Raw genomic sequence first — 115,343 nt, forward strand, 5'->3', positions numbered from 1 at the left:
CAATCTCGGTGTCGGCAAGCCTGATCCGGTGTACATCCCGCCGATCGGTCCCGGCGTGCCGGTGAATCCGACCAACCCGTACTACAACGGCAACGGTCCGCGGCCCGGTTGGCCGACGGTATCGATCCTGCCGCTGCCGCCGAACATGGCGCAGCCGCCCGCGCCGGGGGTGCCGCCGAATCCGGTGGGCGCGATTCTGGAGCAACTCGGAGTGGGTGGTACCCGATGAGTAAACTGGTTCGCTGGCAGCTGATCATGTTCGTCGTCATCGCGGTGGTCGGCGTTGTCTTCGTCGGTGCCAAGTACATTCGGCTCGATCACATGGTCGGCCTCGGTCAATACGACGTGAAGGTGCAGGCGGCGCAGACCGGCGGCATCTACAAGGGCGCCGAGGTGACCTACCGCGGTGTGCCGGTCGGCCGGGTCGGCGAGCTGGAACTCACCGGCGACGGCGTCCTGCTGCACCTGGTCATCGATTCGAGCTCGCCGAAGATCCCGGCGACCGCGAAAGCCGTGGTGGCCAACCGTTCCGCGATCGGCGAGCAATTCGTCGACCTGCAGCCGACCACCGATACCGGGCCGTATCTGCACGACGGTTCGCTGATCACCTCGGCGACCACGCCGGTGCCGGTGGAGCAGCTGGTCGCCAGCGTCGACACATTCACCCGCTCGGTCGACCTGGCCGCGTTGAACACCACCGTGCGCGAGCTCGGCAAGGCGTTCGACGGCAAGGGCGACGACCTGCAGGTCTTCGTCGATTCGCTGAACAAGTTCACCAGCACGTTCAACGAGACGCTGCCGCAGACCATTCAGCTGATCCGCGACGGCAAGGTCGTGCTCGGCACCCAGGCCGAGCAGTCCGGCGCCATCCGCGAGTTCAGCGACGGCCTGGACAAGCTCACCGCCCAGCTGCGCTCCAGCGACCCGGACATCCGGCGGCTGATCGGCACCGGCAACGACGCGGGCCAGCAGATCGACGCGCTGCTGCACGAGAGCGGCGGCGCGCTCACCCAGAACCTCGGCAACCTGCGCCAGCTGCTGCTGACCATCTCGCCCAAGTTCTACGCGATCCGTCCGCTGCTGCAGTTCCTGCCGCAGATGTCGGTCGGCGGCTCGTCCACCGCGCCCGGCGACGGCACCACGCACTTCGGTCTCGTGCTGGAGGCCAACAATCCGCCGGCCTGTACCGTCGGCTACGAGGGCACTCAGCGGATCCTCGAACAGATGAAGGCGCAGAACCCGAACTTCGACGACACCCGCGATGAGTTCCCGTTCAACAAGGACGCGAAGTGCCGTGTGCCGCAAGGTAATCCGTCCGCGGTGCGCGGCGGTGAACGGGCCGACCTCGCCGATCCGAATGTCGTGCAGCCTTGGGATTCGACCCCCAAGACCGACCCGGAGCGGCTGAACCTGACCCCGATCGCCGTGCAGATGGCAACCCTGATGGGAGTTACGCCGAAGCGGTGACCAGCAATGACGACGTTAGGGTGACTGGCGTGACCGCAGATTTGACCAAGCAGCTCGACTCGACCGAGCCGCCGGAAGCACCAGACCCCGCCGACGGCGTGCTGCCATCCGAGGTGGTTGCCGACGCTCCGGCCGCGGCGCCCGACTCGGGTCGCGGAGTCGTCCGCACGGTCGCACTGGTCGCGTCCGCAGCCGTAGTGGTCGTCGCCCTCGTCGCGGCCGTCTGGTTCGGCGCGGGCTGGGTGCGCTCGGCCGTCAGCGATGCCCCGCGCGGCGATGCTCGCGACACCGCGCTCGACGCCGCCCGCCAGGCCGCGCTCAACATGACCTCGATGAACCTCGACGACGTGCCCGGCTCGCTGGCCCTGGCCCGCTCCTCGATGACCGGCGCGCTGCTCGACTCGGCCGACAAGAACAAGGACCAGGCCGAGACGCTGGCCAAGCAGACCGGCGTCGGGATGAAGTCCAAGGTGCTCGGCTCCGCGCTGACCACGCTGAACAGTGAGAAGGACAAGGCGTCCGCCCTGGTCGTGCTGCAGGTGACCGAGCTGGCCAAGGGCAAGCCGCCCGCCGATTACCGCTACACCTGGAACATCGACGTGACCAAGACCGGCGACGTCTGGAAGGCCGAGCAGATCTCCTCGCTCAGTCAGCCGGTGCTGCTCAGCGGTGGCCAGGCCCAGTCCCCGCAGGCGCCGCCCGCCGACCAGCCGCCCGCCGCGCCCAAGCCGGGATCGTAGGAGAACCAGTCATGCCGTCTCGTAAGCCGATCAACCGGGTCACCTCCAAGCGTCGTCCTGCCGGTGACCAGCAGGCCCGGCCCGCCGCGTCGCGCACTACACCGGCCCGCAAGCCGCGGGTGACGAGCACCACCCGGCCCGCGGCGACGCGTCCGGCGCGGGAAGACAAGCGTCCCGAGCAGGCAAAGACAGTGGGTGGCCGGAAGAAGGCGTTCCGCGGTTCCGGCAGCTCTCAAGGTTCCGGCAGCTCGAAGTCGGGACGCTCGTTCTGGTCGATGATCGCCGCCATGCTGATCGCCGCGCTGCTGCTCGGCGGATTCGCGGCGGTCGCCGCGTCCCGCCCCGGCGTCGACGAATCGAACAAGGCGTTCGTCGACAACAAGGCCACCGAGGAGGTGCGGGCGGCCGCCGATCACGCGCTGAAGACCGTCTACGCCTACGACGTGAAGGACATCGACGGCTACCGCAACACCGCGAGCCAGGTGCTCACCGGCAAGATGCTGGCCGATCTGGACAAGTACGCCGACACCACCATCTCGGCGGTAAAACAGGCCCAGACCAGCGCCGATGCCAAAGCAGATCCGATCGCGGTGACCTTGCTCACCGATGATCGGGCCGAGCTGCTGGTCAATCTGGTCGTCAGCGCCACCAAGAACGGCGCCGCGCAGCAGAGCGTCGCGGGTCCGATCGTGCTGCACATGCAGAAGGTGGGCGATCGCTGGCTGGCCAGCGACATCGTCGACCAGTGATCTTCCAGCGGCCCAGGGGATCTCACTTGCTGCTGGTCGGTGCCGCCTACTTGACGAGTTTCGCCGGAGCCGTCACGCTATTCACAACAGCGGCAGCTGTCACAGTGGCTCCATTACGCCCCGTCGTCCCCGACGCAGCCAGCGATTCGGACACGGCGCGCCAGCCACGTGAATGTGCGCACGGGTGGTAGGTTGACACCCCCGTGACGGTTGGTGTACGGTTGGACGTTGCGCTGGCTGCCTCCTGTCCATACCTCGATTTGCACACGTAAGTTCCACCTTCCGGTGTTACTTCTGTTGTTGCCTGTTCGGGTTTCGTTCGGGTTGTAACCAGCGGAATTCGTAGCAGACAAGCGACGGTCGCGGACCACCACGCGGCGCGCGTGAGGTGCTGGAAGGACGCATCTTGGCAGTCTCCACCCAGACCAAGGCAGTTGCCGGAATCCCCGGAGCCCCATTGCGGGTGTCTTTCGCGAAGATCCGTGAACCCTTGGAGGTGCCCGGACTTCTCGATCTACAGACGGACTCATTTGCATGGTTGATCGGTTCGCCGTCATGGCGTGAAAAGGTCGCCCTTCGCGGCGATGTCGGGCTAGTCGGGGGACTCGAGGAGGTGCTCGAGGAGCTCTCGCCGATCGAGGACTTCTCCGGCTCGATGTCCCTGTCTTTCTCTGACCCTCGGTTCGAGGAGGTCAAGGCCTCCATCGACGAGTGCAAAGACAAGGACATGACCTACGCGGCGCCGTTGTTCGTCACCGCGGAGTTCATCAACAACAACACCGGTGAGATCAAGAGCCAGACGGTCTTCATGGGAGATTTCCCGATGATGACCGACAAGGGCACGTTCATCATCAACGGCACCGAGCGCGTCGTCGTCTCACAGCTGGTTCGTTCGCCGGGTGTCTACTTCGACCACTCCGTCGACAAGACCACCGAGAAGGACCTGCACAGCGTGCGCGTCATTCCGTCGCGTGGTGCGTGGCTGGAGTTCGACATCGATAAGCGCGACACCGTTGGTGTCCGCATCGACCGCAAGCGTCGCCAGCCGGTCACCGTGCTGCTGAAGGCGCTCGGTTGGACGAACGAGGAGATCGTCGAGCGTTTCGGCTTCTCCGAGATCATGATGTCGACGCTGGAGAAGGACAACACCGCCGGTCAGGACGAGGCGCTGCTGGACATCTACCGCAAGCTGCGTCCGGGCGAGCCGCCGACCAAGGAGTCCGCGCAGACCCTGCTGGAGAACCTGTTCTTCAAGGAGAAGCGCTACGACCTGGCGCGGGTCGGTCGCTACAAGATCAACAAGAAGCTGGGTATCCACCTCGGCGAGCAGGTCACCGGATCGGTGCTCACCAAGGAAGACATCGTCAGCACGATCGAGTACCTGGTCCGCCTGCACGCGGGTGACCGTGTGATGACCGCCCCCGGCGGCGAAGAGGTGCCGGTCGACGTCGACGACATCGACCACTTCGGTAACCGTCGCCTGCGTACTGTCGGCGAGCTCATCCAGAACCAGATCCGGGTCGGCCTGTCGCGCATGGAGCGCGTGGTCCGCGAGCGGATGACGACTCAGGACGTCGAGGCGATCACGCCGCAGACCCTGATCAACATCCGTCCCGTGGTCGCGGCGATCAAGGAGTTCTTCGGAACGTCGCAGCTGTCGCAGTTCATGGACCAGAACAACCCGCTGTCGGGTCTCACCCACAAGCGCCGTCTGTCGGCCCTTGGCCCGGGTGGTCTGTCCCGTGAGCGGGCCGGTCTGGAAGTCCGCGACGTGCACACCTCGCACTACGGCCGCATGTGCCCGATCGAGACCCCGGAAGGCCCGAACATCGGCCTGATCGGCTCGCTGTCGGTGTACGCGCGGGTCAACCCGTTCGGCTTCATCGAGACGCCGTACCGCAAGGTGATCGACGGTCGAGTGACCGACGAGGTCAAGTACCTCACCGCCGACGAGGAGGACAGGCACGTTCGTGCCCAGGCCAACTCGCCGGTCGACGCCGACGGCCGCTTCCTCGAAGACCGGGTGCTCTGCCGCCGCGGCAACGAGGAGAACGAGCTCGTCGCCGCCGACGAGGTCGACTACATGGATGTCTCGCCGCGCCAGATGGTGTCGGTCGCGACGGCCATGATCCCGTTCCTCGAGCACGACGACGCCAACCGCGCCCTGATGGGTGCGAACATGCAGCGTCAGGCCGTCCCGCTGATCCGTTCCGAGGCCCCCGTCGTGGGCACCGGCATGGAGCTGCGCGCGGCTGTCGACGCCGGCGATGTCGTGGTGAACGAGAAGGCGGGTGTGGTCGAGGAGGTCTCCGCCGACTACGTCACCGTGATGGCCGACGACGGGACTCGCAAGAGCTACCGGATGCGCAAGTTCGCCCGCTCCAACCAGGGCACCTGCGCGAACCAGCGGCCGATCGTGGACGAGAGCCAGCGGGTCGAGGTCGGCCAGGTGCTGGCCGATGGCCCGTGCACCGAAAACGGTGAGATGGCGCTCGGCAAGAACCTGCTCGTCGCGATCATGCCGTGGGAAGGCCACAACTACGAGGACGCGATCATCCTGTCGCAGCGCCTCGTGGAAGAGGACGTTCTCACCTCGATCCACATCGAAGAGCACGAGATCGACGCTCGCGACACCAAGCTCGGTGCCGAGGAGATCACCCGGGACATCCCGAACGTCTCCGACGAGGTCCTCGCCGACCTCGACGAGCGCGGCATCGTGCGCATCGGTGCCGAGGTTCGTGACGGCGACATCCTGGTCGGCAAGGTCACCCCGAAGGGCGAGACCGAGCTGACCCCGGAAGAGCGCTTGCTGCGCGCGATCTTCGGTGAGAAGGCGCGCGAAGTGCGCGACACCTCGCTGAAGGTGCCGCACGGTGAGTCCGGCAAGGTCATCGGCATTCGCGTGTTCTCGCGCGAAGACGACGACGATCTGCCTCCCGGTGTGAACGAGCTGGTGCGCGTGTACGTCGCGCAGAAGCGCAAGATCCAGGACGGCGACAAGCTCGCCGGTCGCCACGGCAACAAGGGTGTTATCGGCAAGATCCTGCCGACCGAGGACATGCCGTTCATGCCGGACGGCACCCCGGTCGACATCATCCTGAACACCCACGGTGTGCCGCGTCGTATGAACATCGGCCAGATCTTGGAGACCCACCTCGGGTGGATCGGCAAGGCGGGCTGGGATGTCGGCGTGGCCGCGGACGGGACCCGTCCCGAGTGGGCCAAGGCGCTGCCGGAGGAGATGCTGGCGGCACCGTCCGACTCGAACATCGCCACCCCGGTGTTCGACGGCGCCCGCGAGGAGGAGCTGACCGGTCTGCTCGCCTCGACCCTGCCGAACCGCGACGGTGATCGCATGGTCGACGACAACGGCAAGGCCACTTTGCTCGACGGCCGCTCCGGCGAGCCGTTCCCGTACCCGGTGGCTGTCGGCTATATGTACATCCTGAAGCTGCACCACTTGGTTGACGACAAGATCCACGCCCGTTCGACCGGTCCGTACTCGATGATCACCCAGCAGCCGCTCGGTGGTAAGGCACAGTTCGGTGGTCAGCGCTTCGGTGAAATGGAGTGCTGGGCCATGCAGGCCTACGGCGCCGCTTACACGCTGCAGGAGCTGCTCACCATCAAGTCCGATGACGTCGTCGGCCGCGTGAAGGTCTACGAGGCGATCGTCAAGGGCGAGAACATTCCGGAGCCGGGCATTCCGGAGTCGTTCAAGGTGCTCCTCAAGGAACTCCAGTCGCTGTGCCTCAACGTCGAGGTGCTGTCTTCGGACGGCGCGGCGATCGAGATGCGCGACGGCGACGACGAGGATCTGGAGCGCGCTGCGGCGAACCTGGGCATCAACCTGTCCAGGAACGAAGCGGCCACCGTCGACGATCTGGCGAACTAGGCGGTCGGCCGGATGTCGTTGGTTTTCAACGACATCCGGCCCCGCGTTCCACCAACTAGTGAACTTTTTGCTCGAATTCGACCCGAATAGGGGAAAGGAAGTTACGTGCTAGACGTCAACTTCTTCGATGAACTCCGGATCGGCCTTGCCTCCGCCGACGACATCCGCCAGTGGTCTTTCGGCGAGGTGAAGAAGCCGGAGACCATCAACTACCGCACGCTCAAGCCGGAAAAGGACGGACTCTTCTGCGAGAAGATCTTCGGTCCTACCCGGGACTGGGAGTGCTACTGCGGTAAGTACAAGCGTGTCCGCTTCAAGGGCATCATCTGTGAGCGCTGTGGTGTCGAGGTGACTCGCGCCAAGGTGCGTCGTGAGCGGATGGGCCACATCGAGCTGGCCGCACCGGTTACCCACATCTGGTACTTCAAGGGCGTGCCTTCGCGCCTCGGGTACCTGCTCGACCTGGCGCCGAAGGATCTGGAAAAGATCATCTACTTCGCCGCCTACGTCATCGTCGGTGTCGACGAGGAGCTGCGCCACAACGAGCTCAGCACCCTCGAGGCCGAGATGGAGGTCGAGAAGAAGGCGGTCGCCGACCAGCGTGACGCCGACCTGGAGGCCCGCGCCCAGAAGCTCGAGGCCGACCTGGCCGAGCTCGAGGCCGAGGGTGCCAAGTCCGACGTGCGCCGCAAGGTCAAGGACGGCGGCGAGCGGGAGATGCGCCAGCTCCGCGACCGGTCCCAGCGTGAGCTGGACCGGCTCGACGAGATCTGGACCACCTTCACCAAGCTGGCCACCAAGCAGCTCATCGTGGACGAGATCCTCTACCGCGAGCTGATCGACCGCTACGGCGAGTACTTCACCGGTGCCATGGGTGCGGAGTCCATCCAGAAGCTGATGGAGAACTTCGACATCGACGCCGAGGCCGAGAACCTGCGGGAGACCATCCGCAGCGGTAAGGGCCAGAAGAAGCTGCGCGCGCTCAAGCGGCTCAAGGTCGTCGCGGCCTTCCAGACCAACGGCAACTCGCCGATGGGCATGGTGCTCGACGCCGTTCCGGTGATCCCGCCGGAGCTGCGCCCGATGGTTCAGCTCGACGGTGGCCGGTTCGCCACCTCCGACCTGAACGACCTGTACCGCCGCGTGATCAACCGCAACAACCGCCTCAAGCGACTGATCGACCTCGGCGCGCCCGAGATCATCGTCAACAACGAGAAGCGGATGCTGCAGGAGTCCGTCGACGCACTGTTCGACAACGGCCGTCGTGGCCGTCCGGTCACCGGACCGGGTAACCGCCCGCTGAAGTCGCTGAGCGATCTGCTCAAGGGCAAGCAGGGTCGTTTCCGTCAGAACCTGCTCGGCAAGCGCGTCGACTACTCGGGCCGTTCGGTCATCGTGGTCGGCCCGCAGCTCAAGCTGCACCAGTGTGGTCTGCCCAAGCTGATGGCGCTGGAGCTGTTCAAGCCGTTCGTGATGAAGCGTCTGGTCGACCTGAACCACGCGCAGAACATCAAGTCCGCCAAGCGGATGGTCGAGCGTCAGCGTCCCCAGGTGTGGGATGTCCTCGAAGAGGTCATCGCCGAGCACCCGGTGCTGCTGAACCGCGCGCCCACCCTGCACCGTCTGGGCATCCAGGCGTTCGAGCCGCAGCTCGTCGAGGGTAAGGCGATCCAGCTGCACCCGCTCGTCTGTGAAGCGTTCAACGCCGACTTCGACGGTGACCAGATGGCCGTGCACCTTCCGCTGTCCGCGGAGGCGCAGGCCGAGGCCCGCATCCTGATGCTGTCCTCGAACAACATCCTGTCGCCGGCCTCCGGTCGACCGCTCGCCATGCCGCGACTCGACATGGTGACCGGCCTGTACTACCTGACCCGCCTGCAAGAGGGCGCGAAGGGCGAGTACAAGGCCGCGGGCAAGGACAAGGCCGAGTTCGGCGTCTACTCCTCGCCCGCCGAGGCACAGATGGCGGTGGACCGCGGTGAGCTCACCGTGCGTTCGCTGATCAAGGTCCGGCTCATCCACCAGCGCCCGCCGAAGGACATCGAGGCGAAGCTGTTCCCGGAGGGCTGGAACCGTGGCGACGCGTGGATCGCCGAGACCACCCTCGGTCGCGTGCTGTTCAACGAGCTGCTCCCGGCGGACTATGCGTTCATCAACGAGCAGATGCCGAAGAAGCGTCAGGCGACGATCATCAACGATCTGGCCGAGCGCTACCCGATGATCGTGGTCGCGCAGACCGTCGACAAGCTGAAGGACGCGGGCTTCTACTGGGCCACCCGTTCCGGCGTGACGGTCTCCATGTCCGACGTGCTCGTGCCGCCGGAGAAGACCGAGATCATGGAGCGCTACGAGGCGCTTGCCGATCAGATCGAGAAGAAGTACCAGCGTGGTGCGCTCGATCACCAGGAGCGCAACAACGCCCTGGTCAAGATCTGGCAGGAAGCGACCGAAGAGGTCGGTACGGCACTGCGTGCGCACTACCCGCCGGACAACCCGATCATCACGATCGTCGAGTCGGGCGCCACGGGTAACTTCACCCAGACTCGTACCCTCGCCGGTATGAAGGGTCTGGTGACGAACCCGAAGGGTGAGTTCATCCCGCGCCCGATCAAGTCCTCGTTCCGTGAGGGCCTGACCGTGCTCGAGTACTTCATCAACACCCACGGTGCTCGTAAGGGTCTGGCCGATACCGCGCTGCGTACCGCCGACTCGGGTTACCTGACCCGTCGTCTGGTGGACGTCTCGCAGGACGTGATCGTGCGCGAGCACGACTGCGCCACCGAGCGCGGCATCATCGTGCACATCGCCGACAAGCAGGCGGATGGCTCGCTCATCCGCGACGCGCACGTGGAAACCTCCGCGTACGCTCGCACGCTCGCTTCGGACGCGGTGGACGCCAAGGGCAACCTCGTCATCGGTAAGGGCGCCGACCTCGGCGACCCGGCGATCGACGCGCTGCTCGGGGCAGGCATCACCGAGGTTCGGGTCCGCTCCGTGCTGACCTGCACCACCGGTACCGGTGTCTGTGCCACCTGCTACGGCCGTTCGATGGCCACCGGCAAGCTGGTCGACATCGGTGAGGCCGTCGGTATCGTTGCCGCGCAGTCCATCGGTGAGCCCGGTACCCAGCTGACCATGCGTACCTTCCACCAGGGTGGTGTCGCGGGCGATGACATCACCGGCGGTCTGCCGCGGGTGCAGGAGCTGTTCGAGGCCCGTGTGCCGAAGGGCAAGGCTCCGATCGCCGAGGTCAGTGGCCGGGTGCGGATGGAAGACGACGACCGCTTCTACAAGATCACCATCATCCCGGATGACGGTGGTGAAGAGGTTGTCTACGACAAGCTCTCGAAGCGTCAGCGTCTGCGTGTCTTCAAGCACGACGACGGCACCGAGCGTCTGCTCTCCGACGGCGATCATGTCGAGGTCGGCCAGCAGCTGCTGGAAGGCGCGGCGGATCCGCACGAGGTGCTGCGCATCATGGGTCCCCGTCAGGTGCAGATCCACCTGGTCCACGAGGTCCAGGAGGTCTACCGTTCGCAGGGTGTGTCGATCCACGACAAGCACATCGAGGTCATCGTCCGGCAGATGCTGCGTCGCGTGACGATCATCGACTCGGGTGCCACGGAGTTCCTGCCCGGTTCGCTCACCGAGCGGTCCGAGTTCGAGGCCTCCAACCGTCGCGTCGTCGCCGAGGGCAATGAGCCCGCGGCGGGTCGCCCGGTGCTGATGGGTATCACGAAGGCGTCGCTCGCGACGGATTCGTGGCTGTCGGCGGCGTCCTTCCAGGAGACCACTCGAGTCCTGACGGACGCGGCGATCAACTGCCGCTCCGACAAGCTCATCGGCCTCAAGGAGAACGTGATCATCGGCAAGCTGATCCCGGCCGGTACCGGTATCAACCGCTACCGCAACATCACGGTGCAGCCGACCGAAGAAGCCCGTGCCGCCGCGTACGCGGTGCCGTCCTACGACGACACCTACTACAGCCCGGACAGCTTCGGCCAAACCACCGGCGCCGCAGTCCCGCTCGACGACTACGGTTTCAGCGACTACCGCTAACCCGGTACCGCGCAACAACATCCGGCCCCCGCTCCCCACGGAGCGGGGGCCGCTTGCGTACCCCGCCGAGGCGCTAATCCCACCACGCTGTCAGCACACCCTCGGTGTACGGCCAGCTACCGAGTGCGTCACCCATCTCGTCCGCGTTGTCCTGCACGATCACTTCGTTTGCCCCCCAACGCTCTTCCTCCGCCACCCGAGCCAACTCCCGCGCCTTGTCCAGGCTCTCGGTCAGCACGAACAGCGTGTCCACGTTCCAGGTGTTGTCGGGTAGATCGCGCAGTTTGATCAACGACATCGGCGCCAGCCAGTCAGGGTGCTCGGCCGAAGCCACTCCGAGCCGATCCATAAACACCGCCACCCACAGCTCCCGATGCCGCTCCAAACTCGCGACTACGACCCCACCATCGAAGTCGTTGAACCGCCGCCGCCGCACCAACTCCAGCTGAATCTCCTGCACCGTCGCACCAGAAAGCATCGGACCAGTCACAGCTACTCCTCCCTCGCCCAGCCGATCGAATCGAGCACACCACCGTAGCCAAACCTCCTGCCACCACAGGAACGACACCGGCAGATCGGCCAGGAGGCGGCGGCGCTCGCAGACGGGGGCGGCTACCTGGTTCGGGGGTGGAAAGAGTGATGGGAAATTTATTTTTGGGGGGATATTTTCTGTAAGAATATTTTCAATTGAAGGGGTTTGGTTGGTGGGTGGTGCGGGAGCACGGCTGGGCCTGCCGAATCCTGGTCCGCCCGTTGCGAAAGCGAGTCGCTTCATGACCGAGTACCACCAGATCTTCGATCTCGGTGACTTCACCACGCAGCATGGTGCCACGCTGCGCGGAGCCTTCCTGGCGTACGCCACCTACGGTGTGCTCAATGCCGAGAAGAGCAACGCCGTCGTCTATCCGACGTGGTACTCGGGGCGACATTGGGACAACGAGTGGTTGATCGGCCCGGGGATGGCACTCGATCCGGCCGAGTATTTCATCATCGTGCCGAACATGCTCGGCAACGGCCTGTCCAGCTCGCCGAGCAACACCCTGCAGCCCTACGATCGCGCCCGCTTCCCCGACATCACCGTCTACGACCAGGTGGCGGCCCAATATCGTTTGGTGACCGAGAAATTCGGCATCGAGCGGCTCGCGTTGGTGACCGGCTGGTCCATGGGCGCGGGGCAGACCTACCAGTGGGCGGTGAGTCATCCGGAAATGGTCGAGCGAATCGCCCCGTTCTGCGGCTCCGCGCGAACAAGCCTGCACAACAAGGTTTTCCTGGAGGGCGTGAAAGCGGCACTGACCGCCGACTCGGCCTTCGCGGGCGGCTGGTACGGCGAGAACTGGCCGACCACCGGATTGCGCGCCCTGGCAAGGGTTTACGCGGGCTGGGGCTTCTCCCAGGCCTTCTACTGGCAGCAGGAGTACGAGAAGCTCGGCTATACCTCCCTGGAGGACTTCCTCATCGGCTTCTGGGAAGGCTTCTTCCTCGACGGCCGCGACCCGAACAACCTGCTCACCATGCTGTGGACCTGGCAGCATGCCGACGTCGGCCGCACGCCCGGCTTCGACGGCGACACCGAGGCCGCCCTCGCCTCGATCAAGGCAACCACCCTGGTCCTGCCCGCCGAGAAGGACCTGTACTTCCCGCCGGAGGACGAGGCCTGGGCGGTCTCGCACATCCCCAACGCCGAACTCCGCGTGATTCCCGGCATCTGGGGCCACTTCGCCGGTCACGGCAAGAATCCCGAAGACACCCAATTCATCGACGCCGCGCTGAGCGACCTACTCGGCAAACCCGGTGGCCTGGCCTGACCTCGGGCCGTGAACTACACACTCGCGGTGGCGCTCGGCGCGCTGCTGCTCATCGGCATCGTCGTGCTTGCGGCCTGGGATGACCTGCGCGACCGAGGCGAAGACCGAACCGGACGACCTGAAGCGGAGCACATTGACATAAAGCGTCCTTGAGCCACCCGAGGATCGCGGTGGTTCCTGGGATTCATTCAGGCGTCACCGCGACGTCGGGGGTGGTCGTCACAATGGAGGCATGCGTCGAACGGGTGCGGTGGGCGTCGCGGCGCTCCTGCTGAGCGGTGTCCTGAACGTGGGTGCGGCGTCGGCGGGTGGGCCGCTGGCGCAGTTCGATCTGCAGGCGCATCGTGGCGGGGCGGCGCTGGTGGTGGAGAACACGCTGGCCTCGTTCACGAATGCGCTGGAACTCGGCGTGCGCACACTGGAATTGGACGTGCAGATCACCGAGGACGGGTTTCCGGTGGTCACCCATGACCGCGATCCGAGTCCGGACAAGTGCATCGACACCGCTGCGGCCTTCCCCGGTGATCCGAAGTTTCCCTATGTGCCGGGTACCAGGTTCATTCGAGACCTGACATTGGCTCAGGTCCGCACCATCGACTGCGGCTCGAAACGACTGGCCGCATTTCCGGATCAGCAAACGGTACCGGGTGCCCGAATGCCCTTGCTATCCGAGGTTTTCGACCTCGTGCACGCCTATCACGCCGACGACGTCATGCTGAATGTCGAGTCCAAAGTCGAAGCGGGTGCGCCGGAACAAACCGCGCCTCGCGAGCAATTCGTACAGGTGATCGCGGCCGAAGTGCACCGCGCGCACCTCGAAAAACAGGTCACCATCCAAAGTTTCGACTGGGGCTCGCTCATGCGGATGCGCGAGGTCGCACCTGAATTGCCGCTCGTCGCATTGACCAACGGGCAGCAATTCCTGCAGGAAGGCCGGCCCGGCGCGTCGCCATGGTTGGGCGGCATCGACATCGACGACTTCCAAGGCTCACTTCAAGAGAAATTCGTCAGCGCCGCAGCATCTTTCGGTGCCGACGCGGTATCGCCGGTACACGGCGACCCGCAGGACGGCAGCATCGAAGACCCCGGCTATCAACCTTTCACCACGGCGGGTCTGGTCCGAGCCGCCCACCAGCGCGGCATACGAGTGGTGCCGTGGACCGTCGACGACCGAGCCACCATGACCGCGATGATCGACCTCGGCGTGGACGGCCTCATCACCAACCGCCCAGACCTGCTGCGCACCATCCTCGCCGAACGCGGCTACCAGCTGCCGAAGGCATACCACCGGCCCTGACCTGATCAGCCACCGAGCACCTCGGCAACGCCGCTCCGCATGGACAACGCGCACCCCACGCGGTATTAAATTAGAACACGTTTCAGTCATGTAGTGGGAGATGCGATGGACAGCGCGGCCATGGGCGAGTTGGTGATGGCGGGGTTCCAGAAGCTGGGGTTCATCCAGTACACCGGGATCGAAGGGGTGGAGTTCGATGCCGGGCGGAACGTGGTGCGGATGACGCCACGGGCCGAACACCTGAATCACAACGGCGACCTGCACGCGGCGGTGTTGTTCGGCCTGGCCGAGACGGCGGCGATGGGCGCGTCCGTCTCGGGCATCGTGGACCTGATGGGGGAGACCTTCATCGTCGCCAGGGACGGGCGGATCGAATATCGGGCGCGCGCGAAAGGTGATGCGGGGCCGTATCTTGCGACGTCCGAGGTATCCGGCGATACCCTGCAGCAGGTGCGCTCGGATATCGCGGCGCGCACATCGATCGAGCTGGAAGTGCCGGTGAACATCACCGACAACACCGGAAAGTCCGTGGCGGCAGCGGCATTCACCGCTGTTATCCGGCCACGTAGGCAGTAGTCGCGGCGTGGGTGCGCTCGGTGAACGAGCGCACCCACCCACTCAGCGCTCGCTGTCGAGCATCGCCATCTGCGCGCTGGCATACCGGTCACCGGCGATCTGATCGGCGGGCACCGCCGCCTCGATGGTGGCCAACTCGTCTGCGGTCAGCGAGACATCCAGTGCGCCTGCGGCTTCGGCCCAGCGCTCGCGCCGCCGCGCGCCGACGATCGGCACGATGTCCGCGCCACGGGTCAACACCCAGGCGATGGCGAGTTGAGCGACCGAAACATCCTTGCCCGCAGCGATTTCCGCGAGCGCATCCACCAGCTTCAGATTCTGACTGAGGTTCGCACCCTGGAAGCGCGGGCTGTGTGCTCGGAAATCGTTGGCGCCGAAGGTGGTTCCGGCCTGCACCGAACTGCTGAGCAGCCCACGAGACAGCACACCGTAGGCGGTGACACCGATGCCGAGCTCGCGGCACAGCGGCAAGATCTCGGCCTCGATGCCGCGCGAGATCAGCGAGTACTCGATCTGCAGATCGACGATCGGATGCACCGCCGCGGCCCGGCGGATGGTGTCGGGACCCACCTCGGACAGCCCGATGTGCCGGACATACCCCGCCTCGATGAGCTCGCCGATCGCGCCGACGGTGTCCTCGATCGGGACATTCGGGTCGAGCCTGGCCGGCCGGTAGATGTCGACGTAGTCGACGCCGAGCCGCTGCATGCTGTACCCGAGAAAGTTGCGCAGGGCCTCGGGGCGGGTGTCCACCCCGCCCCAGGTGCCGCCGGGTCCGCGCAGCGCGCCGAACTTCACGCTGAGCAGCACGTCTTCGCGGGGGCGCTCGGCGATCGCTTTGCCGATCAGTAGCTCGTTGTGCCCGGCACCGTAGAAGTCGCCGGTGTCGATGAGGTTCGCGCCGGAATCGAGCGCGGCGTGGATGGTGGCGGTGGATTCGGCGTCGTCCGCGGCACCATACACGCCGGACATGCCCATCGCGCCCAGTCCGATCCGACTGACGGTCGGCCCGGTCTTGCCGAGCTGAACTGTGGGGATCTTCGATGTCGTCATGAGATAAGCCTGACCCGTCGACACGGATTGCGGCAGAGATCGCCTATCGGGGGATCGCCGATCCCTGGCTGAGTCGTCCGTTCTGAGGGAAAGTGGACATATGGACAGAACCGAGCTCGCCGACTTCCTGCGCCGCCGTCGCGAGTCACTGACGCCCGCGGAGGTAGGTTTGCCGCCCGGTGTCCGGCGTCGCACTCCCGGCCTGCGCCGGGACGAGGTGGCCCTGTTGGCGGGCATGTCCACGGACTACTACACCAGGCTGGAGCAGTCGCGCGGGCCGCGCCCGTCCACCCAGGTGCTGGCGTCGCTGGCCCGCGCGCTGCGCTTCAGCAGTGACGAACGCGATCACCTCTACCACCTGTGCGACCACGCGGCGCCAGGACGCGAACTCGGCGACAAGCACGTCGGGCCGGGACTGATGCACCTGCTGGCCAAGCTGGACGACACCGCGGCCACCGTGATCACCGACCTCGGCGAGGTGCTGGTGCAGAACCGCATGCACACCCTGCTGCTCGGCGACCACGGTAATCGTCACGGTTGGGATCGCTATTACGCCTACCGCTGGTTCACCGATATCGAGTCACGCGCGATGTTCCCCGAACAGGACTGGGATCGCCTCGGCCGCAAGCACGTCGCGGATCTCCGCGCGACCGCCGCACGCCGATCGGGCGACGCCGACGTCGCCGAGTTCATCGGCAAGTTGCGTTCAGTGAACGCGGAATTCGATCGCCTGTGGGACGAACACGAAGTGGCAGTGCGTCTTTCGGATACCAAACGGATCCAGCATCCCCAGGTCGGCCTGATCGATACGATCTGCGAAACCTTGCTCACCCCGAACGCCGCCCAACGCCTGCTGGTCTACCTGCCGCGCCCCGGCACGGATGCCGCCGAGAAGCTGGATCTGTTGCGCGTCATCGGAACTCAGACCCTGGATTCGGCCGACGATATCGACAATCGCGCGCACCGCCCCTCCTCCACCGGCTGAGTGGCACACCGGCGATCTACTCGCCGCGATGTGCTTGCGGCCGTGCCGGATCAGGGTGCGCCGGAGACGTATTCGAGCGCCGCGTCGATCGCGGGCTGACCGCCGGCCATCGCGAGACCGGCTGCCGCGCCGATCGCGGCACCGAGCACCGTGGTGATCGGCACCGTGATGAAGTCGATGACGAACAGTCCCAGCGGGAAGCCGAGCACGAAGCCGATTCCGGCACCGATTCCCGCACCCGCCAACACAATCGGCATGGCCTTCTCGACCTCGGCGAAGAAGCGTTCCTGGCCGGCCACATCGCGCAGTGGCGCCTGCGACATGTTGTCCGGGGCGAGAGTGAGCCGATGGCCCGCCTCTTCGATGACCGGATTCAATGCCACTCGTTTGTCGCCGACGCGCAGTGCCATCGGCAGAGCGGCGACGACATTTCCGTCGGGAGCGGTCAATGTGACGACCCGCCCGTCGTGGATCAGGTCGAAGTGACCGTCCTGGATCGTCGTCACCGCGGCGCGCCGATCCTCGGAAGCCGCGACCTGGTAGGCGATTTCGGCGAAGGATCCGCGCACGTCGAGCGCGGTGTCGGGGGTGGTGGTGGCGGGATCCGCGTGTGTGGCGCTGATGCTGATGACGGTGGCCGCCAGGGCCAGCAGTGCCGTCGCGGAGATTCTGGAAACTCTCATCGTGCTCTTTCGGTAGCGCTGCCCCCTGCGCAGTGTGTTCGTCGGCGACAGTATCAGGCGCAGCCGAGTACGGCACGGCGTTCGGGCGCAATACAACTCGGCTCAAAGTTCGAGTTCGTTACTCAATCGACGCAGATATCCGGCGAACTGCTGCCGGTCGAGTTCGTCCCAGTCGGCGGTGAGTTCGGTGAAGACCTGCCGTTGCCAGTCGCGGGCACCCGCGAGCAGGCGCTCGCCGCTGGCGGTCAGCGCCAATGATGTTCGGCGCCGGTCGTGTTCGGACTCGGCGCGGGAGAGGTGGCCCGCCGCCGTGGCGTCGCGCACCATCCGGCTCGCTCCGGAATGGTCGAGCCCGAGTTGGTGCGACACCGAGGTGATGGTGGCCTCGGCGCCCTGCTCGACGGTGGCGGCCACCGCCTCGACCACCTGGATGTGCTGGGCGTGCCGCAGTTCGTCGGGCAGCTCCGCCGACGTCCGGTTGATCCAGCGCCGGGACCAGAATCGGACCAGCCGAAACAGGGCGGGCCCGCCGTCGGCTGCGGTTCCTGGCCTGGCGGTCGCCCGTCTGCTCATCCTGCCAGCCTAGCCCGCCCTCGATAATAGTATGTGATTTGCATGTATATTTGTATGCGTATCGCATGCTTCTGGAGGTAGTCGTGACCATTGTCTTGAATCACACGATCGTGCCCGCGGCGGATCGGCACGCCGCCGCAACGTTTTTCGCCGAATTGCTCGGCCTGTCGGTGGGTGGGCCGAGTGGCCCGTTCGCGCCGGTGCAGATCAACGCCGACCTCACCTTCGACTTCGACGACCGCGGGCCGGTCCAACCGGGCCACTACGGATTTCTCGTCGACGACGACACTCTCGACGCGGTGCTGGCGCGACTGGCACAGTGGCCTGGCGTCGATTACGGCTCGGGCCCACAGCATGGGTGGGACCGAGCCGTCAATCATCTCGGCGGCGGCCGCGGTGTCTACGTGCACGCCCCCGACGGTCACAGCTACGAGCTGTTCACCGCCGTCCCTTAGTTATTGGGAGTTCTGGCCAGACCGATCCGGCGCTTGCGGGGCTTCAGGTGCAGGCCGGGCAGTGGTGGCGCCGGGATGCGCTGCTCAGGCGGGTGGCCCGCGATGTCGGCGAACCGGCCGAGATCGCGGTTCTCCCAATCGTTTCGGGCCGTCACGATCTCTTCGTGGCTGCGGCCCACGAAGTTCCACCACATCACCAGTTCCTCGCCGAACGGCTCGCCGCCGATCAGCGCGAAATGCGCACCGGCCGTGCTGGTCAGCGCGACCTCGTCGCGATCGGTGCCGAGGTACAGCAGCGGGCCCGCGGTCAGCGGTGTGCCATCGACGGTCACCTCACCCTCGATCACCATCAGCGCGTGCTCGAATCCGGGCTCCAGCGGGAGGGTGGTCTCACCCGGTTCCAGCCGCACATCCGCGCCGACGATCGGCGTGTAGGCGGTGGCGGGGGAGGTGACTGCGGCCAGTGAACCGATCAGCACGATGGCACGGATTCCCGGCGCTTCGTAGACCGGCAGCTCGCGGTGCTGCTCGAAGTGCGGGTCGATCCCGGTCTTGTTGCCGGGCAAGGCGATCCACAGCTGCAGCCCATGTCCGGCGTGGGCACCCGCGACCTTGTATTCGGAATGCGCGATGCCGCGCCCCGAGGTCATCAGGTTCAGCTGTCCCGGCTCGATCTGCACATCCGAGCCGACCGAGTCGCGATGGCGGATCCGGCCGTCGAACGGCCAGGTCACCGTCTGCAGGCCGATATGCGGATGCGGATCGATATCCGGCGACGCCCCGGTATCGGTGACCGTCGGCGAGCCGAAGTGATCGAGGAAGCACCACGCCCCGACGGTCGGCAGATCCCGTTGCGGCAGCACCCGTTCCACGAAAACGCCGCGCACGCCGCCGAGCGGCACCTCCCGCGACGGGTACAGCTCGGCCACCGGGCCAGGCCCCGGCGCGGGCTCGCAGAGCGCCTCCGCCGGCTGCGGATCGAGGTCGCTCACGACTGCGCCTCGCTGGCGCTCGGCTCCGTCGTTCCCGCGGGCGCTGTGTTGTTGGTTCGCTCGCTGCGCTCCCTCACTTCTGGACGCCCTTACCGATGACATGCGCGTCGTACTGCGGGTGCTTCTCCAGGTAAGCCTTGATGAACGGGCACAGCGGCCGGATCACCCGTCCCCGCTCGATCACATCCTCGACGGCGTGCTTGGCCAGCGTGCTGCCGAGGCCCTTGCCGGAGAACGCGCCGTCGATCTCGGTGTGGATGAACACCGTCTCGTCGTCGCGCTCCTCGTACTCGGCGAACCCGGCGAGGTCACCGCCGTAAAACACCTCGTAGCGGTTCTTCTCGTCGTTGCGGACAACCTTGGCTTCCGAGGCGGCTGCGGTCATGGTCGACTTCTCCTTCGATGCGCGGACCGGATGTCTGCTGAGGATCGACACGCGATTGAACGCGCCGATCGTGGTGGCGGCCCAGACGACGACGGACAGCTGATCGTCCGTCAAATACTTGCGAGCGAAAGCGTACTCACGCTCCATCGTGTGCTCGTCCGGCAGCGTGGCGGTGATTTCGGCCAGCGCGAGCGCGGCCTGTTCCATCGGTGTGTACAGCTCGGTGCGCCGCCACGCGGGCAGCACGGCGAGTTGCTGGTCGGTGTTCCCGGCGGCGAGCGCGGCGCGCTGGTGCGTGTCCAGGCAGAAGGCGCAGCCGTTGATCTGGGAAACCCGCACGTTGATCAGCTCGATGAGCTTGCGGTCCAAGCCGACTGCGGCGCCTGCGGCGCGCACTTCGCTCGCGACCGCAGTGAGGGCGCGGAATGCGGTGGGCGTCTGCTTGTCGATCCAGACGCGGTCATGCGGTACATCGGGCTTCACTCCACTGGATATTAGTGGCCCGCGGGACCGGTCGCCCGGCCGGGGCGCGTTCAAACGGACCAAGGTCCGGTGCATTTACACCGGCATACAGAACTCGTAGAGATCGTCCGCCGCCTCTCGCGCGGGGCGATGTCGCGGACGAACATCGAGAGTTCAGCAAAGGAGAAACGTCATGAGGTTCCGCAACCGCACCGCCCCCACCTTGGTCGCCGCCTGCCGCCGCAGCGCGCACCGAATCTGGGCCAGGCAGGATCTCACGCCGCAGGAGCGAGCGAATCTCATGGTCGGCTGGACCCCGCCCGCGATCATCAGCGCGTCACTGGGCGGCCGATCCTTCCACTGAGGCAGCGCCGATCCGGCAGAGACAGCGCCCTCAGTAGAGACAGCGCGGCCTCGGCGATCCGAATCGGATCGCCGGGGCCGCCTGTTATTTCTAGATCTCGGCTATTTCTAGATCTCGGCGAAGCGCCGCAGCTGGAACGGCTCGACCAGGATCTGATCCAGGGCGGCCGCGCACTGCTTCAGATGCGGTGTCTCGAAATGTGCCGCCAGCGCTTCTGCGTCGATCCACTCCTCGAGCAGCACGATCCGGCTCGCATCGGTGGGATGCAGATACAGCTCGTAGCCGAGACAGCCGTCTTCGGCGAGGGTCGGCTCGATCATGTTCTGCAACACCTCGCGCAATTCGGCCTCGTGGCCCGGCTTCGCGGTGAAGCGGACATTGAGCGTCAGCGTGGACACGGTGAACTCCTGATCTGTTGTGGTGCTTGCTATTCCCGGCCGGCGGAGACGAAAGACAGGTCCGCGGACCGGTTTCCGGCCCCATAGAACTCGCTGATTCCCATGCAGCCCAGGCCCTGCACACTCACCTCGATGCCGCTGGCGCCCAGCGTGGTCGTCGGCAGCGTTTCGGCGCTCGTCATACCTTCACTCCTTCAGTGTCTTGCACCGTGATCGTGGCCGGCCGGGCGAGCTGCGCTTTGCCCTCGTAGATGTCGATCTTGTAATCGAGTACGGCCACGGTCTGCTGGAGTTCATCGATCTTGGCGAGCACCTCGGCGCGGGTATTGCGGAACATCTCCAGCCGCTCGGGGAACGTCGATTCCCCTTCGCGCACCAGCTCGGCATAACGGACCATGTCCGCCACCGACATCCCCGTGGTCCGCAACCGGCCGATCAACGCGAGCCACTCCAGGTCCCGATTGCTGAACCGCCGCTTACCGGCGTGATCGCGCCCGATGTAATCCATCAGCCCGATCCGCTCATACCACCGCAACGTGTCCCGGCTGAGGCCCGACCGCTCGGCCACCTCCCCGATCGAAAACCGGGGAAGTTCCCAGTCGCTACCTCGCTCATGCACTGCGGCTTCACCCACGACACTCGCCCTTCTCGTAGAACCCCGTCGACGCTAGTCACCTGGAGTGCACTCCAAGCAACTCCACTGTACGTAAAACCGTGGTCGGGTTCCGGCTGGCTGTGTACCTTGCGTGGGACACTGGGAGCTGACCAGGGGGGACGAGCTGAGGAGCGAGGGTGACGGCACTTCCGGATCCATGGCAGCTGCTGACGATTGCCGACTACATGGCGCTCGGGGAGGACGACGAGCGTTGCCGTAGGGAGCTGCAAGAGGGGGTACTCACCATTTCGCCGTCGCCCACGCCGGAGCACAATATTGTCGGTGGCGATCTGTATGCCCAGCTGAAACTTCAGCTTCCACCTGAGTTGGTCGCCGTGCGCGATGTCGACCTCAACCTGCAGTTGGTTCCTGAAGATGGGCCCGCCACAGTCCGCCGGCCGGATCTGGTTGTGGTCGAACGGAGCGAACTCAAACGAGTCCGTTCTGAAGGTGGGATCCTTCGAGCGCACGCTACCCGTCTTGTCGTCGAAATCGTCTCGCCGGGCTCCCGGCGAACGGATTACGTCATGAAGCGCAGCGAGTACGCCGACGCCGGAATACCGCACTACTGGATCATCGACCTGCACCCGCCGCTCAGCTTGGCGGCATTCCGGCTGACCGAAGAACTCGGCTATGTTGACGACGGCGAGGTGACCGACGTTTTCACAACCACCTCACCGTGCCCGCTGGCCATCCACTTGGATCAGTTCGACCTGTTGGACTGAACTGCGTCCCGTTGAAGGCCGAAAAGCCTGCGCTCAGTTGTACTTCGGCAATTCCTGGATCGCCCACTGATTCCCATCAGGGTCGGTGAAGTAGGTGAACTTGCCCCAGTCCAGGGTTTCCACCGGCTTCGCGTCGACCCCGGCAGCCACCAGCTCCTTGTACGCGTCCTCCGCACTGGAAACCACGATCTGCATCCCACGCACGCTCCCCGGCGCCGCGTCGGTGATCCCCTCACCGATACAAATCGAGCACCCGGACCCGGGCGGCGTGAGCTGTACGAAACGCAGGTTCTCGTTCACCCGGTGATCGTGATCGGCGTTGAATCCGATCTTGGTGTAGAAGTCCTTCGCGCGATCCACGTCGGTTACCGGAATCGCGATGAGCTCGATTTTCCAATCCATCGTCCGAGCATCTCACCGGTCACCGACAAAGTCCGGGCTTCCGGCCTACCCTGGAAACATGCCTGGTAAGGACGTCAACCGGATCAGGGCCCGTTCGGCCCTGGCAACGGTCAAGGAAAGCCCGGTGATCACCGCCATCGCGGTGGCACCGGTGGTACTCGCGCTCGCCGTCGTGTGGTGGCTGCTCGGCGGGTTCGCCGCGTTCGTGCTGCTGGTCGTCCTCGGCGTTGTCGTGGTGGTCGGCGGCAAGTTGCTGCGCTGAGCGCCGGTTCAGCGGGGGATGTGGAAACGCACCAGCTCGCCGGTTCCCGGATCGACCTGCGTCCACGGCCGGTCGAATTCGAGCACGGCCAGCGCCGAGGTGGGGAACTTGCGACTGAGCTCGATAGCGGGCGTCGAACTGCGATTGCTCGCCAACTCCCATGCCGTCCACGGCATTCCGGGCGCATGCCCGATCACCAGCAGCGTCGACACGTCGTCGTCGCTGAGCTGCACCAGCTCGATGAGGCTCTGCGGGGAGGCCTCATAGATGCCCGCCTCGTAGACCACCGGCGCGTCGATCCCGGTGGCCGCCAGCGTTTCTCTCGTGCGAGTCGCGGTGGAACAGCGCACCGCGTCGATCGTCGGCTGTGTCTTGCGCAGCCAGTGGCCCGCCAGCCCTGCCTCGCGTTGTCCGCGCGGCGCGAGCGGGCGTTCGTGGTCGCCGACGCCGTCGGGATACGCCGACTTGCCGTGTCGCATGAGGATCAGGGTCCGCACCATGGAGATACCGTAAGGCCTCCGGTCGCATGGCCTCGAACACACTCGAGGCAAACTGAAAGCGGCGTCACATCGCGGTGGTTCCGCGTCGTGTCGTTTCTGTCCACCTCTGCCCACCGGGTGGCCTACAGCCCACGTACATCTTCGAGGATCTGCACAATATGGCCTACGTAATCACGCAGCGTTGTTGCAACGACGCCAGCTGCGTTTCCGAGTGCCCTGTCGATTGCATCCGTCCGACCCCGGACCAACCGGAGTTCGCGACGACCGAGATGCTCTACATCGACCCCGACACCTGTATCGACTGCGGTGCGTGCGTCGATGCGTGCCCGGTGGAGGCGATCTTCTCCGAGGACGACCTGACCGCATCGCTGGCCAGATACCGCGACATCAATGCCGCCTATTTCGAACGGCATCCGCTCGAATCGAACTTCGATCCGATCGTCACGCCGCCGCGGCCGCCGAAGGAACTCGGCACACTGCGGGTCGCGATCGTCGGTGCGGGGCCTGCGGCCTGTTATGCCGCCGACGAGCTGCTGCGCCGGGCGGACGTGGAGATCGAGATGTTCGACCGGGTGCCGACCCCGTGGGGTCTGGTCCGGGCGGGCGTGGCTCCCGATCACCCGGGCACCAAGACGGTGTCGAGTCTGTTCGAGTCCGCGTTCCGGCGCGAGACCCTGCAGTACTACCTGAATGTCGAGATCGGCACGCACCTCTCGCACGAGGAGCTGCTGAAGCACCACCACGCCGTCATCTACGCGGTCGGCGCGTCCACCGACCGTCGCCTCGACGTGCCGGGCGAGGACCTGCCGGGCAGCCACTCGGCCACCGAGTTCGTCGCCTGGTACAACGGCCACCCCGACTTCGCGGACCGGCAGTTCGACCTGTCCGGCGAGCGGGCGGTGATCGTCGGCAACGGCAACGTCGCACTCGACGTCGCGCGCGTGCTCACCGTCGACCCGGACGAGCTGGCCAAGACCGACATCGCCGACCACGCGCTGGACGCCCTGCGGCGCAGCAATATTCGCGAGGTGGTCGTGCTCGGCCGGCGCGGCCCGCTGCAGGCGGCGTACACCTCGTCGGAGTTCCTCGCGCTGGCCCACCTGAAGGGCATCGACGTGGTCGTCGACCAGTCCGATCTGGCGCTCGATCACGCCAGCCAGGCCCTGCTGGACGATCCGGACGTCGAGCCGTCGCTGAAGCTCAAGTACACCCTCGCCGAGGAGTACGCGGGCGGTCCGCGCGATCCGGGCCACAAGCGGATCGTCTTCCGCTACCTGGCCTCGCCCACCGCGCTCACCGGCACCGAGGACGTCGAGGCGATCGAGTTCGTGCACAACGAATTGTTCGAGGAGAACGGCCAATTGGTGGCCCGCGCGACCGACCGCACCGAGCGGATCGAGGCCTCGCTGGTGCTGCGTTCCATCGGCTACCGCGGCGCGGCCGTCGCCGACGTGCCGTTCGACGAGCGGCGCGGCGTCATGCCGAACGAGCACGGCCGGGTGCTCGGCGCCGACGGAACCCCGCTGTCCGGCGTGTACGCCAGCGGCTGGATCAAGCGCGGCCCGCGCGGTGTCATCGGCTCGAACCGGACCGACGCCGAGGAGACCGTGGAGAACCTGATCGCCGACTTCACCAGCGGCAAACTCGGTGCGCCCGAGGCGGATCGAGCGGCGCTCAAGGCGTTGCTCGGCGAGCGGCAGGCCGATCTGGTGGATCGGGAAGGCTGGCGCGCGATCGATCAGGCCGAGAAGGCCGCGGGCAAGTCCGCCGGACGACCGCGGGTCAAGTTCACCACGCGCGAGGATCTACTGAAGGCCGCGCGCGGCTGAGGCCAAGGTGCTGCCGACCGGAGCCGCTGGGTTCCGGTCGGCGACCTCTTTATTCGGGCGGCAGCGGCATGATGCGGACGACGGTCGTGGTGGTGCCACCGACCACGAACCACAGTCGAAGCACCGGCCGCCCGGTGCGATCGCCCGGCTCGAAGCGGCTGCGGACGGTCACGTGCTGGCGGGCGAGCACCGGCGCCACGTATTCGATGACCGCGCGATGCGGACCGGCGAGCAGCTTGGGGTACTCGACCATGAACTGTTCCACGGCCTGCCAGTAGCAGGCGTTGTTGACGTGGTTGTACTGGTCGATGTCGGTCGCGCGCACCGGAAATGGCATGTCGGTGTCCGACTCCGAGGGCGCGGTGTCGGTCAGATACGGACGCCAGCGCAGCCGGTGCTCCTGCGTGGTCTGCGCCAGATAGGCCAGGCCCTCGTCGCTGATCCGGGCGGGCATCCCGGTCGACTCGCTGATATTGATCCAGAAGCCCTCGGTCTCGATCAGCCCGCCGTTCGCGCTGGTGACCCGCACTCGCATGTTCGTCCAGCGGGTCGACATCGCCGAGCACCAGCGCAGCAGCTGCACCTCGTCCGGCCACAGGATCGGCCGGATCACATCGATCACCGTGCGCCGCACAATCCAATTCGGATCGCTGCGGCTCAAGAACGTCTTATGCAGGTTCTCCCACTGAATGTCCTGCAGGTAGCGGGCGACGGCGTCGAATCGCAGCCGGCCGTAAGGGTCCACATCACCCGCCCGGATGGGCCACGCCGAAGCAAAGCCCATGCCCTCCTGGGGAAGCGGGGCGAGTGGCTGATCGAGTGACACTGGTGCTCCTCGCGCTGCACGGTGTGCCGCGTTCTTCGTGTGGTGCTGTTGTGAGACGACTTTACGGGGCGTACGTCACACCATCGCGCCGAGTGCGTAGGTAGCCGCCGGTATGCCCGCGAACAACGCCGCTACCAGGCATCATGGACGCCATGAGCGATACGGAGCTGCCCGAGAAACTCGGCAAACCCGCTGAACGAGCGCTGGCCGCGGCCGGCATCCGCACCCTCGACGACCTGACCTCCTGGACCGAGCGTGACCTGGCCGCACTGCACGGCGTTGGCCCGACCGCCGTCACCAAACTCCGCACCGCCCTCGCCGCGCGCAACCAAACCTTCGCCTGAGGACCGCAACCGGAATCCGGTCGCCGCCAGGACGTGTCACATGTGCACCGGTACGATCCCGGAACAGGCACGACAGGGGAGGCATACGGTTGAAGCCGCTCGGCCACCACTCGCGGGTGGCCGGCCGCGATCAGCTGGTGGCGGTCATCGGCTTCCGGTTGGACGTGCCGCCGTATAGATTCCGACGGCACGAGTGCGACCGGCCATGTGGTGCGGCCGACTATCGAAGATCGAGGAGAACAGATCGCCGTGACTGAGCAAGGGCCCGCAGGACCGCCCGACGCCCGCGCCACGCAGATCGTCGGAGCGGACCCGGCACGCTATGCGGAGGCCGCCAGCGTCGATGCCTTCGAGCAGCGATTGCAGGCGCTCGTCGAGATCCAGCGGGAGAGTTCGCTGCGCAGGCGGCGCAAGCGTGCCTTGATCGTGACCTCGGCGGTGATTGCCGTGCTCGTCGTCGTGTTCGCGGGAATCGCCCTGTTCGGTGGCGATGACGAGCGGCCGGCCGAGCCGTCGGTGAATCCGCTTGCGGCGCTGAATCTCACGAAGCTCCGGTCGATTGATCTCTGTGCCGCGGTGAAAGATCCGCTGGTCTCGTCGCTGGGAGAGTGGACGAAGACGCCGAGCTCTGCGCAATGGGGCACGTGTGCGGCCGAGGCCGGCGGATATCGGTTCGCCTTCGATATCAAGCGCATCGAGGGCTACCGAGACAATGGTCGGCGTGCGGCAGGCGTCCCGGTGCTGGAGAACGTGGCCGGCGGAACCGACAGCTGCGGACGGGCCCTCCTACCCGCGAAAACGGATCCGCAGTTCGGCATTACTGTCCTGGTGGCGGGCGCGCCATCCGACAAGTTGTGCGGTGTCGCGGACGAGGCGGCCGCCGAGCTCGCTCATCGGATAGCCGAAGGGCCCCCGCAACTTCCGAACATTCGTAATTCGCTCGCCCGCCACGATCCCTGTGCCCTGGTCGATTCGATCGTCGTCAAGCTGAATATCGGCGATCAGGTCCATGGTGCGCCGGATCAGCTGCACACCTGCAAATGGATCTCGACCGGCACGGTCACCGTCGCCCTCGAACGCTCGAAGGTACTGGCGCCGACCGAAAAGCCGATTCCGTTCGATCTCGGCGGCGGCAATTTCGTCTTCTTGGACGAGGCGGAATTGGGCTCGCCGACCTGTGTTCGGCAAGGCCAGTATCGGAGCCTCAACAGCAGTGACGCGGAGGTGGTGACGGTGCAGGTCGACAATCCCACCCTCGCGGAACATCCCGAATTCAGATGTCTGGCAGCGCAACTGGTGCTGCAGAACGTCCTGGACAACCTCCCACAGGTGAGTTGATGAACTGGAATCCACGAGTTGCCACGGCAATCCTCGTTGTCCTCGCCACCGTTGGCGCGGGCGGTTGCGCATCGTCGGTGCAGGGGACCGGAGTTTCCGGCGAGCCCGATGTGCGGGCGTTGGACACCGGCAGGTTTCCGACCGCGCCGCCCAAGATCGCGGCGCACCTGGACGATCTCGGGTACGCGCGACTGGAGGCCGCGCGATTGGCCGACGCGGTGCTGAGTCCCCATGAGGTGGACCCGAAATATGCCATCGGTGCATCGGCTCGCGTGCACACCGACGCCCAGTCGGTGGGGCAATATCTCGCGGAGCCTGCCATCGCGGTATTGCTGAATCACGGTTTCGTTCTTGGGTTCTCGACCGGCTCAGTCGAGGAGGGGGCGCCGCTCACCGACGCCGCCGCCGACAGCCGCCAGCGTGACGGCCTGACCGTGACGGTGTCACGTTTCCCGGACGCGACGGCCGCGAAGGCGGCGGCAGCTGAACTCGACGCCGTCGACCTCGGCCTCAACCCGGAGAATGCCGCCGTAAGTCTGCCCAAATACCCTGACTCGCGCGCACACTGGCGTCCGGCTTTTCCGACCCTGGGCAGCACGACGCCGCATGGAAACTATGTGATCAGTGTGCTGGCGGAGACGCGGACCGCGGATATCAATCGGCTGGTCGACGCGACCCAGAAATATCTCGACGCGGAAGTGGCCGAACTCGACAAGTTCACCGCGACACCGATCGGAAAGTTCAGCACGTTGCGCCAGGACCCGGATGGCGTGCTGGTCCGGGTCATTCATGACAAGGGTGTCGTCCCCCCGCCGGATGGGCAGGGCGAGGTGGTCCTGACGTTGCGTGGGTACCTGAACTATGTGCAGGATCAATCGGGTCGCTTTCCCGTGCTGCGGCGAGCGGGCGTCGATCGGGTCGCGGTGGCGCCCAGCGCTTTCGGATTCCGGGCTACGGATGACGCCGCCGCGGCGCGATTCGTGGCCGAGTCCGCCGAGCTCGGCAACGCGGCGGACCGCCGTGCGGTGGATCCGCCGACGGACGTGCCCGGCGCGGCGTGCGTGCAGGACTATGTCGCGCCGAAGGACGCACAGTTCAGATGCTTTGTTTCCTACCGGAGGTACGCGGCCCTGGTGCTCGGCGGCCGATTGTGGGAAACACAGCAGCGAGCGGCCGCGCAGTACGCGCTGCTCGCCAATGACCAGCGGTAGACGTCAGTAGCCCCGGTATGCCCCACCAGAATTGACCGCAACCACGCCGGGAACATTGTTGACCGATCCATAGGTGTCGATCGAATAGCGAACGCCGGCAATGATGTTGTCTACCGGGTTCCAAATGTCGTCGTGGCCGGGTGCCTTGTAGGCGTTGAAGGTGCCGTCGATCGTCTGCATCAGGCCCTTCGACGGATGTCCCGCCTCCCAGTTGCTGTCCCACCGGTTTTCCGCGTAGGGGTTGCCCGCCGATTCGTGCTCGATGATCGTGGCGATGGCACGCTCATCGATATCCTTGGGGTCGTAACCCATTTCGATGAGCTTCTGTTTGGCCTCCGCGATCCATTTCGCCATATCGCCGCTCGGCATCGGGCCGGTCGGAGCGCTCGAGGTCGGACTTCCCGAACCGCTATGGCTCCCGCTATACGATCCGGAGTTGTTGTGATTCCCCATCGCGTAATTGGGTTTGTTCGATGAATGCGATGAAGGGTTGTTGCTCACGGGAGCAGGCGAGCTGACGCCGGCCGGTGCGGTGGTCGCCGGCGGCGCGACGTTCGCGCTCGGCTCACCGAGCCCGCCGAATGCCTGCTCCAACTTGCCGACCGCCGTGTCCACCTGCGTCTTCGCTTGACCGGCAACGGTTTCCGCGGTCTTCAGCGCATTCGTCAGTTCCCAGGTGCGCGACGCCGCCAGCAGGGATTCCTGGAAAACGAGCCCTTCCACGTTCGCCTTGTCCGAATGTTCACGCAGCGCCGCGATCCGGGTGGTGGCGTTGACGGTGCCGTTGGGCTGCACGTCGAACGGCGGTGCCTGGTTGATCGCGTCGTCGCGCAGCTGTATCACCTTGTTCTTCGCCTCGACCAGGTTCTGCGTCTGGGAGGTGAAAGCGGTCTTCAGCTCCAACAGTGCGGCGCTGACCGCGGAGGCCCTGGTCTTCTCGGTGTCCATCCGCGCGTTCGCGGCGGCACCGGCCGTTCCGGACCACTTGTTGCCGTCTGCCAGCGACTTCGTCTGGGTGGAGCCCTTGCCGACGGCGGTGTCGAGGCCTTGCGACATCGTTCCGGCCTGTTCGCCTGCGGCGGTGAGCTGTTCGGGCTTCCAGTTTTCTACGTCCGGGATGCTGAGGGTCATGACGACAGTCCGATCGCGCGGAGTTTGGCGGCGAAGTCGTCCTCGGCCAGTTCGTATTTCCCCGCGGCATTGTGCAGATTGTCGGCGATGGTGGTCAGTCGGCCACCGATCCGCTGCAGGCAGCGGTTGACCACGTCGTTCGCTTGATTTGCCGCGGTACCGAATTCGGTGCCGGGTAGCGCGGTTGCCGCGGCCGATAGTGCGCCCCCCGCGTTCAGCCCGGTCACCTCCCCGGCCTCGGTGCCGAGTGTTTGCGCGAACGATCGCAGTGCGCCCGGATCTACCTGCACACTTGTCGACGGTGGTTGATTGCGCTCGACCATGAGTCCCCCTTCACGCCCGACCATAGGTCGCGGTCAGCATAGCAAAATGGGATCGGCTGAACAGCGTCCTCGGACTGCCAACGACGATGCGCACCGCGGACAGGGTGCGCACGCCGAATCGATGCGCGTTACGTTGATCACGGCGGCACCGGCGGAAGAAAGGCCGGTGCCACGACAGAGAGGTCGGCAGATGCGCGCAGCCCAGGTCAGCAAGCTGGAGGGACCGGAGTCGGTCGAGATCGTCGACATCCCGGAGCCCGAGTCGTACCCGGGAGGCGTGGTGATCGACGTGCACGCGGCCGGTGTCGCCTTCCCGGATGTGCTGATGACGCGCGGGTTGTATCAGATGAAACCGGAACTGCCATTCGTCGTCGGCGGCGAGGTCGCGGGCATCGTGCGGGAAGCGCCGGAAGGCGCGCATGTCAAGGCGGGCGACCGGGTCGTCGCGCTCACCCTGCTCGGCAATGCCATGGCAGAGGTGGCAGTCGTGCCGACCCAGATGGTGTTCAAGCTGCCCGACAACGTTTCCCTGGAGGCCGGGGCAGGCATCCTGTTCAACGACCTGACCGTGCAGTTCTGCCTGCGCAAGCGCGGCAGGCTCGCCGCGGGCGAGACGGTGCTCGTGCACGGCGCCGCGGGCGGCATCGGCACCTCGACGCTGCGGCTGGCGGTCGCGCTCGGCGCGGGCCGGGTGATCGCGGTGGTCAGCACCGAGGCCAAGGCCGAGGTGGCCCGCGCCAACGGCGCCACCGATGTGGTGCTCGCCGACGGTTGGCTCGCGGCGGTCAAGGAACTTACCGGTGGCCGCGGCGTGGACATCGTGCTCGATCCGGTGGGCGGCGACCGGTTCACCGACAGCGTCCGTTCGCTCGCTTCGGCAGGCCGGCTGCTGGTGGTCGGCTTCACCGCGGGCGAGATCCCCACCGTGAAGGTGAACCGGCTGCTGCTGAAGAACGTCGAGGTGATCGGCGCGGCCTGGGGCGAATGGGTGATGACGCACCCCGGCTACCTGACCGAGCAGTGGGCCGAGGTGGCGCCACTGCTGGCCGCGGGCAAGATCGAGGCGCCGAAGCCGGTGCTGTACCCGCTGGAGCGGGCGGCCGAGGCGATCGCCTCGCTGGACAACCGCACCGCGACCGGCAAGGTCGTCGTCACCCTCCGCTGACGCGAATCATGAAGGTAGGCAACCGAACACTGAATCGCACGCTGCTAGCCCGCCACAGCACTTGCCGGCGCGCTCGCAGCGCACGGTGCACGAGATGTGCGACCATCTCGTCGGTCTGCAAGCGCAGGACACCCCGCCGCCGTTCGCCGCATTGTGGAGTCGGATAACGGATTTCGACCCGGCGGTGGTGTCGGCCCGCAACCCGAGCATGGTCGTGCAGACCTGGCTCCTCCAACTGCCGGTGCTGCAGACCCCGCCGCGGGATCCGTAAGCCGCGGCGCGACAGTCTGTTCGCTACTGCGCCGCGGTCTTGCGGTGAAACCGCAACTCGGGCACCGGACGGCCCGAACCCATGAGTAGATGCTCGTACCCATTGATCGCGACGAGCACACCTGCGGTCAGCCCGACCACGACAATCGCGGGCAGCAACGACGACACCGCCGCGACCGCGATGAGCGCCGCGGCGGTCACCACCCGGCCCAGCGCGGGCGCCCCCACCGTCCGCCAGCGGGTGAACACGAACGTCGCGACGAACAGCGCCGCACCACCCGGCGCCAGCACCGCCGCCACCCCGTGTGCGACGTGCTCCGGATCCGCCGCCGCGTGCCCGAGCCCGACCGCGACCGCGACCAACGCCGCCACCAGCGCGAAATGCCCATAGCTCAACACATCTCGCATGATCAGCCCCGGCGACGACCGGGTCGCCAGCGCGTGCTCGATCACCTTCGACGTGAATTGGAAGTACAGCCACCACAATCCGGCGCCGACCAGGAAACCGAGCACCAGCGCGGTCACCACCGGCAGCGTCAACCCGGTCGACGCGGCCTGCGCACCCGCATCCGCCACCGACTCACCGAGCGCGATGATGACCACCAACCCGAAGCGCTCCGAAAGATGCGAGACGCCAAGGGTTCTGCCACGCAGCGCCCGGCTGTAGAACAGCGGCGCGCCGAGCTGCACGACGAGCGCACCCGTCCATACCCAGAGCCGAAGGTGTTCGGGCAGCGGCGCACTCGCGAAGATCGCCACCCCGGTAACCAGCCCGATGCTGAACGGATTGATCGACGTTTCGAACGTGCCCGCCCGCATGGTCGCGATGAGCAGCACGATCCGCAGCACCAGGTGCGCCGAGGCGAATACCATTGCCGCGCCGCGTGGTTGATCGAGCGCCGCGGGCGCGGCCACCGCCATCAGGAAGATGCACAGGCCGCTGGTGAACAGCACCAGCCGCTGCGCGTGCGTCTCTTCCACATTGTTGACCAGCACGGTCACCCCGACCCAGCCCCACCACAGCGGCGCGAGCAGCACCAGCGCGTGCCCCAGCGAGCCGATCGACGGGTGCTGGGCCAGCACGTGCGCGGTCTGGGTGACCGCGAAAACGAGCACCAGGTCGAAGAACAGCTCCGCCCAGGTGGCCCGGGCATGGGGGCTGGATTCGGTTGTCGTCTCGCTCATCACCGGTCTCGCAGTCGATCTCCCGCGACGGACATCCGCACCGCCGCTCAGCGAGCGTAAACGGCCCGGCTACCTTTCGTGCGCCGCGCGATAGGCGGGCGCCTTCGTGTTCCCCGCCGGATCGAGCGTGCGCAACAGCGGCAGCGTGCGAAACGGCACTACGGTCGACAAGACGATGACGCTGTGCGACCGCACCACCGACGAGGTCCGGTCGATGCTCAGCAAGACCGACTGCAGGCCGGCGTGCGAGTCCGCGCCGATCCGGCACCACACGTCGCCGGTGCCGGTGGTCGCGTAGGCCTCCAAAACCCCCGGGATCGTTTCCAGTTCGGCCGCGACCGCATCCAGCGCGCCCTGCGCGATCTCCAGCGTGACGAACGCCTGTACGTCGAAACCCGCAGCGGTAACGTCGATCTGCGGGTCGTAGGAGGCGATGACGCCGGATTCCTCCATCCGCCCGATCCTGGACTGCACCGTCGCTCTGGCCACTCGCGTCCGGCGAGACAGCTCGAGGATGCCCGCTTTCTGGTATTCATGCATCGCGGTCAGAATCGCGAGATCGAGTTCGTCAAGTTTCGCCGGCGTTCGTGACATGGCGGCCTCCGTTCCGAGCACAGGCTGGGCTTCCAGCCATGGATAGCACCAGCCAGCTGATGCTATTCAAATTGTCCAGCATTTCGGGGGACTTCCTAGCCGAATTCGCCAGAGTGTCTATCGAAAATCGCCGCTGTTGCCTATCGGCCGACCCTGACGATTACTTGGTGCATGACCATCGAGCAGATGCCGAATGCCCGGTCCAGCACGGCGCCGAGTACCGACCCCACCGACACTGAGCTGCGCAAGCTCGTCGGTCTCGTGGACCACGACACCAGCGTCGACAACTTCCCGGTGATCGGCTGGGACGCCCTCGTCTGGGTCGTCGGCAACGCGACGCAGACCGCCCATTTCCTGGAATCCGCCTTCGGCATGCGCCTCGAGGCCTATTCCGGCCCGGAGACCGGCAATCGCGATCACAAGGCGTACGTGTTGCGCAGTGGTGGCGCCCGTTTCGTGGTCAAGGGCGCGGTCGACCCGGACAGCCCCTTGGTCGCGCACCACGACCGGCACGGCGACGGTGTCATCGACATCGCGCTCGAGGTGCCCGATGTGGACCGCTGCATCGAGTGGGCGCGCACGCACGGCGCGACCGTCGTCGTCGAACCACATGACGAGACAGACGAATTCGGCACCGTCCGGTCCGCCGCCATCGCCACCTACGGCGAGACCAGGCACACCCTGGTCGATCGTTCCGGCTACAACGGCCCGTACCTGCCCGGCTACATCACCCGTCGCGCGGGCTATCAGCCGAGGGAGGGCGCGCCGAACCGGTTGTTCCAGGCGATCGATCACGTGGTCGGCAATGTGGAGCTCGGCCAGATGGACGAGTGGGTCGAGTTCTACCGCCGCGTCATGGGTTTCACGAATATGGCCGAGTTCGTCGGCGACGATATCGCCACCGAATACTCCGCCCTGATGAGCAAGGTCGTCGCCAACGGCAACCACCGGGTGAAGTTCCCGCTCAACGAGCCCGCGGTCAGCAAGAAGAAGTCGCAGATCGACGAGTACCTCGAGTTCTATCGCGGCCCCGGCGTCCAGCACATCGCGCTGGCCACCGGCGACATCCTGACCTGTGTCGACGCACTGCGCCGCGAAGGCGTCGAATTCCTCGACGCCCCCGACTCCTACTATGAGGACCCGGAACTGCGCGCCCGGATCGGGCACGTGCGCGTCCCGGTCGAAGAACTGCAGCGTCGCGGCATCCTGGTCGACCGCGACGAAGACGGCTACCTGCTGCAGATCTTCACCAAGCCGATCACCGACCGCCCGACCGTTTTCTTCGAGCTGATCGAGCGGCACGGCTCGCTCGGCTTCGGCAAGGGCAACTTCAAGGCCCTCTTCGAGGCGATCGAACGCGAACAGGACGCCCGCGGCAACCTGTGATCGGTTGTGGCGCTGAGTATCCGGCAGTACGCTCCTGGGGATTCGCCGGATGCTTAGGGGACTGCCGCAGTGCTCGAGAGATCTGCCGCCACCTTCGCACTGGCCGTCGCGCTCGCCCTCCCCGCGAGCGCGACGGCATACGCGGACCCCGCCCCGACCTATTACCCCACTCTCGACGCCTGCCTGAGCGCCATGTCGAAGTACAAGACAGGCCCGGCCCAGTGCACCTACATCGACGCGATAGAGGGCTACGAACTACGCGTCCCCAACGGGTAGTGCTGACAACCGCACCATTGCGCAGGCGTTGACTGCTGTCTCGGCGACGACCCGGGCGGCCGATCCGTGTTGTGGCGCACAGCCTTTGCCATGCCGATATCTGCCTCCTTCGGCGTGATCGGCCGTGCAGGTCGCGAGGGTCCTCGCGCCGGTAGAGTCTCGGGCATGCGGACCAAGTGGGCGATCGTCACGGGCACGGTCTTCGCGCTGCTGCTCTCCGCGTGCGGTTCCGGCGGCGACTCGGACAACACCAGCACTCCGTTGCGGCCGCCGCCGAAGGTGGCCACGCTCGGCCCGTTCGCCGGCGAGTGCGGACACGTCACCGACGATGAGGTGCGCGACCTGGCAGGCCTGGGGCAGATCTCGCAGGTCCTGCGGAATTCCGTCGGGTGCAACTGGCTGTCCGCCGGGGTCGGTTCGACCGGCGTCACTTTCGCGTCCTACCGGGGCAGCCCGATCGCGCGCGAGAAGGCCTGGGTGTCCACCCAGGGGCGCAACCCGGAGACGATCGACGTCGGCGGGCACGCCGGGTGGCAGGCGCTCGATCCGGGCGGGGACATCTGTGACCTGGCGGTGCAACTCGGTGATGACTTCTTCGAATGGTCGATGGCCTTCCAGATTTACTCGGTGCATGACAATCCCTGTAACAGGGTGCACAAATTGGCCGAGTTGACCGTGCAACGGCTGCAGTAGGAGGGCGCGGGATGAAACTACGTCGTGGCTCGATGCGCGGAATACTGTCCACCGTCGCGTTGTTGATGGTTGCGGTCACTTCGTCCGGCTGTGGTCAGACCGTCAATGGATCGGCGCATCCCGCGGGTTCGGGGACCGGGGACACGGTCAACACCAACTTCGACAAGCTGTTGCGCGAGTGCGAAATCGTCTCGCTCGACCAGATCGCGGATGCGGTCGGCGCCAAGGGAACCACGCCGGAGCCGTCGTTCTATGGCGCGGTTTGCATGTGGTACGCGCTCGGCGCACCCGGCGGCGGCGCCATGGTCACGCTGAACTGGTACGAGATCGGCTCACTGAACAACGAGAAGGCCAACAACGACAAGCTCGGCTACAGCACCAACAACATCACCGTGCAGGGTCGGCGCGGGTTGGAGACCCGGCGGCCGAACGATCCGGACTCCTGCGGCGTCAGCGCGGGCGCGGCGGACCAAGGCGTGATCGGGTTCTGGATCAACTACCGGGCCGGCTCCGCGCATCCGGATCCGTGCGCGGGCGCGAAGAAACTCGTAGAGTTGACGTTGAACCTGGCCAGGTAGCGGGGTCTCGAGCCACCCCGCTTTGACCCTGTGTCGCGACCACGAGTATCGTGGATCGCTGTGCCCGGAAGCATACGGGCAAGTTCGTGCGTGACCGTAGGCCAGCGAAAGCGGCTGACACCTCAAGCGTGCCCGCAATTCGGGCCCTACACCGCGCGCGACACGCCCGACCTCGGGGCACGTAAAACGTGGCCGGACGTGCGAGTGAAAGCTCGATGACAAAGACATGAAGTTCCAGACACCGCGTAACTAATAAGGAAAGCCGGTCTATGCCAACCATCAACCAGCTGGTCCGCAAGGGTCGCCGCGACAAGGTCTCCAAGACGAAGACCGCGGCGCTCAAGGGCAGCCCGCAGCGTCGTGGCGTGTGCACTCGCGTGTACACCACGACCCCGAAGAAGCCGAACTCCGCGCTGCGTAAGGTCGCGCGCGTTCGCCTGACCAGCGCGGTCGAGGTCACGGCGTACATCCCCGGCGAGGGCCACAACCTGCAGGAGCACTCGATGGTGCTCGTTCGTGGCGGCCGTGTGAAGGACCTTCCCGGTGTCCGCTACAAGATCATCCGTGGCTCGCTCGACACCCAGGGTGTGAAGAACCGCAAGCAGGCCCGCAGCCGTTACGGCGCCAAGAAGGAGAAGAGCTGATATGCCACGCAAGGGCCCCGCACCCAAGCGTCCGCTGATCAACGACCCGGTCTACGGGTCCCCGCTGGTCACTCAGCTGGTCAACAAGATCCTGCTGGACGGCAAGAAGTCCACCGCCGAGCGCATCGTCTACGGCGCGCTGGAGCAGGCGCGCGACAAGACCGGCACCGATCCGGTCGTCACCCTCAAGCGCGCGCTGGACAACGTCAAGCCCGCCCTCGAGGTGAAGCCCCGCCGCGTCGGTGGCGCCACCTACCAGGTGCCCGTCGAGGTTCGGCCCGGCCGTTCCAACACGCTGGCCCTGCGCTGGCTGGTCAACTACTCCCGCGCCCGCCGCGAGAAGACCATGGTCGAGCGTCTCGCCAACGAGCTGCTCGATGCCAGCAATGGTCTCGGTGCCTCGGTGAAGCGTCGTGAGGACACCCACAAGATGGCCGAGTCGAACCGGGCCTTCGCGCACTACCGCTGGTGACGTCTGCCCGACCCGTTGTTTCGGGTCGGGAGGCACAGTCGGCCGCGGCGGCAACCCACCGCAGCCGGCGTTGAACAGAGACGACCACAGGGTCGTCCCCGAAAATCCCATCTAGCTACGAGCGGGGAAGATTTCCGTGGCACAGGACGTGCTCACCGACCTGAACAAGGTCCGCAACATCGGCATCATGGCCCACATTGATGCGGGCAAGACGACCACAACTGAACGCATCCTCTTCTACACCGGCATCACCTACAAGATCGGTGAAGTCCACGATGGCGCAGCCACCATGGACTGGATGGAGCAGGAGCAGGAGCGTGGTATCACCATCACCTCCGCGGCTACCACGTGCTTCTGGAAAGACAACCAGATCAACATCATCGACACCCCCGGGCACGTCGACTTCACCGTTGAGGTGGAGCGGTCGCTGCGCGTGCTCGACGGCGCCGTTGCGGTGTTCGACGGCAAGGAAGGCGTCGAGCCGCAGTCCGAGCAGGTGTGGCGTCAGGCCGACAAGTACGACGTGCCGCGAATCTGCTTCGTCAACAAGATGGACAAGCTCGGCGCGGACTTCTATTTCACCGTGCAGACCATCAAGGACCGCCTCGGTGCCAAGCCGCTGGTCATCCAGCTGCCGATCGGCGCCGAGAACGACTTCGAGGGCATCGTCGACCTGGTCGAGATGAACGCGAAGGTCTGGAAGGGCGAGACCAAGCTCGGCGAAGAGTACGAGATCGTCGAGATCCCGGCCGACCTCGCCGACCAGGCGGAGATCTACCGCCAGGAGCTGCTGGAGACGGTCGCCGAGTCCGACGAGGCGCTGTTGGAGAAGCACTTCAGCGGTGAAGAGCTCACGATCGACGAGATCAAGGCCGCCATCCGCAAGATGACGGTTGCCTCCGAGCTCTACCCGGTGCTGTGTGGTTCCGCGTTCAAGAACAAGGGCGTCCAGCCCATGCTCGACGCGGTCATCGACTACCTGCCCTCGCCGCTGGACGTGGAGGCCACCACCGGCCACGTTCCCGGCAAGGAAGACGAGCTGCTGACCCGTAAGCCGAGTGTCGACGAGCCGTTCTCGGCGCTGGCGTTCAAGATCGCCGTGCACCCGTTCTTCGGTGAGCTCACCTACGTGCGCGTGTACTCGGGTCAGGTCGCCTCCGGCGCCCAGGTCGTCAACTCGACCAAGGGCAAGAAGGAGCGTCTGGGCAAGCTGTTCCAGATGCACTCCAACAAGGAGATGCCGGTCACGACCGCGTCTGCCGGTCACATCTACGCCGTGATCGGTCTGAAGGACACCACCACCGGTGACACCCTCAGTGACGCGCAGAACCAGGTCGTGCTCGAGTCCATGACCTTCCCGGACCCGGTCATCGAGGTCTCGATCGAGCCGAAGACCAAGTCCGACCAGGAGAAGCTCGGCACCGCGATCCAGAAGCTGGCGCGCGAAGACCCGACGTTCTCGGTCAAGCTCGACCAGGAGACCGGCCAGACCGTCATCGGCGGCATGGGCGAGCTCCACCTCGACATCCTCGTCGACCGCATGCGGCGCGAGTTCAAGGTCGAGGCGAACGTCGGCAAGCCGCAGGTGGCCTACCGCGAGACGATCACCAAGAAGGTCGAGAAGCTCGAGTTCACCCACAAGAAGCAGACGGGTGGCTCCGGCCAGTTCGCGAAGGTCATCATCGCCATCGAGCCGTTCGTCGGCGAAGACGGCGCGACCTACGAGTTCGAGAACAAGGTCTCGGGTGGTCGCGTTCCGCGCGAGTACATCCCTTCGGTGGACGCCGGTGCGCAGGATGCCATGCAGTACGGTGTGCTCGCGGGCTACCCGCTGGTGAACCTGAAGATGATCCTGCTCGACGGCGCCTACCACGACGTCGACTCGTCGGAAATGGCGTTCAAGATCGCCGGCTCCCAGGCACTGAAGGAAGCGGCTCGTAAGGCCGGTCCGGTGATCCTCGAGCCGCTGATGGCGGTCGAGGTCATCACGCCCGAGGACTACATGGGCGATGTGATCGGCGACCTGAACTCCCGCCGTGGCCAGATTCAGGCCATGGAGGAACGCAGTGGTGCCCGTGTCGTCAAGGCGCTGGTTCCGCTCTCGGAGATGTTCGGCTACATCGGTGACCTGCGGTCGAAGACCCAGGGCCGGGCGAACTACTCCATGGTGTTCAACTCGTACGCGGAGGTTCCGGCCAACGTGTCGAAGGAGATCATCGCCAAGGCGACCGGCGAGTAATACCGATGTCGGGGCAAGTGTAAGACTTGCCCCACATCTGCCGGGAGTCAGCACGACCCCAGTAATAACCGCACTGCTGCAACTGCACGCACCAACAAGTCCAGGAGGACACCACAGTGGCGAAGGCGAAGTTCGAGCGGACGAAGCCGCACGTCAACATCGGCACCATCGGTCACGTCGACCACGGCAAGACCACGCTGACTGCAGCGATCACCAAGGTGCTGGCTGACAAGTACCCGGATCTGAACGCCGCGTTCGCGTTCGATCAGATCGACAAGGCGCCGGAGGAGAAGGCTCGTGGTATCACGATCAACATCTCCCACGTCGAGTACCAGACGGAGAAGCGCCACTACGCGCACGTAGACGCTCCGGGTCACGCCGACTACATCAAGAACATGATCACCGGTGCGGCGCAGATGGACGGTGCCATCCTCGTGGTCGCCGCGACCGACGGCCCGATGCCGCAGACCCGCGAGCACGTGCTGCTCGCCCGTCAGGTCGGCGTGCCCTACATCCTGGTCGCGCTGAACAAGTCGGACATGGTCGACGACGAGGAAATCCTCGAGCTCGTCGAGATGGAGGTCCGCGAACTGCTGGCCGCCCAGGAGTTCGACGAGGACGCGCCGGTCGTGCGTGTTTCCGGTCTGAAGGCGCTCGAGGGCGACCCGAAGTGGACCGAGTCGATCGTTGAGCTGATGAACGCTGTCGACGAGTCGATCCCGGACCCGGTCCGCGACACCGAGAAGCCGTTCCTGATGCCGGTCGAGGACGTGTTCACGATCACCGGTCGTGGCACCGTCGTCACCGGTCGCGTCGAGCGCGGCATCGTCAACGTGAACGAGGAAGTCGAGATCGTCGGCATCAAGCCGACCTCGACCAAGACCACGGTCACCGGTATCGAGATGTTCCGCAAGCTGCTCGACCAGGGCCAGGCCGGCGACAACGTCGGTCTGCTGGTTCGTGGCATCAAGCGCGAAGATGTCGAGCGTGGCCAGGTCATCGTGAAGCCGGGCACCACCACCCCGCACACCGAGTTCGAGGGCCAGGCCTACATCCTGTCCAAGGACGAGGGCGGCCGGCACACGCCGTTCTTCAACAACTACCGTCCCCAGTTCTACTTCCGTACGACTGACGTGACGGGCGTTGTGACCCTCCCCGAGGGCACCGAGATGGTCATGCCGGGCGACAACACCGAAATGTCGGTCGTGCTGATCCAGCCGATCGCCATGGAAGAGGGCCTGCGTTTCGCGATCCGTGAAGGTGGCCGCACCGTCGGCGCCGGTCGCGTCACGAAGATCATCAAGTGATTTCCTGAATCACTGAACCGAACGGCGCCGCTCCGAAAGGAGCGGCGCCGTTCGGCGTTTCGGGAGACGAAGTCTAGGACCGACTGCGGGACTCGGGAGTCCGTGTAGCCTTCGGCTCGGCGTAGCGCCGTTGCGACGGCACCGCACCTGCCGCGATGTCCTGGGCTTCGCTCGATATGAAGGTTCTGGCGTTTATATGCTCTCGGTGAGCACAACGGAGACAACCAGCCGCTGGCATGTGCTCCGAACGAATCTTGCGTGGGCGGTCTTTCAATCCGGCTTCTGAGTTCCAAGTCTTGATTCCCACTCTGAAAACCGAACATACGGTTCTATCCGCGGTAGATAAACTGATGATCCGCGGGTGACATATTCCGCCAAGACCTCACCCGCGGCTTGCCTATCTATCATCCGCGGATGTAGTCTTCTCTGTGTTCCGCGTTTATAGGAGGGGCGGCAGTCCCCGCAGTCAAGGAGCTCAATTGCCCGAAACCGTCAGTAGTGCGACCTTTGCCCCCCATATTCAGGTAGGCAAGGGGCAGCCGATCCGCGTGATGCCGGTCAGGGGACATCTGTCGCTCGCGACGATAACTTGGGCGCATCTTTCCCGGATCGTTCCCGATCCGCGGCGTGCCGAAGACCCGAAGGCTTTGCCGTATCTATCGGCTGCGGAACGTGAGCAAGCGGAGATCCGCAACGAAATTCAACGGATGATCCAAGGTACAAAGAAGCGTGAGAATGCCAAGGACTATGCTCGTTACATTGCGGACGGGCTTCGTGGTGCTCGAGGTGAAGCTTGGGCGACTCCGCCCTTTGCATTGTGGGTTCCTGACGAGCTAGAGCATTCATCGGCGGATGGCCCTTTTGGAACTGATTACATCGCATACCTTCCGTTTGATGCGAGCGGCGTGCTGATGGATGCTGAAACACAGCACCTCGCTCATATTCACTTGACGGAAAGTCCGGCGCATTATGGGATTACTCGCGATCAGGTCGGTTCGCGGCTGGTTTGCGTAGAGATCTATCATGGTATCTCGCTGACGGCTGCGCGTCAGATATTCCATGATAGAAATTTGCTCGGCGTTATCCCTAACAAGAATGTCGCACTCAATTCGGACTCAAATGACGCTGCGACGAGTATTACTTTTGGTTTGATGGATCGCGTTATTGTTCCTAGTGCTGTGACGGGAGAAAACGTTCCACTGAAGACTGTGGTTTCAACAAACAAGCGGCAGCTGAAGATAAGCGATCCGGAGTGGTTGACGCTGTCGACTTTGCGCTCGTTTACGATTACCGCCATCTTCGGTAGATCCGGATTCGAGAAGACCAGCGGTGCGGTAGGGGTTGAGGACCTGCCTGTTGGATACGGGAAGGTGGACGTTGAGTCTGCCGTTGCCCGGGTGGCAGAGGCATTGTTTCAATGGTTCGCTGACGAGTTTCAAAATCGTGCGGCTACGGTAATTGCGGCTCCGGCTGTTCTGGCTGCATTGGGCGCCGTGGCTCACAGATGTATGCCCTGGAGTGACGAGCCTCGCCGGTCGTTGAACGAACTGGAACTGATGCTCGCTGATGTGATCTGGGCTCGCAGGCCGGTCGTCTGGGATGGGATCGCTGGAAAGACCACCTCCACAGGTGCGCTTTCACTTGCGGGCGGTGTAAAGGACAACGGCTCCAAGACTGCAACAGCGCTAGAAGACACGGCATCCCAATCGTTCGATCGAGTTCGCGGTCGAGCGGCGCTGTAAGAGTTACCTCATTCCGGCTGTCACTCAGCTGGTCGCTCATGATTAACTTCGAAAGAGAATCACGTGTTTTCATTGTCAAAGTTAGGTGCACCACGGTCGGTGGTCGATCACCCGACGGTGGTGTGAAATGGCGTTGAATATCTCGCTGGAGAGGGCGGCGATCGGGGCGGGGGCAACTACTGGTGTTATTGGTGTAGCCAACTTCGTGTTGGTCGTGGGGCAGCGAGGGCAGGCCAGTGGTGTATCGCTCGGGATGTTGCTACTTACCATTGCGTTGGCGGTGCTAACAGGATCGCTCACGGCGCTGGCATTGATATTGAGGTATATGGAGGGTCGGCCATACCGAGGACTGCTGATCGAGGCGGCGCGAAGACCTGAGCATTCGGATGCTCTTGCTCAAATAATCGATGCCGATTCAAGGCATGAAGCCATCAAGAGCGGTCGCGGCCTGATTGATAAGGAACAGCGTGTACTTTACCGTCCGGATATGGCGTGGCCAGGTTCCGAAGTGCAAGCTCGGTCCGCGATTAGACGGCGCGAACTTATCAACGATAGCGGTCCCGTGAGCGATCCAGTCTCGCGGACCACTACTCGTTCGTGAAACGTTGTCGGACACCCGGCATTCCACAGGTGCTGACCGAATGACACGATCCGGTGAGCTGCGGATGCAGCTGATAAGCAGCCGCTGCTTGTTGACGAGTTCGCTCGCTGACTGACGTCTGGGGGTCGGGTTCGGGCAGCTTTTTGAGGTTGGTCGCAGGCCGAATCCGTCTCCGTTGTCTGAGATGCTCCAGTTTGGTGGTTGGCCTAGTTCTCTTTGCCGGGCTTGATGGCTTCGATGTGGAGCAGGAGGTAGGCCGGTTTTACGCAGGCGTCTGCGGTGAAGGGTTTGGTTACTGCGGTTGGCTGGTTCGGGGGGTGGATCAGTAGGTATTGGGCGGGGGCGCGTTCGCAGTCGTAGTTGCCGGCCTGGGAGTAGCGGAGGGTGGCGTGGGCCGACTCGGTGGGGGCGACGGTGACCGGTGGGGGTGTGGCGGGGGCGGTGCTGTCCGGTTCGGCTTCCGGGCCCAGCGGGGCCGGTGGGTTACCGGCGGCGAGGGATACGGCGGGGTAGCCGGACAGGGCGCAGGGGGCGGGGCCGGTGTTGGTGAAGACGATGGGGACGTAGATGGAGCCTGCGGCTCCACCCTGTTGGCCGAGGGACACGGTGAGATCACCTGCGGCGCAGAGGGGTACGCCATCGGGTGCGGCAACGACCGAGGTTGTCGGCGTGGTGGTGACGGTCGGCGTCCGGTGGCTGGACGCCGCCGCGGGTGGGGTGGTGGCCGTGGTCGATGAGTTCGGCGAGGAAGATCCGCATGCGGTCAGTGGTAGGGCCGCAGCGAGGATGACCAATGCAGTGCCGCGCATGTGGCAACACTAGTCCCGTCCGCCGGGTTTGCGCTGGGTTCGGCGGTCAGCAGCTGAAGGATCGGCCGACCGAGGCCTCCCGCTCCGCTGCCGAGACCTCCTTGAGGCAGCCGAAGGGAACGATGCCGTCGTCGCTCATCTGCACGCCGGTCCTGGTGGACGGGTTGACACAGGTGAGGCCGCTGGTCGCGATGCGGCAGACGTAGTTGCCGAAGGTCAGCTTGCTGTCGTACGGCAGGGTCTGCCCGTCGCCGTGGATGAAAAGGCCTGGGTCGCCACGGAATTGGCCGACGGACAGGCGCTGGCCCGAGTAGTCGACGTAGCCACCGTCCCAGTTTCCGAAACCGTCGCCGGGCTTCGGGATCGGGTTCTTCAGTTTGACTACACAGACGAGTCCGTCGATCTGGTATTCGGTTCCGGTGATGCAGCTGATCTTTCCGGAGGGACTGATGAACGCGACATCGCTCTTCAGGTCGGCGGCGGCGCCGGAGCCGGTGCTCGCGGAATGGTAATGGCTCGCATCGGCGGCGCTGCCCGCCTGCGCCCAGCTGATCCGGTCCTTCAGCTGACTTTCCGGGCTCTGCGGGGTCGAGGAGGCAGGCGTCGAGATCGACGCGACCGGCGGTTGATCAGGGGAGGGCTGTGGCCGACCCGAGGTGGATTGGGAGCAGGCGCTCAGCGCCAGGATTAAGGCAGCGAGTGCCGCGATTCGCATGGCCACAACACTAGTCGTTGTGTCGCAACAGAATCCGGTGGTGGTTCGGCCGCGAGGTGATTCGATGACCTCAGAGGTTATCGCGGAGCGGCGGTCGACTCCGTTAGCGTCGGAAACGAGAACAAGACCAGACGATTCGGAGAACGCATGCGTAAGTCCAGCCTCGCCACCGAGCTCGCCGTCACTTCGGGCGCGCTACGCCACGGGATGCCGTACCTTGCGATGGGCGCCGGGCGGCCGCTGGTGTTTCTGCGATGGTTCACGCCGGACCACGCGAATCCGCACGGATGGATGCGCGACTTCGAGATCGCTATGTTGGCACCGTTGGCCCGGCGCTTCCGGGTGTACGCGGTCGGCCGGGCGCCGGGCATGGCCGCGGGCACCACGATGGCCGATATCGCGACCGAGCACGCGGCCGCGTTGCGCGCCGAGTTCGGTGCGCCGGTGGATGTGCTCGGCGTCTCGTCGGGCGGATCGATTGCCCTGCAGCTCGCGGCCGACCACCCGTCCGCCGTCCGTCGCTTGATCATCGCCTCGTCCGGCTACCGGTTGGATCCCCTCGCCAAGGAAAGCCAGATCCGCTACGGCGAAGCGGCATTCGCGGGTCGCCGTGCATTACATCTCATGGCATCGACCACCGTCTCGTCGCCACTGCTGGCCCGCGTCGCCGGCGCCGGCATGTGGTTGATCGACCCACTCGCTCGCCCGAAGAACCCCGCGGACACCCTCGCCTTCCTCCGCGCCGAAGACGCCTTCGACCTGTCCGACCGCCTCGGTGAGATCGCCGCGCCCACCCTGGTCGTCGGCGGCGAACGCGACGTGGCCTATAGCACCGAGAACTTCCGCTACACCGCCGACGGTATCCCTGACTCCCGCCTGCTCATCTACCCCGGCACCAGCCACGTCGGCGTCATGAAGCATCCGCGCTTCGCCGCCGACGTCACCGAATTCCTCACCGCCGAGCACCCGTTGAGCTAGATCTCAGACCTTCGGTGTCGAAGTCCAGTGCCCGGCGCGGCGGACACCGGCCGCCGCGTCGGCGGCCGCGCGGAGGCGTCTGATCAGGTGTGCGGGATCGGCCAGCTCGGCCCAGGTCCAACGGACCACCATCCAGCCCAGGGCGCGCAACCGATCGTCGCGGTTCTGTTCCGTGGTCACCAATTGCGCAGGCAGGTGAAACTCATTGCGGTGCTCGACCTTTTCGTCGAATTCACCGATGACGCCCATGTCGGCAAACAAGAAATCGACCCGCCCGACGCATACTTCGTCATCGGTAAAGATCCTGGCCTGCAATTCGGGCGCGGGTAACCCACCCTGCTGAATTGCCACGCGGCTGCGGGATTCGCCGACACTCTCGCTGCGGCCATCGAGAAATGCGACCACCCGCGTAGCTTTCAGCGATCCGCGTCGTCGCCGATGCGAGACCTGTTCGCGCAGTTCGTCGGCGGTGGTAAGACCTTGTCGCAGCGCGCTGTCGCCGATCGCGACGGCCTGCTCGAAACTCGCCGAGCGCGCGAGGTCGATGACGGTCCTCGGCACGGTCGTGACGCGAAGCCCGTTGACGAGGGTGATCTCGTCCGGCGCCAGCAGCGCCGCATGCAGGACCAGCTGTTTCCTGATCCGCCCGCCGTTGCTTCGATTGCGCGTCACATGCACCCGATCCAGCGGCAACGACCAGGTGGGCAGCCCGTGAATTACCAGTGCCGAACAATGGCTCGCGACAGCGTCATCCGACATCGCCTCGCAGGTAGCGAGGGCGAGTATCAGATGGCGGCCCGCCGGGGTGAGCTCCGGCTCCGGTGCGGTCAGATAATGGCCGGCGCGCACTCGCCGCCACTGCCCGGAACGACAGAGCCGCTGCAATTCGCTATCGGATATCCCCGAGGCCAGTGCCTGGCGACGCGAGATCAGTTGCGGTGCATCCATACCGCGATCCTGAACGAAGCCTCGGCCGGAAAACACCCGCCGCTCGCCGAATGTGGATAACACGCACCCTGTGGATAACTCGGATATCAGCCGAGCTGTGTCATTCCCGCGGCAACCACCTGGGCGACATTGAGGAGGTCCTCGGCGGTGGGAATGGGCACGCCGTCCAGGGCATGCAGCCGGTCGGTGCTGGCAATGGCGAACATGGCCGAAACCCAGGCGGCGGCGCAGGCGCGCAATGTGCCGGGGCGGACCGGCACCGTCGCGCTCGCCTGCAATACGCGTGCGGTGACATCCAGCAATTGATCACGCAGCCTGCGCAATTGGCGACGCACATCGGGATGGGTGTCGGCCTCGCGCCACATGATCACCCGCAACACCGAGGAGTGATGGTCGCGCAGATTGAGCGCGGCGTCGAGGGCCATCAGGCTCGCGGCCGGGTCGCCGGGCGCGACCACGGTGTCGATGTCGTCGATCGGATGCGCCGGCACCCGTTCGTCCATCAGTGCCGACAGGATTGAATCCTTGGTCGGGAAATAGTAGAAGACAAGACCTTTCGGCACCTCGGCGGCGCCCGCGATGGCGGCCGTCGCGGTGGCGTCGAATCCCTGTGCCGCGAAGAGCTTTTCGGCGGCGTCGAGGATGAGTTGCCGGGCGTCGCCGTCCACCTTCGCGCTACGGCGCCGCCCGGCCCTCGGTTCCTTCCCCGGTCGCTGGGCTGCTGCCCGGCGACCGGGTTTCGGCATCTGCATCAGTGGTGTGTCGCCGCGCCGTGCAGACGTCCCGACACCGTCGGCAGCGCCGCTACCGCGACCACCGCCGTCACTACCCCGACTACCCATGCGGTCCAGGATGCGCCGCGGTAATCGGTGAAGTCCATCGCCCAGGGGGAAATGAACAGCAGTACGCCGAACAGACCCATCGCGTAGTCGGCGTTCGCCCCGAGTGCGGGCCGGTACATCTGCGCGAGGCCGGTGAGCGCGATCAGCACGCCGAGCACGACCAGTGACCACATCGCTTTGTCGGTGGTCTCCAACCACAGGGGTGACAGCGCGGCGAAGATTCCGAGCACTACTGCCAGGAAATCCTGTGCGCGGCTTTCAGTGAACATGGTGTGCCTCCTTGGGCTCAGGAATATGTCCTGTCTCTCGGTATAGACCTGATTGACCGCCCGATCAATATCGGAACGGCTACGATCGCACGGCGATTGCCGAGTGAGCGGGCTCACTCGAGCGCTGAACCAAGCGGACGTTAGGGTGAGCTGCGTGGCACCTTCAGCAACAGATTCCGCGCCGATCGTGATCGTCGGCGCCGGGCTCGCCGGTCTGCGCACCGCCGAGGAACTGCGCCGCGCCGGATACGAGGGAGCGCTGATCCTGCTCGGCGACGAGCCCCGCCTGCCGTACGACCGGCCGCCGCTGTCCAAGCAGTTCGTCCGCGGCGAAACCGACGACACCACTTTGCGTCCCGCCGAGTTCTTCGCCGAGAAGCAGATCGACCTGCGCCTCGACACCGCGGCGATCGGCGTCGACACCGCCGCGCGCCAGGTACGCCTCGCCGACGGGGCGACCCTCGACTACGACCAACTGATCATCGCGACGGGCCTGCGCCCACGCCGCTTGCCCGGCCTGCCCGACCTGAAGGGCGTGCACGTGCTGCGCGGCCACGCCGACGCCGCCGCGCTGCGCGCCGAATTAGCCGAGGCCACAACGGCACTCGTGGTCGGCGCCGGTTTCATCGGTTGCGAGCTGGCGGCCAGCTTTCGCACCCGCGGCGTGCCGGTGGTACTGGTCGAGCCACAGCCGACCCCGCTTGCCTCGGTCCTCGGCGAACAAGTCGGCGCGCTGGTCGCCAGGATGCACCGCGACGAAGGTGTCGATCTGCGCTGCGGCACCGGCCTGGACACCCTGCTGGCCGACGGCGACCGGGTGCGCGGCGCCCGCCTCTCCGACGGCACCGAGGTCGCCGCCGACCTGGTGGTGATCGGCGTCGGCTCGCGGCCCGTCACCGAATGGCTCGCCGATTCCGGCATCGCCCTCGCCGACCCGGCGGCGGGCGGCGGGATCGTGGCCGACGAGGTGGGGCGCACCTCGGCCGAACGCGTCTGGGCGGTCGGCGACGTCGCCGCCTGGCTGCACCAGACCGGCCGCCGCAAGCGGATCGAACACTGGACCAACGCGGGCGAACAGGCCCGCCTGGTGGCCTGCGCATTGCTCGGCGCCGCCCCGCCGACCGCGGCCAGGGTCCCGTACTTCTGGAGTGACCAGTACGAGGTGAAGATCCAAGCCCTCGGCACGCCGACCGCCACCGACGACGTGCACCTCGTGGTCGACGACGGCCGCAAATTCCTCGCCTACTACGCCCAGGACGGCAAGCTCACCGGCGTCGTCGGCGCGGGTATGACGGCCGGGGTGATGAAGACCAGAGCCAAGATCGCCGCGGGCGCTGCGGTGTCGGAACTGCTCACCCCGAGCTGAGTTCGCGGCCCTCGGCCGGTGCCGCGGCGGGCCGCCATGGCCGGTCGAACCGCTGCCGCGCATATCGCGTCGGGGCACTGTAATACGGTTGTCTCTGTGATCGTCGCGCTCATCGATTCGGGTCTCGGGCTGCTGCCCACATCCGCTTGGCTGCGCAAGCTGCGGCCGGACGTGGATCTGCTGCTGCAATTGGACCCCGACGGCGCACCGTGGGGACCCAAGCCGGACCGCTGGACGATCAACCGCGTGGTCGAAACCGCCCGTACATCGATCGAACTGGGTGCGGAGGTGATCGTGATTCCGTGCAACACGGCAAGCGTCACCGCTTTGGAACATGTGCGCGTGGAAGTCGGTCCCGACGTGCCGGTCATCGGCACCGTGCCCGCGATCAAACCCGCGGCCGCCGTCTGCCGCTCGGTGGCGGTCTGGGCGACCGCCGCGACCACCGCCAGCCGGTACCAGGCGGATCTGATCGCCAAGTTCGGCGGCGACGCGGACGTGGTCGGCGTGGCCTGCCACGGTCTGGCGGACTCGATCGATCGGGGCGACCTGGTCGCGGCCCGCGAATCCATCGCCCGCGCCGTCGAGCAGACCCCCGACGATGTCGAAGGCGTCGTGCTCGGCTGTACCCACTACCCCCTGGTGATCGACTCGATCGTTGCCGCGCTGCCCGACGGTGTCCGCCTCTTCGACAGCGCGCAAGCCGTTGCCGCACAGACCATCCGGCGGATGGACGCGCTCGGCCGACCCACGCCCGGCAACGGTGAGGTGATCGTGCGCAACAGCGGCCGCCCAGGCGAGCTGCCCGCCAGCGCCGCCAGCTTCGAATCCGGTCGAATCCTGGGCGCCCAGGCGTGAAGCGCCGCGCCCGAAGAGAGTTCGTTCGATGACCGAGGCCGCGCCGACCGCCGCAGACGTCCAGGCGGCCTTGCGCGAGGTCGCGAATCCCGCGGACGCGATCCATCTACAGCGCTTCTTCAAGACCGGGCCGGGGGAGTACGGCGAGGGCGATGTCTTCATCGGCGTGCGGGTACCGACGAGCCGAGGCATCGCGAAACGCTTTGTGGCACTGTCGCTCGACGAGATCGACGCACTGCTGGACAGTGCCGTGCACGAGGACCGGTTCGCCGGTCTGATCATCCTCAATGCCAGGTTCGCCGACGCCGCCAAGCCGAAGACCTTCGACGACGCGGCCCGCGCGGAGATGGTGCAGCGCTATCTGGCCGCCGTGCGCCGCGGCCGGGTGAACAACTGGGACCTGGTCGATGCGTCCGCCGAAAACATCATCGGCCCATGGCTATTGGACAAACCGCGCGACCTGCTCTTCGAGCTGGCCGCCGCGGAATCGTTGTGGGAGCGCCGCGTTGCCCTGCTGTCCACCTTCGCGTTCATCAAATCCGGCGACGCTACAACCACTTTCGAACTTTCCGCGCTGCTGCTCGACGACCGCCGCGACCTCATCCAGAAGGCGCTCGGCTGGATGCTGCGCGAAGTCGGCAAACGCATCGATCAGCGGCTGCTGACCGGCTTCCTCGACCAGCACGCGGCGAACCTGGGCCGCACCGCACTGAGCTACGCCACCGAACACCTCGACGCCGAACTCCGCGCCGACTATCGCGCGCGGTAACTCCGGCTCAGAACTGGATCTTGAGGTGATCGGTCACCGGATGTGCCTGGCAGCCGAGGATGTAGCCGTTCTCGATGTCCTCCGGGTCGAGGATCTCGGCATTGTCCATGTCGACCTTGCCCTCGAGCACCGTGCACGCGCACGAACCGCATTCGCCCTCCTGGCAGGAGTACGGCACGTCGAGCCCCTTGGCCAGCATGATGTCCACCAGCGTCTGCTTGCGCGGCCATTTCAGCTCGTGCACCTCGCCGTCGAGTTCCACCTCGACCGTCGCCGCGCCGGCCGCCTCCTCGTCGGACACCTCGACCGGCGTCTGATCCGCGAACGGGTCTCCCGCAAGGGAATTGAACACCTCGGCGTGCGTGCGCGAGCGCGGCACGCCGAGCTGGCCGAGCGCGTCGTGCACCCGATCCATGAACGGCTTCGGCCCGCACATGAACGCCTCGTAGCCCTGGTACGGGGTGACCAGGGTGGCCAGCGCGTCGGCGGTCGGCAGTCCCTGCAGGTGTTCCAGCCAGTGGATCACGGTCAGCCGCTGCGGATGCTTGTCCGCGAGCTCGCGCAGTTCGGCGGCGAAGATCACCGATTCGTGGTCTCGATTGGCGTATACCAACACGATTCGGCCGTTGCCGCGGGCCAGCGCCGACTTCAGGATCGACATCACCGGCGTGATGCCGCTGCCCGCGCCGAACAGCAGCAGGTCCGCATCGAGATCCTTGGGCGTGAAAACGCCTGAGGGCGGCAGTACTTCGAGCGAGTCGCCTGCTTTCAGGTTGTCGCACAACCAGTTCGAGCCGTAGCCTTCCGCCGTCCGCTTGACGGTGACCTTCGGCTGATCGTCGGTGAACGGCGAACTGGCCAGCGAATAGCAGCGCGCCACCGACCCGGTCCGCTCGCTGGGGATGCGCAGCGTGAGAAACTGGCCGGGCTGGTAGCGGAAGCGCTCGGTCATCTCGTCGGGAACGTCGAAGACCAGCGAGCAGGTGTCGGCTGTTTCGGTGATGACCGCGGCTACCCGCAGCACCACCGAACGCGAGCCATGTGGAACCTCGACAGTCGGCCCACCCGTCGCCCGACCACCACCCCTCATCGAATCGCTGCGCGATGCTTCCATTTCGTCCTCTCGAACCAGGCCGGGGCGCTGCACCGTGCCAAAACTAGAACGTGTTGCAGTTTTATCGTACGTCGGAGTCCGGCTGCCGGACAAGCTGAGCCTCCAGACCGGAGATCAGCACCTCCATGCCGAAGTCGTAGGCGTACTTACCGCGCAGGTCGGCCATGTGCTTGGTGGCGCGCTCGACCGCTTCGGGCAGCGCGACGTCGGACAGCGGCGCGCGATCGCGCGGGTTCACCCGGCTGCGGCCGAATAAGTAGGTGTGGATCGTGGCGTACGCGGCGAGCACGTTGCGATCGTTGAAGCCCGCCTCGAACAGGATCTCCATGATGGCAGCGATCAGGTCGAGTTGCTTGCCGAGCATCTGCTCGATCAGCACGTCGCCGAGACCGGGGTGCTTGCGCAGCTTGTCGTCGATCTGGTCGATCAGGTCGCGCAGCCTGCGCTGCCACGGGCCGGATTCCGCTGGTGGCGTGCGTACTCCGGTCAGTGCGGCGGTGGCGACCAGATCGAGCAGCTCGCGCTTGTCCGCGACGTAGTAGTACGGCGCCATCGGTGAGACCCCGAGTTCCCGGGAGAGCCGTCGCATCGACAACTTCTCCACGCCGTCCTCGCGGACCACCCGCAGCGCGGCCTCGACGATCTCGGACTCCGACAGGGTATTGCCGCCTCCGCTCGCCTGCATTCGTCCGACTCCCATGCCACCTCTACCACCGCGGGCGCGTGTCGCCCGTCACGTCCTGTTCAGCTGCTTTCCATCCGAAGTCTAGAGGGCGCGGCGCTGGCTGGTTCTCTGTGCGTTCGACTGGGCGGAACCGGCGACCTGCTAGATCTGTCCAGATCCAGTCCCAATTGGTAGAACAGGTTCCATTTTGTCAGCGAATGACGTTATCGTGTGATCGCGGCCACGATCGGGTGGCCGTGGTCACGGATCGCTCGCTCGGAGGTAGAGATGCCGGAATACGGATCCAACGGACACGCCGACACCGACCACTCGGGAACGGTCGGCACAGTCGAGGCACACGAGGACGCCACACCGCTGATCGAGGAGACCCTCATCGAAGAGGTGTCCATCGACGGCATGTGCGGCGTTTACTGAACAGGCGGTGGAGACCATGCTCGATCTCGATACCCGATGGCAGCTGCATCCGCGGGTGGCCCTGCGGCCGGAACCGTTCGGTGCGCTGCTCTACCACTTCGGCACCCGCAAGCTCTCCTTTTTGAAGAGCCCGCGGATCGTCGAGATCGTGCGGTCGCTGCCGGCGCACACCTCGGCCCGCGCCGCCATCCGGGCGGCGGGCATCTCCGACGCCAATGCCGCGCAGTACGTGAAAGCGCTGACACAGCTTGTCGATTCCGACATGATCGTCGGTGCGCCCGCCGATGCTCCGCTGGCGCCCGCCGCCGTGCGCACCGCGCCGGCGCCGTCGACGGCGGGGGTGGTCCCGCCGTCCGACGCGGCGGTGCGCCTGGTCGATCGGTTCGAAAGCGGTCTGGCCGCGCCGATTTGCCTCACCTGGGAACTGACCTACGCCTGCAACCTGTCGTGTGTGCACTGCCTGTCCTCGTCCGGTCGCCGCGATCCGCGGGAGCTGAGCACCGAGCAGTGCAAGGCGCTGATCGACGAGTTCGAGCGCATGCAGATCTTCTATGTGAACATCGGCGGCGGCGAACCGACGGTGCGCCCGGACTTCTGGGAACTGGTCGACTACGCGACGGCACACCACGTCGGAGTGAAGTTCTCCACCAACGGAGTTCGGATCACCCCGGAGGTCGCCGCGCGGCTGGCCGCGAGTGACTATGTCGACGTACAGATTTCGCTGGACGGCGCCGACGCCGCGGTGAACGACGCGGTGCGCGGGCCGGGCTCCTACGACATGGCCATCCGCGCACTGGAAAACCTTGCGGCAGCGGGCTTCCGCGACGCGAAGGTGTCGGTCGTGGCGACCAGGCACAACATCGGCCAGCTCGACGAGTTCCGGGCCATCGCCGAAAAGTACGGCGCCACCTTGCGATTGACCAGGTTGCGCCCGTCCGGCCGCGGCGCGGACGTGTGGGACGACCTGCATCCGACCCAGGATCAGCAGCGGGTGCTCTACGACTGGCTGGTCCGCAACGGCGACGGCGTGCTCACCGGCGACTCGTTCTTCCACCTGTCCGCGTTCGGCCAGGCGCTGCCCGGGTTGAACATGTGCGGGGCCGGCCGGGTGGTCTGCCTGGTCGATCCACTCGGCGATGTGTACGCCTGCCCGTTCGCCATCCACGACCGGTTCCATGCCGGAAATGTGGTGTCGGACGGTGGTTTTCGGGCGGTCTGGCACGACTCGGCGCTGTTCGCGGAACTGCGTGAGCCGAGCGGCGGCGGCGCGTGCGCGTCGTGCAGCCACTACGACTCCTGCCGCGGCGGCTGCATGGCGGCCAAGTTCTTCACCGGCCTGCCCGCCGACGGGCCGGACCCGGAATGCGTCCAGGGTTACGGCGAGGCGGCGCTGGCCGACACTGCGCGGTTGATCCCGCGCTCGTCGGTCGACCACTCCCGGCGGGTGACGCCGCGGACGAGTGCGCGCAAACCCGCGCCGGTGCCACTGACACTGTCCGTGACGCGCCCGAGCGTATTTCCGCCTGTTCGTCCTCCGGCTCGGGCCTGTGACGAGAACCCGCTCGCCTGATGTCATGGGAGTAGCCAGTCGGATGCTGCTTGCCGCGCGGCGGTCGTCTACCGGTTCCGACCGGCCGGTTGCCGCCGCGTTGCCGGATGCTGGTTTCGAGCGAAACTCGGCGCTTCATCGTCTGCCGCAACACGTGTCAGTGGGTCGAGCGGCGCGGTTTCGTGCGGAATTCTGTCCTTTTAACCGAGCTGATGATGCTTACGCGCGAATCTCCGCCTAGCATGCCAGGAATGCGCCATGATCGCCTGCCCGACGGATTCGGGGTGCGGATTGATCCACGGGTACGCGCATACTCCGGAGGGCGGGTGCTGATCGGCGGCTCGCCCGCCCGGTTGCTGCGACTTGCCCCGGAGGCCGCCGAGATGATCGGCGACGGGTACCTCGAGGTGACCGGCCCGAAGTCCGCGACCGTTGCCAGACGGCTGCTCGACTCCGGAGTTGCCAACCCGCGTCCCCGGCTGCTCCCCTCGCCCGAGGACGTCACCGTCATCGTGCCGCTGCACAACAACGCCGACGGCCTGGCCCGGTTGCTCGCGGCACTGCGCGGGCACAACGTCATCGTGGTCGACGACGGCTCGGACCAGCCGGTGCAGATCCCGCGCGACCGCGGCACCCGCTGCCGGGTAACCGTGCTGCGGCACGACGAGAAGCAGGGTCCCGCCGCCGCGCGCAACGCCGGATTGAAGGCCGCGACAACCGACTTCGTCGCGTTCCTCGATTCCGACGTGGTCCCGCGCAGCGGCTGGCTCGAGGTGATGCTCGGGCACTTCAGCGATCCGGAGGTGGCGCTGGTCGCCCCGCGGATCGTCGCGCTCGACCCGGAGTCCAACGCCCTGGCCCGCTACGAGCACACCCGCTCCTCGTTGGACCTGGGCAGGCGGGAGGCCGCCGTGCAGTCGCACGGACTGGTCTCCTACGTGCCGAGCGCCGCGCTGCTGGTGCGCCGCCGGGCGCTGCTGGCCCAGGACGGCTTCGACGAGTCGATGCTGGTCGCCGAGGACGTCGATCTGTGCTGGCGGCTCGAGCAGGCGGGCTGGCGGCTGCGCTACGAACCTGCCGCCCATGTCGCGCACGACCACCGGGTCTCCTTCCGCTCTTGGTTCGGCCGAAAGATGTTCTACGGCACGGGCGCAGCGCCGCTCGGCGAGCGCCATCCCGGCATGGTCTCGCCGCTGTCGCTGCCCTCGTGGACCATGCTGGCCGCGTTCCTGTTCGCCACGCTGTCGAAGTGGGGACTGATCGGCGGGGTGATCACCTTGGTCACCGCGCTGGTCCGACTACGCCGGGTCTTCGCGGAGCTGGACAACCCGACGCGGATCGCGGCGATCTATCTGTCCCGCGGTTTCTTCGCCGGTCTGTGGCGGCTGGCTTCGGCGATGTGCAGGCACTACTGGCCGGTGACGTTGCTGGCGATGGCGATGTCGCGGCGGATTCGGCGCATCGCGATCACCATGGCCGTCGCGGACGGCCTGGCCGACTGGTTCACCCATCGCGATGCCGGTGGCCTCGATCCGGTGCGCTACGTGGCGTACAAACGGCTCGACGACATCGCCTACGGCACCGGCCTCTGGGTCGGCGCGTTCCGCGCCCGCAGCCCGGAATCGCTGAAACCTACTGCGCCGTCACACTGATCGGCGCGGTCACACTGATCGGACAGGGTTCGGATGACCGACACGCTCATCGTCGGGGGCGGTACCGCGGGTTGTGTGCTCGCGGCGCGGCTGAGTGAGAATCCGGACCACACCGTCCGACTACTGGAAGCGGGCAGGCTGTGGCGCGCGCCGGACGGATTTCCCGCGGAACTGCTCGACGCCACCAGCCTGCCGGTCGGCGCGGACGCGCCATGGCTGTGGCGCTATCCGGTCACCCTTTCTGACGCTGGAGTAGCGGGAAACATAGTGCGCGGCAAGGTGATCGGTGGGTCCGGCGCGGTCAACGGGAGTTACTTCGTGCGGGCGACCGCCGCGGACTTCGAAGCATGGAGCCGCGAGCTGGACTCGTCGAAGACGTGGTCGTTCGATTCGGTGCTACCGGCGTACTGTCGTTCAGAACGGGACGTCGACTTCGGCGACCATCCCTGGCACGGACGATCCGGCCCGATTCCGGTGCGCCGCAGCGCGAATCCAGCACCGCTGAGCGAGCAGTTCGCCACCGCCTGTGCGGCAGTTGGCTTTCCGGCCATACCCGATCTGAATGCGAACGCAGACGCCCACGGTGTAGGCGCGGTGCCGTGCAACATCGAGGACGGTCGACGGGTCAGCACCGCATCCGGCTACCTGTTGCCCGCGTTGTCCAGGCCGAACCTCACGGTTCAGGAGGCAACGACGGTGGTACGCATCCGTTTCCGCGGCATGCGCGCGATCGGTGTCGATGTCATGCACGACGACCGGACCGAAACCATCTGGGCAGACCACATCGTGCTCAGCGCGGGCGCGATCGAGTCCGCCGCGCTGCTGCTGCGTTCCGGCGTCGGCGACGCCGAACATCTTCGGGCACTCGATATCCCGGTCGTGCATCCCGCACCGGTCGGCGCCTGGTTCACCGATCACCCCGAGATCGGCCTCGAATACCGACTCGACGCACCCGAACAGGCAACCGTCCCCCTGGAATACGTGCTCGAACTGGACGACATCGAAATCCGGCCGTACACGGTCGCTTTCACACCTGGCGTACAGCGCCTCGGCATCGCCCTGATGCGGCCACAGTCCGCGGGCGTGCTGCGGCTGCGCTCGGCCGACCCAGCGATACCACCGGCGATCGAGCACCGATATCTCTCGGCCGAGCACGATCGGACCCGGCTGCGCGACGCGGTCGCGACGGCAGCGCAGGTGCTGCACCGGATGTCCGCACAATCGCGCACCGACCCGATGCCACGGCCGTCGAAAACCGCGGATGCCTGGCTGCACGCGAATCTGGCTACCTCGCAACATCTCTCCGGAACCTGCCGGATGGGCGGGGCGGACGACGATCGAGCGGTGGTGGACGAGTTGTGCCGGGTGCACGGGCTGACCGGTCTGTCGGTGATAGATCTCTCCGTCGTCCCGGTGCCGCTGAGCCGCGGTCCGCAGGCGACCACGGTGATGATCGCGGAAAACATGGCGGACCATCGCAGTCGAGACGGCGGCGGTCGAACGTCACCTCGTCTTTAAGGGAAAATCGTCCACCTTATTGAGCGAACGCCTAATGTTCGCAATGCACGAGTCACTTCCGTGTGAAGTAGCTGGCAGCCGCGACGGGTGCTCAGCGGCAGTGAAGTTGGAGGAACGATCAAGAGCTGAACAGAACCGTCGGCGGGCCGAATGTGCGCCGACGGGGTGATCCCGGTCACCGATCCCGTGCCTGCCCTGTGTCCGACTTCGCGCGGTGAGATGTTCCTCGCACGCGCCTTGCGCCGATTCGTCTGTGGTGCTCGACGCCATGCACCCGGCCGAGCAGCCTTCGCTATCGGCATGTTCCTGCTGCCCGACGTCGTCGGTCGTTGTCGTTTCGCCAATGAGGAGCTTCTGGTGCACCATACGGAGTTGGGCGAGTTCAGCACGCGGCCCAAGCATCCCCTGAGACCGCAGCGCCGAGCGAGCTGTATCCGTCGGGGGTACAGCTCGCCCGGCATGCACCGGTGCGCTGAAAGATCGCTCACGTCGCCCGAATTTCGGCAATCGACGTCGAATCGCCCGACTTATCGGTGCGCGCAAGTAGGCTGGACACAGGCGTGACCCAGTTCGATCCGCAGCTCGCGGTCACCGACGGACGGCTGGCCACCCCAGACTTCGTCGGTGCCGGACACAGGGAAGGTCCGGCACCGACGAGGATTCCGGCGAACGTCGTTACGCCCCGCTGTGTTCGGCGCATCCGCCGAGAAGACAGCTCCGCCAGCCCACATCCCCTTTTTCGCGGGCGCGGCCCCACCATATTGCGCGACACCCGATCTCGGCGTAGAGCGACAGCAGGCTGCCCGCCCAGCCCCCGCCACGCCGTGATTCGACCATGTCGCCAGCACGCTGCTCTGGAGCTCATCGACACCACATAGGCCCCCAAAAACCCTGACCCAACCAGGAAGAAGAAACCGGAATGAACAACCCTTTCGACGACGACGGCGCCCAGTTCTATGTGCTGATCAACGATGACGGCGAGCACTCCCTCTGGCCGATCTTCGCCGCCGTACCGGGTGGATGGTCCATCGCCTACGGTGCCGCCCCCCGTAAAGCCTGTCTGCACTACGTCGAAACCCATTGGCTCGATATGCGACCCAAGTCACTCATCGAGGCCATGTCCAACGAAAGTCCCTGAGGTTCAGGGAAACCGCCCAAATCCACCCGTATAGGCGGGGTACGTCGGTCCACATCCCCCCTGCTGACCGGCGCGCCCCGCCCCCTACTCGTACTTCGCTGCGCCCCAGTGCATCATGGACGTATGACGAATCAACGGTTCACCCCCTCGCTGCCGGAGACGTTGATCGAAGCGGCCCGTCGCTGGGCGGGCGGGCGGCCGACACCCGCACAAACGCAACAGATCAGCGGCTGGCTGGACGCGATCATGCAGCGCGGCCGCACCCAGGACGCCGCGAAGTCCTAGCGCCACAGCGGCGCCCGGCAGCGGGCCGCCCGAGACCTCACCGACGAGCAATTCCAGCGGTGAGCTCCGGCAGACCCGCCGGTGTCGAATGCCGCTCCGCTATGCCTTCGTTCGCGCCGACTCGATCACCGAGCGGGCATGCTGGCGCCACTCGGTGACCGTGCGCCCGCGAAATCCGGCGAGCGCCGCGTCGAACTGCCTGGCGCGCTTGGTGACGGTCAGCCCGATATAGGTGCTATTACTGGTGATCGCTTGTGTCGCAACGGAACACGCTTCATCGATCTCGCCCGCACTCAGCAACGCGGTGGCGTGCTCGAAGCGGACCAGGGCCGGCTCCATTGTTTCCTGTGGGTCGTACAGGGTGAGTGCGCGGGCCGCGGCCTTGGCGGTTTCGGCCGCACGGCCGAGATTGGAGTAGCCGATCGCCTGATAGAAGGCGAGCTTTTCCGGGCGATAGGAAAAGATCCCCACCGTAAGCTCTTCTTGCCCAACATTTTCCAATGCCCGGCCGGATTTCTCGATACACCGAGCAAACTGGACGGCATTTCCAAGGCTGGCGTGCGCTCTGGCCGCCATTCCCCACAACCAGGCCGCGGCAGGGCCGTGTGCCGGATTTTCTTCGAGACGTCCGCCCAGCAAGTTCAAGACTTCGTTCGGTTTGTCACTATATGTCGGTAAATAAGCCAGACCGGCCAGCGCGATATCCTCGGAATAGCGATCACCGATGTCCTGCGCGGCGTGGATCGCGGTGCCGTACCACATCCTGGCCTGCCCCAAATGTCCTTCGTTGAACAGGATTTCGCCGACCACGTTGGCCAGCCTGCCCGCCGTGCGCACCAGCCGGACCTGATGGTGGGTGGCCTGCCGCTGCGCGAGAGTGCCACGGACAGTACGGAATTGCTCGAGCGTGGTCTGCAGCAGCTCGTGCGGCGGCACCTGCACCACTCGTTTGCCGAGCGTCTCCGCCGACTGCTCCAGCAGGCCGAGGCGCCGCTCGCTGATCGAGCCCGCATCCAGGGTGGCCAGCATCTTCTCCGGCTCGCCCGCGACCAGGTCCGCGGCCTTGCCGGTCAGGCCTACGCCGATGCAGGCCAATAACTCTCGCCTTCTCACGTCGTCATCCTCGACTTCCTTGTCGAGCCCGATGTCCCTACCGAGCTGGGTTTCCGTATCGAGCGCCGAGTCGATGACTTCGGGTTCGAAGTCGGTACCCCGGCCCGCGGTGACGGCCCGCTCGAATCGTGCGACGACGACCGGATCGGCTTCTGACACGACTCGGTCGAGCAGACGTTGGCTTGCGGCATGCATCCGGGTTGTCCGGCCGTTTTCCCACAAGACCACGGTGCGCGGGGTGACGCCCACCAGACGCGCGAATTCGTAACGACTTCGCCGCATCGCGGCGCGAAGCGCACGGACATCCTCGCCCGTCCAGTCGATCTCAACCATAGGTCCTGACTCCTCGCACCAGGCTGATACAAACGGAAACTACCCGCAATTACCGCATTCGGGTCTGTTATCTACCGAATCGCAACATGCACGCTGAATCAGCACCCGGCGCCGGGGTTCTGCCCAAACCCTTACCGGGGCGCCGGCATTCCGGAATCTGACGCACGGTCCTGACACGGCCCGATCCATCCGTGTCGAGCGAGAATCCGGGGGCGCCTTCAGGCGCCGGGTGCACTGACTTTACGTGGAGGTGAACAATGGACGTATTGCACTCGGATGTACGAGAATTGTGGCTGGTACAGAGCCGCGACTGCACACAAGATCCGGTGGGCCTCAGCTACGAACGAGCGCGGTTCATCCTCACCGTGCACGGTGGTCACGGCGCCCGCTGTCGCCAATACCTCGCCGCCTCGGCCTACTGCTTCCACAGGTCCGTCGGCAAATGAGCAAGGCGGGCCCGGCCGAAGCCGAGCCCGCCCTGTTGCGGAGATTGGTTCAGGCTGCTGCGGACAGCGCCTCGAACTCCTTGTCGGTCAGCGTGATCCGCGCGGCGTCGGTGTTCTCCTCGAGATGCGCGATGCTGGAGGTGCCCGGAATGGGCAGCATCACCGGCGAACGGCGCAGCAGCCAGGCCAGCGCGAGCTGTGCGGGAGTCGCGCCGTGTTCCTTGGCGATCGCGTCGAGCGGCCCGCCGGGCTTGGCGAGTTCACCGGTGGCGATGGGGAACCACGGGATGAACGCGATGTTCTCCCGCTCGGCGTAGTCGAGCACGTCCTCGTCGGTGCGGTTGGCCAGGTTGTAGAGGTTCTGTACCGAGACGACGGTGGCGATCTCGCTGGCCTGCCGCAGCTGCTCGACGCTCACCTGGGACACGCCGATGTGGCGGATCTTGCCCTCCTGCTGGAGCAGCACCAGCTCGCCGAGCTGATCGGCCAGCGGGACCTGCGCATCGATGCGGTGCAACTGGTACAGGCCGATCTGCTCGACGCCGAGATTGCGCAGGCTGAGTTCGGCCTGCTGGCGTAGGTATTCGGGCCGTCCGACCGGACGCCAGTCGCCGGGGCCGCTGCGGGTCAGCCCAGCCTTGGTCGCGATCACCAGGTCATCGGCGTAGGGATGCAAGGCCTTTCGAATGAGCTGTTCGCTGACGAACGGACCGTAGGAATCGGCGGTGTCGATGAAGTTGATGCCGAGTTCGGCCGTCCGGCGCAGCACCCGGACCGCCTCGTCGGGGTCCTTCGGATCCCCCCAGACACCGGGACCGGTCAGCTGCATGGCCCCGTAGCCGAGCCGGTGGACGGGGAGGTCACCGCCGAGCGCGAAGGTGCCGGACGCTTCGGCGGGCCGTGCGTGGAGGTTGGTGCTCATAGGTTCGGTTCCTTCCGAAGTGGAATTACGCGAAAGCGGACGAGCCGGTATGACGTCGCGCGGCGACGTTGCTTCCGCAAGCAACGTCTGTACCGCGCCGTCGATTCCCCGCACGGGGGTTGCGTTCGCAGCGAGCGAAACCTCAGCCGATCGCGCGCAGTAGTTCCGCCGCCACCGAGGCGGACGAGGCCGGGTTCTGCCCGGTGATCAGGTTGCGGTCGACGACGACCTTCGGCGCCCACGGCTCGCCCTCCTGGAAGTCGGCACCCAGCTCGACCAGCCGATCCTGCAGCAGCCACTTGGCCTTGTCGGCCAGGCCACCCTGCCGCTCCTCCTCATTGGTGAAGCCGGTGAGCTGGTAGCCCGCGAAGGCGTTGCTGCCGTCGGCGCCGACGGCGGCGAGCAGTGCGGCGGGTCCGTGGCACACGATGGCCAGCGGCTTGCCGGATTGCAGTGCGGCGGTGAGGAGTTCGCCGGACTCGGCGTTCACCGCGAGGTCCTCCATCGGACCGTGGCCGCCGGGGTAGAAGACTCCGGCATAGTCGGCGAGGTCGACCTCGGACAACTTGATGGGGTGCTGTAGTTCGGTGCTGGCAGCCAGTACCGCGGCCCGCTTGTCGGCACCCTCTTGGCCGCCGTTGAAGTCGGGTGACAGGCTGCCCTGATCGACCGGCGGCACGACCCCACCGGGGGTGGCGATGACGATCTCGTGGCCCGCGGCCTTCGCCGCCTCGTACGGCACGGCGAACTCCTCGGCCCAGAATCCGGTCGGATGCGGGGTTCCGTCGGCAAGCGTCCAGGTGTCGGCACCGGTCAGTACAAAAAGTAGTTTCGCCATGTCACCGACACTAGGACTGTCTCCGTAGACTAACCAATGGGATCGCCGATATCAGACATCGGAATTCTGATGGGTCTTGCGCTCGGCGAAGACCGTGCGTGCCACCGCGATTCCGTTGAGCGCGGCGGGGAATCCGGCGTACCCGGCCATCTGGATCAGCACCTCGACCACCTCGGTCTCGGTGCCGCCGACATTGAGCAGGCCGTGGATGTGCACGCCGAGCTGCGGCGCGACGCCGAGCGCGGTGCACATGGCCACCGACACGATCTCGCGCGTCTTCAGGTCGAGCCCGGGCCGGGAGTAGATGTCGCCGAAGGAGAACTCGATGATCAGGCGGGCGAAGTCCGGGGCGATGTCCTGCAGCGCGGCGATGACCTGCTCGCCCGCGTGCCCGTCGACCTCGGCCAGGGCGGCCGAACCGCGCTCGAATCGGTCGCCGTCCGGCGCCCCGGCCGCGGCGGGCTCGGCGGGCAGATCGGTTCGCGTCGCGAACACCTCCTTGGCCGCGTTCAGGCCGTTCAGCGCGGCCGGGAAGCCCGCGTAGACGCTCGCGTGGATGAGCACCTCGACGATCTCCGTGCGGGTGGCGCCGACGTTGAGCGCGCCGTCGATGTGGAACCGCAGCTGCGGTGCCGCGTTGCCGAGCGCGGCCAGCGCTCCCACGGTGGCCAGCTGCCGCTCGCGCAGCGTCAGGCCGGGGCGGGACAGGATGTCGCCGTAGCCGAATTCCACGGTGATGCGGCCCAGGTCGGGGGCGATATCGGCCAGGCTGTCCAGCACGGCCGGACGCTCCTGCCCGCCGATCTGCCGGAGCAGCGCGAGTCCGCGTTCGAAACGATCGTCCTGGCCGGTGGTCTGCTGAGTGCTGGTCATGGGGACGACTGTAGAAGTTGGAGTGCGCTCCAACGCAAGTGCTGACTCATCCTTGTCAGTGAGGTGAGATCAGGGGGAATCTCAGGGTGCGTCCCCGATGTGGGTGCGGCCGTGCGTTTCATAGCGTTTCCGGTATGCGATTCGGACCGATCATTGTCGCCATTTCCGCGGTTGCGCTGCTGGCAGGGTGCACGACGGATAAGGAGGCGGCTACCGTGCCTGGCTTGTCGGACAACAAGATTCGTGCGGTGCAGGCCGATATCGACGGCGTTGTGGCGTCGGGTGTGACCGGGGCGATCGCCACCGTTACCGATCACGGCAAGACGGTCGTGCTCACCAGCGGTATCGCCGATATCGCCACGCGCGCACCGATTCCGACCGATCCGGCGCAGCAGGTCCGGATCGGCAGCATCTCGAAGACCTTTGTGAGTTCGATCGTTTTGCAGCTCGTCGCGGAGGGGAAGGTGCGGCTGGACGAGCCGGTCGATACCTATCTGCCCGGGTTGCTGACGGGTGATGGCATCGACGGGCGTCGGATCACGGTGCGGCAGATCCTGCGGCACCAGAGTGGCCTGCCGGAGCTCACCAAGGATCCGCGCGTCGACGAATATCGTGCGGCACAGGAGAACCGGATCATGACGCCGTCCGAGGGGATGGCGATCGCGCTGGAGCGGCCCGCCGACTTCGCGCCCGGAGCGCGCTTTCAGTACAGCAACACCAACTACTACGTCGCGGCCATGCTGGTCGAAAAGGTCACCAGCGCACCGTATGTCGATGAACTGAACCGGCGGATCCTGCAGCCGCAGGGGTTGGCCGACACCTATCTGCCCGGACCGGGTGATCGCGAGATCCGTGGCCCGCATCCCCATGGCTATGCGGTGGTGGACGGCACGCTCACCGACGTCACGCGCATCGAGCCATCGGTGCCGTGGGCGGCGGGCGGTATGGTCTCGACCGGCGCCGACTTGAACCGCTTCTACTCGGCGCTACTCGCCGGCCAGGTGGTCCCCGCCGCAGAGTTGCGCGAGATGCGCGACGGCGTGCTGATGGATGAGGGCATGCAGATGTTCTACGGACTCGGCCTCGGGCACACAAAATTGCCTTGCGGTGCAGAGTATTTCGGCCACACGGGCGGAATCTTTGGTTACAACACCGTCTCCGGCGCCACCCCGGACGGTCGCGCGGTGACCCTTGCCTTCACCAAATCGGTGGATTCGATGCCCGACCTGGTGGCCATGCTGGGCCACGCGCTCTGCCCATAGAACTTGCTCGTATCGAGGGGTCTCCGCCGTCCGGACGTCTGTCGTCCGGACGGCGGTGTCATGTCGTCGCCAAGGCTCAGATGAGGTTCTTCTGCTTGCGGATTCGGCGTCGCACATCCGCCATCAAACCGTAGGTACCGCCGTGCCGCAGGAAGCGCGGGATGAATCGGTTGACGAAGGCGACGAATACGAAAAGACGCTCGAAGCGGCGCTGGTCGGTGGCGGTCCATTCGACCTGGAGTTGTTCGCGGAAGATGGGCGCGAGGAAGCCGATCGTGAGGAACTTCAACAGGTTTCGGAACGGCAGCCGCAGATACCAGTGGATCATTCGGAGGTTCAGCAGGTCGTCCAGGTATCCGCGTACGAACTCGTCGATCGCGACCTGCTCGCAGGCTTCGTTCCAGTACTGATCGAACTTTGCTCGGGTGGCGGGCCACATCTGCTCGGTGACCTGGAGCGTGGTGCCGAGCGTCGAGGACGATACGTAGAACGCCTCGGCCTGCTCGTCGCTCATCCGGCCCTGTAGCAGTTGATAGGTGTCCTCGAAGCCGATGTATAGGCAAGCGGCGACCCATAATTGGAGATTTCGGTCGAACGCGTTGTACTGCACGGGTGCGCCCGGCGCCGAATGCACTTGCCGGTGTGCGACATTCACCGCCTCGCGATAGGCGAGGCGCTCTTCCTCGGTGCCGAGAATGGCGACGGCTAGATACTGCGTCGTGGTGCGGGCCCGCTTCCACGGGTGCCGCATCAGCGATCCGGACTCGACCTGGCTCTCCGCGACGCCGTACCCGACGCCGGGCCGGGCCATCTGCATCGCGACATTGGCCGCGGCGCCCGCGAAGGACCAGAAGTCCAGCGCGTCGGTCAGCGCGAGCGCCCGCTTGGTGACCGGGCGGTGGGCGGTGCCGATGTGGATCCGCGTGCGGTCCTTCGTCAGCGGCGCGGTGGGCTCCGCGGGGTGGGCGGCGGCGGTCATGAGGGGAGTCCTTTCGTGTCCGGAATCGACTCCGCAAGGCGTGAACAAGATGTGAACTATTGATAACTTAAGTCCAGCGGGAGCTGTCCGTCAACGGGTTCGGCTGCATGGGAATATTCCTGCAAGTCTGGCTATGAATGTCAGCGAAAGGCTTCCGCAAAGTCCGGAATCGTGCGTAACATACGGGCCCATACCGGACCGTGAGGTGTTCGGCTGGATCCAACGGCGGATCCCCATTCGGGTCCCGCCGTGGGTGGCCGGTCACAGTCGACCGGCACGCGAAAGGACGCGCATGCTCAAGAGGCTGGATCGGATATTCAGCTACGAGATGAAGGTCTCGGAGTTCCTCGGGACGCTGATCATTCTCGGCATCCCGTACGGGTTGATCGGTCTGGTCTGGACGTTGACGCACACCGCCCACCTACGCGATATGCACGGCATCGACGTGGTCATCTCGTTCCTCGGGTCGATCGTGTGCTGGCCGGTGCTCACCTTCTCGAATGTGTGCATGACCTGATGACCATCACCGAACGACCGCCGGGCCGGACCGATCTGGAGAAAGCCGTCGACGACCTGCGTGGTCTGTGGCAGCGGCACCCGCAGCGCTCGCTGGAGACGCTGGGCAGGCAGGTGCGGCTCGGTCGCGACGCGGTGCTGGAGATGTTCCGCGCGCTGCTCACGCGCCGGTTCCCGTTCCAGGAATTCATCAAGCAGTGCGCGTTCATGGCCAGTGTGTCCGCCGCGCCGACGGTGTTCGTCGCGATACCGGTGGCGGTGGTGGTCTCGATTCAGTTGGGCGCGTTGGTGAGTCAGGTCGGCGCGACCACCTTCATCGGCGCGGTCAGCGGGCTCGGCATCATTCGGCAGGGCGCGCCGCTGGTCACCTCCCTGATGATCGCGGGAGCGGTCGGTTCGGCCATCTGTGCCGACCTCGGCTCCCGCACGATCAGGGAGGAGATCGACGCCATGATGGTGATGGGCGTCGATCCGATCCGCAGGCTGGTCGCGCCGCGTCTCGCGGCCGCGGTGCTGGTGAGCATGCTGCTGTGCGGATTCGTGGTCTTCGTCGGTTTCGCCACCGGCTATCTGTTCAATGTCTACGCGCAGGGCGGCACGCCGGGCTCGTTCATCAGCACCTTCGCCTCGTTCGCCGTCGCGAACGACCTGATCGTCGCGCTGCTGAAGGCCGCCGTCTTCGGTGCGCTCACCGCGATCATCGCCTGCGATATCGGCCTGCACACCAGGGGCGGACCCGGCGGCGTCGCGAATTCGGTGAACGCGGCGGTGGTCAATTCGGCGCTGATGCTGTTCGCCACCAACATCATCATCACCCAGGTGTACAACACGCTCTTCCCGGCGAAGGTGCTCTGAGATGGGCTCGCGCTATACGCCACCGGCGTTGCAGCCCTTCCGGGTCGTCGGCGGCGCCGTGCGCGGACCCGTGCGGGCCAATCAGCGGCTCGGCCATCAGGCCATCACCTTCGTCGCGGCGATCGTGGCGATACCGTTCGTGCTCGAGCATTATCGCAAGGAAGTCTTGCGGCTCACCGCGGACGTCGGCTGGGGCAACGGGTCGCTGATCGTCGGCGGCGGCACCGTCGGTGTCGTCGTCATCCTGTGTGGCTTCGGCGGGATCACCGTCGGCATGGAGTCCTACACCGCGCTGAACCTGCTCACGATGAACCCGCTGACCGGCGCCATTTCCGGGTTCGCCACCACGCGCGAGATCGGGCCGATCCTGGCGACGCTGGCCTTCGCGATTCAGGCGGGCTGCCGCTTCACCGCGCAGCTGGGCGCGATGCGGATCTCCGAGGAGATCGACGCGCTGGAATCCATTGCCATCCGGCCACTTCCGTACCTGATCACGACCAGGATGATCGCGGCGACGTTGACCATCGTCCCGCTGTACAGCGTGGGGCTCGCGGTCGCGTACCTGATGACCAAGCTGTCGGTGCTGTTCCTCGGCGGCACCTCCGCGGGCACCTACGACCACTACTTCTTCCAATTCCTCAACGGCGCCGACGTTTTCTACTCGGTGCTCAAAGTGGCGGTGTTCGTGCTGATCTCGACGTTCCTGCAGTGCTACTACGGATACGTCGCCACCGGCGGTCCGGAGGGCGTCGGGCAGGCGGCGGGACGTGCGATCAAGATGGTGATCGTTGTCATGGTGTTCGCGAATCTGTTTCTCACACTGGCGATCTGGGGCATCGATCCCGGCATTCGGATCTCGGGATAGGTGGCGCCGTGATCATCGATCCCAGTGGCCGCGGGCCGAGCCCGCGCCAGCTCTCGCTCGCGGGCATCGCGCTCACCACGGTGATACTGCTGCTGCTGTTCCTGCTCGGGTTGCGCTACACCGGCCGTTTCGAGGACAAAGTGGGTGTTGTCGCGCTGCTCACCAGTACCGGTGACGGACTGCCCGAACATGCCGACGTGAAGTTCCGCGGCATGATCGTCGGTTCGGTGGCCGGTGTGCAGGTCGTCGCCAAGGGTGAGCGGCAGCGCGCCGAGATCGATCTGAAACCGGCTGTCGCATCCATGATTCCGGCGGCCGTCACGGCGCGGGTCATCCCCAACAACATCTTCGGCGTGACGGCGATCGAGCTCGTCGACAACGGGCACACCACCGAAACCCTGCGCGCGGGCGCCGAGATCCCCGAGGACACCAGTGCGGGCACGGTTCAGCTGCAGACCACGCTCAGTGTGCTGCGGGATGTGCTCGACCACATCCAGCCGGAGAAGCTGGGCCGGGTGCTCGCCACGCTCGCCGATGCGCTGGACCCGACCGCGCGGGTTCCGGGGTCCACCATCGAACGCCTTGATCGCTGGCTCACCCAGATGCATGCCATCCCGGGCATCGGCAACCTGCTCGGCGATCTCGGCCGCGCCACTACGGCATTGAGCGTGTCCGCGCCCGATCTGGTCGGGGTGCTGTCGGATTCGGTGACCACCGCCCGGACCCTCACTGAACGGCGCGACCAGCTCGTCGCGCTGCTGACCAACGCGAGCGTGGCGGTCGACTCGGTGAATTCGCTGTTCGCCCGCAACCCCGACGCGGGTAAGGAAGTGGTCTCCGGGCTCGGCGAACTGTTCGGCAGCCTGGCCGAGGATCCGCAGGCGCTGCAGCAGACGGCGGCCAATCTCAATGTCTCCCTGCGGAAGTTGCGCTCGGTCTTCGGCTTCGGGCCGAGTCGCCAGATGATCTGGAAGATGGACGTGTCCTTCACCCCGTTCCAGCAGTACACGGCCGCGGATTGCCCGCGTTACGGCAGCATGGCCGGGCCACGGTGCGGCGGCGCCTCGGTGCCGGAAGTCGCTCCACCACAGGAGTATCCGGCGCAAATGACACCGAACTGGTTGGATGCGGCCGGGCCCAAGCCGGTGCTGCCCACGGTGCCCGCCCTTCCCGGTATTCCGATGATTCCGGGACTCACCGCACCGGCCGCTGCGAAAGACCCGATACCGAATGCCCAAGGCCCCAATGGTTTACGGGGACCGGATGCGGTTGCGGCGATCGTCGGCGGTCAGCCGACCGCCGCGCAGTATCTGCTGCTGTCACCCCTGTTGGCCGGCGGCTCGGTTACCCCGGTGGACAAGGGCGGTGACCATGAAATCAGGTAGGGCGCTGATCGGCTTCAGCCTCTTTGCGGTGGTCGCGGTCGTGCTGACGTACACGATCTGGTCCACCTTGCAGCGCTCGGTGACCGGCGACACCGACTCCTACTCCGCCACTTTCTCCGACGTTCTCGGACTGCGCGTCGGCGACGACATCCGGATGGCGGGCGTACGGGTCGGCCGGGTGGACGACATCGACTTCGACGGCGACTACCGTGCCCGCATCGAGTTCCGCATCCAGCGCAGGCAGCGGCTCACCACCACCACGAAAGCCTTGGTGCGCTACCAGAATCTGATCGGCCAGCGCTATATCGCGCTGGTGCCCGGTACGGGCGACGGCCAGGTACTTGCCGCGGGTTCGGCGATCCCGCTCGACCACACCGAGCCCTCGTTCGACGTGTCCGCGCTGCTGTCCGGGTTCGAGCCGTTGTTCAGTGTGCTGCAACCGGATCAGATCAATTCGCTGTCGGAGACGCTGATCCAGGCGTTGCAGGGCAACAATGTTTCGCTCAGCGCGTTGATCACCCAGGCCGCCGAGCTCGCGGGCACCTTCGGGCAGCGCGACAAGATCCTCGGCGACGTGATCAGCAATCTGAGCAGTGTCGTCGCCGGGCTCGCGCATCGCAGCGGCGAGCTGGAAACGCTGATCACCCAGGCGCGTTCGCTGGTCGAATCGCTGTACGCGCAGGGTGAGTCGCTGAAGAGCTCGGTCGGTCAGGTGGCCACCTCGACCGACTCGCTGGTCCGGCTGATCGGCCAGGTGAAGCCGAATATCGCTCGGGCGCAGAACGATGCGACGAGCGGCGTCGCGCTGCTGCTGCTCAACGGCGCCTCGCTGGACCAGGCGGCGGTCGAGCTGCCGAATCTGCTCAACGGCATCGCCCGGTTCACCAGCTATGGCGCCTACGGCAATGCCTACATCTGCCGCCTCGATGTCTCGCTGTGGGGCGTGCTGCTGCCGCCCGGGCTCTTCTCGCAGGTCGGCGGCAATTCGCAATCGGAGGTGTGCCGGTGATGACACGAGCGCGGTCCCTGGTCGGCCGGGTCCGATTGCCGCGGAACAGGCTGCTGTGGCTCGGCCTGCTCGCGGCGGGTTCGGTGGTGCTGCTGCTGGTCGGCTCCAGCGCGCTGTCCCAGGCTCGGTTGGGGGACACGACGATTCAGGCGGAGTTCGCGCAGGCGGCGGGGCTGCGGGCGGGTACGTCGGTGGATGTGTCCGGCATCGAGGTCGGTTCGGTGCGTGCGGTGCGCCTCGACGGTGCGAAAGTCGTGGTGGACCTGAGGGTGCGCCGGGACCTACGGCTGGGTCCGGACGCGCACGCGGCCATCAAGATGACGACCATTCTCGGCAAACTGCACGTCGAGCTGGTACCGGGCAACGGAAAAGGGTTGCCGGGCAACCGGATCGCGCTGGCGAACACCTCGGTGCCGTACAACCTCGGCAAGGTCATTCGTGATCCGGTGTACAAGTCGTCGTTCGAGCGCATCGAGCGGATCGATCCGGTCAAGTTGCGTCAGTCGTTGGACCTGCTCAGCACGCAGATGGGCGATTCGCCGCAGCTCACCGTCGAGGCGCTGAACAGCGTCGGCGCGCTCGCCAAGGTGATCAACGATCGCCGCGACGAGGTCGACGTGCTGTTGAAGGGCATGGATCAGGTCTCGCAGCTGGTGTCGGACAATCGCAACAGCGTGCTGCTGTTGCTGACCCGCGGCGAGGCGATCGGGAATGCCGTCGCGCAGCGCCAGACCATGCTGAAGTCGTTGCTGGACAACGTCGCCGAGCTGTCCCGGCTGCTGCAGCAGATGGGCCTGGAGAACAACGATCAGCTCGGGCCGATGATCCAGAGCCTGAACACCATGTCCGAGGGCCTGGAGAAGAACCGGGACAACCTCGACTCGCTCTACGAGATCATGCCGGTCGCGTTGCGGCAGTTCAACAATGCGCTCGGCAACGGCCCGTACGGCGACGTGTGGGCGCCGTGGGTCTTCCCGGACAACTGGTTGTGTTTCGCGGGCGCGGTACAGGGGTGCAACTGATGAAGATAGGTACTTTTCTGAAAACCGCCGTGTTGTGCTGGGTGGCCGCGGTGGCGTCCGGCTGTTCGCTGCTGCCGGACAGCCTGAGCGGGCTACCGGACCAGTATCTCGGCGAACATCTGCGAATCAGCGCCGATTTCGAGAACGTCGCCGGTCTGTACGCGGGCAACGACGTCGCGATTCTCGGTGTCCCGGTGGGCCGGGTCGACACAGTGACAGCCAAGGGCAGCTATGTCGAGGTGACCATGTCCATCGACAAGAACGTCAAGGTGCCCGCCGACGCGATCGCGGCTCTCGTTTCGCCGCAACTGATCACCAACCGGCACGTCGAGCTCGCGCCCGCCTACGAAGGCAACGGTCCGGTGCTCGCCGACGGCGCGCACATCCCGCTCGAACACACCCGCACGCCGGTCGAACTCGACCGCATCCTGGACAATTTCGATCAGCTCGGCCGAGCGTTGAAGGGCGACAACGAGATCGGGCCGATGGCGAGCCGGGTCCTCTTCCCGTTGCTCGACGGCAACGGCGACAAGCTGCGCGCGACGCTCGACGCGATGTCCTCGGCGTTCGAGGTGAGCCTGGCCAATGGTGACCAGATCTCCAACACCATCGTGAAACTCAACGAGATCACCCAGATCATCGCCGAGAACGACCAGACGGTGCGCGATTTCAGCGGCCGGCTCACCGAGATGGTGCAGCTGATGGGTGATCAGGCGCCGGGGCTGCAGGCGGTGCTGACTCAGCTCAACGACTTCGTCACCAACACGTCGACGGTGGTGGGCACCAATCGTGAGCAATTGCTCGGCGCGCTGACCCGTTTCACCAACCTCACCGCGCAGATGCGGGCCAACGCGCGCTCGGTCACCGAAATCGCAGACGTCACACCGCTGTTCTTCCAGAACTTGGCCAACGCCACCAGCCGGGAACATCAGGCGCTACGTCTGCACGGCCTGCTGGACAAGTCGGTTCTCGACGGCGAGGCCCTGTCGGTGTTCTGCGAACGGATACAGCTGCGCCTGGACGGCTGCCGGACCGGCAAGATCCAGGACTTCGGCCCCGACTTCGGGCTCACCGCCGCACTGCTCGGACTGACCAAGTGAGGATCCGTGCGTTGGCCACAGTGGCCGTCGCGGCAACCATCGCCGCGACGTCGGGTTGTGCGGTGACGGTGGACAACGTGCCGCTGCCCAAACCGGGCATCGGCGGCCCCGGCTACACCTTGCACGCGGTGTTCCGGGACGCCCTCAACCTGCCCGCGAACGCGCACGTCAAGATCGGCGGTACCGACGTCGGCATGGTCTCCGCGATCAGCACCACCGACTTCCTGGCCGACGTGGAGATGCAGATCCGCGAGGACATCCAGCTGCCCCGCGGCACCACCGCCGAGCTGCGCCAGGCCACTCCGCTCGGCGACATGTTCGTCGCGATGACCCTGCCGACCAAGCAGGAGAGCGCCGAGCTGCTGCGGCCGGGCGACACCATCGCTCCCGACCACACCGCGACCGGCGCCTCGGTGGAGCAGCTGATGATGTCGGTTTCGCTGCTGCTCAACGGCGGTGGCCTCAACCAGGCGGCGCGGATCACCTCCGAGATGAACTCCATGTTCGCCGGGCGCGCGCCGGAGCTGTCGCACCTGATCACCGAGATGACCGACGTGCTCGCCGCGCTCAACCGGCGCACCGCCGACGTGGATGGCGTGCTGTCCGGCATGAACGCGCTGACCGGCGAATTAGCCAGGCGCAAAGCCGAATTGGGCGCTGCCGCGGACACCTTCCCGCCGCTGATCGGTCTGGTAGCCGAAAACAACAGGGCCATCGCCGATCTCATCGCCAAGGTTTCGGTGACCATGGCCGCGCTCGGCGACTTCACCGACACCACCGGCCCGGACTTCCTCAGCCTGTTCGACAGCATCCAGCGGCTCATGTCCGGATTCGCCCAGATGGGTGACGATCTCGCCGGCGCACTGGACGGCCTGCACGCCATCTACCCGTCGATCTCGGCCAGCCTGGACGGCCCGGCGCTCGCGGTCGCGGCCACCGTGTCCTACCTCAGCGTCGGCGCGCTGACCGACCCGAGGGGCAGCAGGCCGCCCGAAATCGGTGACGTACCAGCCTTTGTCGGCAGTCTGGCGCAGGTCATCGAGAAGGTCATCGGCCGACTGCAGGGCGGTGGGCGATGAATCCGCCGCTGTGGCAATGGCTGGTCCGGCATCGGGTCGCGGTGGCGAATATCGGCCTGATCCTGGTGCTCGTACTCGGCGTGTCCTATCTCGGCGTCAACGTACTGCGGATCAATCCGCTGCCGAGCACGTACACGGTGCGGGTGGAGTTGCAGAACTCCGGCGGCCTGGCGGCCAACAACGACGTCACCTTCCGCGGCACCCGCGTCGGTCGGGTCGAGGACGTCCGGATCTCCGGCGACGGCGTCGCGGCGATCGCCGAAATCGACAAGACGGCAAGGATTCCGGTGGGCGGCACCGTCGCCGTCGGCCGGCTTTCCGCGGCGGGGGAGCAGTATCTCGACTTCCGGCCGGACGTGGACAGCGGGCCGTACCTGGGCGACGGCTCGGTGGTCGAGCGTGCGCGGACCACAACGCCGGTGACGGTGCAATCGGTGCTCGGCAGCATGAGCGGCTTGATCGGCGGGATGAATCCGGGACGACTCAATGTGATCGTCGACGAGCTCGACAAGGCGCTCGCCGGTGGCCCGGATCGGTTGCGCAACATGATCTCCGGTATCAGCAGGGCCATGGCCGGGCTCACCGATCTGCTGCCGCAGACCAGGCAGCTCATCGAGAACCTGCAGGTGATCGCCGACACCACTGCGCACGCGCAACCCGACCTGACCACGCTGACGACCGGCTCCAGCGCGCTGTTCCAGCAGATGACCGCCGCCGATCATGAGGTGCGCACGTTCCTCGATCTCGGGCCGGGCCAGCTGGCCACCCTCGGCGGCATCGTGCGCGACACCGAGGACCCGATGACCAACCTGGTCACCAACTTCGTCGCGATCACCAGGGCCGCGAAGCTGCGCGCACCGGCCATCGCCGCATTGTTCCCCGCGCTACGTACGGGTTCGGCGGCCATCGGTATTCCGGCGCACGACAACGCCTATCACACCCTCGTCGATCCGTGGCCGCGACCGACCTGTGACTACGACACGATTCCCGTGGTGCCGACCAACAAGACCGTCGACACCAGGGTGCGGCTCTACAACTACTGCGTCACCAGTAATCCGGCGCTGCAGGTTCGTGGCTCGGCCAACGCGCCTCGACCGAACGTGCCGGACAACGGATCCGGCCCGCCGCCCGGCGTCACCGGCAACGAGCTGTCCCGACCGGCACCTGGCAGATAGGAACACATCTTATGAACGACAACGATGGCGAGATCGACGCGCTGATCGAGGATTCGGCGCAGGTGGAGTCGAGTGATGCTGTGACAAAGGAAGTCTTGGTAGCAGAGGATGCGGCAAAGCCGGTGGAGACGAAACGCAGTCGGCTCATATCCGGTCGAGCCGGGCGGATCGCGCTCAGCGCGGCAGCCGCCGTGTTGCTGTGCACCGCAGTGACTTCCACCGTCGTCTTCTACCTGCAGAACAAGGGCAACAAGGCGATCATCGACGCCAACGCGGACGCGCGCACCGCCGCCTGCAAGTACGCCCCGATCCTGGCCGACTACGACGCCAAGAAGCTGGACGCCTACTTCGCGGCCGTCCTGGACGGTGCGACGGGCGACTGGAAGAAGCAATTCGACGGCACCAGCAAGGAATTGCGCGATGTGCTCACCCAGGGCGAGGTGGTGTCGAAGGTCAACGACGTCCAGTGCGCGATCAAGACCGGCGACGAGACCTCCGCCGAGGCCATCGTGGTGATCGGCCAGACCATCACCAGCATGGGCACCCAGGGCAAGCCCGCGCCCGGCCAGCTGTCCATGGTGATGCGCCTGGAGAAGGTCGACGGTCGCTGGCTGGTGAACAAGGTGAACTCGCCACTCGCCCCGCCACCGCAGCAGTAACTACCCGGCCTCGCGACCGAACAGCACGACCCGCATCAGGTGGACCACCCGCTGCCGCGAGCACACCGGGTCGTCGGAGCCGAAGCGCTGGCCCAGATCGACGACCAGGGCCAGCGCCGCGTGCACCAGCAGCCTGGCGTCGGCGGCGGACAGCTCGGGCCGGACGCCGACGAGCAGCTTGGCCCACTCCTCGACGTTGAGCCGCTGGATGTTTCGCAGCACGGTCCGATCGTCGGCGGGCACATTGCTGATCTCGGCGTAGTAGACGAAGGTCAGTTCGCGTTCGGCGAACGAGCCCGCCACGTACAGCTCGATCAGCGTGGTCAGCGCCTGCTCCGGGCCGTCCGCCGCCGCGACCGCAGGACCGATCGCGGCCGAAACCCGTTCCGCGGCACGGCGGAACGCGGCCGCGAGGATATCGCCCTTGCTGCGATAGAAGCGGTACACCGCCGACGAGGCGGGCAGTCCGGCGGCGGTGGCGATGTCCTCGACGCTCACATTCGGGTAGCCGCGCTCATGGAACAGTTCGATCGCCCGCGCGAGCAGCAGCTCGTGCTTGAAGGTCAACGGAATCTCTATTGCCGCAAGGGTTTCGGTGTGCTCAGCGGAGGGCGGCAGGGCACAGTCTGCGACCGTCCGGCAGGCGGCGCCGAGCAGTGTGGTCAAGGCGCGCACCGGGATCGACACATGATGATCACCGATGCTGCTGAGCACACTCAGTACCGCCGCCGACAGTACCGCCCGGTCCGCCTTGTTCAGCTCCGGCCGTGTCTCGGCAAGCAGCGACATGAGGGCCGAATTCACCTTGGCCAGTTGGCTGTCGAGGATCGCGGCATCGGCGTCGTCGAGATAACGGCGCTGCCAGCGCAGCAGTGCGGCGCTGCGGCGATTGGTGATCGAGGACGCGATGAGCGCATCGATGACCTGCCCGAGTCGTTCCGCGGCGGGCAGCCCGTCGGACGAATCAGGCAGGCGCACCGCCGTTTCGCTGAGCGTGCCGAGCCGCAGGGCCTCCTCGCGGAACAGCGCGTACTTGCTCGGGTAGTGGCGATACAGCGCGGCCGAGCTGATGTCGAGCCGGGACGCGATGTCCTCCATGCTCACGCCGTGGTAGCCGAGCGCCCCGAACGCCTCCGCCGAGGCCGCCGCGATCTGGGCCCGTCGATCACGCGGCCGCCGCCGGACCACGCGCGCCGCCGCCGAGGCGGACGCCTTGTCCGTGGCACGGCCTTCCTGGGCACCCATGCCGCGATGGTAGCCGAACCGGACGCTCGGCAGCGGGGCGTTTCCGGCCTGAAATCAAACTGAATGGAAGATCACAATGAGAGTATGATTTGGCTCGCTACCTCTAGATCTTCCGAACCTCATCGGCGGAATACCGGGTAACATAAACGACCGGTCGGTACCTCGGTCGTGCCCGGCTGTCCGAGTGCCTAGACCGCGGCGGGACGCCCGAAAAGAACCACCTGCATCAACAGGCGGACTCGGCCCTGCGCCGCCATCGGCTGGTTGTCGAACGCGCGCCCCAGATCCACCACCAACGCGAACGCGGCGTGGATGAGGAAGCGCGCCTCGGCCGGCGACAGCTCCGGGCGCACCTCGCGCAGCAGCCGCGCCCACTCTTCGACGCTGAGCCGCTGAATGTTTCGCAGCACCGTGCGTTCCTCCGCCGGAACATGCTGGAACTCGGTGAAATACACGTAGGTCAGCGCGCGCTCGGCGAACGACCCCGCCACGTACTGGTCGATCAACGCGGTCAGGGCGCCCTCCGGGCTCGCCGCGGTCGCGACCGCAGGGCCGACCGCGCCCGAAACCCGTTCCGCGGCACGGCGAAAGGCCGCGGCGAGCAGATCGCTTTTGCCGCGATAGAACCGGTACACCGCCGAGGCGGCGGACAGCCCGGCGGCCGTGGCGATGTCCTCCACGCTGACATTGGGGTACCCGCGCTCGTGGAACAGCTCGACCGCTTTGCGCAGCAGCAGTTCGTGTTTGAACGAGTCCGGGATCTCGACCACCTGGAGCGGCTCGGCGGGCTGTTCTGCGGGCAGTTCGGTGCCGATGATCGGCAGGCACGCCGAACCCAGCAGTCGGGCAAGGGATTTCACCGGGAGCGTGGCGTGGTGGTCGGCGATGCTGGTGATCGTGCTCAGCACCGCCATCCGCAGCACGCGAGTGTCGTCCTCGGTCAGTTCCGGTCGCAGCTCGGCGAGTTGGCTGCCGAGCGCGTCGAGCACAACGAACTGCTGATCGTTCAGCAGCGTCAGATCGTCGGGCTCGAGGTAGCGGCCCTCCCAGCGCACCAGGGTGATGGTCGGCCGGTTCTCGATGGTGACGGCGATGAGTGCGTCGAGCACATGGCGCAGCCGCCGTTCGGGCGACCAGGCCGCGGCTTCTTCGGGCAGCTCGACCGACTCGGTCATCGCCCGGCCGACCCGCAGCAATTCCTCCCGGAACAGCGCGTACTTGCTCGGATAGTGGCGGTACAGCGCCGCCGAACTGATGCCGAGGCCGGTGGCGATGTCCTCCATGCTGACGCCGTGATAACCGAGCGCGCCGAACGCGGCGGCCGAAGCCGCGGCGATCTGCGCCCGTCGATTCTTCGGCCTGCGCCGGATCTCCCGGGGTGCCGAGTCGCCGGTACTCGCCTTCCGCGCCGTACGGCGATTGTCGACACTCATGCCGACATCGTACTGATCAGGGCAGGTGGGGCGGGCTACGGCTCGGTGCCGGACCGGCCGGGTGCCCCAGGTCACCACGAATCGGGGGTGGTACCTGCCCGAAGGAGGCAGGCGTCGCCCCGACCCGTAGGCGTGGGTCCGCGCAGGTGAGGGCCGCCACAGCCGCCCGGCCACAGGTGCGCGGAGTGCTGTTGCCCGATCAGTCGCGCGGCGTGACGACCAAGCGGGCCTTGCCTTCGGGGACCGTGGTGATGTTGCGCGTCTTCGCGCGTTCCGGCGCTGCGCCCTCGGGGCGCGAAAGGGCGTGCCGCACAATGATTTCCCGCAGCACCACGGAGCCTTCCATGAGGGAGAAGCCCGCGCCGATGCAGCGCCGGACGCCACCGCCGAAGGGCAGCCAGGTATTCGGCGCCACCTCGCCGGAGAGGAAGCGGTCCGGCCGGAAGACGGCGAGGTCGGGATAGTTGTCGGGGTCGCGGTGCGCGAGCAGGATCGAGGTGTTCACCACCGTGCCCGCGGGCAGTCGCCGGCCGCCGACTGTCATGTCCCTGGTGAGTTTTCGGTTGGTGCCGTTGATGATGACGTGCAGCCGCATCGCCTCTTTCAACACGGCCTCGAGGTACTTGTCGTCGCCGGTGCGCGCGGCGGTGACGGCCGCCTCCTGGATGTCGGGATGCGTCGCGATCTCGTAGAGCGCCCAGGACAGCGCCGATGCGGTCGTCTCATGACCGGCGAGCAGCAGGGTGACGAGCTGATCGCGCAGCTCGGCGTCGGTGAGTGGCGGATCGTGATCGTCGCCGGTGCCCGCGTGCAGCAGCCTGGACAGCACATCGGTGCGTTCGGCCAGGTCCGGCGCGCGCCGACGGCCTGCGATCTCGGCGTAGAGCAGGGCGTCGACCGCGTGCAGATTCTCGGCGAAGCGCTTCCACGGACCGATTCGGCGAAGCAAGGACGACTTGATCCCGAGGAACACCAGCGGATTGAGGTACACGATCCGCCGCAGTCGCGGCGCGAGCTCGGCGCGGGTCTGTTCGTCGGAGACGCCGAACACCACCTGAATCATCACCTCGAGGGTGAGCGCGTTCATCCGGTCGAGCGTGATCAGCGTGGAACCCGGTGTCCAGCGGTCGATCTCGGCGACGGCGATGTCGGCGACCAGGTCGCGGTAGGCGCGCAGCGCCGAGCCGTTGAAGGCGGGCATCAGCAGTCGTCTGGCGCGCGCGTGCTCGTCCTCGTCGGTGAGCAGCAGGGAGTGCTGGCCCATGACCACGCCGAGGATCTGGTTGCCTTCGCCCGCGTGCAGGTCGCGCGGGTTGCCCGCGAAGATCTCCTTGATGTGTTCCGGGCGGGAGTACACCACCGAATGGTCGGCGACCGGCGGGATGCGCAGCGTGAAGACCTCGCCGTACCGTCGCGCGACGGCGGGTACGAAGCGCTGGCGATCGAGCTGGAACAACAGGCTCTGCACGAAGGCGGGCAGTCGCGACCCCGGCGGGTAGGTGGCGGTCTCGTCGCGTTCTCGAACATCCTGTGCGGCCACAGTGCCACCTTCGTTGAGTATGAGACGAACCTGTTTCATACCACGCTAGGAGATATATCCCGCAGAATCTATAACGCGGCAGGTAATCAACCGTACTTGACGCGGCCGCGCCGAGCGGCCATCCTGAATCGGTCAGCACCTCGCTAGGCGAGGCTCCTGCGCGAACACAGGCCACTGATCCGACGACGTCGAGAGACGCCCAGGATCAGGACAGATCGCTTCGGATTAAGGGGCGATCCCAGGTGGCTTCCCGGTACGGGATACGTCGTGCAGTGCCGAAGCTCTGACGAGAGGGGTGCCCGCCCGGCCGTTTCGGTCGGCGTCCCCTGCCTTGCGTGGTCCGACACCGGAATTCGGCGACGCGCGTGTGTCACGGCAGCAAGGAGGTGAGGGACATGAAGTCAGGCGATAGTCCGTATCCGAGTACGGATTCGACCTCCCACTCGCTCCCGGCCCACTGCCGCCGTGTGATCGACTGAACCCGCAGACTTTTCGATCCGGGCGTTCGGTCGTGCCCGAAATCGGTTGTGGTGGTGGGCCTTTCCTTGAAGGAGTCCGTCATGACGTTCGCATTCCCGCGTGAGCTACCGGTGTGGCCCGCGCTGATCCACTCGGCCCGCCGGGTACTGGCCCGGTACCGCCTCACCCCCGAGGAGCACCGCAATCTTGCCGAGGCCCGCGCCGCCCGAGCGGCCATTTTCACGGCCTCGATGGGCGGGCATCCGTATTACCGGTGACCTCGGCACCTAGCGGCCCGTGCGGTGCGGGCCGCTAGCTTCCGGTGCTCGGACGCTGCGCGGAGTACCAGTCGAGCAGGTCCGGGTTGTCGACGGCGCTGCGTTCGACGACCCGGGCCGCGTCGGCACCCTGGAACAGCTTCTTGATCGGGACCTCGAGCTTCTTGCCGGTGCGGGTGTGCGGGATACCGGGGGCGAGGAGGATCTCGTCGGGGACGTGGCGCGGCGAGACCTCGGTGCGAATGGTGGTCTTGATGCGGGTCTTCAGGTCCTCGGTGAGTTCCGCACCGGGCGCGAGCACCACGAACAGCGGCATCCAGTAGCCACCGTCGGGTTGCTCGGCACCGATCACCAGGGCCTCGGCGACCTCGGGGAGGCGCTCGACGGACTGGTAGATGTCGGCGCTGCCCATCCGGATGCCGTGCCGATTGAGGGTGGAGTCGGATCGGCCGTGCACGACGATGGAGTTGCGGTCGGTGATGGTGATCCAGTCGCCGTGCCGCCACATGCCGGGGTACATGTCGAAATAGGCGTCGTGATAACGCTTTCCGTCCGGATCGTGCCAGAAGCGGACCGGCATGGACGGCATCGGCTTGGTGACCACGAGCTCGCCGACCTCGCCCCGGACCGGCTGCCCGGCGCCGTCGAAGGATTCCAGCGCCGCGCCGAGGAAGCGGGTCGACAGCTCGCCCGGCCAGGTCGGGACGATGCGGGACGCACCCATGAAGGCGGATACCACGTCGGTACCGCCGCTGAACGAATTGACCTGGACGTGGTCACCGGCGTTCTCGCCCAACCAGAGCGCCGACGAGGTGGGCAGCGCCGCGCCGGTGATGCCCACCGAGCGCAGCGCGGACAGGTCGTGCTCGGTGCGCGGCACGGCGCCCGCCTTGATGCAGGCGAGCACATAGCCGGGACTGGTACCGAGCACGGTGGTCCGGGTCTCGGCGGCGATGCGCCACAACCCATCCGGTGCCGGGTAGGTGGGGCTGCCGTCGTAACAGACGATGGTCGCGCCGACCAGCAGACCGGAGACCTGGAAGTTCCACATCATCCAGCTCGGGCTGGTGTACCAGAAGAACGTGTCGTCGGGCCCGATATCGGTTTGCAGGGCAACGGCTTTGAGGTGCTCCAGCAGCACGCCGCCGTGGCCGTGCACGATGCCCTTCGGCAGCCCGGTGGTGCCGGAGGAGAACACGATCCACAGCGGATGGTCGAAATCGACCGGCTCCGTAGTGATCACGGCGGGCACGGCTTCGTCGTTGGCGATCGCCTCGGTCCACGAGGTCGCGTCCGCGACGTCGAGACCGAGCTGGGAGATCGCGATCGTGCCGCGCAGCGTGCCGAGACCGGCTTGCAGCGCGGCGATATCGTCACGCTTGTCGTGCGCCTTGCCGCCGAATCGGTAGCCGTCCACGGTGATCAGCACGGTGGGTTCGAGCTGGCCGAGCCGATCCAGTGCGGCCTTGGGCGAGTAGTCCTGGCCGCAGGCGCTCCAGACCGCGCCGATGCTGGCGGTAGCCAGTAGCGCGACGACCGTCTCTGGAATATTGGGCAGATAGCCCGCGACTCGATCGCCCGCCTGCACGCCCATGGACCGCAGGGTGCGCGCCAATGCCGCTGTGTCGTCGATCAATTCGGCCCAGGACACCTCGCGTGATGATGCGTCCTCGGAGACGCCGATGATCGCGGGCCGGTCGCTGCGGAACTGGCGGATGATCTGATCGACATAGTTCAACCGGGTGCCGGGAAACCATTGCGCCCCGGGCATTTCGGCGCTGGCGAGGACCTCGCCGGGGACCTCGCCGAGCTCGAAGTAGTCCCACACCGCGCGCCAGAACTCGGCCAGCTCATCGACGGACCACTGCCAGAGTGTCTGGTAGTCCGGTGCGGCGATACCGGTGCGCCCCTCGACGAACTTCGCGAAGTCGGTGATCCTGGCGTCGGCGATATCCTGCTCGGTCGGCACCCACTGTGGTTGCACCGCGTTCCTCCTGGCTGTTCGAACTGGGTGGTCAGGCGCGCGCTGCGCGCCGCACGATCTGCTCGGCATGCCGCAGGACGGGGGCGTCGACCATGCGGCCCTCGAAGGCGAACACGCCACGATGCTTCGGTACTTCGTCGAGTACCCTGCTGGCCCAGTCGATCTCGTCCGCCGACGGCGCGTAGGCCGCGCGCAGGACAGCCACCTGGCTGGGATGGATGGCGACCTTCGCGTCGAATCCGACGGCGACCGCGTCCAGCGCCTCGGCGCGTAGGCCGTCGAGGTCGCGGATGTCGAGATACACCGAGTCGAGCGCGAACTTGCCGTACGCCTTGGCCGCGAGCAGCGAGGTCGACCGGACATGGCGAGCCACGTCGCGATAGCTACCGTCGGCGTGCCTGCTCGACTTGCCGCCGAGCCCGGCGACGAGGTCCTCGGCGCCCCACATCACGCCGATCGCGTTGTCCGCCGTCATCGCGTCGCCGACCGTCAGCGCACCGAGCGGCGACTCGATCAGCGCGATCACCTCGTACTCGGGCAGCGCCGTAATCTGTTCGGCCGATTCACATTTCGGCAGCATGACGCGCCGATACCGGGTGTCGGCCAGCGCGGCCAGATCGAACGCGTGCTCGTCGGTGCCTGCGGCATTGACCCGGACCACCGTGCACTCGGGATCCAGCGGAGTCCCGACGAGCGCCTTGCGCGCCGCCGCCTTGTCTGCGGCGGCGACACCGTCTTCGAGGTCGAGGATCACCACATCCGCTGCCGCGGCGGCCTTTTCGTAGCGTTCCGGTCGATCCGCCGGGCAGAACAGCCAGGCCGGGCCCGGCAGCTCCCACGTCACGGCCGGCCGGATTCGGGTCGTAGGCGAATCATCGCGTTGCGCACCGCGACCGCGACGATCGTGCCGTGCTGGTTGCGCGCGGTGTGGCGGAAGGTCACGATGCCCTCGCCCGGCCTGCTCTTGGACACCCGCTTGTCCAGCACGACGGTTTCGGCGTAGACCGTGTCGCCGTGGAACAGCGGGGCCGGGAACTTCACCTCGGAGAAGCCGAGATTGGCGACGGTGGTGCCCTGGGTCAGGTGCGCCACCGCGAGCCCGACCATGGTGCCGAGGGTGAACAGCGAGTTGACCAGGCGCTGATGGAACGGCTCCTGGGCCTCGCTGTAGGCCGCATCGATGTGCAGCCCTTGCGGATTCATGGTCAGCGTGCTGAACAGCACGTTGTCGGTCTCGGTCATGGTGCGGCCGGGCCGGTGCTCGTACAGCACGTCGGTTTCGAGTTCGTCGAACCACATGCCGGTCTGCACAACTCGGCGCAAGTTGTCGGTTTCCGTCACAGTCCGAGCTCCCGTCCGATCAGCATCAACTGCACCTCCGTTGTGCCCTCACCGATTTCGAGGATCTTGCTGTCCCGGTAGTGCCGGGCCACCGGGTACTCGTTCATGAAGCCGTAGCCGCCGAAGATCTGGGTGGCGTCGCGGGAATTGTCCATCGCCGCCTCGCTGGCCACCAGTTTGGCGATGGACGCCTGCTTCTTGAACGGCTTGCCCGCCAGCATCAGCGCCGCGGCGTCATAGTAGGCGGTGCGGGCCGTGTGCGCCCGCGCCTCCATCCGGCCTATCTTGAAGGCGATGGCCTGATTGCGGCCGATGACCTGGCCGAACGCCTCACGTTCCTTGGCGTAGCGCACGCTTTCATCGACGCAGCCCTGTGCGGCGCCGACCGCGAGCGCCGCGATGGCGATGCGGCCCTCGTCCAGGATGCGCAGGAAGTTCGCGTAGCCGCGGCCGCGCTCGCCGAGCAGGTTCTCCGCCGGCACCCGGACGTCGGTGAAGCTGAGTGGGTGGGTGTCCGAGGCGTTCCAGCCGACCTTGTTGTAGGCCGGCTCGGCGACGAAGCCCGGGGTGTCGGTGGGCACCAGGATGGTGGAGATCTCCTTCTTGCCGTCGTTGCGGCCGGTCACCGCCGTCACCGTGACCAACGTGGTGATGTCGGTGCCGGAGTTGGTGATGAACTGCTTGCTGCCGTTGATCACCCAGTCGCCGCTGTCGACGATCGCGGTGGTCTTGGTGCCGCCCGCGTCGCTGCCCGCGCCGGGTTCGGTGAGCCCGAACGCGGCGAGCGAACGCCCACTGGTCAACTGCGGCAACCATTCCTGCTTCTGCTTGTCGTTGCCGTAGCGGTAGATCGGCATCGCGCCGAGCGAGACACCGGCCTCCAGGGTGATGGCCACGCTCTGGTCGATCTTGCCGAGCTCCTCGAGCGCCAGGCACAGCGCGAAGTAGTCGCCGCCCATGCCGCCGTACTCCTCGGGGAACGGCAGGCCGAACAGGCCCATGTCGGCCATGCCCGCGACGACCTCGTACGGGAAGGTGTGCTTCGCGTCGTGCTCGGCGGCCACCGGCGCGACCACTGTCCGCGCGAAATCGCGCACGGTCATGGCGAGGTCGCGGTATTCCTGCGGCAATGCGCCGGTGGACAGGAAGTCGGTCATGCGGGGTGTCCTTCTCGCTCGGCGGTATCGGGCGTTTCGGCGACGGGCGTCGCAATGATGCGGGCAAGTACTTGATCGAGGCGCACCTGGGTGCCGGGTGTCACCAGTATTTCGACGGTTCCGGCGATCGGCGCGGCGAGTGAGTGTTCCATCTTCATCGCCTCCACGATGACCACCGGGGCACCCGCGGCGACGATGGTGCCGGTGTCGGCCTGCACCGCGATCACCGAACCCGGCATGGGGCTCTTGATTTCGGCGTCGCCGACGTGTTCGGTGGTGCCGCGCACGCTTGCCTCGGCGACCTCGCGCAGCATCGCGATGCCGGATGGCCCGGCCAGCCACAGTTGTCCGTCGTGTTCGGCGATCCGGTATTCGCGGCGGATGCCGTTCACGGTCAGCGTCAGCAGGGTGTCGTCGAAAGTCGCTGTGATCGAGTTGGATTCGCCGCCGTCGATGCGGGCCGTCGCGTCGGTGGGGGTACCGGTGAGGTAGACGTGCTCGGTCCGATCGCCCCCGGCCAGCCGGATCGAGGTCGGGGCTGCGTTGCCGATGCGCCAACCGGAGGGGACATGCCAGGGATCGCGCTGCGTCGTCGGCCAGCGGCGCAGCCAGCGGTAGGTGGCGGCGGCCAGGAACAGTTCGTCGTCGACCGGGGCGGGGTGGAAGTCCGCGACCCGGCGATCCAGCAGCCCGGTATCCAGGTGTCCTGCCGCGACATTCGGGTCGGCGAGCAGGAAGCGCAGGAACTCGATATTGCTTGTTACCCCGAGCAGCACCGTATCGCCCAGTGCCCGATCGAGTTTCGCTATCGCCGCGGTCCGATCGGCGCCGTGCGCGATGACCTTCGACAGCATCGGGTCGTAGTCGCTGCCGACCACCGTGCCGACCCGCAGGCCCGAATCCACCCGCACCCCAACGCCTTCCGGCTCGGACAGGTCGAGCACCGTGCCGCCGGTGGGCAGGAACCCACGACCGGGATCCTCGGCGTACACCCTGGCCTCGATGGCGTGTCCGATCATCCGGATCTCGGCCTGCTCCACCGCGAGCTTCTGCCCGGCCGCGACCCGGACCTGGGACTCCACCAGGTCGATGCCGGTGACCAGCTCGGTGACCGGATGTTCCACCTGCAGCCGGGTATTCATCTCCATGAAGAAGAACTCGTCCGGCCGGTCGGCGGAGACGATGAACTCGACGGTGCCCGCGCCGACATAGTCGACGCTGCGCGCGGTGTTGCAGGCGGCGGCGCCGATCCTGGCCCGCGTCGCTGCGTCGAGCAGCGGGGAGGGCGCCTCCTCGATCACCTTCTGGTGCCTGCGTTGCAGGCTGCATTCGCGTTCGCCGAGGTGTAGCACGTTGCCGAACTGGTCGGCGAGCACCTGCACCTCGATGTGCCGCGGGCGGGTGACGAAGCGTTCCAGGAACAGGGTGTCGTCGCCGAACGCGGCGGCGGCCTCGCGGCGCGCGCTGAGCAGCGCGTCCGGCAGCTGCGCGGGATCCTCGACCAGCCGCATGCCCTTGCCGCCACCGCCGGCCGACGGCTTGACCAGCACCGGGTAGCCGACCTCGCGGGCCGCCTCGATCAGGTCGGCGTCGGTCAGCCCCGGCCTGGCGATGCCGGGCACGACCGGGACTTTGAAGGCGGCGACGGTGTTCTTCGCCGCGATCTTGTCGCCCATCACCTCGATCGCGCGGACGGGCGGGCCGAGGAAGACGATGCCCGCGTCCGCGAGCGCCGCGGCGAAAGCGGCGTTCTCGGAGAGGAATCCGTAGCCGGGATGCACGGCTTGCGCGCCGGTACGGACGGCGGCGGCCACCACTTTGTCGATGGCGAGGTAACTTTCGCGCGCGGGCGCCGGGCCGAGCCGCACCGCGGTGTCGGCCTCGTGCACATGCCTGGCGTCGGCGTCGGCGTCGCTGTAGACCGCCACCGAGCGAATCCCCATGGCGCGCAACGTGCGAATGACGCGCACCGCGATCTCGCCGCGATTGGCCACGAGCACAGTGTCGAATCCGACGGGATGAGATTTGTTCAGCATCACACTCACATCCGGAAGACGCCGTAGGAAACGGGTTCGAGCGGCGCTTGCGCGCACACTGAAAGGGCAAGTCCGAGCACGGTTCTCGTGTCCGCGGGATCGATGACGCCGTCATCCCACAGGCGGGCGGTCGAGTAGTAGGGGTTGCCCTGGCTCTCGTACTGGTCGCGGATCGGCGCCTTGAACGCCTCCTCGTCCGCCGCCGACCACGGCTGTCCGGAGCTGTCGAGCTGGTCGCCGCGCACCGTCGACAGGACGGAGGCGGCCTGCTCGCCGCCCATCACCGAGATCCGGGCATTGGGCCACATCCACAGGAAGCGCGGCGAATACGCACGCCCGCACATCGAATAGTTGCCCGCACCGTAGGAGCCGCCGATCACCACGGTCAGCTTCGGCACCCGGGCGCAGGCCACCGCGGTGACCATCTTCGCGCCGTGCTTGGCGATGCCGCCCGCCTCGTAGTCGCGGCCGACCATGAACCCGGTGATGTTTTGCAGGAACAGCAGCGGGATCTTGCGCTTGTCGCACAGCTCGATGAAATGCGCGCCCTTCATGGCGGATTCGCTGAACAGCACGCCGTTGTTGGCGACGATGCCCACCGGGTGGCCGTGGATATGCGCGAAACCGGTGACCAGGGTCTTGCCGTACTCGGCCTTGAACTCGTGGAAGACGTTGTCTCCGTGTGGATCACCGTCGACGAGGCGATGGATCACCTCGCGGACGTCGTACGGGGTGCGCAGGTCGACCGGCACCACGTCGTACAACTCCGACTCCGGCGCGTCGGGCGCCACCGTCGGCAGCACCGCCCATGGACTTGCCGGACGCGGGCCGAGGGTCGCGACAATGCGGCGCACGATGCGCAGCGCGTCCTGATCATCCTCGGCCAGATGATCGGTGACACCCGAAGTGCGCGAATGCAGTTCGCCACCGCCGAGCTCCTCCGCGGTGACCACCTCGCCGGTCGCCGCCTTCACCAGCGGCGGGCCGCCGAGGAAGATGGTGCCCTGGTTGCGCACGATCACCGCCTCGTCGCTCATCGCGGGTACGTACGCGCCGCCCGCGGTGCAGGAGCCGAGCACCGCGGCGATCTGCGGAATTCCCTTGGCGCTCATGGTCGCCTGGTTGTAGAAGATGCGCCCGAAGTGTTCCCGGTCGGGGAACACCTCGTCCTGCTCGGGCAGGTAGGCGCCGCCGGAATCGACGAGATAGACACACGGAAGCTGGTTCTGCAGCGCGATCTCCTGGGCGCGCAGATGCTTCTTCACCGTCATCGGGTAGTAGGTGCCGCCCTTCACGGTGGCGTCGTTGGCCACGATCACGCACTCGCGGCCGGACACCCGCCCGATCCCGGTGATGATCCCGGCGCCAGGGGATTCGTCGCCGTACATGCCGGTCGCGGCGAGTGGGGAGAGTTCGAGGAAGGGGCTGCCCGGGTCGAGCAGCTGGTCCACCCGCTGGCGCGGCAGCAGCTTGCCGCGCGCTACATGGCGGTCCCGCGCCTTCTCGGACCCGCCGAGCGCGGCCGTGGCAAGCCGGGCGCTCAGGTCGTCTACCAGTGCCTTGTGGGCGACCCGGTTGTCGACGGCCTCGTCAGTAACGGTCATCACTTGATCCTCGGGGTCAGCGTCGCGGAGCGACTCGATGAGGGCGGTGGTCGGGCGACGGAGGGTCAGTTAGTCGCCGATAACTGGAATCCAGGTTAATCTTGGTTAACCGAGATGTCCAGGAAGCGCTTGCGAGCCGCGAAGGCGCGAGGCCGCAGGTAGGGCGAAAGGAGCGCGTGTGACCAGCACTGACCCCGGCACGCTCACCCGCCGTGAACAGCTGAAGGCGCAGCGACGGGAACAACTCCTCGATGCCGGTGCCCGGCTCATCGCCGACCGGGGGTTCCTGGGAATGCGCCTGGACGACCTCGGCGCGGCCGTCGGCATCAGCGGACCTGCGGTCTACCGCCATTTCCCGAACAAGGAAGCGCTCCTGGTGGAGTTGCTCGTCGGCGTCAGCCAGCGGCTGCTCGACGGCGGCAAGGCGGTGGTCGCGCGCACCACGGACGCGGCGGAGGCGCTGGACGGTCTCGTCGACTTCCACCTGGACTTCGCGCTCGGCGACCCGGATCTGATCCGGATCCAGGACCGCGATCTGGAGAACGTGCCCGCCACCGCCCGGCGGGAGCTGCGCCGGACCCAGCGGCAATACGTGGAAATCTGGGTCACGGTGCTGCGCGAGCTGCATCCCGGACTACCCGAGGAGACGGCGCGGGTCCAGGCCCACGCCGCCTTCGGGCTGATCAACTCCACCCCGCACAGCGCGAGCACGGCGACCGCCGTGCGCGCCAGGCCGATCCTGCGCCGAATGGCACTGTCGGCCTTGGGGTGAGCGCTCGGTCATCGAGCGCTCCACCCACCGTCCATGGTGTAGGAGGCGCCGGTCACCATGCCCGCGTCCGCCGAGGCGAGCCAACCGACCAGTGACGCAACCTCTTCCGGCTCGACCAGGCGCTTGATCGCACTCTCGGTGAGCAGGATCTTCTCCAGCACCTCCTGCTCGGCGATGTTGTGCGCCTTGGCCTGGTCGGCGATCTGTGTGTCCACCAACGGGGTTCGGACGTAGCCGGGGCTGACGCAGTTGCTGGTGACGCCGTGCCGGCCGCCCTCCAGTGCGGTGACCTTGGACAGGCCCTCCAGGCCGTGCTTGGCCGTCACGTACGCGGACTTGTACTCCGACGCCCGAATCCCGTGCACCGACGAGATGTTGATGATTCGGCCGAAGCCCTGCCGGTACATGTGCGGCAGAGCCGCGCGGATGAGCAGGAACGGCGCCTCGACCATCAGGGTGAGCAGCGTGCGGAACTGTGGTGGGGCAAAGTCCTCGATCGGGCTGATGCTTTGCACTCCCGCGTTGTTCACCAGGATGTCCGCTTCGAGGTCGAGCGTTTCCAATGCATCGACGTCGAGAAGATCTACCGCCCAAGACCTTCCGTCGAGTTCGCGGGCCAGCGCCTTGGCGCCGACCTCGTCGATATCGGCAATGGTGACCAATGCGCCGCGGGCGGCGAGGGTCCGTGCACAGGCGGCGCCGATACCGCTGGCGCCGCCGGTGATCAGGGCGGAACGGCCGGTGAGGTCGCTCATTTGGCAGCCACCGTGACGGGCTTGCCTGCCAGGTATTCGGCATCGGCGAGGTCGACGGCTGCCAAGTCCAGACCTTTCGTTTCGCGGGCGAAGAAGACGGCGACCACGGTGACCGCCGCGGCGATGGCCAGGTAGATCGCGATGGGCACCGCGGACTTGTAGGTGTTGAGCAGGCGGACGGCGATGATCGGCGCGAGCGAGCCCGCCACGATCGAGGTGACCTGATAGCCAAGGGACACACCGGAATACCGCATGCGCGTCGGGAACATCTCCGCCATGATCGCGGGCTGACCCGCGTACATGAACGCGTGGAATACCAGGCCTATGATGATGGCGAACAGGATGATCGCGTTGTGCCCGCTGTCCATCATCGGGAAGGCGAAGAAACCCCAGGTGCCCGCGGTGAGCGCGCCGATCAGGTAGATCGGTCGCCTGCCGAAGCGGTCGGAGAGCCGTCCGACCAGCGGGATCGTCGCGAAATGCACGGCGTGCGCGGCGAGCAGCCACCAGAGGATGACCTGGGTGTTGACGTGCACCTGCACCTTGAGATAGGTGATGGTGAAGGTGACCACCAGGTAATACAGGATGTTCTCGCCGAAACGCAGTCCCATGGCGGTGAGTACGCCGCGCGGGTAGCGCTTGAGCACCTCGACGACGCTCAGCGAGGTCGCCTTGATCTGCTCCACTTCCTGTTGCGCGGCAACGAAAATGGGCGCGTCGGTGACCTTCGTGCGGATGTAGTAGCCGACGAGCACGACCACCGCGGACAGCCAGAAGGCAACGCGCCAACCCCAACTGAGGAAGGCCGCGTCCGACAGCCAACTGGTCAGCGCCAGCAGCACCACCGTCGCCAGCAGGTTCCCCATCGGCACGCCGGCCTGCGGCCAGCTCGCCCAGAAACCGCGACTGCGGGTCGGACTGTGTTCTGCCACAAGGAGAACCGCGCCGCCCCATTCGCCGCCGACCGCGAAGCCCTGGATGAAGCGCAGCACCACCAGCAGTGCGGGCGCCCAGTAGCCGATCTGACCGAACGTCGGCAGGCAGCCCATCAGGAACGTCGAGGCACCCACCAGGATCAGGCTGAATTGCAGCAGCTTCTTGCGCCCGTACTTGTCGCCGAAATGCCCGAAGACGACGCCGCCCAGGGGGCGGGCCGCGAAGCCGACCGCGTAGGTGACGAAGGCGGCGAGGATCGCGTCCAGGTCGCTGGTGTCCTTGGCGAAGAACACCTTGCTGAACACCAGCGTCGCGGCGGTGCCGTAGAGGAAGAACTCGTACCATTCGACGACCGTGCCCGCCATCGATGCGGCTACCACCCGTCTCAAGCCGGTCGGCACCCCATCCGGGTCACTCGGCCACAAAGCACTGCGCACGCTCATCGAACTCTCCTTCGTGCCAGGGGTCACATCAGGGTGTAGATGTGATGGCCCCCACAAATCTCGGCTGCAACGAAGTATTAGTGCAGATGGGTTTGTCCGCAATGCCCAGATGTGCAGTAGGTATCTGCGAGTATGCAGATATGAGCGCGGTGTCATCGGGGGTGAACCGCCGGCCGAGCGCGGACGACCTCCTTGTTCTGCTGGCAGTCGGCCGATCGGGCCGTTTCGTCTCCGCGGCCGAGGAGCTCGGCATCAACCACACCACCATCTCCCGCCGCATCGCCGCGCTCGAACACACACTCGGCGGCCGTGTACTGACCCGCGCCGCAGGCGGTTGGGAACTCACCGAACTCGGCAGGGAAGCACTAGCCGCCGCCGAACTAGTCGAATCGGCTGTCAAATCCCTCGCCGCCGACGCGAGCGGCAGCCGAGTCCTCGAAGGCGTAGTACGCATTTCGGCCACCGACGGCTTCAGCGCCTACCTCGCCGCCCCCGCCGCCGCCGAAGTCCAACGCCAACACCCCAAGATCACCGTCGAAATAGTCGCCACTACCAGAAGAGCCTCCAACCAACGCTCCGGTTTGGACCTAGAAGTAGTGGTCGGCGAACCCCAAGTCCACCGAGCCACCGCAATCCGCCTCTCCGACTACTGCTTAGGCCTCTACGGCAGCCGCGACTATCTAGCCGAACGCGGAACTCCAACAGCCATCAACGAACTGGCTGCCCACCCACTCGTCTACTTCATCGACTCCATGCTCCAGGTCGACGACCTCGACTTGGCCTCCAGCTTCGTCCCGGCCATGCGCGAATCCGTAACCTCCACAAACGTTTTCGTGCACCTCGAGGCAACCCGAGCCGCCGCAGGCATCGGCTTACTGCCCTGCTTCATGGCCGACCGCCACCCGGATCTGACCAGAGTCCTCCCCGGCCAGGTCTCCGTCCAACTCGCCTACTGGCTGGTCGCCCGCTCCGAAACCCTCCGCCGCCCCGAAGTAGCCGCCTTCGTAGCCGCTCTCCGCGCAAAGGTCGACTGTGAGCGTGCAGCCTTACTCGGTGTCCTCCCATAACTCCGCGACAGACTGATGATCTGCGAAGACGGCCTCCAATGCGGTGGCGTTGGCGGCGCGGCGGAGCAATGTTTCGACGTGCCCGATATCGAGTACTGCAGGATCGGTGCATTCCTCGAACCGGGCCCTACTTGCCGGTGAGTTGAGCAGCCCCCGCGATTCGAGGATGGTCTCCAGTGCATCGACCTGTCCGCTGGAGTAGAGAACGCGCGAATGGCCACTCCTGAACCTGAATACGCGAGCGGGCATCGGACCTCCAGGAGTGATCGTGAGCTCCTCCCCGAACACCTCGGCGAGGGAGTCGGCAGTGATGGCCTGGTCGAGCCAGGCCGCGAGCTGTTCGATGTCGGTTTGTTCTCCGACTCGTGTTGCGAGGTCTTCGGAGATATCGAACCCGCGTTTCCGAAGGACCGCGAGGAGCGCTTTCGCTGCGGCCTCCGCTTCCCCGGCCAGGAAGTAGTTATGAGCGAAGTCGCTCATGTACTTGGATGCTCTGCCGCGCATCCTGAGACGTTCCAGGAAGCGCTGGCCGGCTTTGGGGAGAACCTGCATCACCAGGTCGATGGCCATTTCGTACTTCACGACGTTGGCTATGGACTCTCCGAGGCCGGCCAGGATCGCGTCACGATCCGGGTGGTTGCGATGGGCGATGGCCGACAGGACGGCGAGCTCGGGGTTTGTCGAGGCCGTCGCTGGGGCAGTGATCACCGGAACATGTTCAGGACTGAGCACGAGCGGGGTGAGTGTGCACCCGGGGGCGATGACGATCGGGTCGCGGCATTGTGCGGCGGTGTGTTCGTCGGCGCAGATCACGAGTAGAACAGCGGGGCACTGCAGATGTGACCGGAGCATGGTCAGGCGGACCGGCCAACTCCACATCTTGCGTTTGTCGGGTTTCAGCAGGACTTCGATCACCACTGCCTGTGTTGGTGTCGTTCCGGCCGTCAGCACGACTACGGCGTTGGCGCTGTATTCCGAAGGGGCGATGCCGAGAGAGTGGTCGGATTCCAAACGAGCGTGGTCGAATTCGGGTAGTGGGGTGTCCAGCGCGGTTGTCAGTAGCTCGACGGCGAGGCGCGGGCGTTGCTCGAACGTGGCGACGAATCCTTCGTGCAGGCGGCTGGGCATGCAGGGAAGCTATCAGTCTCCACCGACAGAAAGATGGCCGGTCTCAGGCCGTGTGTGGAACGAATTGTGTTGGAACGTTCCAGTTTTCGGTGAGATGCCCATCGGTCATGTTGTAGACAGCGGTCATGCGGTGGAGGTGGGTGCGGTCGTGGGTTACCAGGAGGGTGGCCGCTCCGTGGTCGTGGACGATGGTGAGGATTAGGTCGATGATGGCGGCGCCGCGTTCGGTGTCGAGGGCGCTGGTGGGTTCGTCGATGACCAGTAGGGCGGGGTTGTTCATCAGGGCTCGGGCGATGTTGACGCGTTGGCGTTGGCCGCCGGAGAGTTGAGCGGGGCGTTTGGACTGTTGGTCGGCTAGGCCGACTGCGTCGAGGAGTTCCATTGCCCTGGTGTGGGTTTCGCGACGCTTGTGGGTGGAGATGTGCAGGTGCTGGCCTAGGTGGGTCATCACCTCCAGCTGTTCGACGGCGGTGAGGGCGGGGATCAGGTTCGGTTGTTGGAAGACGATGCCGATGGACGAGCGCCGCAGCTCGGCGGCTTCGCGGCGGCCCACAGTCGCGAGATCAACACTGCCGCTTGGTGTTCGGAGGTCGATTCGGCCCGAGTCTGGGTGGATGAGGGTGGAGGCGACGGCGAGCAGGCTGGATTTGCCGGAGCCGGAGGGGCCGGTGATGGCGGCGATCTCGCCGCCTGCGACGCGGAGGTCGACGTGGTCGAGTGCGGTGAGTCTGCCCGATCCGTCTGGGTAGGTGAGGGTGACGTCATCGAGAGTCAGGGTGGTCGTCATAGGTCGAAAGCTCCAGTACGGCAACGAGTCTTGGGTGGTGACGAGCAGGCGATTGTCAGCGTGCGGCGCCGAGGGCGGTCAGGGGGTCGGTGGTGAAGAGGAAGCGGAGGGCGAAGGCGGCGCCTATCAGGCCGAGTGCGATCAGGGCTATGGCGGGGAGCAGGGTGGTGGCGGGGCTGAGGACGAACGGGAGGGCGTCGCCCATGAAAGCGGCTGCGGCTACGGTGATTCCGAGGCCGACAGCGACGCCGGCGGTCAGCACGATGGCGGCTTGGGCGAGGGCGTCGCGAACCAGGGAGCCGGAGGTGGCGCCGAGGGCTTTGAGGGTGGCGATGTCTGGCATGCGCTGGACGGTCCACACGGTGAAGAAAGCGCCGATCACCAGTGCCGAGATGGCGAACAGCAGCACGGTCATCAGGGTCAGTGAGCCGTTTTCGGCTTTGTAGGCACTGAGCGCGGACAGCGCGCCGGATGGATCGGTTGTCTGCGTGTGGGCGGTGGCGTTCACCGCTGTTCGATCGGCGACGCCGGAGACCGCGAGTACGGTGGCCGCGCCGGAGCGGGGGCTCATCGCCTGCCAGTCGGCCAGGGTTGTCCAGACGACCGGTGTGTGGCTGTACCAATCATCGCCGCGCACCGCGGCGACGGTGAAGGCGCGGCCGCTGATGGTGACGGAGTCGCCCGCGGCGGCGCCGAGATCCTTGGCCGCGCCGGTGCTGAGCACCACGCTGCCGTTTTCGGTTGCGGAGCGGTTGCCGAATGCTGTTCCGGTGGTGCCGAAGAAGGCGACCTGCACCGAGGCCCGGCCGCTGGGGTCGACCTTGCCGTGGCTGATGCCGATCGGGTCGACGGTGCCGTTCGGGCCCGCCGCGGCCTGCCAGGCGGTGACCTGTTCCGCGGTCAACGTCGAGGCGTCGAAGGACGGTGCGGCGCCGGTGTCGGCGAAGACGATGGTGTCGCCGGGGAACGATTCGACGGCCGAGATGTTCTGGTGCGCGAGCCCGGCGGTGAGCCCGCTGAGGAAGCTCACCAGCAGCGCCACCAGGGTGACGACCAGGGTGATGAGCAGGAAGCGGCCGCGGGCGGCGCGCAGATCTCGGAGTGCGACGAACATGCCTTCACTGTTCCGCGCGGCGCGCCGTCGGCCATCGCGCGCGGGAAGGAAAGGCGCACCATCGAAGGGTGGGTGGCGGTTTACACCTTTCGATGGATGCCGCCCGAGTAGCCGCACATAAGCTGGCAAGGTGCACTCGTCCCCGCTGACCCCGGTCTTCACCGCGCTGCGGCTCGGCCTGCACGTGCTGGTGACGGCGTTGGCGGTGGTGATCGCCGTGCGTGCGCTGCTGCCCGGTGCGCCGCATCCGATCCCGGTCGTGGTGTTGACGGTGGGCTTCCTGGCGACGTACTTCGCCGGGCACGTGTTGAGCGGGCGTCGCGGCGGCATCGCGATCTGGCTGATCGCCCTGACGGCGTGGTGGCTCGGCTTGGTCCTGCTCGCCCCGGACGCCGGTTACCTGGCCTTCGGCCTGTTCTTCCTCTACCTGCATCTGCTCCCGCGTCCGTGGAACATGGTCGCGGTAGCGGCAGCCACGGTGATCGCGGTGCTCGGTTTCGGGGTGCACCGCGGCTGGTCGGTGGCGGGCGCGGTCGGCCCGATGTTCGGCGCGGCGGTCGCCGTCGGTATCGGCCTCGGCTACCAGGCGCTGTTCCGTGAATCCGCCGAACGGCAGCGGCTGATCGACGAATTGCTCAGCACCCGAGCGATACTCGCGGAGCAGGAGCGCACGGCGGGCAAGCTGTCCGAACGCGAGCGGCTGGCGCAGGAGATCCATGACACCGTCGCCCAGGGCTTGAGCAGCATCCAGTTACTACTGCATGCCGCCGAACAGTCCGCGCCGGATCATCCTGCGCTGCAACGGATTCAGTTGGCCAGAGAGACGGCTGCGGAGAACCTCGCCGAAACCCGAAGGCTGATCGCCGAATTGGCCCCGGCCGCACTCGACGGACAATCACTCGCTCAAGCATTGGAACGAATCTGCCTACGCGCCAATGCCCCTGGCCTCGCCACCCAACTGGTGGTCGAGGGAACCCCCGAGCGGTTGCCGATGCCGATCGAGGCAGCGCTGGTGCGCATCGCGCAAGGCGCGGTCTCGAACGTGGTGCAGCATGCGAAGGCCGACCGAATGCGCCTGACCCTGACCTACGCCGCCGCCGAAGTCCTGCTCGACGTGGTGGACGACGGCATCGGGATCGAACCCGACGTCCTCGACCACTCGCCGTCCGGCTCGTTCGGTCTAGCCGCCATGCGGTCACGGGTGGAGCAGCAGGGCGGCACCATGGCGGTGGAATCGGAGCCGGGCCACACCGCGGTCACCGTCTCCTTTCCGCTCGAACCCGCCGCACCAGAACCGGATTCGGGAGGGCACGGATGATCCGCCTGCTGCTGGCCGACGACCACGCCATCGTCCGGGCCGGCCTGCGCGCGCTGCTCGACGGCGGCGGCGACATCACCGTCGTCGGCGACGTGCCCACCGGCGAGGCGGCCGTCGCGTTCTGCGCGACCACGCCGGTGGATCTGGTGCTGATGGACCTGAGCTTCGGCCCGGGCCGCTCCGGCGCGGACGCCACCGCCGAACTGCGCGCCCTCCCGCAGCCGCCGAATGTCTTGGTGGTCACCAATTACGACACCGACGCCGATATCCTCGGCGCTATCGAAGCGGGCGCCTGCGGCTACATCCTGAAGGACACTCCGCCCACCGAACTGCTCGCCGCCGTCCGCTCCGCCGCGGCGGGGGAGAGCGTGCTCTCGCCCGCGGTGGCCTCGAAGCTGATGACCCGGGTGCGCCGCGCCGACACCACCCTGAGCGCCCGCGAGATCGAGGTGCTGCGGCTGGTTGCCGACGGCCGCTCCAATCGCGAGATCGCCAAGGAGCTGTTCCTCAGCGAAACCACCGTCAAGTCCCATCTGGTGCACATCTACGCGAAACTCGGTGTCCGCTCCCGCACCTCGGCCGTCGCCCGCGCCCGCGAGCAAGGTGCGATCTGAGCGACGAAGTCCGCGACATGCGCCCGCAGCTGCCCCGTTCGACAGCCTGCGTGCCCCTAGGGTGAAGCAATGGCTACTCTCTCGGATCCTCAGGTGCGCGAGTTCCTCTCCGAAGGCACGCGGACGGGCAAGGTGGCTTTCGTCGCGGCCGACGGACGGCCGGTGGTGACCCCGGTGTGGTTCGTACTCGAGGGCGACGAACTGGTTTTCAACACCGGCAAGACCACCGCCAAGGGCAAGGCGTTCGCCCGCGACGGTCGCATCGCGGTGATCGTCGATGTGGAAGCGGCGCCGTACCCGTCGGTGCAGTTGCAGGGCACCGTGACCCTGTCCGAGGATCCGGAAGAGCTGGTCCGCACGGCCACCGAGATCGGCGGCCGGTACATGGGGGCCGACCGTGCCGAGGAATTCGGCAAGCGCAACGGGGTGCCCGGCGAACTCGTTGTCCGCCTGCGGCCGACCAAGGTGCTCGCGCACTTCGACGCGACGGCCTGACCTGCCCGGCGTTTTACACTCACCCGCATGACCGTGCACTTCATCGGCGCCGGACCGGGTGCGGCCGACCTGCTCACCGTCCGCGCGGTCGCCCTGCTCGGCTCGTCTCCGATGTGCCTGTACGCGGGCACCTACCTGGATCCCGAGGTGCTCGGTCATTGCGCGCCCGACGCCGAACTGATCGATACCCAGCACCTGGACCTCGACCAGATCACCGCACACCTGGTGCGCGCCGATCAATCCGGCAGCGACGTGGCCCGGCTGTGTTCGGGTGACCCGTCGCTCTACTCGGCCCTCACCGAACAGACTCGCAGACTCGACGCACACGGCATTCCGTGGGACGTCACCCCCGGTGTTCCCGCCTACGCCGCCGCGGCCGCGTTGCTCGGCACCGAACTGACCGTCCCCGAGGTGGTGCAGTCGGTCGTGCTCACCCGCACGCAAGCCCGCTCGACCGCCATGCCCGGCACCGAGGCACTGGCCAACTTCGCCGCCACCGGCGCCACACTCGTGCTGCACCTCGCGATCACCCGCATCCGCACGCTGGCCGCCGAGCTCGTCGCCGACTACGGCCAGGACTGTCCGGTCGCCGTGGTCTACCGCGCCAGCCAGCCCGACCAGCTGATCCTGCGCGGCACACTCACCGACATCGCCGATCAGGCGGCGGCCGCCGGGCTGCGGCAGGCCGCGATCATCCTGGTCGGCCGGGCCCTCGCGGGCACGGTGTCGTGCGCGCAATCGCACCTCTACGACCCGGCTCGCACCCGTCATCGGTGACCCGCCGCGCCGCCCGCACAGCGCGTCGCGCAGGATGTGAGGTCTGCAACATGAGCCCTGCAAAGTACTGACACCCCGACTGCCTGTGATGATGTCGGTCGGCTATCGAGGTTGGTTGGTTCGGCGCGGGCGACGACGGTAGATTGGTTCGGTGATCTGCAGCGAGATTCCCGGCATCGCCGGTCGGTGGGTAGTGGGCGCGGTCGCGCCTATGTAACAAGGTCACCCTGGCGAACAGATAGTGCCAATGAGCTTTTTTTGCCTGATTGATTAGAGAACTGAACCCCGAGACGCGGGCGCCACGCTGGGATAGGTGAGCGTCCTGTCCGGGTGTCGTCGGGGAGCGCTTGCGTGGTGTTCCGGAAGCGAGGTTACGGTTGGACCGGCTGGATTTCGGCGGAAACGGCGAAGCTGGTGGCGAACGGGCAGGCGCTGGTTCGGGCTACTTCCCGCTGTCTCCTGCGCAGCTGGGCATCTGGTACGCGCAGCATGTCGACCCGCAGGTGCCGGTCAACATCGCGCAGTACGTGGACCTGCACGGTGAGCTGGATGTCGAGATCCTGGAACAGGCGAGCATCGACGCGTCGCACGAGCTCGGTTCGGGCTTCCTGCGCATCATCGAACGCGACGGCGAGCCACTGCAGTTCGTCGATCACAGCATCGCCGACTACGACAAGGTCACCTATGTAGACCTGCGCGCCGAGGCCGATCCGGCCGCGGCCGCGATGGCGTGGATGCGCGCCGAGTACAGCCGCCCGATGGACCTGACCACCGACCGCCTGATCGCGGTCGCGGCGCTGCAACTGGCCGACGACCACTGGTACTGGTACTCGCGAGCGCATCACGTCACGCTCGACGGCTTCGGCGCGATGACCAACCTGAACCGGATCGCCGAGCTGTACACCTCGTACGCGAACGGCACCGAGCCCGCTGTCTCCAAGGCCACCGACCTGCACACGCTCTACGAGCAGGAAATGGCCTACCGCGAGAGCAAGCGGTTCGGCACCGACAAGGAGTACTGGTCCGAGCGGGTCGCCGGACTGGAGGAGGGCACCAGCCTGACCGGCCGGTCCGCCCCGCCCGCCGCGATCAACGGGATCGCCAGCGCGGCACTGTCGAACTACCAGAACGAATTGTTGGATGCGGCTGTGCGGCGCCATGATTCGTCGCCCGCCGGTCTGCTGCTCGCCGCGTTCGCCGCGTATCTGGCGCAGTGGAACGGCGTCGAGGACGTCATCCTGAGCCTGCCGGTGACCGCGCGCACCACCGCGGCGATGCGCCGCTCGGGTGGTGTCTCGTCGAACATCGTGCCGTTGCGGCTGCACGTCGGCCACGACACGACCGTCGGCGAACTGCTCAAGCAGGTGACGGTCGAGGTGTCCGGCGCGCTGCGGCATCAGCGCTACCGGCACGAGGACATCCGCCGCGATACCGCCGGCGACGGCGTGGTGACCACGGAATTCTTCGGTCCGTGGGTCAACATCATGCTGTTCCACGACGAGCTGGTGATGGGCCCGATGGTCGGCCAGCTGCACGTGCTGTCCACCGGCAGCATCGAGGATCTCGGCGTCAACTTCTATCAGTCGGTCGCGGGTACCCGCTCGCACATCGACTTCGAGACCAACCCGAACCTCTATACCGAAGACGAAGCGCAGCGCCATCATTCGCGCTTCCTCGAGTTCTTCGACCGGTTCCTTGCGGCCGCCGACGACGCCGCGGTCTGGGCGCTGGACGTCACCACCGCCGATGAGCGGGAGCGCTCGCTGCTGGAGTGGAACGACTCCGACCAGGACGTGCCGGACACCACGCTGTCGGCGCTGCTCGATGCGCAGATGCCGTTGGCGCCGAACAACATCGCGCTGGATTTCGAGGGCGCGACGCTGACCTACGCGGAGTTCGACGCGCGGGTCAACCGGCTGGCCCGGTTCCTGATCGCCGACGGTGTCGGCCCGGAATCGCTTGTCGCGCTGGGCATGCGACGCTCGTTGGAGCTGGTCATCGGCATGCACGCGGTGCTCAAGGCCGGTGGCGCGTACGTGCCGATCGATCCGGATCACCCGGCCGATCGCACCGCCTACATCCTCGACAGCGCGGCACCGGTCTGTGTGTTGACGCTGTCCGCCGATGCGCTCGACCTACCGGAGTCGGTGCGGCAGGTGCCGATCGACACCCTGGACGTGTCGGCGTACTCCGCCGAGCCGGTGACCGACGCGGACCGCGTCGCGCCGCTGCGGCCGGACAACACCGCCTACGTCATCTACACCTCGGGTTCGACCGGACGCCCCAAAGGTGTTGCGGTCACCCATCACGCGATCGTCAACCAGCAGCTGTGGATGCTCGACGAGTATCGGCTCACTGCGGACGACGTGTATCTGCAGAAGACCGCGACCACCTTCGACGTGTCGCTGTGGGGCTATTTCCTGCCGCTGCTGGTCGGCGCGAAGCTGGTCATCGCCGCGCCGGACGGCCACCGCGATCCGCTGTATGTCGCGGAGATGATCGAGCGGCACGGGGTCACCGTGACCGACTTCGTGCCGTCCATGCTGACCGTGTTCGTCTCGCACGCGACCCAGGCGCAATGTGCCACGCTGCGTGCCGTTTTCGTGATCGGCGAGGCACTGCCGCCGGAGACCGCCGCCGGTTTCCGCGCGATCACGACGGCGGGTCTGCACAACCTGTACGGCCCGACCGAGGCCGCGGTCTCGGTGACCTACTGGGAGGCGACGGCCGCCGACACGGTGACCGTGCCGATCGGTATCCCGGAGTGGAATGTCTCGGTCTACGTGCTGGATTCGCGGCTGCGCCCGGCCGCGATCGGCGCACCGGGAGAGCTCTACCTCGGTGGCCGTCAGCTGGCACGCGGCTACCGAGGCCGCCCGGACCTGAGCGCGGATCGCTTCGTCGCGAACCCGTTGTCCGACAACGGCGAACGCATGTACCGCACCGGTGACCTGGTGCGCTGGAACGACGCGGGCACGCTGGAATACATCGGCCGCACCGACTTCCAGGTGAAGTTCCGTGGTCAGCGCATCGAGCTCGGTGAGATCGAGACCGACCTGCTCGCGCACCCTGCGGTCAGCCAGGCCGCGGTGCTGGTGATGGATACCGCCACCGGCCAGCAGCTGGTGGCCTATGTTGTTCCCGCGCCGGGACATTCGGTCGATCCGATCGAGCTGACCAGGTTCGCGGCCGAGAAGCTGCCCAGCTACATGGTGCCCGCGTCGGTCATGGTGCTGGATGCCTTCCCGCTCAACACCTCCGGCAAGCTGGACCGAAAGGCGCTGCCGGAGCCGGTTTTCAGCGCGGACGCGACGAGCTTCCGTGCCCCGCGCAACCAGGCTGAGCAGATCGTGGCGGGCATCTTCGCCGACGTGCTGAGCCAGGACCGCATCGGCATCGACGACAACTTCTTCGATCTCGGCGGCAACTCGCTGGTCGCGACCCAGGTGGTGTCGCGGATCGGCGTGGCGTTCGGCACCCAGATCGGGGTGCGCGCGCTGTTCGAGTCCCCGACCGTGGCCGGGATCGCCGCCCGCGCGGAGAACGCCGGCCAGACCGAGGGCGCCCGGCCGCCGCTGGTGGCCCAGCAGCTGCCCGAGCGGGTGCCGCTGTCGCTGTCGCAGCAGCGGATGTGGTTCATCAACCAGTTCGACTCGACCGTGCCCGCCTACAACCTGCCGTTCGTGGTGCGGTTGCGCGGCGAGGTCGACCTTGATGCGTTGCAGGCCGCGCTGATCGATGTGGTCGCGCGCCAGCAGTCGCTGCGCACGATCTTCCCCGAGTCCGGCGACGGCGGCTACCAGCAGGTGCTGCCGGTCGACCAGGTCGATCTCGGCATCGCGATCGAGCCGATCGACGAGACCGAATTGCACGGTGTACTCACCGCTTTCGCGTCCACCGGCTTCGACGTGTCGCGCGAGCTGCCGATCCGGGTTCGGGTCTACGCGGTGACCGGTGGCCGGGCGAACGGCACCGCCGATTACGCGGTCGCGTTCGTGGTGCATCACATTGCCGCGGACGGCTTCTCGTTCGGCCCGCTGGCCCGCGACGTAGCCGCCGCCTATCTCGCGCGGGCCGCGGGGCAGGCGCCGAGCTGGGCGCCGCTGCCGGTGCAGTACCAGGACTTCAGCGTCTGGCAGCGCGAGCTGCTCGGCGCCGAGTCCGACCCGGGCTCCATGGCCGCCCGCGAAATCGCCTACTGGCGCCGGGCTTTGGCCGGGCTGCCCGATCAGCTCGACCTGCCCGCGGATCGCCCGCGCCCGCCGGTGCAGAGCTTCAGCGGTGGCCGGGTCTCCTTCGACATCGATGCCGAACTGCACCAGCGGCTTTCGGCGCTGGCGCGGGCCCAGGGCGTCAGCCTGTTCATGGTCATGCACGCCTCGCTGGCCGTGCTGCTGGCCCGGCTGTCGGGCACCAACGACATCGCCATCGGCACCCCGGTCGCCGGACGTGGCGAGCAGGCCCTCGACGACCTGATCGGCATGTTCGTCAACACGCTGGTGCTGCGCTCGGAGGTCGACGGCAGCGAGCCGTTCACCGAATTCCTCACCCGCACCAGGGAAACCGACCTCGCCGCGTTCGCCTTCGCCGACGTGCCGTTCGAGCGCCTCGTCGAGGTGCTCAACCCGACCCGCTCGCAGGCGCGGCATCCGCTGTTCCAGGTGATGCTGTCGTTCCAGGAAATGTCGCACGCGACACTGGAACTGCCCGGCCTCTCGGTCACCGCCGACGAACTCGACGTCGACATCGCCAAGTTCGACCTGCAGTGGACCGTCACCGAAGAACGTGGCGCCCAAGGCGAGCCGGCGGGCATGGCCACGGTGGTCTCCTTTGCCACCGATCTGTTCGACGCCGCGACCGTCGCCGAATTCGGCCGCCGCTACCTGCGCGTGCTCGAGGCCGCCGTCAGCACGCCGCAGGCCGCGGTGCGCGATATCGACATCCTCGACGATGCCGAGCGCACCCTCGTCCTCACCGGCTGGAACCAGACCGCGCACGAGTTACCCGCGGCGACCGTGCTCGACCTGTTCGAGGAGCAGGTCCGCCTGCGCCCGAACGACATTGCCGTGCTGTTCGACGGCGGCACCCGCAGCGCCGGTGAATTCGGCCCGCAGGTCCAGCTGAGCTACGCCGAGTTCTCGGCGCGAGTGAATCGCTTGGCGCGCAAGCTGATCGCCGAGGGCGTCGGCCCGGAAAAGCTGGTCGCCGTCGGCATCCGCCGCTCGGTGGACATGCTGATCGCCATCTACGCCACCATGACCGCCGGTGGCGGCTATGTGCCGATCGATCCGGACCACCCGGCCGAGCGCACCGACTACGTGTTGGCCAACTCGACGCCGGTGTGCGTGTTGACGACTCTGTCCGACGACGTCAAGTCGGCGGACTGCCCGGTGATCGCCGTCGACACCCTGGATTTGAGCGAATTCGGTGACGGGCCGATCACCGACGCCGAGCGCCGCGCACCGCTGCGCCCGACGAACGCCGCGTACGTGCTCTACACCTCCGGCTCCACCGGCCGACCCAAGGGCGTGGCCGTCAGCCATGCCAGCGTGCTCAACCAGATCGCCTGGATCACCGGCGAATACCGGATGGGCCCGGCCGATGTGGTGCTGCAGAAGACGCCGGTCACCTTCGACGTGTCGGTGTGGGAGTTGTTCGGCACCTTGGCCGTTGGTGCCCGGATGCTCATCGCCGCGCCCGACGGGCACCGCGATCCGATGTACCTCTCGGAGATCATCGGACGGCACCAGGTCACCATGACCTCGTTCGTGCCGTCGATGCTCTCGGTGTTCGCCGGTGCCGCGTCCACCGCCGAATGCGCCTCGCTGCGTGCGGTTCTCGTCGCCGGTGAGGCGCTGCCGCCGGCCACCGTCGCCGCGTTCCGGCAGTTCTCCACCGCCGCGATGCACAACCTGTACGGTCCGACCGAATTCACCGTGCACGCCACCGCCTGGCACCTCAACGAGGTGGCGCCCACCTCGGTGCCGATCGGGCGCCCGGTGTGGAACGCGCAGGCCTACGTGCTCGACGAGGGCCTGGACCCGGTCCCGGTCGGCGTGCCCGGCGAGCTGTACATGGGCGGCGTGCAGACCGCCCGCGGCTACCACGGCCGTCCTGACCTGAGCGCGGAACGCTTCGTCGCCAACCCGTTCGGCGCGCCCGGCAGCCGGCTCTACCGCACCGGCGACCTGGTCCGCTGGGTCGAGCCGCACGATCCCGAGGTCGGCGCCGCGGGCGTGCTGGAGTACATCGGTCGCACCGACTTCCAGGTGAAGTTCCGCGGCCAGCGCATCGAGCTCGGCGAGATCGAGGCCGCGCTGCTCGACCACCCGGCCGTCACCCAGGCGGTCGTGCTCGTGCTGGACACCGTGGCGGGCGACCAGCTCGTCTCCTACGTGGTCACCCCGGCGGGCCCGGTCGACATCGACAACATCAAGAACGCCCTGCATCGCACGCTGCCCGCGTACATGGTGCCGTCGGCGATCGTGGTGCTGGAGGCGTTCCCGCTCAATCCCTCCGGCAAGCTCGACCGTAAGGCGCTGCCCGCGCCGGTGTTCGAGGTGCGCGAATTCCGTGCGCCGACAACGCCGATCGAGGAGATCGTCGCGCAGATCTTCGGCGAGGTGCTCGGCATCAACCGGGTCGGCGTGGACGACGACTTCTTCGAACTCGGTGGCAACTCGCTGATCGCGACCCAGGTCGCCTCGCGCCTCGGCATCGCGCTGGACACCCGGGTGCCGGTGCGCATGCTGTTCGAGGCGTCCACCGTCGCCGCGCTCGCGGCCAGGGTGGAGTCGCACGCCGGTGACGGCGCGCGCAAGGCGCTGGTGGCCCGCGTCCGTCCCGAAGAGGTGCCGCTTTCGCTTGCGCAGCAGCGCATGTGGTTCCTCAACCGGTTCGATACCGCGTCGGCGGTCAACAACATCCCGGTGGCCATCCGGCTGTCCGGCGATCTCGACGTGGCCGCGCTGCAGGTCGCGGTCATCGATGTGATCGACCGGCACGAGTCGCTGCGCACCGTGTTCCCGGAGACCAAGACCGGTCCGGTGCAGGTGGTTTTGGACGCGGCGCAGATCGTGCCCGACCTGACGCCGATTCCGGTGACCGAGCACAACCTGATCGACCACCTGGTCCAGCTCGCCTCGATGGCGTTCGACGTGACCAACGAAGTGCCCTTGCACGCAAGGCTTTTCGAGATCAGCGAGACCGAGTACGTGCTCGGCATGGTGGTGCACCACATCTCCGCCGACGGCTGGTCGATGGGCCCGCTGGCCCGCGACGTGATGGTGGCCTATGCCGCGCGCACCTCGTGGGAGGCCCCGGCCTGGTCGGCGCTGCCGGTCCAGTACGCGGACTACGCGCTGTGGCAGCGCGAGGTGCTCGGCTCCGAGGATGACCCGAGTTCGTTGATCGCCAACCAGATTCGCTACTGGGCTCGCGAACTCGCGGACCTGCCAGACGAATTGGTGCTGCCCTCGGATCGGCCGCGCCCCGCGGCGGCGTCCTATCGCGGCGGCACCTACCCGTTCGTGATCTCCGGCGAGACCCAGCGCGCGCTGGTCGATCTCGGCCGCAGGCACAACGCCTCGCTGTTCATGGTCATGCACAGCGCATTGGCCGTGCTGCTCGCCCGCGCCAGCGGCACCGGCGACATCGCCATCGGCACGCCGGTGGCCGGTCGCGGTGAGGCCGCGCTGGACGACCTGATCGGCATGTTCGTCAACACGCTCGTGCTGCGCACCGAGGTGGACGGCGCGGCCAGCTTCGCCGATCTACTCGCGCAGGCCAGGGAAAAAGATCTGCACGCGTTCGCGCACGCGGACGTGCCGTTCGAGCGGCTGGTCGAGGTGCTCAACCCGGCCCGCTCGCAGGCCAGGCATCCGCTGTTCCAGGTGATGCTGACCTTCCAGAACACCAGGCAGGCCAGCCTGGAGCTGCCAGGACTCTCGGTCAACGGCGTCGACTACGACGCGCGCCTGGCCAAGTTCGACCTGCAGCTGACCCTGCAGGAGACCCAGGACGAGCTGGGCGACGCGGCCGGTATGTCGGCCGAATTCTCCTACGCCGAAGACCTTTTCGACGAGGACACGGTCGCCGCGTTCGCGCGCCGACTGGACCGGGTGCTCGCGGCCGTCGCCGCCGACCCGAACGTGCCGATCGGCGACATCGACCTGCTCGCGCCCGAAGAACAAGCTCAGGTACTGGTCGACTGGAACGACACCGCGCACCGGGTGCCCGGCGCGACGCTGGTCTCGCTGTTCGACGCGCAGGCCGCGGCGACACCGGACGCGCCGGCGCTGCTCTTCGACGAGGAGCGGCTCACCTACCGCGAACTGCAGGTGCGGGCCAACCGGATCGCCAGGCAGCTGATCAAGGCGGGCGTCGGACCGGAATCGCTGGTCGCGCTGTCCATCCGCCGCTCCAACGAGTTGGTCATCGCGATGTACGCGGTGCTGCAGACGGGCGCGGCGTACGTGCCGCTCGACCCGGATCAGCCCGCCGACCGGATCAACCACATCGTCGACACCGCGCGCCCGCGGATGATCCTGTACCGGTCCGCGGACGGGTTCGGCATCGACCTGCAGCGCGAGGTCTCGGTCATCGCGATCGAGGGCATCGAGGGCGTGCCCGGCATCGCCGCTTCCAGCGGCGCGCCGATCACCGATGCCGAACGCACCCAACCGCTTCGGCCGGGCAACACCGCCTACGTCATCTTCACCTCGGGCTCGACCGGTCGCCCGAAGGGGGTGGCGGTCAGCCATGCCGCCATCGTCAACCGGCTGCTGTGGATGCAGCACGAGTACCCGATCGGGCCCGGCGACGCCGTGCTGCAGAAGACGCCCGCCACCTTCGACGTGTCGGTGTGGGAGTTCTTCTGGCCCTTGCAGACCGGCGCGCGACTGGTCGTCGCGAAGCCGGACGGGCATCGCGACCCGGTGTACCTGGCGCAGCTCATCGCCGAACACGGCATCACCACGGCGCATTTCGTGCCGTCGATGATGTCGGTGTTCGTGTCCACCCTCGGCAGCGAGAACGGTGACGCGGACGGGTATCCGTCGTCGCGGCTGCGGCAGGTGTTCGCCTCCGGTGAGGCGCTGCCCGCGCAGACCGCGCAGCGTCTCCGCGAGTTGACCGGCGCCAAGCTGCACAACCTGTACGGCCCGACCGAGGCTGCGGTCGACGTCACGTATCACGAAGTGACGGAATCGGATTCGGTCTCGGTGCCGATCGGCCGGCCCGTGTGGAACACCCGGGTCTTCGTGCTCGACGCCCGGCTGCACCCCGTCGCACCGGGTGTCGCAGGTGAGCTCTATCTCGCGGGCGATCAGCTCGCGCTCGGCTACCTCGGTCGCGCGGACCTGACCTCGGACCGCTTCGTCGCCAATCCGTACGGCGCCGCGGGTGCGCGGATGTATCGCACCGGTGACCTCGTCACCTGGACGGCGGACGGCGAGCTGGAGTACTTGGGCCGCACCGACTTCCAGGTGAAGCTGCGCGGCCTGCGCATCGAACTCGGCGAGATCGAGGCCGCGCTGCTGACCCAGCCCGGCGTCGCGCAGTCCGTCGTCGTGGTGCGCACCGACGCGCACGCAGGCGATCAGCTGGTGGGTTATGTTGTCGCCGAATCGGATTCGGTCATCGACACCGACGCGGTCAAGCTGGCGCTGGCCGGCCTGCTGCCGGGCTACATGATTCCGGCCGCACTGGTCGTGCTCGACGCCTTCCCGGTCAACGCCAGCGGCAAGCTCGATCGCAGGGCGCTGCCCGCGCCGGTGTTCGAGGCCAAGCAGTTCCGCGCCCCGGCGACGCCGATCGAGGAGATCGTCGCGGAGGTCTTCGCCGATCTGCTCGGGCTGCCGCGCGTCGGCGTGGACGACGACTTCTTCGAGCTCGGCGGCAACTCGCTGGTCGCCACCCAGGTGGTCGCGCGGCTGAGCGCGGCGCTGGACACCGAGGTCGGTGTGCGCGCGCTGTTCGAGGCGCCGACCGTGGCCGCGCTGGCCGCCCGCGTCGAGTCGCGGGCGGGAACCGGTGCGCGCCAAGCGCTTACGGCACAGGTGCGGCCGGAGCGCCCCCCGCTGTCGCTCGCGCAGCAGCGGATGTGGTTCCTCAACCGCTTCGACGCCGACTCGGCCGCCAACAACATCCCGGCCGCGGTGCGGCTGGAGGGCGCGCTCGATTTGGCGGCACTGCGCGGCGCGGTCGCCGACGTGGTCGCGCGGCACGAATCGCTGCGCACCGTCTACCCGTCGCAGGACGGCGTCGCCTACCAGCGGGTGCTGCCCGCGACCCGGGCGATCCCGGACCTGGAGGTCTTCCCGGTCGCCGAGGGCCAATTGCTCGGCGCGCTCTACGAATTCATCGAGCGCGGCTTCGACGTGACGGCCGAGCCGCCGGTGCGGCTGCGTGCTTACCAGCTCGGCGACCAGGATTACGTGCTGGTTGTCGTGGTGCACCACATCGCGACGGACGGCTTCTCGATGCGGCCGCTGGTCCGCGACCTGATGACCGCCTACGTGGCCCGCACCTCGGAGTCCGAGCCGGGCTGGCCGCCGCTCGCGGTGCAGTACGTGGACTTCGCGCTGTGGCAGCGGGCGACGCTCGGCTCCGAGGACGATCCCACCTCGCTGATCTCCGAACAGCTCGACTATTGGCGCGACGCGCTCAACGGTCTGCCCGACGAGCTGCGCCTGGCCGGGCGTCCGCGGCCCGCGGTCGCGTCGTATCAGGCAGGGACACACCGGTTCCGGGTGCCCGGCGAGCTGATCGACGAGTTGAACCGGGTCGCGCACGCGCACGGCACCACGCTGTTCATGGTGGTGCACAGCGCCTTCGCGGCACTGCTCGCCCGACTGAGCGGTTCCGACGACATCGCCATCGGTATCCCGGTGGCCGGTCGTGGTGAGCGGGCCCTCGACGACCTGGTCGGCATGTTCGTCAACACCTTGGTGTTGCGCGCGCAGGTCGACACCGACGCGTCGTTCACCGATTTGCTCGCGCAGGTACGTGAGCGCGATCTGCAGGCGTTCGCACACGCCGACGTGCCGTTCGAGCGGCTGGTCGAGGTGCTCAACCCGGCCCGCTCGCAGGCGCGGCATCCGCTGTTCCAGGTGATGCTGTCGTTCCAGAACCTGGGCCGCGCGTCGCTCGAGCTGCCCGGCCTGCTGGTGTCCGAGCTCGGCATCGACCAGCCGACCGCGAAGTTCGACCTGCAGCTCACGCTGAGCGAGGTGCAGGGCACGGAGGCGTCGATGGACGCCGAACTTCTTTACGCCACCGACCTTTTCGACGGCGTGTTCGCGAATACCTTCGCCGAGCGCTTCCTTCGCGTGCTCGGTGGCGTCGCCGCCGAACCGACCGCCGCCGTGGGCGATATCGAGCTGCTGGACGTAGCCGAGCGCGAGCTGGTCGTCGAGCGGTGGAACGACACCGAATTCCCGGTGGACGCGGCGCTGACCTCGCCGGTGGGCGATGCCGCCGCGACGCTGGTCTCGCTGTTCGAGGCACAGGTCGCGCGCACTCCTGAAGCGCACGCGGTGACGTTCGAGGGGACAAGTCTGTCCTACGCCGACTTCGCCGGGCGGGTACACCGGCTGGCGCGCTGGCTGAAGAAGAACGGCGTCGGCCCGGAATCGTATGTCGCCCTTGGCATGCGGCGCTCGATCGACCTCGTCGTCGGCATGTACGCGGTGAACGCCGCCGGTGGCGCCTACGTGCCGCTGGACCCGGATCACCCGGCCGAGCGCACCGACTACATCCTGGAGACCGCGCGCCCGGTGTGCGTGCTGACCTCCGGCACCGACCTGGCCTCCACGGGTTCCAGGCAGGTGCGCATCGACGAGCTCGACCTGTCGGAGTTCTCCGACGCGCCGCTGACCGACGCCGATCGGCACAAGCCGTTGCGCCCGGCCAACACCGCCTACGTCATCTTCACCTCCGGTTCCACCGGTCGCCCGAAGGGTGTCGCGGTCTCGCACGCGGCCATCGTCAACCGCCTGGTCTGGATGCACGCGGAGTACGGCCTCGCCGCCTACGACGTGGTGCTGCAGAAGACGCCGGCCACCTTCGACGTGTCGGTCTGGGAGTTCTTCTGGCCGTTGCAGGTCGGCGCGCGCCTGGTGATCGCCAAGCCGGACGGCCACCGCGATCCGGCCTACCTGGCGCGACTGATCATCGAAGAGCGTGTCAGCACAGCGCACTTTGTGCCGTCCATGCTCTCGGTGTTCGTCGCCGAGGAGCGCGCGGCCGAATGTGTCAGCCTGCGTAATGTTTTCGCCTCCGGTGAGGCGCTGCCGGCCGTCACCGCGCAGCGCCTGCGCACGCTGACCGGCGCCAGGCTGCACAACCTGTATGGCCCGACCGAGGCCGCCGTCGACGTCACCTTCCACGAGGTGACCGAGGCCGACACCAGCTCGGTGCCGATCGGCGCCCCGGTGTTCAACACCCAGGTGTACGTGCTGGATTCGCGGCTGCGGCCGGTTCCGGTCGGCGTGCCCGGTGAGCTGTACCTGGCCGGCGCGCAGCTGGCGCACGGCTATGTGGCGCGCCCGGACCTGACCACCGAGCGGTTCATCGCGAACCCGTTCGGCGACGCCCAGCGCATGTACCGCACCGGCGACCTGGTCTCCTGGACCGAGGACGGCGAGCTGGAGTACTTGGGCCGCACCGACTTCCAGGTGAAGCTGCGTGGTCTGCGCATCGAGCTCGGTGAGATCGAGAACGCGCTCACCGCGCTGGAATCGGTCGCGCAGGCGGTGGTGCTGGTGCGCACCGACGAGCGGACCGGCGATCAGCTGGTCGCCTACGTGGTCGGTGACCCGGATCGGGCGTTGGACGTCGAGTCGGTCAAGGCCGCGCTCGGCGCGCAGCTGCCCACCTACATGGTGCCTTCGGTTTATGTGGAGCTCGACGCGTTCCCGCTGAACCCCTCCGGCAAGCTGGATCGCCGGGCACTGCCCGAACCGACGTTCGCGGCCAAGACTTTCCGCGCACCCACCACTCCGGTGCAGGAGATCGTCGCCGATACCTTCGCCGCGGTGCTCGGTGTCGAGCGGGTCGGCCTGGACGACGACTTCTTCGAACTCGGCGGCAACTCGCTGGTGGCCACCCAGGTGGCGGCTCGGCTCGGCGAGGCCCTCGATACCCAGATTCCGGTGCGCGCGCTGTTCGAGGCGTCCAGTGTCGCCTCGCTCGCCGCCCGCGTGGAATCGGCTGCCGGACAAGGCGGCCGGGCGCCGCTGGTGCCGCAGGAGCGCACCGGCCTGGTGCCGCTGTCGCTGGCACAGCAGCGGATGTGGTTCCTCAACCGGTTCGACAACCGCACCGCGGTCAACAACATCCCGGTCGCCATCCGGCTCACCGGCGAACTCGATATCGCGGCGCTCAACGCCGCCATCGGCGATGTGCTGGCCCGCCACGAGGCGCTGCGCACCGTGTACCCCGAGGTGGAAGGCACCGGTTACCAGCGCATCCTGCCGGTATCCGAGGTGTCGTGCACCGTCGCCGCCGAGCCGGTGACCGCGGACGAATTGCCCACGCGCATCGTCGAACTGGCCAGCTTCCACTTCGACGTGACCCGTGAGATCGCGTTCCGCGCGAATCTGCTCAGCCTGGACGAGCGCAATCACGTCGTGGTGCTGGTCATGCACCACATCAGCGCCGACGGCTTCTCACTGCGGCCGCTGCTGCGGGACGTGGTCGTCGCCTACAGCGAGCGCACCCGCGGCGAAACACCGTCCTGGGCGCCGCTGGACGTGCAGTACGCCGACTACACGCTGTGGCAGCGCGACGTGCTCGGCGTCGAGCACGATCCGGAATCGGTTGCCGCCCAGCAGATCGCGTACTGGGTCGAGCAGCTGCGCGATCTGCCCGATCAGATCGAGCTACCCACCGACCGGCCGCGTCCGGAGATCGCGTCCAATGCCGGTGGCACGCACAGCTTCTCGGTCGATGCCGAACTGCACGCCGCACTGGCCGAACTGGCCCGCCGTCGCGGGGTCACGCTGTTCATGGTCGTGCACGCCGCGCTGGCCGCGTGGGCGGGCAGGCTGTCCAACAGTTCTGACATCGCCATCGGCACCCCGATCGCCGGCCGTGGCGAGCGGGCCCTCGACGACCTGGTCGGCATGTTCGTCAACACGCTGGTGCTGCGCAGCGAGATCGATCCCGCCGCCCGGTTCAGTGAACTGCTCGAGCAGGTCCGCCGCACCGACCTCGCGGCCTTCGGCAATGCCGATGTGCCGTTCGAGCGACTGGTCGATGTCATCAGCCCGGCTCGCTCGCAGGCGCACCATCCGCTGTTCCAGGTCGCGCTGACCTTCGAGGCGGCCTCGGCCGCCGACATGGGCACCGTCGAACTGCCCGGCCTCGACCTCGACGTCGTCGAATTCGACGCGGGCACCGCCAAATTCGACGTGCAGCTGACCGTCGGCGAGCACGCGGACGGCTCGCTGGCCATGTCGTGGAACTACGCGACCGAGCTGTTCGATCCGGAGACGGTGGCCTCGTTCGCCGACCGGCTGGTCCGGGTGCTGCACACCATCGCCGAGGATCCCGAGATCGCCGTCGGCGACATCGACCTGCTCGGCGAGTCCGAGCGTCTCGATGTCTCGCAGCGCTGGGTGTCCTCCGGAATGGACGGCGGCGCAGGCGTTTTCGGTGAGGCCGACGCCACCCTCGGTACCGTGTTCGACGCGGCGGTCGCCGCGCACCCGCACCGCACGGCGGCCCGCTTCGGCGTCGAGACGCTGACCTACAGCGAGCTGGACCGGCGCGCGAATATCCTGGCGCGCAGGCTGATCGCGGACGGCGCCGGGCCCGAGTCGCTGGTCGCGGTGATCCTGCCGCGCTCGCTCGACCTGGTTGTCGCGCTGGTCGCGGTGGTCAAGACCGGCGCGGGCTATGTCCCGGTCGATCCGACCTATCCGGCCGATCGCATCGCCTACGTGCTCGGGGATTCCCAGCCGACCAGCGTGATCCTGGACTCGACGGTCCAGGTGACGGTGCCGGTGGACCTGCCGAGCGTGGTGCTGGACGGCTTCGCCGTGGAAACCGGCAATATCGAGGACGCCGACGACGCGCCGATCACCGACGCGGACCGCAACGCGGCGCTCTCGCCCGACCATGTCGCGTACGTGATCTACACCTCCGGTTCGACCGGCCGCCCGAAGGGTGTCGCAGTCGCGCACCGGAATGTGGTGCGGCTGTTCGCGAATACCGATCGCGACTTCAACTTCGGCCCCGACGATGTGTGGACGCTGTTCCACTCCTACGCCTTCGACTTCTCGGTGTGGGAGCTGTGGGGCCCGCTGCTGTTCGGCGGCACCCTCGTGGTGGTCGACTACTACACCTCGCGCTCGCCCGAGCAGTTCCTGGAACTGCTACGCGCAGAACGGGTCACGGTGCTCAACCAGACGCCGTCCGCGTTCTATCAACTGGCGGAAGCGGATCGCAACGCCGCGCCCGACGCCACCCCGCTGGCCCTGCGCTACGTGGTGTTCGGCGGCGAGGCCCTGGAGCTGCGCAGGCTCTCGGATTGGGTTGCCCGCCACGGAGATTCAGCTCCGCTGCTGGTCAACATGTACGGCATCACCGAGACCACGGTGCACGTGTCCTACCGCGCGCTGGATGCCGCGACCATCGCCGCCGCCTCCGGCAGCGTGGTCGGCCGGGCCATCGCGGGTCTGCGGGTGTACGTGCTCGACAACCGGCTGCGGCCGGTGCCGGTCGGTGTCGCGGGCGAAATGTACGTGGCCGGACCGCAATTGGCGCGCGGCTACCTCGGTCGCCCCGACCTGTCCGCCACTCGTTTCGTCGCCAACCCGCTCGGCGGCTCGGACGCGGCGGGCTCGCGCCTGTACCGCTCCGGCGACCTGGCGCGCTGGAACCGCTTCGGCGAGCTCGAATACCTGGGCCGCGCCGACGATCAGGTGAAGGTCCGCGGCTTCCGCATCGAACTCGGCGAGATCGAGTCCGCCATCTTGGCCCAGCCCGGCATCGCCCAGGCGGCGGTCATCGTGCGCGAGGACCAGCCGGGCGATCAGCGGATCGTGGCCTACGTGGTCGCCGAGCCCGAGGTCGT

The 115,343-nt window shown here is 66.6% G+C and carries 102 protein-coding genes, 1 pseudogene and 1 riboswitch (2 of these 104 running past the window's edge); of the genes and pseudogenes, 60 read left to right on the forward strand and 43 right to left on the reverse strand.

Annotation, left to right across the window (positions count from 1 at the left end; genetic code table 11):
• The 6 genes from ABZ942_RS24305 to ABZ942_RS24330 form a co-directional block, all read left to right on the forward strand.
• Positions 1–229, forward strand: the 3' end of a protein-coding gene (locus ABZ942_RS24305; RefSeq protein ID WP_357385585.1) for an MCE family protein. Its footprint begins 1,010 nt before the window's first position; the window shows 229 of its 1,239 coding nt (coding positions 1,011–1,239); the start codon falls outside the window, past its left edge; the stop codon is at positions 227–229.
• Complete coding sequence (locus ABZ942_RS24310) at positions 226–1,467, forward strand: MlaD family protein (RefSeq protein ID WP_357385587.1); 1,242 nt, start codon at positions 226–228, stop codon at positions 1,465–1,467. Before ABZ942_RS24305 ends, ABZ942_RS24310 begins: the two co-directional genes overlap by 4 nt.
• A 29-nt stretch (positions 1,468–1,496) precedes the next feature.
• Positions 1,497–2,207, forward strand: coding sequence for a hypothetical protein (locus tag ABZ942_RS24315; protein ID WP_357385589.1), 711 nt, complete (start codon positions 1,497–1,499; stop codon positions 2,205–2,207).
• An 11-nt stretch (positions 2,208–2,218) separates the two neighbouring features.
• Entirely contained in the window at positions 2,219–2,956 is a 738-nt protein-coding gene (locus ABZ942_RS24320; RefSeq protein WP_357385591.1) for a hypothetical protein, read from the forward strand.
• A 388-nt stretch (positions 2,957–3,344) separates the two neighbouring features.
• On the forward strand, positions 3,345–6,851 hold the full coding sequence (locus ABZ942_RS24325) for a DNA-directed RNA polymerase subunit beta (protein WP_357385593.1): 3,507 nt from the start codon (positions 3,345–3,347) through the stop codon (positions 6,849–6,851).
• A gap of 105 nt (positions 6,852–6,956) precedes the next feature.
• Positions 6,957–10,910 (forward strand): DNA-directed RNA polymerase subunit beta', encoded by a 3,954-nt coding sequence (locus ABZ942_RS24330; RefSeq protein ID WP_357385595.1) that lies wholly within the window; start codon positions 6,957–6,959, stop codon positions 10,908–10,910.
• 73 nt (positions 10,911–10,983) lie between these two features.
• On the opposite strand, the gene ABZ942_RS24335 is transcribed toward ABZ942_RS24330, so the two are convergent.
• Positions 10,984–11,400: a hypothetical protein gene (locus ABZ942_RS24335; RefSeq protein ID WP_357385597.1), complete on the reverse strand. Its 417-nt coding sequence runs from the start codon at positions 11,398–11,400 to the stop codon at positions 10,984–10,986.
• A 283-nt stretch (positions 11,401–11,683) separates the two neighbouring features.
• Here ABZ942_RS24335 and ABZ942_RS24340 point away from each other — a divergent pair, with 283 nt between their 5' ends.
• The 4 genes from ABZ942_RS24340 to ABZ942_RS24355 all read left to right on the forward strand — a co-directional run bounded on the left by ABZ942_RS24340 (position 11,684) and on the right by ABZ942_RS24355 (position 14,591).
• Complete coding sequence (locus tag ABZ942_RS24340) at positions 11,684–12,718, forward strand: alpha/beta fold hydrolase (protein ID WP_357385598.1); 1,035 nt, start codon at positions 11,684–11,686, stop codon at positions 12,716–12,718.
• A gap of 9 nt (positions 12,719–12,727) precedes the next feature.
• Positions 12,728–12,871: a hypothetical protein gene (locus tag ABZ942_RS24345; protein ID WP_357385599.1), complete on the forward strand. Its 144-nt coding sequence runs from the start codon at positions 12,728–12,730 to the stop codon at positions 12,869–12,871.
• Positions 12,872–12,950: 79 nt separating this feature from the next.
• A complete protein-coding gene (locus ABZ942_RS24350; protein WP_357385601.1) occupies positions 12,951–14,015 on the forward strand; it encodes a glycerophosphodiester phosphodiesterase family protein in 1,065 nt (354 codons plus the stop codon).
• A gap of 105 nt (positions 14,016–14,120) precedes the next feature.
• Positions 14,121–14,591 (forward strand): PaaI family thioesterase, encoded by a 471-nt coding sequence (locus tag ABZ942_RS24355; protein WP_357385603.1) that lies wholly within the window; start codon positions 14,121–14,123, stop codon positions 14,589–14,591.
• A 42-nt stretch (positions 14,592–14,633) separates the two neighbouring features.
• Here ABZ942_RS24355 and ABZ942_RS24360 read toward each other — a convergent pair whose 3' ends face one another.
• The gene (locus tag ABZ942_RS24360) at positions 14,634–15,644 is read right to left on the reverse strand and encodes an aldo/keto reductase (protein WP_357385605.1); all 1,011 of its coding nucleotides are present in this window, start codon (positions 15,642–15,644) and stop codon (positions 14,634–14,636) included.
• A gap of 100 nt (positions 15,645–15,744) precedes the next feature.
• Here ABZ942_RS24360 and ABZ942_RS24365 point away from each other — a divergent pair, with 100 nt between their 5' ends.
• Positions 15,745–16,629, forward strand: coding sequence for a helix-turn-helix transcriptional regulator (locus tag ABZ942_RS24365; RefSeq protein WP_357385607.1), 885 nt, complete (start codon positions 15,745–15,747; stop codon positions 16,627–16,629).
• A 50-nt stretch (positions 16,630–16,679) separates the two neighbouring features.
• Here the strand turns inward: ABZ942_RS24365 and ABZ942_RS24370 are convergent, their stop codons facing one another.
• Both ABZ942_RS24370 and ABZ942_RS24375 read right to left on the reverse strand, forming a co-directional pair.
• Complete coding sequence (locus ABZ942_RS24370; RefSeq protein WP_357385609.1) at positions 16,680–17,312, reverse strand: hypothetical protein; 633 nt, start codon at positions 17,310–17,312, stop codon at positions 16,680–16,682.
• Between the two features lie 102 nt (positions 17,313–17,414).
• A complete protein-coding gene (locus ABZ942_RS24375; protein WP_357385611.1) occupies positions 17,415–17,885 on the reverse strand; it encodes a MarR family winged helix-turn-helix transcriptional regulator in 471 nt (156 codons plus the stop codon).
• 83 nt (positions 17,886–17,968) lie between these two features.
• Here ABZ942_RS24375 and ABZ942_RS24380 point away from each other — a divergent pair, with 83 nt between their 5' ends.
• A complete protein-coding gene (locus ABZ942_RS24380; RefSeq protein WP_357385613.1) occupies positions 17,969–18,340 on the forward strand; it encodes a VOC family protein in 372 nt (123 codons plus the stop codon).
• Here the strand turns inward: ABZ942_RS24380 and ABZ942_RS24385 are convergent.
• From ABZ942_RS24385 to ABZ942_RS24395, 3 genes and pseudogenes are all read right to left on the reverse strand, one after another.
• Positions 18,337–19,332 (reverse strand): pirin family protein, encoded by a 996-nt coding sequence (locus tag ABZ942_RS24385; RefSeq protein ID WP_357385615.1) that lies wholly within the window; start codon positions 19,330–19,332, stop codon positions 18,337–18,339. The two genes, ABZ942_RS24380 and ABZ942_RS24385, sit on opposite strands and share 4 nt — an antisense overlap.
• Before the next feature lie 73 nt (positions 19,333–19,405).
• Positions 19,406–19,717, reverse strand: a complete 312-nt coding sequence (locus tag ABZ942_RS24390) for a GNAT family N-acetyltransferase (RefSeq protein WP_357385906.1) — start codon at positions 19,715–19,717, stop codon at positions 19,406–19,408.
• Positions 19,718–19,729: 12 nt separating this feature from the next.
• Positions 19,730–20,200 (reverse strand): annotated as a pseudogene (locus ABZ942_RS24395) (carboxymuconolactone decarboxylase family protein); the annotation flags it as partial.
• A 172-nt stretch (positions 20,201–20,372) separates the two neighbouring features.
• Here ABZ942_RS24395 and ABZ942_RS24400 point away from each other — a divergent pair.
• A complete protein-coding gene (locus ABZ942_RS24400) occupies positions 20,373–20,543 on the forward strand; it encodes a hypothetical protein (RefSeq protein WP_357385924.1) in 171 nt (56 codons plus the stop codon).
• A 107-nt stretch (positions 20,544–20,650) separates the two neighbouring features.
• Here ABZ942_RS24400 and ABZ942_RS24405 read toward each other — a convergent pair whose 3' ends face one another.
• The 3 genes from ABZ942_RS24405 to ABZ942_RS24415 are packed head-to-tail and all read right to left on the reverse strand — an operon-like array spanning position 20,651 to position 21,575.
• On the reverse strand, positions 20,651–20,941 hold the full coding sequence (locus ABZ942_RS24405; RefSeq protein WP_357385617.1) for a putative quinol monooxygenase: 291 nt from the start codon (positions 20,939–20,941) through the stop codon (positions 20,651–20,653).
• Between the two features lie 29 nt (positions 20,942–20,970).
• Positions 20,971–21,123 carry a hypothetical protein gene (locus ABZ942_RS24410; protein WP_357385619.1) on the reverse strand — a complete coding sequence of 51 codons (153 nt, stop codon included), beginning with the start codon at positions 21,121–21,123 and terminating at the stop codon, positions 20,971–20,973.
• Positions 21,120–21,575, reverse strand: a complete 456-nt coding sequence (locus ABZ942_RS24415; RefSeq protein WP_357385621.1) for a MerR family transcriptional regulator — start codon at positions 21,573–21,575, stop codon at positions 21,120–21,122. Before ABZ942_RS24415 ends, ABZ942_RS24410 begins: the two co-directional genes overlap by 4 nt.
• Before the next feature lie 158 nt (positions 21,576–21,733).
• Here ABZ942_RS24415 and ABZ942_RS24420 point away from each other — a divergent pair, with 158 nt between their 5' ends.
• Positions 21,734–22,321, forward strand: coding sequence for a Uma2 family endonuclease (locus ABZ942_RS24420; protein WP_357385623.1), 588 nt, complete (start codon positions 21,734–21,736; stop codon positions 22,319–22,321).
• A 33-nt stretch (positions 22,322–22,354) separates the two neighbouring features.
• Here the strand turns inward: ABZ942_RS24420 and ABZ942_RS24425 are convergent, their stop codons facing one another.
• Positions 22,355–22,723, reverse strand: a complete 369-nt coding sequence (locus tag ABZ942_RS24425) for a glyoxalase superfamily protein (protein ID WP_357385625.1) — start codon at positions 22,721–22,723, stop codon at positions 22,355–22,357.
• A 58-nt stretch (positions 22,724–22,781) separates the two neighbouring features.
• Here ABZ942_RS24425 and ABZ942_RS24430 point away from each other — a divergent pair, with 58 nt between their 5' ends.
• Positions 22,782–22,985: a hypothetical protein gene (locus ABZ942_RS24430; protein ID WP_357385627.1), complete on the forward strand. Its 204-nt coding sequence runs from the start codon at positions 22,782–22,784 to the stop codon at positions 22,983–22,985.
• Between the two features lie 8 nt (positions 22,986–22,993).
• Here ABZ942_RS24430 and ABZ942_RS24435 read toward each other — a convergent pair whose 3' ends face one another.
• A complete protein-coding gene (locus ABZ942_RS24435) occupies positions 22,994–23,485 on the reverse strand; it encodes a histidine phosphatase family protein (protein ID WP_357385629.1) in 492 nt (163 codons plus the stop codon).
• 158 nt (positions 23,486–23,643) lie between these two features.
• Here ABZ942_RS24435 and ABZ942_RS24440 point away from each other — a divergent pair, with 158 nt between their 5' ends.
• Positions 23,644–25,314, forward strand: coding sequence for an FAD-dependent oxidoreductase (locus tag ABZ942_RS24440; RefSeq protein ID WP_357385631.1), 1,671 nt, complete (start codon positions 23,644–23,646; stop codon positions 25,312–25,314).
• A 49-nt stretch (positions 25,315–25,363) separates the two neighbouring features.
• On the opposite strand, the gene ABZ942_RS24445 is transcribed toward ABZ942_RS24440, so the two are convergent.
• On the reverse strand, positions 25,364–26,140 hold the full coding sequence (locus ABZ942_RS24445; RefSeq protein ID WP_357385633.1) for an acyl-ACP thioesterase domain-containing protein: 777 nt from the start codon (positions 26,138–26,140) through the stop codon (positions 25,364–25,366).
• A gap of 152 nt (positions 26,141–26,292) precedes the next feature.
• Between ABZ942_RS24445 and ABZ942_RS24450 the strand changes: the two genes are divergently transcribed.
• The 3 genes from ABZ942_RS24450 (at position 26,293) to ABZ942_RS24460 (ending at position 29,033) form a co-directional block, all read left to right on the forward strand.
• Complete coding sequence (locus tag ABZ942_RS24450; RefSeq protein WP_357385635.1) at positions 26,293–26,484, forward strand: hypothetical protein; 192 nt, start codon at positions 26,293–26,295, stop codon at positions 26,482–26,484.
• Positions 26,485–26,733: 249 nt separating this feature from the next.
• Positions 26,734–27,822 carry a hypothetical protein gene (locus tag ABZ942_RS24455; protein WP_357385637.1) on the forward strand — a complete coding sequence of 363 codons (1,089 nt, stop codon included), beginning with the start codon at positions 26,734–26,736 and terminating at the stop codon, positions 27,820–27,822.
• Complete coding sequence (locus tag ABZ942_RS24460) at positions 27,822–29,033, forward strand: hypothetical protein (protein WP_357385639.1); 1,212 nt, start codon at positions 27,822–27,824, stop codon at positions 29,031–29,033. The genes ABZ942_RS24455 and ABZ942_RS24460 overlap by 1 nt, the downstream gene beginning before the upstream one ends.
• Before the next feature lie 3 nt (positions 29,034–29,036).
• On the opposite strand, the gene ABZ942_RS24465 is transcribed toward ABZ942_RS24460, so the two are convergent.
• Positions 29,037–30,164, reverse strand: coding sequence for a transglycosylase SLT domain-containing protein (locus ABZ942_RS24465; RefSeq protein ID WP_357385641.1), 1,128 nt, complete (start codon positions 30,162–30,164; stop codon positions 29,037–29,039).
• Complete coding sequence (locus ABZ942_RS24470) at positions 30,161–30,487, reverse strand: type VII secretion target (RefSeq protein WP_357385643.1); 327 nt, start codon at positions 30,485–30,487, stop codon at positions 30,161–30,163. Before ABZ942_RS24470 ends, ABZ942_RS24465 begins: the two co-directional genes overlap by 4 nt.
• 190 nt (positions 30,488–30,677) lie before the next feature.
• Here ABZ942_RS24470 and ABZ942_RS24475 point away from each other — a divergent pair, with 190 nt between their 5' ends.
• Both ABZ942_RS24475 and ABZ942_RS24480 read left to right on the forward strand, forming a co-directional pair.
• Positions 30,678–31,652 carry an NADPH:quinone oxidoreductase family protein gene (locus tag ABZ942_RS24475; protein ID WP_357385645.1) on the forward strand — a complete coding sequence of 325 codons (975 nt, stop codon included), beginning with the start codon at positions 30,678–30,680 and terminating at the stop codon, positions 31,650–31,652.
• Positions 31,653–31,746: 94 nt separating this feature from the next.
• Positions 31,747–31,923, forward strand: coding sequence for a crosslink repair DNA glycosylase YcaQ family protein (locus tag ABZ942_RS24480; RefSeq protein ID WP_357385647.1), 177 nt, complete (start codon positions 31,747–31,749; stop codon positions 31,921–31,923).
• Between the two features lie 23 nt (positions 31,924–31,946).
• On the opposite strand, the gene ABZ942_RS24485 is transcribed toward ABZ942_RS24480, so the two are convergent.
• The gene (locus tag ABZ942_RS24485; RefSeq protein ID WP_357385649.1) at positions 31,947–33,107 is read right to left on the reverse strand and encodes a low temperature requirement protein A; all 1,161 of its coding nucleotides are present in this window, start codon (positions 33,105–33,107) and stop codon (positions 31,947–31,949) included.
• Positions 33,108–33,176: 69 nt separating this feature from the next.
• Positions 33,177–33,701 carry an Lrp/AsnC ligand binding domain-containing protein gene (locus ABZ942_RS24490; protein WP_357385651.1) on the reverse strand — a complete coding sequence of 175 codons (525 nt, stop codon included), beginning with the start codon at positions 33,699–33,701 and terminating at the stop codon, positions 33,177–33,179.
• 186 nt (positions 33,702–33,887) lie between these two features.
• Here ABZ942_RS24490 and hppD point away from each other — a divergent pair, with 186 nt between their 5' ends.
• From hppD to ABZ942_RS24540, 10 genes are all read left to right on the forward strand, one after another.
• A complete protein-coding gene (gene hppD, locus ABZ942_RS24495) occupies positions 33,888–35,087 on the forward strand; it encodes a 4-hydroxyphenylpyruvate dioxygenase (protein ID WP_357385908.1) in 1,200 nt (399 codons plus the stop codon).
• Between the two features lie 69 nt (positions 35,088–35,156).
• Positions 35,157–35,363, forward strand: a complete 207-nt coding sequence (locus ABZ942_RS24500) for a hypothetical protein (protein ID WP_357385653.1) — start codon at positions 35,157–35,159, stop codon at positions 35,361–35,363.
• 165 nt (positions 35,364–35,528) lie between these two features.
• Complete coding sequence (locus ABZ942_RS24505; RefSeq protein WP_357385655.1) at positions 35,529–36,056, forward strand: DUF3558 domain-containing protein; 528 nt, start codon at positions 35,529–35,531, stop codon at positions 36,054–36,056.
• An 11-nt stretch (positions 36,057–36,067) separates the two neighbouring features.
• Complete coding sequence (locus ABZ942_RS24510; protein ID WP_357385657.1) at positions 36,068–36,634, forward strand: DUF3558 domain-containing protein; 567 nt, start codon at positions 36,068–36,070, stop codon at positions 36,632–36,634.
• Between the two features lie 269 nt (positions 36,635–36,903).
• A complete protein-coding gene (gene rpsL / locus ABZ942_RS24515) occupies positions 36,904–37,278 on the forward strand; it encodes a 30S ribosomal protein S12 (RefSeq protein ID WP_019049359.1) in 375 nt (124 codons plus the stop codon).
• Between the two features lies 1 nt (position 37,279).
• Entirely contained in the window at positions 37,280–37,750 is a 471-nt protein-coding gene (gene rpsG / locus ABZ942_RS24520; RefSeq protein ID WP_150399709.1) for a 30S ribosomal protein S7, read from the forward strand.
• A 136-nt stretch (positions 37,751–37,886) separates the two neighbouring features.
• Positions 37,887–39,989, forward strand: coding sequence for an elongation factor G (gene fusA / locus ABZ942_RS24525; RefSeq protein ID WP_357385659.1), 2,103 nt, complete (start codon positions 37,887–37,889; stop codon positions 39,987–39,989).
• A 116-nt stretch (positions 39,990–40,105) separates the two neighbouring features.
• Positions 40,106–41,296: an elongation factor Tu gene (gene tuf / locus ABZ942_RS24530; RefSeq protein ID WP_107659457.1), complete on the forward strand. Its 1,191-nt coding sequence runs from the start codon at positions 40,106–40,108 to the stop codon at positions 41,294–41,296.
• A 479-nt stretch (positions 41,297–41,775) separates the two neighbouring features.
• Complete coding sequence (locus tag ABZ942_RS24535) at positions 41,776–43,038, forward strand: hypothetical protein (RefSeq protein WP_357385661.1); 1,263 nt, start codon at positions 41,776–41,778, stop codon at positions 43,036–43,038.
• Positions 43,039–43,165: 127 nt separating this feature from the next.
• Positions 43,166–43,639, forward strand: coding sequence for a hypothetical protein (locus tag ABZ942_RS24540; RefSeq protein WP_357385663.1), 474 nt, complete (start codon positions 43,166–43,168; stop codon positions 43,637–43,639).
• A gap of 206 nt (positions 43,640–43,845) precedes the next feature.
• Here ABZ942_RS24540 and ABZ942_RS24545 read toward each other — a convergent pair whose 3' ends face one another.
• Entirely contained in the window at positions 43,846–44,448 is a 603-nt protein-coding gene (locus ABZ942_RS24545; protein ID WP_357385665.1) for a DUF4232 domain-containing protein, read from the reverse strand.
• 46 nt (positions 44,449–44,494) lie between these two features.
• Entirely contained in the window at positions 44,495–45,163 is a 669-nt protein-coding gene (locus tag ABZ942_RS24550) for a hypothetical protein (protein ID WP_357385667.1), read from the reverse strand.
• A gap of 147 nt (positions 45,164–45,310) precedes the next feature.
• On the opposite strand from ABZ942_RS24550, the gene ABZ942_RS24555 reads away from it, so the two are divergent.
• Positions 45,311–46,141 (forward strand): alpha/beta hydrolase, encoded by an 831-nt coding sequence (locus ABZ942_RS24555; RefSeq protein ID WP_357385669.1) that lies wholly within the window; start codon positions 45,311–45,313, stop codon positions 46,139–46,141.
• A gap of 3 nt (positions 46,142–46,144) precedes the next feature.
• Here ABZ942_RS24555 and ABZ942_RS24560 read toward each other — a convergent pair whose 3' ends face one another.
• The 3 genes from ABZ942_RS24560 to ABZ942_RS24570 all read right to left on the reverse strand — a co-directional run bounded on the left by ABZ942_RS24560 (position 46,145) and on the right by ABZ942_RS24570 (position 48,200).
• A complete protein-coding gene (locus tag ABZ942_RS24560) occupies positions 46,145–47,089 on the reverse strand; it encodes a type IV toxin-antitoxin system AbiEi family antitoxin domain-containing protein (RefSeq protein ID WP_357385671.1) in 945 nt (314 codons plus the stop codon).
• 86 nt (positions 47,090–47,175) lie between these two features.
• On the reverse strand, positions 47,176–47,841 hold the full coding sequence (locus ABZ942_RS24565; protein WP_357385673.1) for a TetR/AcrR family transcriptional regulator: 666 nt from the start codon (positions 47,839–47,841) through the stop codon (positions 47,176–47,178).
• A complete protein-coding gene (locus tag ABZ942_RS24570; protein WP_150399702.1) occupies positions 47,841–48,200 on the reverse strand; it encodes an SPW repeat protein in 360 nt (119 codons plus the stop codon). Before ABZ942_RS24570 ends, ABZ942_RS24565 begins: the two co-directional genes overlap by 1 nt.
• Before the next feature lie 154 nt (positions 48,201–48,354).
• Here ABZ942_RS24570 and ABZ942_RS24575 point away from each other — a divergent pair, with 154 nt between their 5' ends.
• The 3 genes from ABZ942_RS24575 (at position 48,355) to ABZ942_RS24585 (ending at position 51,193) form a co-directional block, all read left to right on the forward strand.
• Positions 48,355–49,566 (forward strand): FAD/NAD(P)-binding oxidoreductase, encoded by a 1,212-nt coding sequence (locus ABZ942_RS24575; protein WP_357385675.1) that lies wholly within the window; start codon positions 48,355–48,357, stop codon positions 49,564–49,566.
• A 96-nt stretch (positions 49,567–49,662) separates the two neighbouring features.
• Positions 49,663–50,424, forward strand: coding sequence for an aspartate/glutamate racemase family protein (locus ABZ942_RS24580; protein WP_357385677.1), 762 nt, complete (start codon positions 49,663–49,665; stop codon positions 50,422–50,424).
• A 28-nt stretch (positions 50,425–50,452) separates the two neighbouring features.
• Positions 50,453–51,193 (forward strand): DNA alkylation repair protein, encoded by a 741-nt coding sequence (locus tag ABZ942_RS24585; protein ID WP_357385679.1) that lies wholly within the window; start codon positions 50,453–50,455, stop codon positions 51,191–51,193.
• Positions 51,194–51,200: 7 nt separating this feature from the next.
• On the opposite strand, the gene ABZ942_RS24590 is transcribed toward ABZ942_RS24585, so the two are convergent.
• Both ABZ942_RS24590 and mftR2 read right to left on the reverse strand, forming a co-directional pair.
• On the reverse strand, positions 51,201–52,283 hold the full coding sequence (locus tag ABZ942_RS24590; RefSeq protein ID WP_357385680.1) for a ferredoxin--NADP reductase: 1,083 nt from the start codon (positions 52,281–52,283) through the stop codon (positions 51,201–51,203).
• An 85-nt stretch (positions 52,284–52,368) separates the two neighbouring features.
• Positions 52,369–52,992, reverse strand: coding sequence for a mycofactocin system transcriptional regulator MftR2 (gene mftR2 / locus ABZ942_RS24595; protein ID WP_357385682.1), 624 nt, complete (start codon positions 52,990–52,992; stop codon positions 52,369–52,371).
• Between the two features lie 267 nt (positions 52,993–53,259).
• Here mftR2 and mftA point away from each other — a divergent pair, with 267 nt between their 5' ends.
• From mftA to ABZ942_RS24625, 6 genes are all read left to right on the forward strand, one after another.
• Positions 53,260–53,406, forward strand: a complete 147-nt coding sequence (gene mftA / locus ABZ942_RS24600; RefSeq protein WP_357385684.1) for a mycofactocin precursor MftA — start codon at positions 53,260–53,262, stop codon at positions 53,404–53,406.
• Positions 53,407–53,422: 16 nt separating this feature from the next.
• On the forward strand, positions 53,423–54,976 hold the full coding sequence (gene mftC / locus ABZ942_RS24605) for a mycofactocin radical SAM maturase (RefSeq protein WP_357385910.1): 1,554 nt from the start codon (positions 53,423–53,425) through the stop codon (positions 54,974–54,976).
• A 230-nt stretch (positions 54,977–55,206) separates the two neighbouring features.
• Positions 55,207–56,607, forward strand: a complete 1,401-nt coding sequence (gene mftF, locus ABZ942_RS24610) for a mycofactocin biosynthesis glycosyltransferase MftF (RefSeq protein ID WP_357385686.1) — start codon at positions 55,207–55,209, stop codon at positions 56,605–56,607.
• A gap of 33 nt (positions 56,608–56,640) precedes the next feature.
• Positions 56,641–58,125 carry a mycofactocin system GMC family oxidoreductase MftG gene (gene mftG / locus ABZ942_RS24615; protein ID WP_357385688.1) on the forward strand — a complete coding sequence of 495 codons (1,485 nt, stop codon included), beginning with the start codon at positions 56,641–56,643 and terminating at the stop codon, positions 58,123–58,125.
• A gap of 919 nt (positions 58,126–59,044) precedes the next feature.
• Complete coding sequence (locus ABZ942_RS24620) at positions 59,045–59,263, forward strand: MbtH family protein (RefSeq protein ID WP_357385690.1); 219 nt, start codon at positions 59,045–59,047, stop codon at positions 59,261–59,263.
• Positions 59,264–59,386: 123 nt separating this feature from the next.
• Positions 59,387–59,548, forward strand: a complete 162-nt coding sequence (locus tag ABZ942_RS24625) for a hypothetical protein (protein ID WP_357385692.1) — start codon at positions 59,387–59,389, stop codon at positions 59,546–59,548.
• A gap of 99 nt (positions 59,549–59,647) precedes the next feature.
• On the opposite strand, the gene ABZ942_RS24630 is transcribed toward ABZ942_RS24625, so the two are convergent.
• From ABZ942_RS24630 to ABZ942_RS24645, 4 genes are all read right to left on the reverse strand, one after another.
• Entirely contained in the window at positions 59,648–60,994 is a 1,347-nt protein-coding gene (locus ABZ942_RS24630) for a helix-turn-helix transcriptional regulator (RefSeq protein WP_357385694.1), read from the reverse strand.
• 495 nt (positions 60,995–61,489) lie between these two features.
• Positions 61,490–62,362: an aldo/keto reductase gene (locus ABZ942_RS24635; RefSeq protein ID WP_357385696.1), complete on the reverse strand. Its 873-nt coding sequence runs from the start codon at positions 62,360–62,362 to the stop codon at positions 61,490–61,492.
• 142 nt (positions 62,363–62,504) lie between these two features.
• Positions 62,505–63,200 (reverse strand): type 1 glutamine amidotransferase domain-containing protein, encoded by a 696-nt coding sequence (locus tag ABZ942_RS24640; protein ID WP_357385698.1) that lies wholly within the window; start codon positions 63,198–63,200, stop codon positions 62,505–62,507.
• 51 nt (positions 63,201–63,251) lie between these two features.
• A complete protein-coding gene (locus tag ABZ942_RS24645) occupies positions 63,252–64,073 on the reverse strand; it encodes a carboxymuconolactone decarboxylase family protein (protein ID WP_357385700.1) in 822 nt (273 codons plus the stop codon).
• A 134-nt stretch (positions 64,074–64,207) separates the two neighbouring features.
• Between ABZ942_RS24645 and ABZ942_RS24650 the strand changes: the two genes are divergently transcribed.
• Positions 64,208–65,335, forward strand: a complete 1,128-nt coding sequence (locus ABZ942_RS24650) for a serine hydrolase domain-containing protein (protein ID WP_357385702.1) — start codon at positions 64,208–64,210, stop codon at positions 65,333–65,335.
• Between the two features lie 76 nt (positions 65,336–65,411).
• Here the strand turns inward: ABZ942_RS24650 and ABZ942_RS24655 are convergent, their stop codons facing one another.
• Positions 65,412–66,314 carry an oxygenase MpaB family protein gene (locus ABZ942_RS24655; protein WP_357385704.1) on the reverse strand — a complete coding sequence of 301 codons (903 nt, stop codon included), beginning with the start codon at positions 66,312–66,314 and terminating at the stop codon, positions 65,412–65,414.
• Between the two features lie 292 nt (positions 66,315–66,606).
• Between ABZ942_RS24655 and ABZ942_RS24660 the strand changes: the two genes are divergently transcribed.
• From ABZ942_RS24660 to ABZ942_RS24705, 10 genes are read left to right on the forward strand one after another with little or no spacing between them, the layout of a single operon-like run.
• Positions 66,607–66,831, forward strand: coding sequence for a hypothetical protein (locus ABZ942_RS24660; RefSeq protein ID WP_357385706.1), 225 nt, complete (start codon positions 66,607–66,609; stop codon positions 66,829–66,831).
• Complete coding sequence (locus ABZ942_RS24665; RefSeq protein WP_357385708.1) at positions 66,831–67,685, forward strand: ABC transporter permease; 855 nt, start codon at positions 66,831–66,833, stop codon at positions 67,683–67,685. The genes ABZ942_RS24660 and ABZ942_RS24665 overlap by 1 nt, the downstream gene beginning before the upstream one ends.
• A gap of 1 nt (position 67,686) precedes the next feature.
• Positions 67,687–68,550, forward strand: a complete 864-nt coding sequence (locus ABZ942_RS24670; RefSeq protein ID WP_357385710.1) for an ABC transporter permease — start codon at positions 67,687–67,689, stop codon at positions 68,548–68,550.
• A gap of 8 nt (positions 68,551–68,558) precedes the next feature.
• Positions 68,559–69,935: an MCE family protein gene (locus ABZ942_RS24675; RefSeq protein ID WP_357385712.1), complete on the forward strand. Its 1,377-nt coding sequence runs from the start codon at positions 68,559–68,561 to the stop codon at positions 69,933–69,935.
• Entirely contained in the window at positions 69,922–70,944 is a 1,023-nt protein-coding gene (locus ABZ942_RS24680) for an MlaD family protein (protein ID WP_357385714.1), read from the forward strand. The genes ABZ942_RS24675 and ABZ942_RS24680 overlap by 14 nt, the downstream gene beginning before the upstream one ends.
• Positions 70,944–71,966, forward strand: a complete 1,023-nt coding sequence (locus tag ABZ942_RS24685) for an MCE family protein (protein WP_357385716.1) — start codon at positions 70,944–70,946, stop codon at positions 71,964–71,966. The genes ABZ942_RS24680 and ABZ942_RS24685 overlap by 1 nt, the downstream gene beginning before the upstream one ends.
• On the forward strand, positions 71,966–73,066 hold the full coding sequence (locus ABZ942_RS24690) for an MCE family protein (protein WP_357385718.1): 1,101 nt from the start codon (positions 71,966–71,968) through the stop codon (positions 73,064–73,066). The genes ABZ942_RS24685 and ABZ942_RS24690 overlap by 1 nt, the downstream gene beginning before the upstream one ends.
• The gene (locus ABZ942_RS24695) at positions 73,063–74,145 is read left to right on the forward strand and encodes an MCE family protein (protein ID WP_357385720.1); all 1,083 of its coding nucleotides are present in this window, start codon (positions 73,063–73,065) and stop codon (positions 74,143–74,145) included. The genes ABZ942_RS24690 and ABZ942_RS24695 overlap by 4 nt, the downstream gene beginning before the upstream one ends.
• Positions 74,142–75,320 (forward strand): MlaD family protein, encoded by a 1,179-nt coding sequence (locus tag ABZ942_RS24700; protein ID WP_357385722.1) that lies wholly within the window; start codon positions 74,142–74,144, stop codon positions 75,318–75,320. Before ABZ942_RS24695 ends, ABZ942_RS24700 begins: the two co-directional genes overlap by 4 nt.
• A gap of 11 nt (positions 75,321–75,331) precedes the next feature.
• Positions 75,332–75,979 carry a hypothetical protein gene (locus ABZ942_RS24705; RefSeq protein ID WP_357385724.1) on the forward strand — a complete coding sequence of 216 codons (648 nt, stop codon included), beginning with the start codon at positions 75,332–75,334 and terminating at the stop codon, positions 75,977–75,979.
• Here ABZ942_RS24705 and ABZ942_RS24710 read toward each other — a convergent pair whose 3' ends face one another.
• From ABZ942_RS24710 to ABZ942_RS24720, 3 genes are all read right to left on the reverse strand, one after another.
• Positions 75,980–77,224, reverse strand: coding sequence for a helix-turn-helix domain-containing protein (locus ABZ942_RS24710; RefSeq protein ID WP_357385726.1), 1,245 nt, complete (start codon positions 77,222–77,224; stop codon positions 75,980–75,982).
• Positions 77,225–77,412: 188 nt separating this feature from the next.
• Positions 77,413–78,657 (reverse strand): TetR family transcriptional regulator, encoded by a 1,245-nt coding sequence (locus ABZ942_RS24715; RefSeq protein WP_357385728.1) that lies wholly within the window; start codon positions 78,655–78,657, stop codon positions 77,413–77,415.
• A 199-nt stretch (positions 78,658–78,856) separates the two neighbouring features.
• Entirely contained in the window at positions 78,857–80,197 is a 1,341-nt protein-coding gene (locus ABZ942_RS24720; RefSeq protein ID WP_357385730.1) for a cytochrome P450, read from the reverse strand.
• Between the two features lie 132 nt (positions 80,198–80,329).
• Positions 80,330–80,499: riboswitch (M-box (ykoK) riboswitch) on the forward strand.
• Between the two features lie 258 nt (positions 80,500–80,757).
• On the opposite strand from ABZ942_RS24720, the gene ABZ942_RS24725 reads away from it, so the two are divergent.
• Entirely contained in the window at positions 80,758–80,934 is a 177-nt protein-coding gene (locus ABZ942_RS24725) for a hypothetical protein (protein WP_357385732.1), read from the forward strand.
• 34 nt (positions 80,935–80,968) lie between these two features.
• Here the strand turns inward: ABZ942_RS24725 and ABZ942_RS24730 are convergent, their stop codons facing one another.
• Genes ABZ942_RS24730 through ABZ942_RS24755 form a run of 6 tightly spaced genes read right to left on the reverse strand, consistent with a single transcriptional unit; the run spans position 80,969 to position 89,056 of the window.
• Positions 80,969–82,918 carry an acetoacetate--CoA ligase gene (locus tag ABZ942_RS24730; protein WP_357385734.1) on the reverse strand — a complete coding sequence of 650 codons (1,950 nt, stop codon included), beginning with the start codon at positions 82,916–82,918 and terminating at the stop codon, positions 80,969–80,971.
• Positions 82,919–82,949: 31 nt separating this feature from the next.
• Positions 82,950–83,762, reverse strand: a complete 813-nt coding sequence (locus ABZ942_RS24735; RefSeq protein ID WP_357385736.1) for a CoA ester lyase — start codon at positions 83,760–83,762, stop codon at positions 82,950–82,952.
• Positions 83,759–84,259, reverse strand: a complete 501-nt coding sequence (locus ABZ942_RS24740; protein WP_357385738.1) for a MaoC family dehydratase — start codon at positions 84,257–84,259, stop codon at positions 83,759–83,761. Before ABZ942_RS24740 ends, ABZ942_RS24735 begins: the two co-directional genes overlap by 4 nt.
• Complete coding sequence (locus tag ABZ942_RS24745) at positions 84,256–85,416, reverse strand: acyl-CoA dehydrogenase family protein (RefSeq protein ID WP_357385740.1); 1,161 nt, start codon at positions 85,414–85,416, stop codon at positions 84,256–84,258. Before ABZ942_RS24745 ends, ABZ942_RS24740 begins: the two co-directional genes overlap by 4 nt.
• Positions 85,413–87,452: an acetyl/propionyl/methylcrotonyl-CoA carboxylase subunit alpha gene (locus ABZ942_RS24750; protein WP_357385742.1), complete on the reverse strand. Its 2,040-nt coding sequence runs from the start codon at positions 87,450–87,452 to the stop codon at positions 85,413–85,415. The genes ABZ942_RS24745 and ABZ942_RS24750 overlap by 4 nt, the downstream gene beginning before the upstream one ends.
• A gap of 5 nt (positions 87,453–87,457) precedes the next feature.
• Positions 87,458–89,056, reverse strand: a complete 1,599-nt coding sequence (locus ABZ942_RS24755) for a carboxyl transferase domain-containing protein (RefSeq protein ID WP_357385744.1) — start codon at positions 89,054–89,056, stop codon at positions 87,458–87,460.
• A 178-nt stretch (positions 89,057–89,234) separates the two neighbouring features.
• Between ABZ942_RS24755 and ABZ942_RS24760 the strand changes: the two genes are divergently transcribed.
• The gene (locus tag ABZ942_RS24760; protein ID WP_357385746.1) at positions 89,235–89,828 is read left to right on the forward strand and encodes a TetR/AcrR family transcriptional regulator; all 594 of its coding nucleotides are present in this window, start codon (positions 89,235–89,237) and stop codon (positions 89,826–89,828) included.
• An 8-nt stretch (positions 89,829–89,836) separates the two neighbouring features.
• Here ABZ942_RS24760 and ABZ942_RS24765 read toward each other — a convergent pair whose 3' ends face one another.
• Both ABZ942_RS24765 and ABZ942_RS24770 read right to left on the reverse strand, forming a co-directional pair.
• Positions 89,837–90,583 carry a 3-hydroxybutyrate dehydrogenase gene (locus ABZ942_RS24765; protein ID WP_357385748.1) on the reverse strand — a complete coding sequence of 249 codons (747 nt, stop codon included), beginning with the start codon at positions 90,581–90,583 and terminating at the stop codon, positions 89,837–89,839.
• Entirely contained in the window at positions 90,580–91,962 is a 1,383-nt protein-coding gene (locus tag ABZ942_RS24770; protein ID WP_357385750.1) for an MFS transporter, read from the reverse strand. The genes ABZ942_RS24765 and ABZ942_RS24770 overlap by 4 nt, the downstream gene beginning before the upstream one ends.
• A 140-nt stretch (positions 91,963–92,102) precedes the next feature.
• Here ABZ942_RS24770 and ABZ942_RS24775 point away from each other — a divergent pair, with 140 nt between their 5' ends.
• A complete protein-coding gene (locus ABZ942_RS24775) occupies positions 92,103–93,029 on the forward strand; it encodes a LysR family transcriptional regulator (protein ID WP_357385752.1) in 927 nt (308 codons plus the stop codon).
• Here the strand turns inward: ABZ942_RS24775 and ABZ942_RS24780 are convergent.
• The 3 genes from ABZ942_RS24780 to ABZ942_RS24790 are packed head-to-tail and all read right to left on the reverse strand — an operon-like array spanning position 93,009 to position 96,058.
• On the reverse strand, positions 93,009–94,157 hold the full coding sequence (locus tag ABZ942_RS24780) for a hypothetical protein (RefSeq protein WP_357385754.1): 1,149 nt from the start codon (positions 94,155–94,157) through the stop codon (positions 93,009–93,011). The genes ABZ942_RS24775 and ABZ942_RS24780 overlap by 21 nt on opposite strands.
• A 43-nt stretch (positions 94,158–94,200) precedes the next feature.
• The gene (locus tag ABZ942_RS24785; protein ID WP_357385756.1) at positions 94,201–94,944 is read right to left on the reverse strand and encodes an ABC transporter ATP-binding protein; all 744 of its coding nucleotides are present in this window, start codon (positions 94,942–94,944) and stop codon (positions 94,201–94,203) included.
• Positions 94,945–94,999: 55 nt separating this feature from the next.
• Positions 95,000–96,058: an ABC transporter permease gene (locus ABZ942_RS24790; protein ID WP_357385758.1), complete on the reverse strand. Its 1,059-nt coding sequence runs from the start codon at positions 96,056–96,058 to the stop codon at positions 95,000–95,002.
• 130 nt (positions 96,059–96,188) lie between these two features.
• Between ABZ942_RS24790 and ABZ942_RS24795 the strand changes: the two genes are divergently transcribed.
• From ABZ942_RS24795 to ABZ942_RS24815, 5 genes are all read left to right on the forward strand, one after another.
• Positions 96,189–97,376 carry a sensor histidine kinase gene (locus ABZ942_RS24795; RefSeq protein WP_357385760.1) on the forward strand — a complete coding sequence of 396 codons (1,188 nt, stop codon included), beginning with the start codon at positions 96,189–96,191 and terminating at the stop codon, positions 97,374–97,376.
• Positions 97,373–97,990, forward strand: coding sequence for a response regulator transcription factor (locus ABZ942_RS24800; protein WP_357385762.1), 618 nt, complete (start codon positions 97,373–97,375; stop codon positions 97,988–97,990). The genes ABZ942_RS24795 and ABZ942_RS24800 overlap by 4 nt, the downstream gene beginning before the upstream one ends.
• 69 nt (positions 97,991–98,059) lie before the next feature.
• On the forward strand, positions 98,060–98,485 hold the full coding sequence (locus ABZ942_RS24805; protein WP_357385764.1) for a PPOX class F420-dependent oxidoreductase: 426 nt from the start codon (positions 98,060–98,062) through the stop codon (positions 98,483–98,485).
• A 27-nt stretch (positions 98,486–98,512) separates the two neighbouring features.
• Complete coding sequence (gene cobM, locus ABZ942_RS24810) at positions 98,513–99,262, forward strand: precorrin-4 C(11)-methyltransferase (RefSeq protein WP_357385766.1); 750 nt, start codon at positions 98,513–98,515, stop codon at positions 99,260–99,262.
• 377 nt (positions 99,263–99,639) lie between these two features.
• A protein-coding gene (locus tag ABZ942_RS24815) for a non-ribosomal peptide synthase/polyketide synthase (protein ID WP_357385768.1) crosses the window boundary here: on the forward strand, positions 99,640–115,343 show its 5' portion. Its footprint extends 27,928 nt past the window's final position; the window shows 15,704 of its 43,632 coding nt (coding positions 1–15,704); the start codon lies at positions 99,640–99,642; the stop codon falls past the right edge of the window.

Source organism: Nocardia sp. NPDC046473 (assembly GCF_040645995.1).
Lineage (GTDB): Bacteria > Actinomycetota > Actinomycetes > Mycobacteriales > Mycobacteriaceae > Nocardia.

Bases quoted from the DNA above. Each gene is read 5' to 3' on its own strand.
- ABZ942_RS24310 (WP_357385587.1), top strand. From the start codon at position 226: ATGAGTAAACTGGTTCGCTGGCAGCTGATCATGTTCGTCGTCATCGCG.
- ABZ942_RS24320 (WP_357385591.1), top strand. From the start codon at position 2,219: ATGCCGTCTCGTAAGCCGATCAACCGGGTCACCTCCAAGCGTCGTCCT.
- ABZ942_RS24340 (WP_357385598.1), top strand. From the start codon at position 11,684: ATGACCGAGTACCACCAGATCTTCGATCTCGGTGACTTCACCACGCAG.
- ABZ942_RS24350 (WP_357385601.1), top strand. From the start codon at position 12,951: ATGCGTCGAACGGGTGCGGTGGGCGTCGCGGCGCTCCTGCTGAGCGGT.
- ABZ942_RS24355 (WP_357385603.1), top strand. From the start codon at position 14,121: ATGGACAGCGCGGCCATGGGCGAGTTGGTGATGGCGGGGTTCCAGAAG.
- ABZ942_RS24360 (WP_357385605.1), bottom strand. From the start codon at position 15,644: ATGACGACATCGAAGATCCCCACAGTTCAGCTCGGCAAGACCGGGCCG.
- ABZ942_RS24365 (WP_357385607.1), top strand. From the start codon at position 15,745: ATGGACAGAACCGAGCTCGCCGACTTCCTGCGCCGCCGTCGCGAGTCA.
- ABZ942_RS24370 (WP_357385609.1), bottom strand. From the start codon at position 17,312: ATGAGAGTTTCCAGAATCTCCGCGACGGCACTGCTGGCCCTGGCGGCC.
- ABZ942_RS24375 (WP_357385611.1), bottom strand. From the start codon at position 17,885: ATGAGCAGACGGGCGACCGCCAGGCCAGGAACCGCAGCCGACGGCGGG.
- ABZ942_RS24390 (WP_357385906.1), bottom strand. From the start codon at position 19,717: ATGACCGCAGCCGCCTCGGAAGCCAAGGTTGTCCGCAACGACGAGAAG.
- ABZ942_RS24400 (WP_357385924.1), top strand. From the start codon at position 20,373: ATGAGGTTCCGCAACCGCACCGCCCCCACCTTGGTCGCCGCCTGCCGC.
- ABZ942_RS24410 (WP_357385619.1), bottom strand. From the start codon at position 21,123: ATGACGAGCGCCGAAACGCTGCCGACGACCACGCTGGGCGCCAGCGGC.
- ABZ942_RS24425 (WP_357385625.1), bottom strand. From the start codon at position 22,723: ATGGATTGGAAAATCGAGCTCATCGCGATTCCGGTAACCGACGTGGAT.
- ABZ942_RS24430 (WP_357385627.1), top strand. From the start codon at position 22,782: ATGCCTGGTAAGGACGTCAACCGGATCAGGGCCCGTTCGGCCCTGGCA.
- ABZ942_RS24435 (WP_357385629.1), bottom strand. From the start codon at position 23,485: ATGGTGCGGACCCTGATCCTCATGCGACACGGCAAGTCGGCGTATCCC.
- ABZ942_RS24440 (WP_357385631.1), top strand. From the start codon at position 23,644: ATGGCCTACGTAATCACGCAGCGTTGTTGCAACGACGCCAGCTGCGTT.
- ABZ942_RS24450 (WP_357385635.1), top strand. From the start codon at position 26,293: ATGAGCGATACGGAGCTGCCCGAGAAACTCGGCAAACCCGCTGAACGA.
- ABZ942_RS24460 (WP_357385639.1), top strand. From the start codon at position 27,822: ATGAACTGGAATCCACGAGTTGCCACGGCAATCCTCGTTGTCCTCGCC.
- ABZ942_RS24465 (WP_357385641.1), bottom strand. From the start codon at position 30,164: ATGACCCTCAGCATCCCGGACGTAGAAAACTGGAAGCCCGAACAGCTC.
- ABZ942_RS24470 (WP_357385643.1), bottom strand. From the start codon at position 30,487: ATGGTCGAGCGCAATCAACCACCGTCGACAAGTGTGCAGGTAGATCCG.
- ABZ942_RS24475 (WP_357385645.1), top strand. From the start codon at position 30,678: ATGCGCGCAGCCCAGGTCAGCAAGCTGGAGGGACCGGAGTCGGTCGAG.
- ABZ942_RS24480 (WP_357385647.1), top strand. From the start codon at position 31,747: ATGTGCGACCATCTCGTCGGTCTGCAAGCGCAGGACACCCCGCCGCCG.
- ABZ942_RS24485 (WP_357385649.1), bottom strand. From the start codon at position 33,107: ATGAGCGAGACGACAACCGAATCCAGCCCCCATGCCCGGGCCACCTGG.
- ABZ942_RS24490 (WP_357385651.1), bottom strand. From the start codon at position 33,701: ATGTCACGAACGCCGGCGAAACTTGACGAACTCGATCTCGCGATTCTG.
- hppD (WP_357385908.1), top strand. From the start codon at position 33,888: ATGCCGAATGCCCGGTCCAGCACGGCGCCGAGTACCGACCCCACCGAC.
- ABZ942_RS24505 (WP_357385655.1), top strand. From the start codon at position 35,529: ATGCGGACCAAGTGGGCGATCGTCACGGGCACGGTCTTCGCGCTGCTG.
- ABZ942_RS24510 (WP_357385657.1), top strand. From the start codon at position 36,068: ATGAAACTACGTCGTGGCTCGATGCGCGGAATACTGTCCACCGTCGCG.
- rpsL (WP_019049359.1), top strand. From the start codon at position 36,904: ATGCCAACCATCAACCAGCTGGTCCGCAAGGGTCGCCGCGACAAGGTC.
- rpsG (WP_150399709.1), top strand. From the start codon at position 37,280: ATGCCACGCAAGGGCCCCGCACCCAAGCGTCCGCTGATCAACGACCCG.
- ABZ942_RS24540 (WP_357385663.1), top strand. From the start codon at position 43,166: ATGGCGTTGAATATCTCGCTGGAGAGGGCGGCGATCGGGGCGGGGGCA.
- ABZ942_RS24545 (WP_357385665.1), bottom strand. From the start codon at position 44,448: ATGCGCGGCACTGCATTGGTCATCCTCGCTGCGGCCCTACCACTGACC.
- ABZ942_RS24550 (WP_357385667.1), bottom strand. From the start codon at position 45,163: ATGCGAATCGCGGCACTCGCTGCCTTAATCCTGGCGCTGAGCGCCTGC.
- ABZ942_RS24555 (WP_357385669.1), top strand. From the start codon at position 45,311: ATGCGTAAGTCCAGCCTCGCCACCGAGCTCGCCGTCACTTCGGGCGCG.
- ABZ942_RS24560 (WP_357385671.1), bottom strand. From the start codon at position 47,089: ATGGATGCACCGCAACTGATCTCGCGTCGCCAGGCACTGGCCTCGGGG.
- ABZ942_RS24565 (WP_357385673.1), bottom strand. From the start codon at position 47,841: ATGCAGATGCCGAAACCCGGTCGCCGGGCAGCAGCCCAGCGACCGGGG.
- ABZ942_RS24570 (WP_150399702.1), bottom strand. From the start codon at position 48,200: ATGTTCACTGAAAGCCGCGCACAGGATTTCCTGGCAGTAGTGCTCGGA.
- ABZ942_RS24585 (WP_357385679.1), top strand. From the start codon at position 50,453: ATGACCGAGGCCGCGCCGACCGCCGCAGACGTCCAGGCGGCCTTGCGC.
- ABZ942_RS24590 (WP_357385680.1), bottom strand. From the start codon at position 52,283: ATGAGGGGTGGTGGTCGGGCGACGGGTGGGCCGACTGTCGAGGTTCCA.
- mftR2 (WP_357385682.1), bottom strand. From the start codon at position 52,992: ATGCAGGCGAGCGGAGGCGGCAATACCCTGTCGGAGTCCGAGATCGTC.
- mftA (WP_357385684.1), top strand. From the start codon at position 53,260: ATGCCGGAATACGGATCCAACGGACACGCCGACACCGACCACTCGGGA.
- mftC (WP_357385910.1), top strand. From the start codon at position 53,423: ATGCTCGATCTCGATACCCGATGGCAGCTGCATCCGCGGGTGGCCCTG.
- mftF (WP_357385686.1), top strand. From the start codon at position 55,207: ATGCGCCATGATCGCCTGCCCGACGGATTCGGGGTGCGGATTGATCCA.
- mftG (WP_357385688.1), top strand. From the start codon at position 56,641: ATGACCGACACGCTCATCGTCGGGGGCGGTACCGCGGGTTGTGTGCTC.
- ABZ942_RS24620 (WP_357385690.1), top strand. From the start codon at position 59,045: ATGAACAACCCTTTCGACGACGACGGCGCCCAGTTCTATGTGCTGATC.
- ABZ942_RS24625 (WP_357385692.1), top strand. From the start codon at position 59,387: ATGACGAATCAACGGTTCACCCCCTCGCTGCCGGAGACGTTGATCGAA.
- ABZ942_RS24630 (WP_357385694.1), bottom strand. From the start codon at position 60,994: ATGGTTGAGATCGACTGGACGGGCGAGGATGTCCGTGCGCTTCGCGCC.
- ABZ942_RS24635 (WP_357385696.1), bottom strand. From the start codon at position 62,362: ATGAGCACCAACCTCCACGCACGGCCCGCCGAAGCGTCCGGCACCTTC.
- ABZ942_RS24640 (WP_357385698.1), bottom strand. From the start codon at position 63,200: ATGGCGAAACTACTTTTTGTACTGACCGGTGCCGACACCTGGACGCTT.
- ABZ942_RS24645 (WP_357385700.1), bottom strand. From the start codon at position 64,073: ATGACCAGCACTCAGCAGACCACCGGCCAGGACGATCGTTTCGAACGC.
- ABZ942_RS24650 (WP_357385702.1), top strand. From the start codon at position 64,208: ATGCGATTCGGACCGATCATTGTCGCCATTTCCGCGGTTGCGCTGCTG.
- ABZ942_RS24655 (WP_357385704.1), bottom strand. From the start codon at position 66,314: ATGACCGCCGCCGCCCACCCCGCGGAGCCCACCGCGCCGCTGACGAAG.
- ABZ942_RS24660 (WP_357385706.1), top strand. From the start codon at position 66,607: ATGCTCAAGAGGCTGGATCGGATATTCAGCTACGAGATGAAGGTCTCG.
- ABZ942_RS24665 (WP_357385708.1), top strand. From the start codon at position 66,831: ATGACCATCACCGAACGACCGCCGGGCCGGACCGATCTGGAGAAAGCC.
- ABZ942_RS24670 (WP_357385710.1), top strand. From the start codon at position 67,687: ATGGGCTCGCGCTATACGCCACCGGCGTTGCAGCCCTTCCGGGTCGTC.
- ABZ942_RS24680 (WP_357385714.1), top strand. From the start codon at position 69,922: ATGAAATCAGGTAGGGCGCTGATCGGCTTCAGCCTCTTTGCGGTGGTC.
- ABZ942_RS24685 (WP_357385716.1), top strand. From the start codon at position 70,944: ATGACACGAGCGCGGTCCCTGGTCGGCCGGGTCCGATTGCCGCGGAAC.
- ABZ942_RS24690 (WP_357385718.1), top strand. From the start codon at position 71,966: ATGAAGATAGGTACTTTTCTGAAAACCGCCGTGTTGTGCTGGGTGGCC.
- ABZ942_RS24700 (WP_357385722.1), top strand. From the start codon at position 74,142: ATGAATCCGCCGCTGTGGCAATGGCTGGTCCGGCATCGGGTCGCGGTG.
- ABZ942_RS24705 (WP_357385724.1), top strand. From the start codon at position 75,332: ATGAACGACAACGATGGCGAGATCGACGCGCTGATCGAGGATTCGGCG.
- ABZ942_RS24710 (WP_357385726.1), bottom strand. From the start codon at position 77,224: ATGGGTGCCCAGGAAGGCCGTGCCACGGACAAGGCGTCCGCCTCGGCG.
- ABZ942_RS24715 (WP_357385728.1), bottom strand. From the start codon at position 78,657: ATGAGTGTCGACAATCGCCGTACGGCGCGGAAGGCGAGTACCGGCGAC.
- ABZ942_RS24725 (WP_357385732.1), top strand. From the start codon at position 80,758: ATGACGTTCGCATTCCCGCGTGAGCTACCGGTGTGGCCCGCGCTGATC.
- ABZ942_RS24745 (WP_357385740.1), bottom strand. From the start codon at position 85,416: ATGACCGACTTCCTGTCCACCGGCGCATTGCCGCAGGAATACCGCGAC.
- ABZ942_RS24750 (WP_357385742.1), bottom strand. From the start codon at position 87,452: ATGCTGAACAAATCTCATCCCGTCGGATTCGACACTGTGCTCGTGGCC.
- ABZ942_RS24755 (WP_357385744.1), bottom strand. From the start codon at position 89,056: ATGACCGTTACTGACGAGGCCGTCGACAACCGGGTCGCCCACAAGGCA.
- ABZ942_RS24765 (WP_357385748.1), bottom strand. From the start codon at position 90,583: ATGAGCGACCTCACCGGCCGTTCCGCCCTGATCACCGGCGGCGCCAGC.
- ABZ942_RS24770 (WP_357385750.1), bottom strand. From the start codon at position 91,962: ATGAGCGTGCGCAGTGCTTTGTGGCCGAGTGACCCGGATGGGGTGCCG.
- ABZ942_RS24775 (WP_357385752.1), top strand. From the start codon at position 92,103: ATGAGCGCGGTGTCATCGGGGGTGAACCGCCGGCCGAGCGCGGACGAC.
- ABZ942_RS24780 (WP_357385754.1), bottom strand. From the start codon at position 94,157: ATGCCCAGCCGCCTGCACGAAGGATTCGTCGCCACGTTCGAGCAACGC.
- ABZ942_RS24785 (WP_357385756.1), bottom strand. From the start codon at position 94,944: ATGACGACCACCCTGACTCTCGATGACGTCACCCTCACCTACCCAGAC.
- ABZ942_RS24790 (WP_357385758.1), bottom strand. From the start codon at position 96,058: ATGTTCGTCGCACTCCGAGATCTGCGCGCCGCCCGCGGCCGCTTCCTG.
- ABZ942_RS24800 (WP_357385762.1), top strand. From the start codon at position 97,373: ATGATCCGCCTGCTGCTGGCCGACGACCACGCCATCGTCCGGGCCGGC.
- ABZ942_RS24805 (WP_357385764.1), top strand. From the start codon at position 98,060: ATGGCTACTCTCTCGGATCCTCAGGTGCGCGAGTTCCTCTCCGAAGGC.
- cobM (WP_357385766.1), top strand. From the start codon at position 98,513: ATGACCGTGCACTTCATCGGCGCCGGACCGGGTGCGGCCGACCTGCTC.